Below are 109,437 nucleotides of genomic sequence, written 5' to 3'. Positions count from 1 at the left end.
GATCTCACCCTCACGCTGGCCGCATTGCAGCAGCAGCTCTCGCAGCAGCACGCTCTGCAGCAGCAGCGTAATGCGTTGTGGGCCCGGTGGCAGGCGGCGCAGCAACAGCAGCGTGCGCACCAGCACTGGCAGCGGTTCTGGCTGCAGTTGCCCGTGCTGATGCCGGATACGCTGTGGCTCAGCCGCCTGGAGCGGCGTCAGGGGCAACTACTGCTGGAAGGTGTCGCGCAGAGCGTCGCGGCGGTCAGTGATTTTCGCCAGCAGCTGCGCCGGCAGCCGCTGTTTGCCGCGGTAAGACAGGGCAGAGTGCAGCGTCAGGCTAACGGCGATTATCGCTTCACGCTCAGCGCCCGCCTGCAGGAGGTCACAGATGAGTGACGCCTTACAACGCTGGCTGGCGCTGCCGCCGTGGTGGCGTATCAGCACCCTGGCAGGCATCGCCATGCTGATTCTGCTGCTGGCATGGTGGGGGCTGTTACGGCCTCAGCAGCAGGTGCGACAAACTCAGCAACGCCTGCTGACAGAGAAACGGCAGCAACAGCACTCATACCAGAAGCAGCTTGCTTCACGGCCATCAATAGCCACTCTCCGGGCGGAGATTGACCGGCTGGAGCAGTCTGCCCTCCCTGCGCGCGCCCGCCAGTCCCTTGAACAACTGGTGGCGGCCCGCGGCCATCTGCTGGAAAGCTGGCAGCCTGACAGTCAGCCGCCGCAGCTGGCCCTGCAGCTGAGCTGGCCGGAATTTGTTCCGCTGTTTGCGGCGCTGGCTGAGACGGCACTGCCCGTGCCGCAGCGCTTTCAGCTGGAGAGCCGGGCCGGGCGGCTGAGTGCGCAGTTATGGCTGGAGGCAGACGATGCATCGTAGCGTGCTGCTGTTATTGCTGTGGAGCGGATGGGTTGCCGGACGCGATCCTTTCCAGCCGCTGGCGGCCAGCCGGTGCCAGGCCGCCGCCGCGCCGCAGGGCTGGCATCTGCAGGGGATTGCTGGCCGGCCGGCACAGTTTGTCGCGTGGCTGATTTCGCCGCAGGGGCAAAGCCATCGTCTGCGTGCGCAAACGGCCTTCCCGGAAGCCCCCTGGCAGGTGGCAGAGTTAACCGCACGCACGCTCAGACTGACCGCCGCGCACAGCTGTCCACCTCAGCACATCACATGGTCAATAAAAGGAGGTCACAATGAAAAGGATGGCACTGATGTTGTGTCTGGGGCTGAGCTCGCCGCTGCACGCTGATGACGATCGCTTCAGCCTGGTGTTTGACGATGCGCCGGTCGGGCGTATTTTGCAGGCGGTGGCTGATTACCGGCAGACCAATCTGCTTATCGCGCCCGGTGTGGAAGGGCGGTTATCGCTGCGGCTGGAGAATGTTGACGCCGATCGCGCGCTGACGCTGGTTGCCAGACTGGCAAAACTCAGCATTGTGCAGGAAGAGGGCGTACTGCTGGTCTACCCGGAGAGCTGGCAGCAAAAGCAGATCCAGCAGGCTGAAGCGGAGCGCGAAGCAAAGCAGCAGCAAACGCCGCTTGTGCAGCAAACCGTCACGCTGCACTACGCCAGCGCCAGCGACGTCTATCGCAGCCTGCAGGCCGAGCGCACGCTGATGACGCCGCGCGGCAGCGTAACGGTGGACAGCCGCACCAACGGTCTGCTGCTGCGCGACACGCAGGACGCGCTGCGCGATACCGGACGCTGGCTGCGTGCGCTTGATGTGCCGCTGGAGCAGGTTGAGCTGGCTGCGCACATCGTGACCATCAATGAAGAGCATCTGCGGGAGCTGGGTGTCAGCTGGGGCACGACCCCAGCTGACGCCGTCACCGACGCGCTGCGCAATCCGCAGCTGGCTATTCCGCTGGCCGTCAGCAACCCGGCATTTCGCGCCGGGGTGACGCTGGGGCAGATCAGCGGAGAGCTGCTGAACCTTGAACTCAGTGCGCTGGAGCAGGAGAACCAGATTGAGATCATCGCCAGCCCGCGTCTGTTCACCTCTCATCAGCAGACCGCCACGATCAAGCAGGGCACGGAAATACCCTATGAAGTGAAATCCGGCACCAGCGGTGCCACCGCCATTGAGTTCAAAGAAGCCGTGCTGGCTATGGAAGTCACGCCGGTGGTGCTGGGGAACGGGCGCATTCAGCTGCGCATGCGGCTCAGTCAGAACACGCCGGGACGCAGTGTCGCCATGGGTGAAAGCCAGGTGCTGAGTATTGATAAGCAGGAAATGGAAACCCAGGTCACCCTGCGCGACGGGGAAACGCTGGCGCTGGGCGGTATCTTTCAGCAGCAGCGCACCCGCGGCGAAAAGCGCGTGCCGTGGCTGGGCGAGGTGCCGCTGCTGGGCAATCTGTTCCGGCAGCAGACCGATGAACACAAAAAGCGGGAGCTGGTGATCTTCATCACGCCGCGACTGGTCAGGGAAGCAGCGCTTACGGACGGATAAAGCGGAAAATGCGCTCTGTGATGCCAACTGCGTTGACGCAGGGCAGGAATTAGCATACAAGGTTTAGCGATTTTAAAACGGTGTAACGGAACGCGGCAGGATAACCTTCCGGTGGGCGTCAGTGACAAGCGATACTGGCGTCATGAAGAAAAATGCCGACATCCCACACGTCACAGGCAGGCAGCCACAGCGTCAATATCTTCTCTTCTTTCAGTAAGTGATTGAGAGGAAAGCGTGCAGTCAGCACGCCTGTCGCGCGCAGGATGACGACAGATAAGGAAGAGCGTTACCGTCTCGCGAACCACAGACCGGTCCTGTATGAAGGTCGCCGGGGGCAATTTATTCGGTTGCCAAACGGCCATGAGTGTTGAGATAATTTTCCGTCTGACTCTTGCTAATGCTCATGAGGTCTCAGTTCCTGTCCCGCCAGCAACGTGCTGAACGCGGGGTATCATCAACGAATTCTTAGTAATACCGACAAAATGGCAGAGAAACGCAATATCTTTCTGGTTGGGCCGATGGGTGCCGGCAAAAGCACTATTGGTCGTCAGTTAGCTCAGCAACTCAATATGGAATTTTTCGATTCCGATCAGGAAATTGAGCGACGTACCGGAGCGGATGTAGGCTGGGTATTTGATGTGGAAGGCGAAGCTGGCTTCCGCGATCGCGAAGAGAAGATCATTAACGAGCTGACCGAAAAGCAGGGCATCGTGCTGGCGACCGGTGGCGGCTCCGTCAAATCCCGTGAAACCCGCAATCGTCTCTCCGCCCGCGGCGTGGTTGTTTATCTGGAAACCACCATCGAAAAGCAGCTGGCCCGCACGCAACGCGACAAAAAGCGTCCGCTGCTGCAGGTTGATGAACCGCCGCGCGAAGTGCTGGAAGCGCTGGCAGGTGAACGTAATCCGCTGTACGAAGAGATCGCTGACGTCACCATTCGCACTGACGATCAAAGTGCAAAAGTTGTCGCCAATCAGATCATCAACATGCTGGAAAAAAATTAATCCGGCGCCCTGACGGCTCAGCAATAGGTATCGGTCATCATGGAGAAGATCACTGTCTCACTGGGGGATCGCAGTTACCCCATCACCATCGCTGCCGGACTGTTTAACGATCCGGCTTCTTTTTGGCCGCTGAAAGCAGGCGACAATGCCATGCTGGTGACGAACCAGACGCTGGCAACGCTCTATCTGGATAAACTGGCAACGTTACTCAGCGATGCCGGGGTGAAGGTGGATCAGGTGATCCTGCCGGACGGTGAGCAGTACAAAACCCTGGCGGTGATGGACGAGGTCTTTACCGCCTTGCTGCAGAAGCCGCATGGTCGGGATACCACGCTGATTGCCCTCGGCGGTGGCGTGATTGGTGATTTGACCGGTTTTGCCGCAGCCAGCTATCAGCGCGGCGTGCGCTTTATTCAGGTGCCGACCACCTTGCTGTCTCAGGTTGACTCCTCCGTGGGCGGGAAAACCGCCGTAAACCATCCGCTGGGCAAAAACATGATCGGCGCTTTCTACCAGCCGGCTTCGGTGGTAGTGGATACCGATTGCCTGCGCACCCTGCCGGCGCGCGAGCTGGCATCAGGGCTGGCGGAAGTGATCAAATACGGCATTATCCTCGACGGTGAATTCTTCCGCTGGCTGGAGCAGAATCTTGATGCTCTGCTGGCGCTGGACGAAAAAGCGATGGCGTACTGTATTCGCCGCTGCTGCGAACTCAAAGCCGACGTGGTGGCAGCCGATGAACGTGAGACAGGCCTGCGTGCGCTGCTGAACCTGGGCCATACATTCGGGCATGCCATTGAAGCGCACATGGGCTACGGCAACTGGTTGCACGGCGAAGCGGTGGCGGCCGGTATGGTGATGGCTGCGCGTACCGCTGAACGGCTTGGCCAGTTCAGCGCGGCAGAGACAGATCGCATTATTGCACTGCTGTTGCGCGCCGGATTACCGGTGCATGGCCCGGCGAGCATGACTGCGGAAGCGTATTTGCCGCACATGATGCGTGACAAAAAAGTGCTGGCAGGTGAGCTGCGTCTGGTGTTGCCGCTTGCGATAGGTCGCGCTGAAGTGCGTGGCGGTGTGGCACATGATATGGTGCTGGCAGCAATTACTGATTGCCAGAAACCCTGATGATTTGTAGTAAGCAGTGATGCGGCGCGTGGGAAGCGTGCCGTTTTACGGAGGAGGCTAAATGGATGAGTTCAAACCGGAAGACGAGTTAAAACCTGACGCCAGTGACCGCCGTCCAACGCGGCCTCGCAAATCGTCTTCTGCGCCCAAAGCAAAAGTACCGGTTTCCCGTCAGCGTATGATGATGGGTGTCGGTATTCTGGTGCTGCTGGTGGTCGTGCTGGGCATTGGTTCCGCGCTGAACGGCCCGGATGAGAAGGCACCTGCCAGCAAGACGGCCACAAACGCTGCCGGCACCGGCGCTGCTGCGCCCTCAGCTGGCGGCGAAAAGAATATTGATCTCTCCGGCTCTACCTCCATGAGCGGCCAGCAGAATGCGCAGCCTTCCACGGAAGGGAGTGCGCCACAGAATCCGGCAGGCACCTCTGCGCCAGCCGGCAGCGATTCTCAGCCGATTTCCATGCCGTCAGTCTCTTCAACACCGACTCAGGCTGCACCGACAGACACGCCTGCCGGCCAGCAGCGCGTGACCCTGCCGGGTGATTTGAACAGCGCGCTGAGTAACCAGCAAGGCTCAGTTGATGCAGCCGCGCAGGGCGCTCAGGGCAACAGCTCGCTGCCTACCGCACCCGCCACGGTCAGCGGCGGCGGTAGCAAGGCCATCACGCCGCCGGCTATGCGCTCTGACGCCGCGCCGCGCACCAGCAGTAACAGCGCGCCGCGTACCAGCAGCACCCATAAAGCGCCAGCGGTAACCCGAGCCGCGCCGGTCAAAGAAAACAAAACGCACACCACCGCTGCGCACAACGCGCCAGCCAGCCAGAGCAGTTCAGCCGGCGCCAGCCGTTCGCTGCCATCCGGCGGTAACTACACGCTGCAGCTGAGCGGTGCGTCGAAAGCAGAGAGCCTGAACGCCTGGGCGAAGAAACAGAACCTGAGCAACTACCACGTGTATAAAACCACGCGTAACGGCCAGCCGTGGTATGTATTGGTCAGCGGGGCATACGCAACGCCGGCCGATGCGAAACGGGCCGTGTCTGCGCTGCCGGCGGAAGTCCGCGCGGCAAATCCGTGGGTTAAGCCGCTCAGTCAGGTGAAGAAAGAAAGTCAGTAAGTGATGTGGGGCCGCGCACTGGCGGCCCCGATTAGAGCGCAGATCTGCTGTCGGTTTCACCACAGCCATTAATTAAGATGTAATAACCACGACAGCATGAAAAAAAATCGCGCTTTCCTGAAATGGGCCGGAGGGAAATACCCGCTGCTTGACGATATCCGTCGTCATCTGCCGCAAGGCGATTGTTTAATCGAGCCTTTTGTCGGCGCCGGTTCCGTATTCCTCAACACCGATTATGACCGCTATCACCTGGCGGATATCAACGGTGATCTGATCAATCTCTATAACATTGTTAAAACGCGCACCGCGGCCTTTATTGAGGATGCGCGCCTGCTGTTTACGGCGGCGGGCAACAGTGCCGAAACCTATTACGCCCAGCGACTGGCGTTTAACGCCAGCCGCGACCCTTATCAGCGCGCGGTGTTGTTCCTCTATCTGAACCGTCACGGGTATAACGGCCTGTGTCGCTATAATCTGCGTGGCGAATTCAACGTGCCGTTTGGCCGTTACCGCAAACCGTATTTCCCGGAAGCGGAGCTGTTATGGTTCGCGGAACGCGCGCAAAAAGCGACCTTTGTCTGCGAATCGTACGATGTTACTCTGAACAACGCGTCTGCCGGCTCAGTGGTCTATTGCGATCCGCCGTACGCGCCGCTGTCGGCGACGGCCAACTTTACCGCTTACCACACCAACAGCTTCAGTCTGCGTGAACAGCAGCATCTGGCCGAACTGGCCAGCCGGCTGGCGCAGGAGAGCCGGATTCCGGTACTGATTTCCAATCACGATACCCTGCTGACGCGCGAGTGGTATCAAAACGCGGATTTACATGTAGTCAAAGCCCGGCGTTCCATCAGCCGAAGCATAAGTGGTCGCACTCAGGTGGACGAACTGCTGGCGCTTTTCCGCTAGTTTGTTTCGTCCGCGACCAACGCACCACGCCAGACCGGACCCGGCCTGGCGCCTAAAATTGGGAGAATCGGATGAAACAATTTTTACTGGCCCCTTCAATCCTTGCCGCTGACTTTGCCCGTCTGGGTGAAGACACTGCCAAAGCGCTGGCAGCCGGGGGTGACGTGGTTCATTTCGACGTGATGGATAACCACTATGTTCCCAATCTGACCATGGGGCCGATGGTGCTGAAAGCGCTGCGCGATTACGGCATCACCGCACCTATCGATGTGCACCTGATGGTTAAGCCGGTGGATGCGTTGATCCCCGCCTTTGCCAAAGCCGGCGCCAGCTACATTACCTTCCACCCGGAAGCCAGCGAGCATGTGGATCGCACCCTGCAGCTGATCAAAGAGCATGGCTGTAAAGCAGGCCTGGTGTTTAATCCGGCCACGCCGCTCAGCTACCTTGACTACGTTATGGATAAGCTCGACATCATTCTGCTGATGTCGGTTAACCCGGGCTTTGGCGGTCAGTCGTTTATTCCCGGCACGCTCGACAAACTGCGCGAAGCGCGCCGCCTGATCGATCAGAGCGGCTACGACATCCGTCTGGAAGTAGACGGCGGCGTGAAGATTGACAACATCGGTCAGATCGCGGCGGCAGGCGCAGATATGTTCGTTGCCGGCTCGGCCATTTTTGGTCATCCGGATTACAAAAAAGTCATTGATGATATGCGCAACGAACTGGAGAAAGTGAATGGCTCATTTCACTGATATCCGCGCGCTGGCGTTTGACCTGGACGGCACGCTGGTGCACAGCGCCCCGGGGCTGGCGCAGGCGATCGACCTGGCGCTGGGCGACCTGCATCTGCCGCCGCCCGGCATTGAGCGGGCTTCCACCTGGATTGGCAACGGCGCAGACGTCATGATGACCCGCGCACTCAGCTGGGCGCTGGGACGCGAACCGCATGCCGAAGAGCAGCGCGACGCGCGCGCACTGTTCGATAAACACTATGCCGCAACGGTCGAAGCCGGCAGTACGCTGTTTCCGCAGGTAAAAGAGACGCTGGCCGCGTTGCGGGCGCAAGGTCTGCCGCTGGCAATTGTCACTAATAAGCCGACGCCATTTGTCGCCCCGCTGCTGCAGTCGCTTGGCATTGCCGATGATTTTTCACTGATTATCGGCGGTGATGATGTGGTGGTAAAAAAGCCGCATCCGGCCGCCATTTTCCTTGTGCTGGGGCACTTCGGCGTGTTACCAGGACAATTGCTGTTTGTGGGCGATTCACGCAATGATATTCTCGCCGCCCAGGCCGCAGGCGTCCCGAATGTGGGCATGACGTTCGGCTATAACTACGGTGAGCCGATTGCCACCAGCCAACCCGATTTAACTCTCGATACTTTTAGCGAACTTTTGCCCGCTCTCGGGCTGTGATTATCAGGATATAACATGAGCAAACCCATCGTTTTCAGCGGCGCCCAGCCTTCCGGTGAACTGACCATTGGCAACTATATGGGTGCGCTGCGTCAGTGGGTGCAGATGCAGGATGATTTTCACTGCATTTACTGCATCGTCGATCTGCACGCCATTACCGTCCGTCAGGACCCGGCCGCGCTGCGCAAAGCCACGCTTGATACGCTGGCACTCTATCTTGCCTGTGGTATCGATCCGGAAAAAAGCACCATCTTCGTACAGTCGCACGTGCCGGAACACGCGCAGCTGAGCTGGGTGCTGAACTGCTACGCCTACTTTGGTGAGCTGAGCCGCATGACCCAGTTCAAGGACAAATCAGCCCGCTACGAAGAGAACATCAACGCCGGTCTGTTTGATTATCCGGTGCTGATGGCGGCGGATATTCTGCTGTACCAGACCAATCAGGTGCCGGTGGGTGAAGATCAGAAACAGCACCTTGAGCTGAGCCGCGATATTGCGGCGCGTTTTAATGCGCTGTACGGCGATGTGTTTAAAATTCCTGAGCCGTTTATTCCCAAATCAGGTGCGCGCGTGATGTCGCTGCTGGAGCCGACGAAAAAGATGTCGAAGTCGGATGACAACCGTAACAACGTTATCGGCCTGCTGGAAGACACCAAAGCGGTGGTGAAGAAGATCAAACGCGCGGTCACGGATTCCGAGGAGCCGCCGGTTGTACGCTATGACGTGAAAGAAAAAGCAGGTGTCTCTAACCTGCTGGATATCCTCTCGGGCGTGACCGGTAAAAGTATTCCGGCGCTGGAGCAGGAATTCGAAGGCAAAATGTATGGTCATCTGAAAGGTGCAGTGGCGGATGCCGTTTCCGGTATGCTCGGCGAGCTGCAGGAGCGTTATCACCGCTTCCGCAACGACGAAGCCTTCCTGAATCAGGTCATGCGTGATGGCGCAGCCAAAGCGCGCGCGCATGCGCAGGAAACGCTGAAAAAGGTCTACGACGCCATCGGCTTCGTTGCCCAGCCATAATCCGCTGCGGTCCCGGCTGCCGGGACCGCACTTTCTCTGCCGCAGGCGTGATTCGCCTTCAGCGCGCCTTACTTCACCCGGCGCAAGGCCAGCTCCGCGCCATCCCAGAACAGCCGGGCATTACCGTCTGCCAGCACGCTCAGCACCGCACCGGGTGCCGGTCCCCATGCCCGATCGCCACAGCGTACGTTGAAGCCATAGCGAAAGGTGAAATCCCGATCCTGTGCGTCGCCGCTGGCGGCGCTGAGACGCGGCTTGCCGCGGCAGTTGTCCACTGCGGGATTGATGCTGCGCTCGGCGGTGCCGCGCGTCCAGCTTATGCTGTCCGGCCTGAAGGCAACGCGTGCGCCCATAAACTGCGGATCATTTTTGATATAGATCTGGCCATCCTCTTTCTTTGGCGTAACCGCCACCACCTGCCATTCACCCATGACCGCGGACCAGGTTACCGGCGCGGCATGCACCGCCGCGCTCAGCGGCAGCAGCAGGGCGCTCAGCAGAGACACAATACGCATAATCACTCCTTGTTTTTTCATTGCTGGCGTCAGTCTGGCGGCAAAGCGCAGCGCTGTACAGCCGATGTGTGCAAACCTGCGCTGCGGGTAGCCTGGTGCACCGCGTCACAATGCCGGCGTATCGCAGGCAGCGCAGCCAGAGAGTCACTATAAGCGGCAGGATCGCGGATAACTATAATCGCAGCGGGATAGCGTGCAGGAGAGGGCGGAGCGGCACGGTTATCAGGCTATAAGTGGCAGGGCATCATCGTGAGGTGAACAGCCGGAGTGTGCATCAGGGACAGCAGCGCAGCATCCTGCGCCGCTGTCAGTGCGGGTCCGGTCACGGCGAAGGCGCGACCGGCATGAGCCGTCAGTGGGTGATGTGACCGTGCTGGCGATGTTTAGTCACAAAGCCCAGCAGCACACACATCACAAACACCACGGCATACAGCCCGTTTGCGGTAGAGAGCGCAGCATGGGCGCCGCCTTTTGCCACAATCGGCCCGGTCACCACGAAGGTCAGCATGGTGCCGACAGTGCCGCAGGTCAGAATAAAGTTAACCAGTTTTGGCGAAGAGACTTTCGTCTGCAGCGAGCCCAGCGTGATGATGGTGGTGTAGATCGCACTGGAGAAGAAGCCCAGCGCCATAATAATCCAGTGCAGCATGCCGGCTTCCGTGGTGGTGACAAACCAGTACATCAGGCCGGTGGCCAGCAGTGCCAGCACCATCAGAATGCGCTGCAGATCGAAGAAGCGCAGCAGGAAGCTGAACGCCCACATGCCCACCATATAAGCGGTCCAGAAGTTACCGACCAGCTGACCGGCTGCCGCAATGTCCATGCCCATAGATTTGGTTGCGTATTCCGGCACCCAGGAGATAAAGCCCAGCTGACCCAGGATGTAGCACAGGGCGGCAATCGACAGGAACAGCACGCCAACGCCCCATTTTTCTTTCTCGCCACCCTGTACGGCGGCTTCACTTTTCAGCTGCGGGAAATCTACCATCAGCGTCAGCACAAAAATCGCCAGATAAATCACGCCAATGCAGGCATAAACCCAGTACCACGGCAGCGCGCGCGCCAGCAGAACACCGGCGATGATGGGGAAAATGGTTCCCGCCATGCTGAAGAACGAATCGGTAAACAGCAGACGTGAACCGCGCTGGCGACCATCATACAGGTGCGTAATCAGGAAGGTCCCGATCGACATCGTGATACCGCTGACCACGCCCAGCACGAACATGCACAGCGAGAACACGCTGAGGTTATGGCTGGTCATCAGACCGGCCACCGCGAGGATCATCAGAATAAAACCGAAGATCAGCTGACGTTTCAGCGGCACAATCACCATCAGCCAGGCGTTCAGAAACACGGCAACCAGAATACCGGCATTAAGGAAGGTGAAGGTGTTACTCATTTCAGAAACGGGCAGCTGGAAGTATTGAGCGATGTTGTCCAGCACCATACCGGTCACGATTACCAGTGCGCCAGTGAGCGCATAGGAGAAAAAGCTGATCCAGGTAAGGCCAATGCGATTACGGTTTGTCATGTTCAGAGCCTGTGGTACGCCGGGATGGCAAAAGTGTCATGAATTGTAAATGGAACTGTGATCGTAATAAATAAGCACTGAAACAAGCGAGAAATATTTCATTAATAGTGTGATTTTCATCACGCAAATGATTGCGTTGCGAAAAAGTGTGACCATCGTAACCTCAGCGTAAATATAGGTAAAACGCTGGCTCTTGTATTACATGCTCTTTACAATCGATCGGGTTTTTGAGCTAGCTCTCCAAGGTAAGGAATCTTTCATGCTTAAACGTACTTTGACAGCGGCCGTCGCCCTGTTAGCGCTCTCTTCTGTATCTGCTTCTGCTCTGGCAGCCAAAGGGGATACTCATGTGCTGCTCACCACCTCTGCGGGTAATATTGAACTCGAACTGGATAATCAGAAAGCCCCGGTTTCCGTGAAAAACTTTGTTGATTACGTCAACAATGGCTTTTACAACAACACCATTTTTCACCGCGTTATTCCAGGCTTCATGATTCAGGGCGGCGGCTTCACCGCCGATATGCAGCAGAAACAGACCAACGCGCCGATTAAAAACGAAGCGGATAATGGCCTGCGCAACCTGCGCGGCACCATTTCCATGGCGCGTACGGCTGAGAAAGACAGTGCCACCAGCCAGTTCTTCCTGAACGTGGCGGATAACGCCTTCCTTGACCACGGCCAGCGTGACTTCGGCTATGCGGTGTTTGGCAAAGTGGTGAAAGGTATGGACGTGGTCGACAAGATCGCCCAGGTACCGACGAAAGATGTCGGCCCGTATCAGAACGTGCCCTCTAAACCGGTGGTGATCACCGCTGCCAAAGTCCTGCCTTAATGGCTGCGCGCGCCGGATCCCACCGGTGCGCCTGGCTGCGCTCCGGCAAAGCTGCCATTTGCTCTTATACTTAGGGCAATTCCCGTTTGCCGGAGGCGCTATGACCAGCCAACTCACTGAAAAACAGAAAGCCACACTGTGGCAGCAGCGCCGCGCTGCCAGCTATCAGGCCAGCTGCAGGCTGGCCGGTTTTACCGTTAATGAAGCCGTCATCACTGCGGAACAGGCGGAAGAGCGCCTTGCTTCGCTGAGGAGGCAATATGGCGGATAACAGCCTGGCGGTGCGCGATCCCTATCTGTGGCACAACGATGATGTGCTGAAAAACCGGCTGGAAATCCACGATGCTGCGCAATTGCGTAAAGCGGAGCTGGCATTCAGCGCGGCGCGTCTGGCGACGCTGGAGCTCGGTTCGGGCGCGATTGGCCTGCCGCGCCTGTGTCACATTCACCGCACCCTGTTTCAGGATGTCTACAGCTGGGCAGGAGAGCTGCGCACCATTGATATCTGGCGCGACGACACGCCCTATTGCCACTGCGAATACATTGAGAAAGAGGGCAACGCGCTGATGAGTGCGCTGGAAGAGGAGCAGGGCCTGGCCAATCTGCCGCCGGAGACATTTGTCGCGCGGCTGGCGCACTACTACTGCGAAATTGACGTGCTGCATCCGTTCCGTACCGGCAACGGCCGCGCGCAGCGTATCTTCTTCGAACAGCTGGCGCTGCATGCCGGTTACCTGCTGGACTGGGACGCGGCCGATCGCGAAAACTGGCAGGCGGCGCTGGTCAGCGGCGTCGCGGGCGATCTGGCCCCTCTGACCGCGCAGTTTGCGAAAGTGGTGAGCCCGGCGCGGTAAAATGCGTAGAATAGCGGCGGTTTTACTGGCCTGAGGGCATTATGCTGCTGCTAATCGACAACTATGACTCCTTCACCTGGAATCTTTACCAGTATTTCTGTGAACTGGGCGCGGACGTGCGCGTGGTGCGCAATGATGCCATCACGCTGGAAGAAATGGCGGCACTGCCGCTCAGCCATCTGGTGATTTCACCGGGGCCGTGCACGCCGGATCAATCCGGCATTTCGCTGGCGGCTATCCGCCACTTTGCCGGCCGCCTGCCGGTACTGGGCGTCTGCCTCGGGCATCAGGCGATTGCTCAGGCCTTTGGTGCGCAGGTGATCCGCGCACGTCAGGTAATGCACGGCAAGACTTCGGTCATTCAGCACAATAATCAGGGCGTCTTCCGCCAGTTAACCAATCCGCTTACCGTCACGCGTTACCATTCGCTGATTGTGGCACGCGATACGCTGCCCGCTGAATTTGAGATCACCGCCTGGAGCCTGCGTGACGGCGAGCCGGATGAGATCATGGGCTTTCGCCACCGCACGCTGGCGCTGGAAGGGGTGCAGTTCCACCCGGAAAGTATCCTCAGTGAACAGGGGCATCAGCTGCTGGCCAATTTCCTCAATACGTAACTTCCGTTTGCCATTGCGTGATTTATTATGCATATTTCGTGATTATAATTTCACGTCAGTTCGATAATTAACCTGATGAGGTCAGCAATGGCAGCGGAAAAACCAGCGGTAACCCGGGAAACCTTCGATAAGGTCATTTTGCCTGTTTATGCACCTGCGCAGTTTGTGCCGGTGAAAGGCAAAGGCAGCCGCGTATGGGATCAGCAGGGCAAAGAGTACATCGACTTTTCCGGCGGTATCGCTGTGACTGCCCTGGGACACTGTCATCCGGCGCTGGTGGAGACGCTGCACCGGCAGGGGGAAACGCTGTGGCACACCAGCAACGTGTTCACCAACGAACCGGCGCTGCGTCTGGCAGGCAAGCTGATTGCGGCCACTTTTGCTGAACGGGTGTTTTTTGCCAATTCCGGTGCGGAAGCCAACGAAGCCGCGTTTAAGCTGGCGCGCTATTACGCCTGCAAAAAACACAGCCCGTTTAAAACCAAAATTATCGCTTTCCACAACGGCTTCCACGGCCGCACGCTGTTTACCGTGTCTGTCGGCGGCCAGCCGAAGTACTCCGATGGCTTTGGCCCGAAGCCGGCCGACATTGTGCATGTGCCTTTTAACGATCTGGACGCGGTCAAAGCGGTGATGGATGACCACACCTGCGCCATCGTCGTGGAACCCATTCAGGGAGAAGGCGGGGTGATGCCCGCCACGCCGGAATTTATGCAGGGGCTGCGTGCGCTGTGCGACCAGCACAATGCGCTGCTGGTGCTGGATGAAGTGCAAAGTGGTATGGGGCGCAGCGGTAAGCTGTTTGCTTATGAACACTATGCGATTCAGCCGGATATCATTACCACGGCCAAAGCACTCGGCGGCGGCTTCCCGGTCAGCGCGATGCTGACTACCGACGCCATTGCCGCCGTGATGGCGCCAGGCGTACACGGCACTACCTACGGCGGTAATCCGCTGGCCTGCGCCGTCGCCGAAACCGCACTGGATATCATTAACACGCCGGAGGTACTGAATGGCGTGGAGACGCGTCGGCAGCAGTTCGTGACGGCGCTGCAGGCAATAGACGCCGATTACGATATCTTCAGTGAGATCCGGGGCAAAGGGTTGCTGATCGGTGCTGTGCTGAAACCGCAGCATGCCAGCAAAGCGCGCGATATTCTGAACGCCGCTGCGGCTGCAGGCGTCATGGTGCTGACGGCCGGTACCGATGTTATCCGCTTTGCGCCTTCGCTGGTAATTGAACCCACCGATATTGCAGAGGGAATGGCGCGGTTTGCCCGCGCCATTCAGCAGGTGCTGGCCGCCTGATTAGCCTTTCGGGCGTATCGCACTCAGCCAGCGACCGTGATGCGGGCGCTGGCTCCACGCCAGAGACGAGATAGTATGCATCACGCTCAGGTGCTGCAGAATCCGCTTCACATGCTGTTCAACAATCGTCACCGGCCCGTCACTCAGGCTATCCGGTGCTTCCAGAATATTGGTGTCACTGCCCGGGCCGTCATAGGAAAGCCGCTGCTGACAGCGCTGCAGCGCGATCTCACAGGATTGCAGATAGCGCTCCGCCAGCGTCGGGGTCAGCATGGTATGCTCGCGCGCCAGAATCGTCATCGCATTGATGTGCTCAACAATGAACTGGCTGTGGGTCACCCACAGCCGCATATCTTTCAGATACTGCGCGTTAAAACCGGGTTCGCTGGAGGCCTGATTCAGGGAGTTGAACAGTGCGTTATGCGCTTGATTGACCTTGACCCGCTGTTCCGCCAGCTTTTGCGGTGACTGCTCCGGGCCCAGTAGCAGGCGCAGTGCCTCCTGAAAAGCCTCAAGCGCATCATGCGCGTTGCGGCGCAGCAGGCCGCTCTGCCACTGCGGCCACAGCCAGATCATTCCCGCAAAGGCAATCAGGCAGCCCATCAGCGTATCCATCATGCGCGGCAGCAGAAACTGCGCGCCGTTCAGCGACAGCAGCTGCAGCGAATACACCGCCGTGACGGTAAAGCCAATCATGGACCAGCCATAATATTTGCGCGTCACCAGATAGCTGATAAGCGTAATCACCAGCATAAACAGCAGGGCGATCGATTCCGGCACCGCCAGCCGCAGCGAGGCCGCGGCAATCAGCAGCCCGGCAAAGGTGCCCAGCGCACGGTGCTGAATACGCACCCGCGTGGCGCTGTAGCCATTCTGGCTGACGAACAGGATGGTCATCAGAATCCAGTAGGGTTTGGGAATGTTGAAGAACAGCGCCAGCGCGCTGCCAAACATCAGCATGACGGCAAAGCGCGCCGCCGTGCGCAGCGCTGAAGATTTCAGCGACAGATAGCTGCGCAGCGCCGGCAGCAGCGGCAGACGGCGCTGCCGGTCGGCCATCAGATCGCGGGTGTAGAGCGGCTTCTGCGTACGCAGCACGCGCGCGATGCGGCTGAAGTGATACAGGCAGAAATGTCCCACCGGGTTATCCGGATGCTGACGCGCAATCTTTTCCAGTGCGCTGAGCGGCTTCTCCATCTCAAAACGGCCGGTTAACTGATGGTAAAGGATGGCGTCGGCCAGCACGCGCAGGCGCGCCGAGATGATGCGGGCGTTCCAGCGAATCACCGCTTCAGCGTGGCTTTGCTCCACCAGTTTTTGCACCTCTTCCGGCTGGTGCAGGCTGACTGAAATGTGCTCCTGCAAATCCAGCGCCACCTGAAACGCACGCGTCAGGCGCTTATGGCTGTTATCGCGACTGGCTGACAGCATGTGCATCTGCTGATAACAGGTGGTGATGAGATCGACCGCTTTCTGCTGGCGCGCCAGCAGCGGCGGCAGCGCTTTTTCCGGATCGGTCAGCTGGGTCAGCAGCGTATATTTGGCATCGCAGTAATCCGCCAGTTCGTGATACAGCAGGCTGAGGGTTTCACGCATCGGCTGCTCTTTCCACAGCCAGAACCAGAACCAGTTAAACAGCCCGTACCACAGCGTGCCGCCAATGTAGAGCAGCGGTGGAACCCAAATCGGCATGCGGCCAATGAGGCTGAGCGTAAAGATGGCGGCAATCAGCGTGCCGGGAAGCAGACGGCCATGCAGCGGGCTGATTTCGCCGGTTACGCCAACCAGCAGCGGCAGCACCAGCAGGATCAGCGGCAGCGGCACGTTAAGCCCGGTAAGATACTGAATCAGAAAGCTGCCGGTAGCGAACAGCGCACCGCCGACAATCAGGCGCTTAAAGAAGCGCTTATGCGGGGTATCCAGCCCGGCGATGTTGCAGCAGGCCGGCACCAGAGAGAACAACAGCCCTTTTTGCAGGTCACCCGCCAGCCAGCCGAGCGCCACGGGCAGACACAGCACCAGCGTTTGCCGCAGCGCGTAGTTGACCTCAGGATGATAGATGATTCGACGCCACATCAGCTCATCGTAAATAAAAACGGCGCAATGTTGCCATTACGCCGTGGGTGAGAAGAAATCAGCGGGTGCCGTAGACGACGATAGTTTTACCGTGTGCGGAGATCAGGTTTTGATCTTCCAGCATTTTCAGGATACGGCCCACGGTTTCGCGTGAGCAGCCCACGATCTGACCAATTTCCTGACGGGTGATTTTAATTTGCATACCGTCCGGGTGGGTCATGGCATCGGGCTGTTTTGCCAGGTTGAGCAGCGTTTGCGCGATACGACCGGTGACGTCCAGGAAGGCAAGGTTGCCTACTTTTTCGGAAGTCACCTGCAGGCGACGCGCCATCTGCGCCGACAGGCGCATTAAAATATCCGGGTTTACCTGAATCAGCTGACGGAATTTTTTGTAGGAAATTTCAGCCACTTCGCAGGCAGTCTTCGCACGTACCCAGGCACTGCGCTCCTGGCCTTCTTCAAACAGGCCGAGCTCGCCGATGAAATCTCCCTGGTTGAGGTAGGAGAGAATCATCTCTTTGCCTTCTTCATCTTTAATCAGTACCGCGACGGAACCTTTCACGATGTAGTACAGCGTTTCCGCTTTCTCACCCTGATGGATGAGGGTGCTTTTGGATGGATATTTGTGAATATGGCAATGGGACAGGAACCATTCGAGTGTAGGGTCTGTTTGCGGTTTGCCGAGAACCATTCGCTATTATCCTCTGTTGTAATCGTGCCCAAAACACAGGGGGCAGTTTTCCCTGTCAGGCGGTGAAATCGTCAAGCGTTTCCCGTAAGGGAAAATTATTCGGGGTGGATTCGTAAGCGATGCTTTTGATTCGTCCCGCCTTCGTCTGTAATGACGAAAATATTTTCAGCTCTGTTTGTAGCACAGCTTTTGCAGGCTGTCTTGTGTTGTCTCGCTTCAGCGGCAGGGGCAGGCGTCCGGATTGCTGTTTGCCAGGTGAAAGCGTACTCTGGCGGCAAAACCGCCGCTTCAGGAGACAAAGATATGCAGGCACGAGTGAAATGGGTTGAGGGGTTAACCTTTCTCGGAGAATCCTCATCCGGACATCAGGTATTAATGGACGGGAATTCCGGCGACAAAGCACCCAGCCCGATGGAGATGGTGCTGATGGCCGCCGGCGGCTGCAGCGCGATTGACGTGGTGTCAATCCTGCAGAAAGGGCGTAACGACGTGGCGGACTGCGAGGTGAAACTCACCTCGGAACGGCGCGAAGAAGCGCCACGCATTTTTACACACATTAACCTGCATTTTATCGTCAGCGGTCATGCGCTGAGCGATAAGGCAGTGGCACGCGCAGTGGATCTCTCGGCTGAGAAGTACTGCTCGGTGGCGATCATGCTGGGTAAAGGCGTGGAAATCACCCACAGTTATGAAGTGAAGGCGTTGTAAGCCAGCGGCCGCGGTGCGATGCCCGACGCGCAATACGTCACCCTGCGTCAGGCATCGCCACCCCGGCGGTCATTCAATGCGTTTACCCTCAATCAGCCGCTGCACCAGCGGCGTCATGATCAGTTCCATCGCCAGCCCCATCTTGCCGCCCGGTACCACCAGCGTATTCATATGGGAAATGAACGATCCCTGAATCATCGCCAGCAGATAAGGAAAGGCAATGCCTTCCAGCCCGCGAAAATGGATCACCACAAAGCTCTCATCCAGCGAGGGGATCTCGCGCGCGGCAAACGGATTGGAGGTATCCACGGTGGGCACGCGCTGGAAGTTAAGGTGGGTGCGCGAGAACTGCGGCGTGATGTAGTTGATGTAATCCTCCATGGATCGCACCACCGAATCCATGACCGCTTCGCGTGAATGGCCACGTTCACTGGTATCGCGCACCAGCTTCTGAATCCACTCAAGGTTAACGATGGGTACTACGCCGACCAGCAGATCGACATGCTCGGCGACGTTATTCTGCTGCGTGACGACGCCGCCGTGCAGCCCTTCATAAAACAGCACGTCGGTGTTTTCCGGCAGCGGCTGCCACGGCGTGAAGGTGCCCGGCACCTGATTCCACGGCACCGCCTCGTCATAGGTATGCAGATACTTGCGCGACTGACCGTGACCGTTCTGACCGTAGTCCCGGAAGGTCTGCTCCAGCAGCGCAAAGTCATTGGCCTCCGGGCCGAAGTAGCTGATATGACGCCCGAGATCGCGCGCTTTGCGGATCGCCATATCCATTTCCGGACGGGTATAGCGATGGAAGCTGTCACCTTCGACTTCGGCGGCGTGCAGATCCAGCTGCTGGAAAATCTTACGGAAGGCGAGGCTGGTGGTGGTGGTACCGGCTCCGCTGGAACCGGTGACGGCAATGATTGGATGCCTGGCTGACATAACAGTGCTCCCTGTGAAGTCCGGCGATGAGCATTGTTACCACGAATTCCCGCGCGGCGCATCAGCCGCGAAATTCGCGCCGCGGCATAATATTGACCGACTCATGCAGTTCCGACCACACCAGCACCACCTCGCCCTGTTCCAGCTGCCGGCGCACATCAGCCACTTTTTGCGCCAGGCTGCGCTCCTGTTCGCCGTAATCGGTGCCTTCACGCAGCACAAAACTTTCAATCAGGTTTTCCAGCGTTGTCGCTTCAAGTTCCTGCCAGGGAATAATCACAATCACACATCCAGATAGGTTGAGAGCCAGTCCGGCACGCGCTGCTCCAGCCACATCTGCGGTCTGTGCAGGCTGCCACCCACAAAGCCGACGTGTCCACCCTGCTGCGTCAGCTGATAGTCAATTGTGGCAGATAACTGCTGCGGCTGCGGAATAACCGCTTCCGTCATAAAGGGATCGTCTTTGGCATGAATGATCAGCAGCGGCTTGCGTACGCCGGTCAGCAGCGGCAGGGCGCTGGCGCGCTGATAGTAGTCGCGTGCATCAATAAAGCCGTGAGCGCGGGCGGTGATCGCGTCATCAAATTCGCGCAGACGGCGGAAAGCGCGCAGCTGGATAAGATCAACCGGCAGCGTACCCGGCCAGGCGCGCAGTTTGCGCGTGGCATTCTTTTTCAGCTGGGTCAGCAGGTAGTGCTGATAAAAGCGCGAAAAGCCGACATCCAGCTTTTCACTGCAGGGTTCCAGCGCCAGCGGGGCTGAGATGGCCACAGCGGCATCCAGCGGTGCGCTGCTGCCCTGCAGGCCAAGCAGGCAGGCCAGCATGTTGCCGCCCAGCGAGACGCCCACGGCCGCGGTGGGCACCGTGCCCCATTCGCGCTGCAGCCAGTGCAGAAAATAGGTGGCGTCTTCGGTTTCACCGGAATGATAGATGCGCTGCAGGCGGTTAGGTTCGCCGCTGCAGCCGCGGAAATGCATCACCACCGCCAGCCAGCCGCGCGCCTGACACGCCTGCATCAGGCCATGCGCATACGGGCTGCGGAAACTGCCTTCCAGCCCGTGAAACATCACCATGCGCGGTTTATGGCGCGCCTGTGCCGGGTCTTCGCTCCACGCCAGATCGACAAAGTCGCCGTCCGGCAGGTCCAGGCGCTGCCAGTGCGGGCGCAGGGTTATGCGCCGGCGCAGAATACGCGGCAGCAGGGTTTGCAGATGCGCATTGCTGAAGCCGCGCAGCGGGGTAAAGCGCTCGCCGTTCGGGCGATCAAAATAGCTTGGGATAGTGCTTGTCTGATGCATAACTCGCTGATAGCTTCGATGGGTTGTTCGCTTTTCTGGGTGAGGAGCACCCGAATATACATGGAACTGAGTCTTTTTCTCTCAATGCTGGGCTTTCTCTGGGTCGCTGCCATTACGCCGGGGCCCAATAATATGTTACTTACCGCCTCGGGTGCTAATTTTGGCTTCGTGCGCACCCTTCCGCTGCTTATAGGTATCATGATTGGCATGCAGGTGATGTTGCTGATGGTGGCGTTTGGCATTGGCGGCCTGATTCTGCTGTACCCCTCACTGCATCTGGTACTGAAAATTGCCGGCAGCATTTATCTGCTGTGGCTGGCGTGGAAAATCGCCACCGCGAAGTATGAGCCGCTGGAAACGGAAGATCGCAGCGTGAAGCAGATGCCGTTCTGGCAGGGCGGGCTGCTGCAGCTGATCAACCCGAAAGCGTGGCTGATGGCGCTGGGCGCCGTTGCCAGCTTCAGCCTCGCCGGGGACGCTTATCTCCATTCGGTGCTGGCGATCAGCACCGGCATGGCGCTGGTGAATCTGCTGTCTGGCGTTATCTGGATGGGGTTTGGTTCGCTGATTGGCCGCCTGCTGCGCAGCCCGCGCGCATGGAAAATCTTTAACCTGGCGATGGGTGCGCTGACAGCGGCCTGCGTCCTGCTGATCTGGCGCTGAGTCAGCTGGACGCGCGCTCCACGCGCTTCCACGGCAGCACCTCGTGCACGATGGGCGCGTGCGGCTGCCGGATACGGTTCAGCAGCAGCTGGACGCTGCGCGCGCCCAGCTGATTCATCGGCTGTTCAATCGTCGTCAGCGGCGGGTTAAGGCTGCTGGTAAAATTGATGCCGTCAAAGCCCACCACGGCCAGATCCTCCGGCACGCGCAGGCCCGCTTCCAGTGCCGCATGCACCACGCCGACCGCCAGCACATCCGACACCGCAAACACCGCATCCGGGCGATCCGGGCCCGTCAGCAATTCGCGCAGCGCCGCGCTGCCCGCTTCGCAGGTGATATTGCCGGCATAGGCCACGCGGCTCCAGTGCAGGTCAAGCTGCTCCAGAGCATCACGGTAACCGCCTTCGCGCTGATGAGAGTAGAGATAGCGCATATCGCAGTTAACCAGCGCAATGCGGCGGCGGCCTTTGTCCGCCAGAAAGCGCACGGTTTCAAACGCGGCTTCCCGGTTATTGATGCTGACGCTGGAGGCCGGAATTGCCGGATCGTATTCGGCGCACTGCACCCACGGTGATTCGCCAATCAACCCCTGCAGCTCCTGCAAGCAATCGGCAGCATCCATGGTGATGACGCCATCCGCCACTTTTCCCGTCAGCAAGGCAATATAAGCCGCCTCACGCCGCAGCTGTGAGCGGGTGTTGCATAACAGGATGTGATAACCCTGCGCTTCGGCCTCTGCCTCAATGCCTTCAACCACACGCGAACAGAAGGGATTGGTGATATCTGAAATCAACACCAGCAGCATATTGCTTTGAGAAGTCCGCAGCTGACGCGCCAGCAGATTTGGCTGGTATTCGCATACATTAATCGCCGCCAGCACGCGGGTGCGGGTCTCAGGACGCACGCCGGGATGCTGATTCAAAACCCGTGAAACCGTCGCTTTCGACACGCCCGCAAGGCGTGCGACTTTCTCAATGGACATGGATGCCAGAACCGTAGATGGAAGATAGGAAATCAGGAGAAGATCAATAGCACAGACTGCATGTGAGCGCCTGACATATTTCATTGCTGATGCGTTCTTTGCATTTGCCTTTTTCGCATAGCCTTCTCTGATGTTGATCTAAGAACCGATTTTCATGAGGGATAATTTTTAATTCCTTTATGAAAAGGTTGCCGCTGGTAACACTGCCCTCACGACATAACACGGGGGGGCAGGATGATGGCAATTAAAAAAACGATAATCGCAGCGGCGCTGGCGCTGCTGGCTTTTCAGGCAGAAGCGGTAAAGGTAACGGTGGCGTATCAGACGTCAGCGGAACCCGCCAAGGTCGCGCAGGCCGATAATACCTTTGCCCGCGACAGCGGCGCGACCGTGGACTGGCGCAAATTCGACAGCGGTGCCAGCGTGCTGCGCGCACTGGCATCCGGTGACGTGCAGATCGGCAATATCGGTTCCAGCCCGCTGGCGGTCGCCGCCACGCAGCAGCTGCCGATTGAGGCTTTTCTGTTGGCTTCGCAGCTGGGTAACTCTGAGGCGCTGGTGGTGAAAAAGGGCATCAGCGATCCGCAGCAGCTGATCGGCAAACGTATTGCCGTTCCCTTTATCTCTACCACGCACTACAGCCTGCTGGCCGCGCTGAAACACTGGGGCATTAAGCCTTCACAGGTGCAGCTGGTCAATCTTCAGCCGCCGGCGATCATCGCCGCGTGGCAGCGGGGCGATATTGATGGTGCCTATGTCTGGGCGCCGGCCGTCAATGAGCTGGAAAAAACCGGGCATGTGCTGACCGATTCCTCTCAGGTTGGCGCGTGGGGTTCTCCGACGCTGGATGTCTGGGTTGTGCGCAAAGATTTTGCGCAGCAGCATCCGGAAGTGGTGACCGCCTTCGCCCGCAGCGCCATTGATGCGCAGCAGGCCTATCTGGCTAACCCGGAAAAGTGGCTGCAGCAGCCGGATAACCTGAGCAAACTTGCCCGTCTGAGTGGCGTGCCGGCAGGGAACGTACCGGGCCTGGTAAAAGGCAACACCTACCTGACCGCGCAGCAGCAGACAGAACAGCTCAGCCAGCCAGTGAATAAAGCCATCGTCGATACTGCGCGTTTTCTGAAAGAGCAGGGCCGGGTGCCGGAAGCCGCCAGTGACTACAGCAGCTTTGTGACCACCCGCTTTGTCGCGCCGCTGGCGCACTAACGGAGGTTCTATGCTCAGCATGACCCATCTCAATGCGCACTATGGTGGACAACCGGCGCTGCAGGATATCAGCCTGCAGCTGGGCCCGCGGGAGTTACTGGTGGTGCTGGGCCCTTCCGGCTGCGGCAAAACCACGCTGCTTAACCTGATCGCCGGCTTTCTGCCGCTGACCTCCGGCTCCCTGACGCTGAACGGCAAGGCGATCAGCGGACCCGGCGCTGAGCGTGGCGTGGTGTTTCAGCATGAAGGGCTGCTGCCGTGGCGCAATGTGATCGATAACGTGGCGTTTGGCCTGCAACTGGCGGGCATGGCCAAAAAAGAGCGGCACGCCATCGCCCGGCGGCTGATCCGTCGCGTGGGGCTGGAAGGGGCTGAAACGCGGTTTATCTGGCAGCTATCGGGTGGGCAGCGGCAGCGTGTTGGTATTGCCCGCGCGCTGGCCACTGATCCGCAGCTGTTGCTGCTGGATGAGCCGTTTGGCGCGCTGGATGCCTTTACCCGTGAACAGATGCAAACCCTGCTGCTGACGCTGTGGCGCGATACCGGCAAGCAGATCGTCCTGATTACCCATGACATTGAAGAAGCGGTCTTTCTTGCCAGTGAGCTGGTTCTGCTGTCGCCCGGTCCCGGCCGGATTGTTGAGCGCCTGACGCTCGATTTTGGTCAGCGCTTTGCTGCCGGTGAGCCGTGCCGCCAGATCAAATCGGATCCGGCGTTTATTGAACGGCGCGAATATGTGCTGAACCAGGTGTTTGCCCGGCGGGAGGCGTTTGTATGAGTAGCGTACTGGATGAGAAGCGCAGCGTGCCACGCACGCGTTCGCTGCGCTGGCCGCTGTCACGCCCGCTGTCGCTGAGCCTGCTGAGCGTCGCGGTGCTGCTGCTGGTGTGGTGGGGCGTGACCGCGCAGGGGCTGATTGCACCGCTGTTTTTACCGCCGCCGCAGCAGGTGTTGCGTAAGTTGCTGGAGATTGCCGGTCCGCAGGGGTTTATGGATGCCACCTTATGGCAGCACCTGTCGGCCAGCCTGACGCGCATGCTGATCGCGCTGTTTTTTGCTGCGCTGACCGGCATTCCGGTGGGCATCGCCATGGGCCTCAGCCCGGCGATCCGCGGCCTGCTCGACCCGCTGATTGAACTGTATCGTCCGGTGCCACCGCTGGCCTATTTGCCGCTGATGGTGATCTGGTTCGGTATCGGTGAAACCTCGAAGATTCTGCTGATCTATCTGGCAATTTTTGCGCCGGTCACGCTTTCGACGCTGGCAGGCGTGAAACAGGCGCGCCAGGTGCGTATGCGTGCGGCGCAGGCGCTGGGCGCCTCCCGCACACAATTGCTGCGCTTTGTGATTCTGCCGGGCGCTCTGCCGGAAATTCTTACCGGATTACGTATTGGCCTGGGCGTGGGCTGGTCCACGCTGGTGGCCGCAGAACTGATTGCCGCCACGCGCGGGCTGGGCTTTATGGTGCAGTCGGCGGGCGAGTTTCTGGCAACCGACGTGGTACTGGCGGGAATCGCCGTCATCGCACTGATTGCATTGAGTTTAGAACTGGGCCTGCGCGCGTTACAGCGCCGCCTGACGCCGTGGAATGGAGAACAGTCATGAACGAACGCCTTACTTTTACCGCACTGGGCCCGAATATCGGGGCAGAGGTCAGCGCTGTCGATCTCAGCCGTCCGCTGAGCGATACGCAGTTTGAGCAGCTTTATCACGGTCTGCTGCGCCACCAGGTGCTGTTTTTACGCAATCAGGTGATTACGCCGGCACAGCAGCGTGCGCTGGCCGTGCGCTTCGGCGATCTGCACATTCATCCGGTGTATCCGCATGCGGAGGGCGTGGAAGAGATTATTGTGCTGGATACCCATCAGGATAATCCGCCGGATAACGATAACTGGCATACCGATGTCACCTTTATTCAGACGCCGCCGGCGATCGCCATTCTGGCGTCTAAGCTGCTGCCGGAGAGCGGCGGCGATACGCTGTGGACCAGCGGTATTGCGGCGTACGAGGCGCTGTCTGCGCCCATGAAACAGCTGCTGAGCGGACTGCAGGCGGAGCATGACTTTACGAAATCATTCCAGGAGTACAAATACCGCAAGACGGAAGAGGAGCATCAGCGCTGGCGGCAGGCGGTAGCCAAACATCCGCCGGTGCAGCATCCGGTGATTCGTACCCACCCGGTAAGCGGACGCAAAGCACTGTTTGTGAATGAAGGCTTTACCACGCGCCTGCTGGGTGTGAGTGAGAAGGAGAGCGAGGCGCTGCTCGGGTTCCTGTTTGCCCATGCGACAAAACCGGAGTTTCAGGTGCGCTGGCGCTGGCAGCCGGACGATATTGCTATCTGGGATAATCGCGTGACGCAGCATTATGCCAATGCCGATTACTATCCGGCGCGCCGCGTGATGCACCGCGCCACCGTGCTTGGGGATGTGCCGGCTTAAAGCTGCCCGCTGCGCGGGCAGCGACATTTGCTGCTCCGCGCAGGGCGTCTCTTTTCCGGCGCCGCGCCTTGCCGCGTGGCGGGATCAGCCAGCCAGCATCTGCTCCAGCTGCTCCTGTGCCTCCAGCCACGCCATTTCAGCGTCTTCCAGCGCAGATTTGCTCTCCGCCTGGCGCTGCAGCGCGACGGTTAAATCGGCTTTACGGCTCTGCTCGTAAATGGCGCTGTCTGCCAGCTGCGCTTCGGCTTCGCTGAGCTGGTTTTGCCACTTCGCCATCTCTTTTTCCAGCTTCTCAATCGCCTTACGCAGCGGCTGCGTCTGGGCGCGCAGTTCAGCATCGCGGCGTTTCTGATCTTTACGTGACTGCGCACTGTTGAGGTTATCCTGCTTCGGCGCCGCGTCCTGTTGTGTCTCCTGCTTTTGCTGGTCGCTCAGCCACTGCTGATAATCGTCAAGATCGCCATCAAACACTTCGACTTTGCGATCGTGGACCAGGTAGAGATCGTCGGTGGTGGAGCGCAGCAGATGACGATCGTGCGAGACCACCACCAGCGCCCCTTCGAAGTCAATCAGCGCTTCGGTCAGCGCCTGGCGCATATCAAGGTCAAGGTGGTTGGTGGGTTCGTCAAGCAGCAGCAGGTTAGGACGCTGCCAGACAATCAGCGCCAGCACCAGGCGCGCTTTTTCGCCGCCGGAGAAGCGTCCGGTAACGTCGCTGACTTTATCGCCCTGGAAACCAAAGCCGCCCAGATAATCGCGCAGCTGCTGCTCCAGCGTCTTCGGGGCAAGGCGCGCCAGATGCTGAAGAGGCGACTCATCGGCGCGCAGGTACTCCAGCTGATGCTGCGCGAAGTAACCGAGCCTGATGCCTTTCGCCAGCCCGACTTTGCCGTCCAGCGGGTCGATTTCACCTGCCAGCAGCTTAATCAGCGTCGATTTACCGGCGCCGTTGCGGCCCAGCAAACCAATACGCGAGCCCGGCACCAGATTGAGTTTGATGGCATCAAGAATCACGCGATCGCCATAACCGGCGGTGACCTTTTCCATTTTCAGCAGCGGATTCGGCAGATTCTCCGGTGCGCGGAAGCTGAAACTAAAGGGATTATCGACGTGCGCGGGCGCAATCAGCTCCATGCGCTCCAGCATTTTGATACGGCTTTGTGCCTGTTTCGCTTTGGTCGCCTGCGCGCGGAAGCGGTCGATATATTTCTGCAGGTGGGCAACTTTTTCCTGCTGGCTCTGATAGAGCGCCTGCTGCTGTGCCAGCCTGGCGACGCGCTGACGTTCAAACGAGCTGTAGTTGCCGGTGTATTCAAACAGGGTTTGCTGTTCGATGTGGATGATCTTGTCCACCACCGGATCGAGGAAGTCGCGGTCGTGAGAGATCAGAATCAGCGTCCCGGTGTAGCTTTTCAGCCAGCGCTCCAGCCAGATCACCGCATCGAGATCCAGGTGGTTGGTGGGTTCGTCAAGCAGCAGTAAATCGGAACGGCATACCAGCGCCTGCGCCAGGTTAAGGCGCATACGCCAGCCGCCGGAGAAATCGCTTACCGGCTGCATTAACTGTTCCTGACTAAAGCCCAATCCGTGCAGCAGGCTGGCGGCGCGGGCGTGTATGCTCCATGCCTGAATAGCGTCCAGCCGGCCGTGCAGCAACGCGATGGCATTGCCGTCGTCACGCGCATTGGCTGCGGCTAATTCGGATTCGAGCTGACGATATTCGCGATCGCCGTCGATAACATATTCCAGCGCGGCTTTACTCAGCGCCGGGGTTTCCTGGTTCACCCAGGCCAGCGCCCAGTTGCCGGGAAAGGTGACGCTGCCCGCGTCGCTGCCGATTTCACCTTTCAGGAGCGACAGCAGGGTGGATTTACCGCAGCCATTTTTCCCCACCAGGCCAACTTTTTGCCCGGGGTTGATGGTCGCCGTTGCGTTATCCAGCAGCACGTTGGTGCCGCGGCGGATTTGTAATGCGGAAAAGACAATCATAAGCGCCGTATCGTCAGAATATGTTAATTTATCGGCAACATAATTCGATAATGTTTGTTGCGTTGAGCATGGTAGCGGAATTCCGCTGCGGTGACGACGCTTTGGAGGGGAACGATGTCGCAGCCGCCTAAAATATTGCTGCTTTACGCCCATCCGGAATCACAGGATTCGATTGCCAATCGGGTTTTGCTGCAGCCGGCTATGGAACTGGACCACGTCACGGTGCACGATTTATACGCCCACTATCCGGATTTCTTTATTGATATTCATTACGAGCAGCAGCTGCTGCGCGATCATGACATCGTGGTTTTTCAGCACCCGCTTTACACCTACAGCTGTCCGGCTCTGCTGAAAGAGTGGCTGGACCGCGTGCTGTCGCGCGGCTTCGCCAGCGGGCAGGATGGCAATGCGCTGGAAGGCAAATACTGGCGCAGTGTGGTGACCACCGGCGAGCCGGAAACCGCCTACCACCATAATGGACTCAACCGCTATCCGATGAGCGACATCATGCGGCCGTTCGAGCTGACGGCGCAGATGTGCCGCATGCACTGGATGACGCCGATGGTGATTTACTGGGCGCGGCGTCAGACGCCGGACGTGATGCGTCACTACGCGCACGCTTATGCAGACTGGCTGACCTCGCCGCTGCCAAATGGAGGGCTGTGATGCAAGGCGAAACGTTACTTACCGCCGGGGTTATTTACCTGGTCGCGGCGGTGCTGGTGGTGCCGATTGCGGCGCGGCTGGGCATCGGTGCGGTACTGGGATATCTGCTGGCGGGCATTGCTATCGGCCCGTGGGGGCTGGGTTTTATCAGCGACGTTGAAGAGATCCTGCACTTCTCCGAACTGGGCGTCGTGTTCCTGATGTTTATCATCGGGCTTGAGCTGAACCCGGCCAAGCTGTGGGCGCTGCGGCGCTCGATTTTTGGCGTGGGCGCCGCGCAGGTGCTGGTTTCCGCGGCCATCCTTGGCGTGCTGCTGTGGCTGACGGCGTTCAGCTGGCAGGCGGCGGTGATTGGCGGTATCGGTCTGGCGATGTCATCTACCGCCATGGCGCTGCAGCTGATGCGCGACAAAGGTATGAACCGCAGTGAATCAGGGCAGCTGGGCTTCTCGGTATTACTGTTTCAGGATCTGGCGGTGATCCCGGCGCTGGCGCTGGTGCCACTGCTGGCCGGGAACGACAGCGGGCACGTCGACTGGCTCAAAGTGGGGATGAAGGTGCTGGCTTTCGCCGGCATGCTGATTGGCGGCCGTTATCTGCTGCGCCCGATTTTCCGCTATATCGCTGCCTCTGGCGTGCGCGAAGTGTTTACTGCTGCCTCGCTGCTGCTGGTGTTAGGGTCGGCGCTGTTCATGGACGCACTGGGGCTATCGATGGCGCTCGGCACCTTTATCGCCGGTATCCTGCTGGCGGAGAGTGAGTACCGGCACGAGCTCGAGGTGGCAATTGACCCGTTTAAAGGGCTGCTGCTTGGACTGTTCTTTATCTCTGTTGGCATGGCGCTTAACCTTGGCGTGCTGTACACGCACATCGGTGCCATCCTGCTGGGTGTGGTGATTCTGGTGGCGGTGAAAACGCTGGTGCTCTATGTGCTGTCGCGGATTTACGGCTTGCGCAGTTCGGAGCGGCTGCAGTTTGCCGGCGTGCTAAGCCAGGGCGGTGAGTTTGCTTTCGTACTGTTTTCTGCGGCTTCATCGGCAAAGCTGTTCAGCGGCGATCAGCTGCCGCTGCTGCTGGTGACGGTAACCCTCTCCATGATGACAACGCCGCTGCTGATGCAGGGCGTGGATAAAATTCTGGCGCGTCGCTTCAACGATAAAGAAGACGATGGCGAAAAGCCGTTTGTCGAGGACGATCAGCCACAGGTGATCGTGGTGGGCTTCGGGCGTTTTGGCCAGGTGGTGGGCCGTTTGCTGATGGCCAATAACAAGCGCATTACGGTGCTGGAACGGGATATCTCCGCCGTCAGCCTGATGCGTAAGTATGGCTATAAGGTTTACTATGGCGATGCCACCGAGCTGGAACTGCTGCGTGCGGCCGGCGCAGAGAATGCACAATCGATCGTCATCACCTGTAACGATCCGGAAGATTCGATGACGATTGTGCACCTGTGCCAGCAGCACTTTCCGCGGCTGGAGATTCTGGCCCGTGCGCGCGGCCGCGTGGAAGCCCATGAGCTGCTGCAGGCAGGGGTGACGCTGTTCTCGCGCGAAACCTTCTCCAGTGCGCTGGAGCTGGGTCGTAAGGCCCTGATTTCGCTGGGTATGCATCCCCATCAGGCGCAGCGTGCGCAGCAGCATTTCCGCCGTCTGGATATGCGCATGCTGCGTGAGCTGGTGCCAAGCCACGATGACAGTGTGCAGGTTTCCCGCGTGCGTGAGGCGCGGCGCGAACTGGAAGATATCTTCCAGCGTGAGATGCAGCATGAAAAACGGCAGATCGACGGCTGGGACGACGAGTAGAACTACACTTAACGTATCCGTTTATAACTGCGGGCAGGAAAGAGAATGCGTAAACGTTTTATTGCCGGTGCGACATGTCCGCACTGTCAGGAAAAAGACACGCTGGCGATGTGGCGTGAAAACAATGTGGATGTGGTGGAGTGCGTAAAGTGCGGCCACCAGATGCGCGAAGCCGATAAGCAGGCGCGCGATCAGGTTCGCAGCAACGAGCAAGTGATCGGCATTTTTCATCCTGAGTAGCGCGATCGCGCAGCTTTTTTTAAGCTTAGACTTACAGCGGTATTGAATTCCGCTACAATCGGCGCCATTAACGCTGAGCAGTATGCAGCAACCTCTTTGTTCGCATCCTCAGCCCTGAACCTTTCTGGTTGGTTATTGCACGCGAAAATAGACCAATGAGACGGGATTGTTAGTTCTCAACGGTTAGGAGATATCATGAAAGTAGCAAAAGACCTGGTGGTGAGCCTGGCGTATCAGGTTCGTACCGAAGACGGTGTATTGGTTGACGAGTCACCGGTGAGTGCGCCGTTGGACTATCTGCACGGTCATGGTTCCCTGATTTCTGGTCTGGAAAAAGCGCTGGAAAATCACGCTGTCGGCGATAAATTCGATGTGCATATCCCGGCTAACGACGCGTACGGTCAGTATGATGACAACCTCGTGCAGCGCGTGCCAAAAGACGTGTTCATGGGTGTGGACGAGCTGCAGGTGGGTATGCGTTTCCTGGCGGAAACCGATCAGGGCCCGGTACCGGTTGAAATCACCGAAGTGGAAGATGAGCACGTTGTGGTCGACGGCAACCATATGCTGGCCGGTCAGAACCTGAACTTCAACGTTGAAGTTGTCGCGATCCGCGCGGCGACGGAAGAAGAGATTGCGCACGGCCACGTACATGGCGCTGACGGTCATCATCATGAGCATGACCACGATCATGACCATGGTCACGATCACGGCCAGGGCGGCTGCGGCAGCCACGGCGGCTGCGGTTGCAACCACTAAGTTCGCGCGTTACAGAGGCCACCCGCACGGTGGCCTTTTCTTTTACCGCACGTCAGTAATGCGGCGGCGGCGTCTCTTCGGACGGTGACGCTACCATCGGCGGGGCGGCGGCCTTGACCTTATCCACCAGCAAACGGACATGCTCGCGCAGTTTGCTCATTTCGAGCTCGTGCTGCACCACCGTCTGATTGAGCTGTTCAATGGTGTCTTCCTGAAACGCCAGACGACTTTCCAGCGCCTCCAGACGTTGTTCCCACTCTGACTGCTGCATCGGCATTCCTCCTCTTAACGGCTCTGCACAATTTGCGATACCGGCAATTCTACGGCCTTTGCTTCGGAATCACCTTATATTTTGCCCTGCAAAGACGCGCTGCATTGAATTCCCGTGCGGCGGCTATATCTCTGGTGAAACTTCCTGAAGCAAAAAAGGTCGGAGGTTGACCGGGTAATTACATTGTGGGAGTGTTCGCCACTGCCACGTAAAGTTATAGTGTGGGCCACGGTCCGCAATGATTCCCGAGGTATTCACGCTTCGGTTTTGGAGAAAGGATGAAATCACTGTTTAAAGTCACATTGTTAGCTACCACCATGGCCGTCGCGCTGAATGCTCCGCTGGCAATGGCAGCCGACACCTCTGCGGCACCTGCCGATGCGGCTCAGGCTGCGCCACAGGCACCTAAAAATGCTGCCTTCAAAAACGAAGATCAGCAATCTGCTTACGCGCTGGGTGCGTCACTGGGTCGCTACATGGACAACTCGCTGAAAGAGCAGGAGAAGCTGGGTATCAAGCTGGATAAAGACCAGCTGATTGCCGGCGTTCAGGACGCGTTCGGCGGCAAGAGCAAGCTCTCCGATCAGGAGATCGAGCAAACCCTGCAGGCCTTTGAAGGCCGCGTGAAAGGCGCAGCGCAGGAGAAGATGGAAAAAGACGCGAAAGAGAACGCGGATAAAGGCACCGCTTACGCTGACAAATTCGCCAAAGAGAAAGGCGTGAAGAAAACCGAATCCGGTCTGCTGTATCAGGTAGAGAAAGAAGGAACCGGTGATGCGCCGAAAGACAGCGATACCGTTGTGGTGAACTACAAAGGTACGCTGATCGACGGCACTGAATTCGACAACTCCTACACGCGCGGCGAGCCGCTGTCATTCCGTCTGGATGGGGTTATCCCGGGCTGGACTGAAGGCCTGAAGCACGTGAAGAAAGGCGGCAAGATCAAGCTGGTGATCCCACCGAATCTGGCATACGGCAAAAACGGCGTTCCGGGCATCCCAGCTAACTCGACGCTGGTGTTTGATGTTGAGCTGCTGGATATCAAACCCGCACCGAAGGCCGATGAAAAAGCCCAGGCACCGGCGGCTGCGGATAAAAAAGCGCAGTAATTTCGTCTGTGCTGACATCGCCGCCTGCGGGCGGCGATGTTGTTTTCAGCGCCTGCGCGGTACGCTGAATTATTCCGGCAGCCTCGGTAAAGCTCTGGCTAAACCTCCCGACATTTGCCAGACTAGCGCCTGAATAATTATCACAAGATGAGTCTGCCCCAACGCTGTCGAGACAGGCTCCAGCCATGCAGGGTAATGCCTTCGATGTCTAATCCATTCAATCCCGGTGAACTGACTGACTTCGATTTACTGGAGCAACGTCCGTTCGAGCAAGCCGACTACGATATTCTGAAATCCTACGAAGCGGTGGTCGATGGCCTGGCGATGCTGATTGGCTCGCACTGTGAAATCGTGCTGCATTCGCTGGAAGACCTGAAATGTTCAGCGGTGCGCATCGCTAACGGCGAACATACCGGCCGCAAAGTCGGCTCGCCGATTACCGATCTCGCGCTGCGCATGCTGCATGATATGCACGGTGCCGAAAGCAACGTTTCGCGGGCCTACTTTACCCGGGCCAAAAGCGGCGTATTAATGAAATCGGTCACGATTGCTATTCGCAACCGTCAGCAGCGCGTGATTGGCCTGCTGTGCATCAACATGAATCTGGATGTGCCGTTCTCCCAGATTATGTCGACCTTTATGCCGCCTGAAACGCAGCAGGTGGATTCCAACGTCAACTTTGCCAGCTCGGTGGAAGATCTGGTGACGCAGACGCTGGAATTTACCATTGAAGAGGTGAGCGCCGATCGCAACGTTTCGAACAATGCCAAAAACCGCCAGATTGTGCTCAATCTGTATGAGAAGGGCATCTTCGATATTAAAGACGCCATCAATCAGGTGGCTGACCGGCTGAATATTTCCAAGCACACGGTGTATCTGTATATCCGCCAGTTCAAAAACGGCGATTTTCAGGGGCAGGAACGCTGATGCGCTACACCCTGCTGGTCACCGGACCGGCTTACGGTACGCAGCATGCCAGCAGCGCGCTGCTGTTTGCCCGCGCGTTACTGGCGGCCGGACATCAGCTGGATAGCGTCTTCTTTTATCGCGAGGGCGTGCTTAACGCCAATCAGCTCAGTGCGCCCGCCAGTGATGAAGTGGACATGGTGCGCGCGTGGCAGCAGCTGCATGAAGCGCAGGGCGTGGCGCTGAATATCTGTGTTGCGGCCGCGCTGCGCCGTGGCGTGACGGATGCGCAGGAGGCGGCGCGTCTGCATCTGCCCGCCAGTAACCTGCAGCCAGGATTTACCCTTAGCGGTCTGGGGGCGCTGGCAGAAGCGGCGCTCAGCTGCGATCGATTGGTGCAATTTTGATGAATCGGGTCGCGTTTTTATTTACCGGTGCGCCGCACGGCAGCAGCGCAGGCAGGGAAGGGCTGGATGCCGTTCTGGCCACGGGCGCGCTGAGCGAAGACATCGGGCTGTTTTTTATTGGCGATGGCGTACTGCAGCTGCAGACCGGTCAGCAGCCGGAAACGATTCTGGCGCGCAACTATGTCGCCACCTTTGGCGTGCTGGCGTTATATGACATCGACCAGTGTTTTATCTGCAAAGAGTCGCTGCTGGCGCGTGGGCAGAGTCTGACGGCACCGCGCGTGCTGAAGGCGGAGGTGCTGGACGCCGCGCTGCTGCGTCAGACGCTGGCGGGCTATCATCGTATTATTCGTTTCTGAGAACTGACCATGCTCTACACGCTGCTGCAATCGCCCTGGCAATGCGATCTTGATAGCCTGCTGCTGCTGCTGCAGGAAGGCGACGATCTTCTGTTACTGCAGGATGGTGTGACGGCCGCACTGAGCGGCAGCCCGATGCTGCAAAAGCTGGCTGCATCGCCCGCCACGCTTTGGGTGCTGGAAGAGGACGTTGCCGCGCGCGGCCTGACTGCGCAAATTTCGACCAATATTGCCCGCCTGGACTATACTGGATTCGTTGCGCTGACGACGAAGCATCCACAACAAGTGGCCTGGTGAAGGGTAAAACCTGGTTATTTCTTGACACCCTTTTGGCACAGCCCTAAAATTCTGCCTCCTCGTAGTAATACGAGGCGATTTATTACGTGTTTACGAAGCAAAAGCTAAATCCAGGAGCTATTTAATGGCAACAGTTAACCAGCTGGTTCGCAAACCACGCGTTCGTCAGGTTGCTAAAAGCAACGTGCCGGCGCTGGAAGCTTGCCCGCAAAAACGTGGTGTTTGTACTCGTGTTTACACCACTACCCCGAAAAAACCAAACTCCGCACTGCGTAAAGTCTGCCGTGTGCGTTTGACCAACGGTTATGAAGTGACCTCCTACATTGGTGGTGAAGGCCATAACCTGCAGGAGCACTCCGTGATCCTGATCCGTGGCGGTCGTGTTAAAGACCTGCCAGGTGTGCGTTACCACACCGTTCGTGGCGCGCTGGACTGCTCAGGTGTTAAAGACCGTAAGCAGGCTCGCTCCAAGTACGGCGTGAAGAAGCCAAAGGCTTAATGGTTCTCCGTTAAGTAAGGCCAAACGTTTTAACTTAAATGTCAAACTAAACTCGTAGAGTTTTGGACAATCCTGAATTAACAACGGAGTATTTCCATGCCACGTCGTCGCGTCATTGGTCAGCGTAAAATTCTGCCGGATCCTAAGTTCGGATCAGAGCTGCTGGCTAAATTTGTAAATATCCTGATGGTAGATGGTAAAAAATCTACTGCTGAATCAATCGTTTATACCGCTCTTGAGACCCTGGCTCAGCGTTCTGGTAAAAACGAGCTGGAAGCTTTTGAAGTAGCCCTCGAAAACGTGCGTCCGACTGTCGAAGTTAAGTCACGTCGCGTTGGTGGTTCTACCTATCAGGTTCCAGTAGAAGTCCGTCCGGTTCGTCGTAATGCTCTGGCAATGCGTTGGATCGTAGAAGCTGCTCGTAAACGCGGTGATAAATCTATGGCTCTCCGCCTGGCGAACGAACTTTCTGATGCTGCAGAAAACAAAGGTACTGCAGTTAAGAAACGTGAAGACGTTCACCGCATGGCTGAAGCCAACAAGGCGTTCGCACACTACCGCTGGTAATCGCCACGTAGTTGTTGTTAAACCAGCGGGCGCTCATTTAGCCAACCCGCTGGGGTCGACTTACTTTGAACGTCCGAGAATCAGAGGAATCAAATGGCTCGTACAACACCCATTGCGCGCTACCGTAACATCGGTATCAGCGCACACATTGACGCCGGTAAAACCACTACCACCGAGCGTATCCTGTTCTACACCGGTGTTAACCACAAAATCGGTGAAGTACACGATGGCGCTGCAACCATGGACTGGATGGCTCAGGAGCAGGAGCGTGGTATCACCATCACTTCTGCAGCGACCACTGCGTTCTGGTCAGGTATGGCGAAGCAGTTTGAGCCGCACCGTATCAACATCATCGACACCCCGGGACACGTTGACTTCACCATCGAAGTAGAACGTTCCATGCGTGTGCTCGACGGCGCAGTAATGGTTTACTGTGCAGTAGGTGGCGTGCAGCCGCAGTCTGAAACCGTATGGCGTCAGGCAAACAAATATAAAGTTCCACGCATCGCGTTCGTTAACAAAATGGACCGTATGGGTGCTAACTTCCTGAAAGTTGTTGGCCAGATCGAATCGCGTCTGGGCGCAACCCCGGTTCCACTGCAGCTGGCTATCGGCGCAGAAGAGAACTTCACCGGTGTTGTTGACCTGATCAAGATGAAAGCCATCAACTGGAACGATCAGGACGCAGGCGTGACCTTCGTTTACGAAGAGATCCCGGCTGAGATGCAGGCGCTGGCTGAAGAGTGGCGCGGCAAGCTGATCGAAGCAGCAGCTGAAGCTTCTGAAGAGCTGATGGAGAAATTCTTTAGCGGTGAAGAACTGTCTGAAGAAGAGATCAAAGCTGCTCTGCGTAAGCGTGTACTGAACAACGAGATCATCCTCGTGACCTGTGGTTCTGCATTTAAGAACAAAGGTGTTCAGGCGATGCTGGATGCGGTTATTGAATACCTGCCAGCACCAACCGACGTAACTGCGATCAACGGTATCCTGGACGACGGTAAAGATACGCCGGCTGTTCGCCATTCAAGCGATGACGAACCGTTTGCTGCTCTGGCGTTCAAAATCGCCAACGACCCATTCGTGGGTAACCTGACCTTCTTCCGTGTTTACTCGGGCGTGGTTAAATCCGGTGACACCGTACTGAACTCTGTGAAATCTGCACGTGAGCGTTTAGGCCGTATCGTACAGATGCACGCCAACAAACGTGAAGAGATCAGCGAAGTTCGCGCAGGTGACATCGCAGCAGCAATCGGTCTGAAAGACGTGATCACCGGTGATACCCTGTGTGATCCGGCTAACCCGATCATCCTGGAGCGTATGGAATTCCCTGAGCCGGTAATTTCTATCGCCGTTGAGCCAAAAACCAAAGCTGACCAGGAAAAAATGGGTCTGGCTCTGGGCCGTCTGGCGAAAGAAGACCCGTCATTCCGCGTATGGACTGACGAAGAGTCTAACCAGACCATCATCGCAGGTATGGGTGAGCTGCACCTCGACATCATCGTTGACCGTATGAAGCGTGAGTTCAACGTTGAAGCGAACGTCGGTAAGCCACAGGTTGCGTATCGTGAAGCGATCCGCTCTAAAGTTACCGATATCGAAGGTAAGCACGCCAAGCAGTCTGGTGGTCGTGGTCAGTATGGTCATGTTGTTATCGACATGTACCCGCTGGAGCCGGGTTCCAACCCGAAAGGCTACGAATTTATCAACGACATCAAAGGTGGTGTGATTCCTGGTGAATACATCCCTGCGGTTGATAAAGGTATCCAGGAGCAGCTGAAGTCTGGTCCACTGGCCGGTTATCCGGTGGTTGATCTGGGCGTGCGTCTGCACTTCGGTTCTTACCATGACGTTGACTCCTCTGAGCTGGCGTTTAAACTGGCCGCTTCTATTGCCTTTAAAGATGGCTTTAAGAAAGCACAACCAGTTCTGCTTGAGCCAATCATGAAGGTTGAAGTAGAGACGCCAGAAGAGAACACCGGTGACGTCATCGGTGACCTGAGCCGTCGTCGTGGTATGCTTAAAGGTCAGGAATCTAACGCTACCGGCGTTCAGATTCACGCTGAAGTTCCGCTGTCTGAAATGTTCGGATACGCGACGCAGTTGCGTTCTCTGACCAAAGGCCGTGCTTCTTACTCCATGGAGTTCCTGAAGTACGATGATGCGCCGAACAACGTCGCTCAGGCCGTTATTGAAGCTCGTGGCAAATAAGGCTACGGTTTAAAAATTGTGAACTGATGCCTTCATCACTGATGAAGGCATAACGTAAGGATTATCGCCATGGCGAAAGAGCAATTTCAACGTAACAAACTGCACGTAAACGTGGGCACCATCGGTCACGTTGACCACGGTAAAACCACCCTGACTGCTGCAATCACCACCGTTCTGGCTAAAACCTACGGCGGCCAGGCGCGTGCTTTCGATCAGATCGATAACGCGCCGGAAGAGAAGGCTCGTGGTATCACCATCAACACCTCTCACGTTGAATACGAAACCCCAAGCCGTCACTACGCACACGTTGACTGCCCGGGCCACGCCGACTACGTGAAAAACATGATCACCGGTGCTGCGCAGATGGACGGCGCGATCCTGGTTGTTGCTGCGACTGATGGCCCGATGCCTCAGACCCGTGAGCACATCCTGCTGGGTCGTCAGGTTGGCGTTCCTTACATCATCGTGTTCCTGAACAAGTGCGACATGGTTGATGACGAAGAGCTGCTGGAACTGGTTGAGATGGAAGTGCGTGACCTGCTGTCTCAGTATGACTTCCCGGGCGACGACACCCCAATCGTTCGCGGTTCAGCGCTGAAAGCACTGGAAGGCGACGCTGAGTGGGAAGCGAAGATCGTTGAGCTGGCTGGCCACCTGGATACCTACATCCCGGATCCGGTTCGTGCAATCGACCTGCCGTTCCTGCTGCCAATCGAAGACGTATTCTCCATCTCCGGCCGTGGTACCGTTGTGACCGGTCGTGTTGAGCGCGGCATCGTGAAAGTGGGCGACGAAGTTGAAATCGTCGGCATCAAAGACACCGCCAAGTCTACCTGTACTGGTGTTGAGATGTTCCGTAAGCTGCTGGACCAGGGTCAGGCAGGCGAGAACTGCGGCGTTCTGCTGCGTGGTATCAAGCGTGAAGAGATCCAGCGTGGCCAGGTTCTGGCTAAGCCGGGCACCATCAAGCCACATACCAAGTTCGTATCAGAAGTGTACGTTCTGTCTAAAGACGAAGGCGGCCGTCATACTCCGTTCTTCAAAGGCTACCGTCCACAGTTCTACTTCCGTACCACTGACGTGACCGGCAACATCGAACTGCCAGAAGGCGTTGAGATGGTTATGCCAGGCGACAACGTGAAAATGACCGTTACGCTGATCCACCCAATCGCGATGGACCAGGGTCTGCGTTTCGCAATCCGTGAAGGCGGTCGTACCGTTGGCGCGGGCGTTGTAGCTGAAGTTATCGCTTAAGTGCGTGACAACAGGTGACTGCGTAAGTGGTCACCTCAGCATGAAAAAGAGCACTTCGGTGCTCTTTTTTTATGCCTGCATAATAATCCCACACAAAAGCTACGTTGTAATAAAAACTATTCTCATTTACACTTTGATCAGTTTTTGTACCGGAGCCTGCAGTGAATGTACGTTTGTCTGTGTAATGCCGTAAGCGATAAAACCCTGCGTGAAGTGGTGCGCCGTTATCAGCCTAAATCTATTCAGCACCTGCGCCAGCTGGTGCCGGTCGGGAAACAGTGCGGCAAATGCATTCGGGCTGCGCGGGAGATCATGGATGAAGAGATGCAAAACGTGCCGCTGTACAAAGAGATAGCCTGAACCACCCGGAGTGGGGGAGTACCCACAAAAACAGTCGTGCTTTTTTGACTTCTTTTTATCCGCATCTACGCTCTAGTAAACTGGCAGCGGAGGAAGCGAAATGAAGGGCGACGTCAAAGTCATAAATTACCTCAATAAATTGCTGGGAAATGAACTGGTAGCGATTAACCAGTATTTTCTGCATGCGCGCATGTTTAAAAACTGGGGCCTGATGCGCCTCAACGATGTCGAATACCACGAATCCATCGATGAAATGAAGCATGCGGATAAGTACATTGAGCGCATCCTGTTTCTGGAAGGCATTCCCAATCTGCAGGATCTGGGCCGGCTGCGCATCGGCGAAGATGTGCCGGAGATGCTGCAGTCCGACCTGACACTGGAGCTGGAAGGGGCAAAAGATTTACGTGAGGCGATCGCCTGGGCCGATAAGGTTCATGACTACGTCAGCCGCGATATGATGATTGAAATCCTCGCGGAAGAGGAGCATCACATCGACTGGCTGGAGACCGAACTCGATTTGATTCAGAAAATTGGTTTGCAGAATTACCTGCAGGCGCAACTTAAAGATGAGGGCAGCGACTAGCGTCTGCCATCCGGAATACAGCCCCGGCCCGCCGCGCAGAACAGCGCGCTGCGGGCTTTTTTATGTGCTGCCGTACCTTTTTCGGTTAAAAACGCAGCACGGGTTGCTTCCTGAACAGATTTCCGTATAATGCGCGGGCCTGCCGATATTGGTGTGGCGCGATTCGAGCAGAATCGCAGGCGATAGCGGTAACTGTATCGCCTGACAATACTCCCGATTGGGGAGTTATATGCTGAACGATTACACTCCCCCATCAATCGTAATGGGTGTGGGTAGTAATTTTTTTCGTTTATAAAATGTTTGGAGCCTTGGTCTCATGTCGAACCAAAGAATCCGTATCCGTCTTAAAGCGTTTGATCATCGCCTGATCGATCAATCAACCGCGGAAATCGTCGAGACTGCCAAGCGCACTGGTGCGCAGGTCCGTGGTCCGATCCCGCTGCCGACTCGCAAAGAGCGCTTCACTGTTCTGATCTCTCCGCACGTTAACAAAGATGCGCGTGATCAGTACGAAATCCGCACTCACAAGCGTCTGGTAGACATCGTTGAGCCAACTGAAAAAACCGTTGATGCTCTGATGCGTCTGGATCTGGCTGCCGGTGTAGACGTGCAGATCAGCCTGGGTTAATCAGGTCATCGAGCGATTGAGAGGTTGATACAATGATTGGTTTAGTCGGTAAAAAAGTGGGCATGACTCGCATCTTCACTGAAGAAGGCGTTTCAATCCCAGTAACCGTAATCGAAGTTGAAGCAAACCGCGTTACCCAGGTCAAAGGTCTGGAAAACGATGGTTACCAGGCGATCCAGGTTACCACCGGTGCTAAAAAAGCAAACCGTGTTGGCAAGCCGGAAGCAGGTCATTTTGCTAAAGCTGGCGTTGAAGCTGGCCGTGGTCTGTGGGAATTCCGCACCGAAGGTGAAGAATACTCTGTTGGCCAGAGCATCAGTGTTGAAATTTTCGCTGACGTTAAAAAAGTAGACGTTACCGGTACCTCTAAAGGTAAAGGTTTCGCAGGTACCGTTAAGCGCTGGAACTTCCGTACCCAGGACGCTACTCACGGTAACTCCTTGTCTCACCGCGTTCCGGGTTCTATCGGTCAGAACCAGACTCCGGGCAAAGTGTTCAAAGGCAAGAAAATGGCTGGTCAGCTGGGTAATGAGCGCGTAACCGTTCAGAGCCTGGAAGTAGTACGTGTTGACGCTGAGCGCAACCTGCTGCTGGTCAAAGGTGCTGTCCCGGGTGCGACCGGCAGCGACCTGATTGTTAAACCAGCTGTGAAGGCGTAAGGGGATAGCAATGGAATTAGTACTGAAAGACGCGCAGAGCGCGCTGACTGTTTCCGAAACTACCTTCGGTCGTGATTTCAACGAAGCGCTGGTTCACCAGGTTGTTGTTGCTTACGCTGCAGGTGCTCGTCAGGGTACTCGCGCGCAGAAAACTCGTGCCGAAATTACTGGTTCAGGCAAAAAGCCATGGCGCCAGAAAGGTACCGGCCGTGCGCGTTCAGGTTCTATCAAGAGCCCGATCTGGCGTTCAGGTGGCGTGACCTTCGCTGCAAAGCCACAGGACCACAGTCAAAAAGTTAACAAAAAGATGTACCGCGGCGCGCTGAAAAGCATTCTGTCCGAGCTGGTACGTCAGGACCGTCTGATCGTTGTCGAGTCGTTCTCTGTAGAAGCGCCTAAAACTAAGCTGCTGGTACAGAAACTGAAAGACATGGCGCTGGAAGACGTGCTGATCATCACCGGTGAACTGGATGAAAATCTGTTCCTGGCTGCGCGTAACCTGTACAAGGTTGACGTGCGTGATGCAGCGGGTATCGACCCAGTTAGCCTGATCGCCTTCGACAAAGTCGTTATGACTGCTGAAGCAGTTAAGCAAGTTGAGGAGATGCTGGCATGATCCGTGAAGAACGTCTGCTGAAAGTACTGCGCGCGCCGCACGTATCTGAAAAAGCATCAACCGCGATGGAAAAAACAAACACCATCGTTCTCAAAGTTGCAAAAGACGCGACCAAAGCAGAGATCGTTGCTGCTGTTGAGAAGCTGTTCGAAGTAGAAGTTAAAGACGTAAACACCCTGGTTGTTAAGGGCAAAGTTAAGCGTCACGGACAGCGTATCGGTCGTCGTAGCGACTGGAAAAAAGCTTACGTCACCCTGAAAGAAGGCCAGAACCTGGACTTCGTCGGCGGCGCTGAGTAAGTCGGAGGAGAAAGACAATGGCAGTTGTTAAATGTAAACCGACATCTCCGGGTCGTCGCCACGTAGTTAAAGTGGTGAACCCTGAGCTGCACAAAGGCAAGCCTTTTGCCGCGCTGGTTGAAAAAAACAGCAAATCCGGTGGTCGTAACAACAATGGTCGTATCACTACCCGTCATATCGGTGGTGGTCACAAGCAGGCTTACCGTATTGTTGACTTCAAACGCAACAAAGATGGTATCCCGGCAGTTGTTGAGCGTCTTGAGTACGATCCGAACCGTTCTGCGAACATCGCACTGGTTCTGTACAAAGATGGCGAGCGCCGTTACATCCTGGCCCCTAAAGGCCTGAAAGCTGGCGACCAGATTCAGTCTGGCGTTGATGCTGCGATCAAAGCAGGCAACACCCTGCCGATGCGTAACATCCCAGTTGGTTCTACCGTGCACAACGTAGAAATGAAACCAGGCAAAGGCGGTCAGATTGCCCGTTCTGCTGGTGCTTACGTGCAGATCGTTGCGCGTGAAGGTTCTTACGTGACCCTGCGTCTGCGTTCAGGCGAAATGCGTAAAGTCGAAGCTGACTGCCGCGCAACCCTGGGCGAAGTCGGTAACGCTGAGCACATGCTGCGCGTTCTGGGTAAAGCCGGTGCAACCCGTTGGCGTGGTGTTCGTCCTACCGTTCGCGGTACTGCGATGAACCCAGTCGATCACCCGCACGGTGGTGGTGAAGGTCGTAACTTTGGTAAGCACCCGGTCACTCCGTGGGGCGTTCAGACCAAAGGTAAGAAGACCCGTAGCAACAAGCGTACTGATAAATTTATCGTACGTCGCCGTAGCAAATAATTTTAGAGGATAAGCCATGCCACGTTCTCTCAAGAAAGGTCCTTTTATTGACCTGCACTTGCTGAAGAAGGTAGAGAAAGCGGTGGAAAGCGGTGACAAGAAGCCCCTGCGCACTTGGTCCCGTCGTTCAACGATCTTCCCTAACATGATCGGTTTGACCATCGCTGTCCATAATGGTCGTCAGCACGTTCCTGTCTTTGTTTCCGACGAAATGGTCGGCCACAAGCTGGGTGAATTTGCACCGACACGTACTTATCGCGGCCATGCTGCAGATAAGAAAGCCAAGAAGAAATAAGTAGGAGGAAGAGATGGAAACTATTGCTCAACATCGCCATGCTCGTTCTTCTGCTCAGAAGGTTCGCCTTGTTGCTGACCTGATTCGCGGTAAGAAAGTGTCGCAGGCTCTGGATATTCTGACTTACACCAACAAGAAAGCGGCTGTACTGGTTAAGAAAGTCCTGGAATCTGCCATTGCTAACGCCGAACACAACGATGGCGCTGATATCGACGATCTGAAAGTTGCGAAAATTTTCGTAGACGAAGGCCCAAGCATGAAGCGCATTATGCCGCGTGCGAAAGGTCGTGCAGATCGCATCCTGAAGCGCACCAGCCACATTACTGTGGTTGTGTCCGATCGCTGAGACTCTGGAGACTAGCAATGGGTCAGAAAGTACATCCTAATGGTATTCGCCTGGGTATTGTAAAACCATGGAACTCTACCTGGTTTGCGAACACCAAAGAATTCGCTGACAACCTGGACAGCGACTTTAAAGTACGTCAGTTCCTGAACAAAGAACTGGCAAAAGCGTCTGTATCTCGCATCGTTATCGAGCGTCCTGCGAAGAGCATCCGTGTGACTATTCACACTGCTCGCCCGGGCATCGTTATCGGTAAGAAAGGTGAAGACGTAGAAAAACTGCGCACGGTCGTCGCGAACATCGCTGGCGTGCCTGCACAGATCAATATCGCCGAAGTCCGTAAACCGGAACTGGACGCAAAACTGGTTGCTGACAGCATCACTTCTCAGCTGGAGCGTCGTGTGATGTTCCGTCGTGCGATGAAGCGTGCTGTACAGAACGCAATGCGTCTGGGCGCTAAAGGTATCAAAGTTGAAGTTAGCGGCCGTCTGGGCGGTGCTGAGATCGCACGTACCGAATGGTACCGTGAAGGTCGCGTACCACTGCACACGCTGCGTGCTGACATTGACTACAACACCTCTGAAGCGCACACCACTTATGGTGTAATCGGCGTTAAGGTATGGATCTTCAAAGGTGAGATCCTGGGTGGTATGGCTGCTGTTGAACAACCGGAACCGGCTGCTCAACCTAAAAAGCAGCAGCGTAAAGGCCGTAAGTAAGGAGAGTCGCTGATGTTACAACCAAAGCGTACAAAATTCCGTAAAGTGCACAAAGGCCGTAACCGCGGTCTGGCGCAGGGTACGGATGTTAGCTTCGGTACTTTCGGTCTGAAAGCTGTTGGCCGTGGTCGTCTGACTGCTCGTCAGATCGAAGCAGCACGTCGTGCTATGACCCGTGCAGTTAAGCGTCAAGGTAAGATTTGGATCCGTGTATTCCCGGACAAACCAATCACCGAGAAGCCGCTGGAAGTGCGTATGGGTAAAGGTAAGGGTAACGTGGAGTATTGGGTTGCCCTGATCCAGCCAGGTAAAGTCCTGTATGAAATGGACGGCGTACCGGAAGAGCTGGCCCGTGAAGCATTCAAGCTGGCAGCAGCAAAACTGCCTATCAAAACCACCTTTGTAACTAAGACGGTGATGTAATGAAAGCAACTGAGCTGCGTGAAAAAAGCGTTGAAGAGCTGAACACTGAGCTGCTTAACCTCCTGCGCGAGCAGTTTAACCTGCGCATGCAGGCAGCATCCGGCCAGCTGCAGCAGACCCATCTGCTGAAGCAAGTTCGCCGTGATGTTGCACGCGTTAAGACTTTACTGACTGAGAAGGCGGCGTAATGACCGATAAAATCCGTACTCTGCAGGGTCGTGTTGTTAGTGACAAAATGCAGAAATCTGCTGTTGTTGCTATCGAGCGTTTCGTGAAGCACCCGATCTACGGTAAATTCATTAAGCGTACGACTAAGCTGCACATCCATGACGAGAACAACGAATGCGGTATTGGTGACGTGGTAGAAATCCGCGAAACCCGTCCGCTGTCCAAGACTAAGTCCTGGACGCTGGTTCGCGTTGTAGAGAAAGCGATTCTGTAATAGAATCCGCTCCTCTAAAAAATAAAATGAACGGCTCCTGTGAGCCGTTCATTTTTTCTACCCATCTGCGAGAACCGGTGTTATAATGCCGCGCCCTCAAATATGGGGCTTTTTAACGACCTGAGGTTTGGGTCCCGAAGTAGTAGTTGACATTAGCGGAGCACTAAAATGATCCAAGAACAGACTATGCTGAACGTCGCCGACAACTCCGGTGCACGTCGCGTAATGTGTATCAAGGTTCTGGGTGGCTCGCACCGTCGCTACGCAGGCGTCGGCGATATCATCAAAGTGACCATCAAGGAAGCAATTCCGCGTGGCAAGGTGAAAAAAGGTGATGTCCTGAAAGCGGTAGTGGTGCGCACCAGGAAGGGTGTTCGTCGCCCGGACGGTTCTGTCATTCGCTTCGATGGTAATGCATGCGTTATTCTGAACAATAACAGCGAGCAGCCAATCGGAACGCGTATTTTTGGGCCGGTAACTCGTGAACTTCGTACTGAAAAGTTCATGAAAATTATCTCTCTGGCACCAGAAGTACTCTAAGGAGCGAACAATGGCAGCGAAAATCCGTCGTAATGACGAAGTTATCGTGCTTACCGGCAAAGACAAAGGTAAACGCGGTAAAGTAAAGAATGTCCTGACTTCTGGTAAGGTCATCGTTGAAGGTATCAACCTGGTTAAGAAACACCAGAAGCCGGTTCCGGCTCTGAACCAGCCAGGCGGCATCGTTGAAAAAGAAGCTGCAATTCAGGTTTCTAACGTTGCAATCTTCAATGCGGCAACCGGCAAGGCTGACCGTGTAGGCTTTAGATTCGAAGACGGCAAAAAAGTCCGTTTCTTCAAGTCTAACAGCGAAACTATCAAGTAATTTGGAGTAGTACGATGGCGAAACTGCATGATTACTACAAAGACGAAGTAGTCCAGAAACTCATGACAGAGTTTGGCTACAATTCTGTCATGCAAGTCCCTCGGGTCGAGAAGATCACCCTGAACATGGGTGTTGGTGAAGCGATCGCTGACAAGAAACTGCTGGATAACGCAGCAGCTGACCTGGCAGCAATCTCCGGTCAAAAACCGCTGATCACCAAAGCACGCAAATCAGTTGCAGGCTTCAAAATCCGTCAGGGCTATCCGATCGGCTGTAAAGTAACTCTGCGTGGCGAGCGCATGTGGGAGTTCTTTGAGCGTCTGATCACTATTGCTGTACCGCGTATCCGTGACTTCCGTGGTCTGTCCGCGAAGTCTTTCGACGGTCGTGGTAACTACAGCATGGGCGTTCGTGAGCAGATCATCTTCCCAGAAATCGACTATGACAAAGTCGATCGCGTTCGTGGTTTGGATATTACCATTACCACTACTGCGAAATCTGATGATGAAGGCCGTGCTCTGCTGGCTGCCTTTGACTTCCCGTTCCGCAAGTAAGGTAGGGTTACTTAATGGCTAAGCAATCTATGAAAGCACGCGAAGTTAAGCGTGTGAAATTAGCAGACAAGTTCTTCGCAAAACGCGCTGAACTGAAAGCGATCATTTCTGATGTGAACGCATCCGACGAAGACCGTTGGAACGCCGTTCTCAAGCTGCAGAGTCTGCCGCGTGATTCCAGCCCTTCACGTCAGCGTAACCGCTGCCGTCAGACAGGTCGTCCGCACGGTTTCCTGCGGAAGTTTGGGTTGAGCCGTATCAAGGTCCGTGAAGCCGCAATGCGCGGTGAAATCCCGGGTCTGAAAAAGGCTAGCTGGTAATTGTCACCATTTGAATCACGGGAGTAACACAGATGAGCATGCAAGATCCGATCGCGGATATGCTGACCCGTATCCGTAACGGTCAGGCCGCGAACAAAGTTGCGGTCTCTATGCCTTCCTCCAAGCTGAAAGTGGCAATTGCCAACGTGCTGAAGGAAGAAGGCTACATTGAAGATTTTAAAATCGAAGGCGACATCAAGCAGGAACTGGAACTGACTCTTAAGTACTTCCAGGGTAAAGCTGTGGTGGAAAGCATTCAGCGTGTTAGCCGTCCAGGTCTGCGCATCTATAAGAAAAAAGATGAGCTGCCAAAAGTTATGGCCGGTCTGGGCATCGCTGTAATTTCTACCTCTAAAGGTGTCATGACTGATCGTGCAGCGCGCCAGGCTGGTCTTGGTGGCGAAATTATCTGCTACGTAGCGTAATCGGAGGATAAAATGTCTCGTGTTGCAAAAGCACCTGTCGTTGTTCCTGCCGGCGTAGAGGTAAAACTCAACGGTCAGGAAATTTCGATCAAAGGCAAAAACGGCGAGCTGACTCGTACTATCAACAGTGCTGTAGAAGTTAAGCATGCAGACAACACCCTGACTTTCGCGCCACGTGAAGGTTATGCGGATGGTTGGGCACAGGCAGGTACTGCTCGTGCGCTGCTGAACGGCATGGTTATCGGTGTTACCGAAGGCTTCACCAAGAAGCTGCAACTGGTTGGTGTTGGTTATCGTGCAGCTGTTAAAGGCAACTCTGTGAGTCTGGCCCTGGGCTTCTCTCACCCTGTTGACCATGCACTGCCGGCCGGCATCACTGCTGAATGCCCAACTCAGACTGAGATCGTGCTGAAAGGCGCTGATAAGCAGCTGATTGGTCAGGTTGCAGCTGATCTGCGCGCCTACCGTCGTCCTGAGCCTTACAAAGGCAAGGGTGTTCGTTACGCCGACGAAGTCGTGCGTACCAAAGAGGCTAAGAAGAAGTAAGGTAACACTATGGATAAGAAATCTGCTCGTATCCGTCGTGCGACCCGTGCACGTCGCAAGCTCAAAGAGCTGGGTGCTACTCGCCTGGTGGTACATCGTACCCCGCGTCACATTTACGCACAGGTAATCGCCCCGAACGGTTCCGAAGTTCTGGTTGCTGCTTCTACTGTAGAAAAAGCTATCGCTGAACAACTGAAGTATACCGGCAACAAAGACGCCGCTGCAGCTGTAGGTAAAGCTCTGGCAGAGCGCGCTATCGAAAAAGGCATCAAAGATGTTTCTTTCGACCGTTCCGGTTTCCAATATCATGGTCGCGTCCAGGCACTTGCAGATGCTGCTCGTGAAGCTGGCCTTCAGTTCTAAGGTAGAGGTCTAAGATGGCACACATCGAGAAACAAGCTGGCGAACTGCAGGAAAAACTGATCGCGGTAAACCGTGTTTCTAAAACTGTGAAAGGTGGTCGTATTTTCTCCTTCACCGCACTGACTGTAGTGGGTGATGGTAACGGTCGCGTTGGTTTTGGTTACGGTAAAGCGCGTGAAGTTCCAGCAGCGATCCAGAAAGCGATGGAAAAAGCCCGTCGCAATATGATTAATGTCGCGCTGACTCACGGCACCCTGCAGCACCCGGTTAAAGGTGCGCACACGGGTTCTCGTGTGTTCATGCAGCCGGCTTCTGAAGGTACCGGTATCATCGCCGGTGGTGCAATGCGCGCCGTCCTGGAAGTCGCTGGAGTTCATAACGTTCTGGCTAAAGCCTATGGTTCCACTAACCCGATCAACGTGGTTCGTGCAACTATCGACGGCCTGGGCAATATGAAGTCTCCGGAAATGGTCGCTGCCAAGCGTGGTAAATCCGTTGAAGAAATTCTGGGGTAATCACGATGGCTAAGACTATTAAAATTACACAAACCCGTAGCTCAATCGGCCGCCTGCCTAAGCACAAAGCCACTCTGGTTGGCCTGGGTCTGCGTCGTATTGGTCACACCGTTGAGCGTGAAGACACGCCAGCTGTACGCGGTATGATCAACGCGATTTCCTACATGCTGAAAGTGGAGGAGTAAGAGATGCGTTTAAACACTCTGTCTCCGGCCGAAGGGTCTAAACACGCTTCTAAGCGTCTGGGTCGTGGTATCGGTTCTGGCCTCGGCAAAACCGGCGGTCGTGGTCACAAAGGTCAGAAGTCTCGTTCTGGCGGTGGCGTACGTCGCGGTTTCGAGGGTGGTCAGATGCCTCTGTACCGTCGTCTGCCGAAATTCGGCTTCACCTCACGCAAATCATTCGTGACTGCAGAAGTGCGTCTGTCTGATCTGGCGAAAGTGGAAGGCGGTATTGTCGACCTGAACACACTGAAAGCAGCAAACATCATCGGTGTTCAGATTGAATTCGCGAAAGTGATTCTGTCTGGTGAAGTTTCTGCACCGGTAACGATTCGTGGTCTGCGTGTGACGAAAGGCGCGCGTGCTGCAATCGAAGCTGCTGGCGGTAAAATCGAGGAATAAGTAGCAGATGGCAAAGCAACCGGGATTAGATTTTCAAAGTGCCAAAGGTGGCTTTGGTGAACTGAAGCGCAGACTGTTGTTTGTAATCGGTGCACTGATTGTCTTCCGTATTGGCTCTTTTATTCCAATCCCCGGTATTGATGCCACTGTACTTGCCAAACTGCTTGAGCAACAGCGTGGCACCATCATTGAAATGTTCAACATGTTCTCTGGTGGTGCTCTCAGTCGTGCCTCAATCTTCGCGCTGGGTATTATGCCGTATATTTCGGCCTCTATTATTATCCAGCTGCTGACCGTGGTTCATCCCGCGTTAGCTGAGATCAAGAAAGAGGGTGAAGCTGGTCGTCGTAAGATCAGCCAGTACACCCGCTACGGCACACTGGTTCTGGCTGTATTTCAGTCGATCGGTATCGCTACCGGTCTGCCGAATATGCCGGGAATGCAGGGCCTGGTGTTAAATCCGGGCTTTGCTTTCTACTTTACCGCTGTTGTAAGTCTGGTTACCGGGACAATGTTCCTGATGTGGCTGGGCGAACAGATTACTGAACGGGGTATCGGCAACGGTATCTCGATCATTATCTTCGCAGGTATTGTTGCGGGTCTTCCGCCGGCCATTGGCCATACCATCGAGCAAGCGCGGCAAGGCGACCTGCACTTCCTTCTGTTGCTGTTGGTTGCAGTTCTTGTATTTGCAGTGACGTTCTTTGTTATTTTCGTCGAGCGTGGCCAGCGTCGTATCGTGGTCAACTACGCAAAACGTCAGCAGGGCCGTCGTGTATATGCTGCACAGAGCACACATTTACCGTTGAAAGTGAACATGGCGGGCGTAATCCCGGCAATCTTTGCTTCCAGCATTATTCTGTTCCCGGCAACGATAGCATCCTGGTTCGGGAGCGGTAGTGGTTGGAACTGGCTGACAACAATTTCGCTGTATTTGCAGCCAGGACAGCCGCTTTATGTGCTACTCTATGCGACTGCAATCATCTTCTTCTGTTTCTTCTATACGGCGTTGGTTTTCAACCCGCGTGAAACAGCAGATAACCTGAAGAAGTCTGGTGCATTCGTACCGGGAATTCGTCCGGGAGAGCAAACGGCGAAGTACATCGATAAAGTAATGACACGTCTGACCTTAATCGGCGCACTGTATATTACTTTTATCTGCCTGATCCCGGAGTTCATGCGTGATGCCATGAAGGTTCCCTTCTACTTTGGCGGCACCTCGCTGCTGATCGTAGTGGTCGTCATCATGGACTTTATGGCTCAAGTGCAAACTCTGATGATGTCCAGTCAGTACGAGTCTGCATTGAAGAAAGCTAACCTGAAAGGCTATGGCCGTTAATTCAGTAGCTTGAGAAGTTACGGAGAGTAAAAATGAAAGTTCGTGCTTCCGTCAAGAAATTATGTCGTAACTGCAAAATCATTCGTCGCGACGGTGTCGTACGTGTGATCTGCAGCGCCGAGCCTAAGCATAAACAGCGCCAGGGCTGATTAAGTCACATATTTTTCTTGCAAAGTCGGGTTGAGCTGGCTAGATTAGCCAGCCAATCTTTTGTATGTCGATGCGTTTCCATTTGAGTATCCTGAAAACGGGCTTTTCAGCATGGTTCGCATTTATTTAATTATAGGAGTGCATAGTGGCCCGTATAGCAGGCATTAACATTCCTGATCATAAACATACCGTTATCGCATTAACTTCGATCTTCGGTATCGGCAAAACCCGTTCTAAAGCCATCTGCGCTGAAACGGGCATCGCTGAAAATGTTAAGATCAGTGAGCTGTCTGAAGAACAAATTGATCAGCTGCGTGATGCAGTTGGTAAATTCGTTGTTGAAGGTGATCTGCGCCGTGAAATCACCCTGAGCATCAAGCGTCTGATGGACCTTGGTTGCTACCGTGGTTTACGCCATCGTCGTGGTCTGCCGGTTCGCGGTCAGCGTACTAAGACCAACGCACGTACCCGTAAGGGTCCGCGTAAACCGATCAAGAAATAATCGGGGTGAGTAAATAATGGCAAAGGCACCAGTTCGTGCACGTAAGCGTGTAAGAAAACAAGTCTCAGATGGCGTGGCTCATGTCCATGCGTCTTTTAACAACACCATCGTTACTATTACTGATCGTCAGGGTAACGCACTGGGTTGGGCAACCGCCGGTGGTTCCGGTTTCCGCGGTTCACGTAAATCTACTCCGTTTGCTGCTCAGGTCGCTGCAGAGCGCTGTGCAGAAGCCGTGAAAGATTACGGTATTAAGAACCTGGAAGTTATGGTTAAGGGTCCGGGTCCGGGTCGCGAATCTACGATTCGTGCTCTGAACGCCGCTGGTTTCCGCATCACGAATATTACTGATGTGACTCCGATCCCTCACAACGGTTGTCGTCCGCCGAAAAAACGTCGCGTTTAACGCCCCGTTTTTTAGGTTAGTTGGAGAAAGAAAATGGCAAGATATTTGGGTCCTAAGCTCAAGCTGAGCCGTCGTGAGGGCACTGACTTATTCCTTAAGTCTGGCGTTCGCGCGATTGATTCCAAGTGCAAAATTGAACAAGCCCCTGGTCAGCATGGTGCGCGTAAACCGCGTCTGTCTGATTACGGCGGCCAGTTACGTGAAAAGCAAAAAGTCCGTCGTATCTACGGCGTGCTGGAGCGTCAGTTCCGTAACTACTATAAAGAAGCAGCGCGTCTGAAAGGCAACACCGGTGAAAACCTGTTAGCTCTGCTGGAAGGTCGTCTGGACAACGTAGTTTACCGTATGGGCTTTGGTGCCACGCGTGCAGAAGCACGTCAGCTGGTTAGCCACAAATCCATCCTGGTGAACGGCCGCGTTGTTAACATCGCTTCTTATCAGGTATCTCCGAATGATGTCGTAAGCATCCGTGAGAAAGCCAAAAAGCAATCTCGCGTGAAGGCCGCTCTGGAGCTGGCTGAGCAGCGTGAAAAGCCAACCTGGCTGGAAGTTGATGCGACTAAGATGGAAGGTGTGTTCAAGCGTATTCCTGAGCGTACCGATCTGTCTGCGGACATTAACGAACACCTGATCGTCGAGCTTTACTCTAAGTAAAGCTTAGTACCAAAGAGAGGACACAATGCAGGGTTCTGTGACAGAGTTTCTAAAACCGCGCCTGGTAGATATCGAGCAAGTGAGTTCGACGCACGCCAAGGTGACCCTTGAACCATTAGAGCGTGGCTTTGGCCATACTCTTGGTAACGCACTGCGCCGTATTCTGCTTTCTTCCATGCCGGGTTGCGCGGTGACCGAGGTTGAGATTGATGGCGTGCTGCACGAGTACTCCACCAAAGAGGGCGTACAGGAAGATATCCTGGAAATCCTGCTCAATCTGAAAGGGCTGGCGGTAAGAGTTCAGGGTAAAGATGAAGTTATCCTCACTCTGAATAAATCTGGCATTGGCCCTGTGACTGCAGCCGACATTACCCATGACGGTGATGTCGAAATCGTCAAGCCGCAGCATGTGATCTGCCATCTGACCGATGAAAACGCTGCTATCAGCATGCGTATCAAAGTTCAGCGTGGTCGTGGTTATGTGCCGGCTTCTGCCCGAATTCATTCGGAAGAAGATGAGCGCCCAATCGGCCGTCTGTTGGTTGACGCTTGCTACAGCCCTGTAGACCGTATCGCCTACAATGTTGAAGCAGCGCGTGTAGAACAGCGCACCGACCTGGACAAGCTGGTCATCGAAATGGAAACCAACGGCACAATCGATCCTGAAGAGGCGATTCGTCGTGCGGCAACCATCCTGGCAGAACAACTGGAAGCTTTCGTTGATTTACGTGATGTACGTCAGCCGGAAGTTAAAGAAGAGAAACCAGAATTCGATCCGATCCTGCTGCGCCCTGTTGACGATCTGGAATTGACTGTCCGCTCTGCTAACTGCCTTAAGGCAGAAGCTATCCACTACATCGGTGATCTGGTACAGCGTACCGAGGTTGAGCTGCTTAAAACGCCTAACCTGGGTAAAAAATCTCTTACCGAGATTAAAGACGTGCTCGCATCACGTGGTCTGTCTCTGGGCATGCGCCTGGAAAACTGGCCACCGGCTAGCATTGCTGATGAATAACCCGATCACAGGTTAAGGTTTCACTGAGAAGGATAAGGTCATGCGCCATCGTAAGAGTGGTCGTCAACTGAACCGTAACAGCAGCCATCGTCAGGCTATGTTCCGCAACATGGCTGGTTCTCTGGTTCGTCATGAGATCATTAAGACGACTCTGCCGAAAGCCAAAGAGCTGCGTCGCGTAGTTGAGCCGCTGATTACTCTTGCCAAGACCGACAGCGTAGCTAATCGTCGTCTGGCATTCGCCCGTACTCGTGATAACGAGATCGTGGCAAAACTGTTTAACGAGCTGGGCCCGCGTTTCGCGAGCCGTGCCGGTGGTTACACTCGTATTCTGAAGTGTGGCTTCCGTGCTGGTGACAACGCTCCGATGGCATACATCGAGCTGGTTGATCGTCCAGAAGCTCAAGCAGAAGCTGCTGCAGAGTAATTTGCAGTATCGTAAAAAACCCGCTTCGGCGGGTTTTTTATTGCCTGCTGTTTTTCCCATCCCTTTCTGTTGCGCTATGCTGATGGCTGTCTGACGTTAAGGAGGCTGCTATGTGGTTAATTGATCAGCTCGCTGAACAACATATCCGTGACGCGCTGGAAAAAGGTGAGCTGAGTAATCTGCCCGGTGAAGGCGCACCCCTGCAGCTGGATGATGACAGCGCTGTACCCGCTGAGCTGCGAACCGGTTATCGCTTACTGAAAAATGCCGGCTTTCTTCCACCGGAACTGGCCATGCGGCGCGAAGCACTGGAACTAAACGATCTTCTGCATGAACTCGACCCCGCCGACAGGCAAACGCGCGAGGTGGCGAAGCGACTGTCCCTGCTGGAGATAAAATTACGCCAGGCCGGCATGAGTACAGATTTTTTGCACAGTGAATACCGCAACAGCATTACTCAGCGCCTGCAGCAGGAGGAATAGCATGTATCGTATTGGCCAGCTGGCAAAACTGGCGGATGTGACACCCGATACCATCCGCTTTTACGAAAAACAGCAGATGATGGATCATGAAGTGCGCACACAGGGCGGTTTTCGCCTCTACAGCGACAACGATCTGCAGCGGCTGCGCTTTATTCGTTATGGCCGACAGCTGGGTTTCAGCCTGGAATCGATCCGCGATTTGCTGTCGATCCGCATCGATCCGGAACACCATACCTGTCAGGAATCCAAAGCGATCGTGGCAAAGCGGCTGGATGAAGTGACTGGCATGATTGCAGAGTTACAAACCATCCAGCGCTCGCTGCAGCGTTTAGCAGAAACCTGCTGCGGCGATCGGCACAGTTCAGCCTGCTGCTCCATTCTGGAGGCACTGGAAACCGGGTCAGATCCGCAGACTGAAATTTGCTGCCGCAGGGATTGAAAAATTGCCTGTCAGGTATAAAGTTACCTTTCCGCAATCAGGAGGAATGAAATGAGTCACTATCAGCACCGTAAAGGCAAGATCAATGATAATGCGCTGGAAGCACTGCTACATGATCCGCTTTATCGTCAGCGCATCGAGCAGAACCAAAAAGGTAAAGGCAGTTACCGGCGTAAAGAGAAACACATCAGTAAGGCCGAAAGCCGGGAGGCCAGTGGTAAGCAAGCGTGTTTACCACTGGCCTTCTGCTTCAGCGACAAAAAAGCCGCCTGATTCAGGCGGCTTTTTCGCATCACACTTTGCTATTTTGCTGTTTCAGCAGATCGCGGATCTCAGTCAGCAGCACTTCTTCGTTAGACGGTTTTGGTGCCGGCTTTTCAACTTCTTTTTTCTTATACAGTTTATTCATCAGCTTGATCGCGATGAAAATAGCGAATGCGACGATAACGAAATCGAAAATGGACTGAATAAAGGTTCCGTATTCCATAACGACCGCAGGCACATCACCTTGTGCGGGTTTCAGCACCCATTTGAACTGTTTGAAATCCACACCACCAATCAGTAAACCCAGCGGCGGCATAATGATGTTGGCAACTAATGAGGAAACGATTTTACCGAATGCAGCACCGATGATCACACCGACAGCCAGATCCACCACGTTTCCGCGCATCGCAAAATCACGAAACTCTTTGAAAAAACTCATTGTTATCTCCTTGCCTTGGCCAATGGCTAAAGTCTAACAAACCTTTGTGTAATTGCCATTATTACAACGGATTAAACGCAGCGATAACGGCCGCTCTTCTCTGACGATTATAAAAAGAACGGGCTCGGCTGGAACAATCGCTCCACATCCGGCACGAATTTCTTGTCCGTCAGGAACATGATGACGTGATCGCCTTGCTCGATGCGCACGTTATCATTGGCGATGATCACTTCGTCCCCGCGCACCACCGCACCGATAATCGTGCCTGGCGGCAGCTTGATGTCTTCAATCAGGCGGCCTACAACGCGCGACGTCGTTTCATCCCCGTGTGCAATGGCTTCAATGGCTTCCGCGATGCCGCGACGCAGTGACGAAACGCCCACAATATCTGCTTTGCGCACATGGCCAAGCAAGGCAGAGATGGTCGCCTGCTGCGGTGAAATCGCGATATCGATCACGCTGCCCTGGACCAGGTCTACATAAGCACGGCGCTGGATCAGCACCATGACCTTTTTCGCCCCCATTTTCTTGGCCAGCATGGCAGACATAATGTTGGCTTCATCGTCGTTAGTGACGGCGATGAACAGATCTACCTGTTCTACGTGTTCTTCAGCCAGAAGCTCCTGGTCAGAGGCATCGCCATAAAACACAATGGTGTCCTGCAGATGCTCAGCCAGTTCCGCCGCGCGCTGCTGATTACGTTCAATCAGTTTCACGCTGTACTGTTTTTCCAGTCGCTGAGCGAGTCCAAAGCCAATATTGCCGCCGCCTACCAGCATGATGCGTTTGTAGGGTTTCTCCAGCCGCTGCATTTCACTCATTACTGCCCGGATATGCTGGCTTGCCGCAATGAAAAACACTTCGTCGCCGGCTTCGACAATGGTCGATCCCTGTGGTCGGATAGGGCGATCCTGGCGAAAGATCGCCGCCACGCGCGTATCAATATGCGGCATGTGCTCGCGCAGAATTGACAGGGGATTCCCGACCAGCGGCCCGCCATAATAGGCCTTTACCACGGCAAGACTGACTTTGCCTTCGGCAAAGTTCACCACCTGCAGGGCACCCGGATACTGAATCAGCCGGTAAATGTTATCGATAACCAGCTGTTCCGGCGATATCAGGTGGTCAATCGGCACGGCTTCCGGCACAAACAGTTTGTCCGCATCGCGCAGATAATCGGCGGCACGAATACGTGCGATGCGGTTTGGGGTATTAAACAGCGAGTAAGCAATCTGACAGGCGATCATGTTGGTCTCGTCAGAACTGGTTACCGCAACCAGCATATCGGCGTCTTCCGCACCGGCCTCACGCAGTACGCGCGGATGGGAACCGTGTCCCTGCACCACGCGCAGATCGAATTTATCCTGCAGCACGCGTAAACGTGAGGGATCGCTGTCAACCACGGTGATGTCGTTGTTTTCACCCACCAGGTTTTCTGCCAGCGTGCCGCCGACCTGGCCTGCGCCGAGAATAATAATTTTCATCGTCAGAGTGCCTGTATCTGTATGCGCTGAACTATTTTTTTGTCAGCTTAGCGTAGAAGAACCCGTCGCCGCCATCGGGGGTCGGGAAAACCTGCCAGCCATCTGGCTGGCCCTGCGGCAGGGTTACCGCCACAGCATCATCATGCGCGGCAAGAAAAGCGCTAATCTGGTGCTGGTTTTCCTGCGGCAGAACAGAGCAGGTTGCATACAGCAGGGTGCCGCCAGATTTCAGGCGCGGCCAGATAGCGTCCAGAATCTCTTTCTGCAACGCCGCCAGTTCAGCGATATCGCGATCGCGGCGCAGCCATTTGATATCGGGATGACGGCGAATGACGCCGGTAGCGGAGCAGGGCGCATCTAACAGGATGCGATCGAACTGCCTGTCATCACACCATGCCGCTGGCGTGCGGCCGTCGCCCTGACGAACGTCGGCCTGCATACCCAGGCGCTGCAGATTCTCCCGGACGCGGTGCAGACGTTGTTCATCAATATCAACCGCCATCACCTTTGCCTGCGGAGCAATTTCAAGGATATGCGTGGTTTTTCCACCTGGTGCGGCGCAAAGGTCGAGAATAGTTTCATCGTCCTGCGGTTCCAGCAGCAGGGCGCAGCGCTGGGCAGAGAGGTCCTGTACCGTGACCCAGCCCTGCTCAAAGCCCGGCAGCTGAGTCACCGGTGCCGGTGACTCAAGACGCAGCGCATCCGGCGCGTCAGCCGTAAAGGCAGTTTTTTCCTGCTCCGCCAGCTGCGCCAGCCAGGCATCGCGTGACTGATGCTGACGATTAACGCGTAGCCACATCGGTGGACGCTGGTTATTGGCTTCCACAATCTGCTGCCACTGCTCCGGCCAGGCGGTTTGTAAACGCCTGAGCAGCCAGCCGGGGTGCCAGTAACGCTGCGGTCCCTGATCCACGTCTGCCAGCAGCGTGTCCCGCTGGCGCTGGAACTGGCGCAGGACGCCATTCAGCAACCCTTTCAGATTGCCGCGCTTCAGCACCTCGGCCCCTGCCACGGTTTCCGCCAGCGCCGCGTGCGCTGGCACGCGGGTATAAAGCAGCTGGTAGAGACCTACCATGATCAGATAGTGCAGCACGCGCTGTTTACCGGTTAACGGGCGCTCCATCAGTTTGCCGATCAGCGCTTCCAGCTGTGGCAGCGTGCGCATCACACCAAAACAGAGCTCCTGCAGCAGCGCGCCATCTTTATCAGCCAGCGTTTTCTGGGCGGCTGGCAGGATAGCGCTCAGCGATTCACCTTTATCGACCACGCGCTCAATCAGTTGCGCGGCAAGGCTGCGCAGGTTGGTTGTTTTTTTCATATTCATTCATCAAACAAAAGCCCGGTATAAACCGGGCTGGAGGAATCAGGGCAGAACGGTTCCGGGCGTGAACCACTCACGACGTGAATTGAGCAGATCCTGCGCGGACATGGCTTTTTTACCGGCCGGCTGCAGTGACAGCAGGTTCAGCACGCCATCCGCAGTGGCAACCTGAATGCCGGATTTGTCTGCGTGCACAATTTCGCCAGGCTGCCTGTCCTGATGAGGCAGGACGCTGGCCTGCCACACTTTCACCGGTTGTTCATCAATCGTGAAATAACTGACGGGCCACGGATTAAAGGCGCGGATGCAGCGCTCAAGCTGCGCTGCCGGAAGCGACCAGTTAAGACGCGCTTCCTCTTTGCTGAGTTTTTCTGCATAGGAGACCTGCGCTTCGTCCTGCACTTCCGGGCGGGCCGTGCCATTGGCCAGCGCCGTTAGCGTCTGCAGCATGCCCTGTGGGCCAAGCTGCGCCAGCTTGTCATACAGCGAGGCGCTGGTGTCGTTGGCCAGGATTGGACAGGAGAGCTTGCACAGCATGTCGCCGGTGTCCAGGCCCGCATCCATTTGCATGATGGTGACACCGGTTTCACTGTCGCCCGCCCAGAGCGAACGCTGAATCGGGGCGGCACCGCGCCAGCGCGGCAGCAGCGAGCCGTGCACATTGATACAGCCGAGGCGCGGCATATCCAGCACGGCCTGCGGCAAAATCAGGCCATAGGCGACCACGACCATCACATCTGCCTGAAGGTCGGCAACCAGCTGCTGATTTTCGGCAGGTTTAAGGGACGCTGGCTGAAACACCGGCACATTGTGCGCCTCAGCCAGCACTTTAACCGGGCTGGGCGTCAGTTTGTTGCCGCGTCCGGCCGGGCGGTCGGGCTGGGTAAAGACGCCAGTAACCTGATGTTCAGACGCAAGCAGCGCGTCAAGATGACGCGCTGCAAAATCGGGTGTCCCGGCAAAGATAATTTTCAATGGAGCAGACACAGTTCAGCCTTCTGTTAACACTCAGGATGCGCGCGCATTCTGGCGAGCCAGTTTTTCCAGTTTCTGTTTAATACGCTGACGTTTCAGCGGTGACAGATAATCGATGAACAGCTTGCCATCAAGGTGGTCAATTTCGTGCTGAATACAGATAGCCAGCAGGCCGTCAGTTTCCAGTTCAAAAGGCTTGCCGTCACGATCCAGCGCCCGCACTTTTACCCGCTCGGCGCGTGGCACGAAGGCACGCTGCTCAGGGATTGACAGACAGCCTTCTTCAATACCGGTTTCGCCGCTCTTTTCCAGCAACTCCGGGTTAATCAAAACCAGGCGCTCGTCGCGGTTTTCAGAGACATCAATCACAATGATGCGCTGATGAATATCAACCTGCGTCGCCGCCAGGCCAATACCTTCTTCGGCGTACATGGTTTCAAACATGTCGTCGACGATGCGCTGAACATCGGTATTCACCGCTGCAACCGGTGCAGCAATTTTGCGAAGGCGATCGTCAGGGAAATGTAATACCTGCAAAACTGACATAAATATCCAGATCTGTATGCGTTAAAGAAAAGTTTACTGCCTCATATTGTAGACTTTTTGGGGCCTGATTGACAGCATTGCACCGCATCGGAGACGGCTGGCAGGGAGCGCGCTATGGAAAGGATCGAAGGGTTACTCAGGCTGGCAAATGTGCATGGACTATGCGGCCAACGTGCGCAACGTTTTGCGCGGGCATTACAGTGCGCCGATGAGGTGGATGATGACTGGCTGCAGCAGCACGGGCTGGATGCCACACAGCGGCAACAGTTTTTCGCGCCCGGTTCGCGTCAGCTGGAGAGGGTGCAGCAGTGGCTGCTTACGAATCACCATCATCTGATTGCCTGCTGTGATGAAAGCTACCCGCAATCGCTGACCGAAATCAGCCGCTATCCGGCGGTGCTTTATGTCGCAGGCGATCTGCGCTCACTGATGACACCGCAGCTGGCGGTAGTAGGCAGCCGCCACTGTTCCCCCTATGGCCGGCAGTGGGGCAGCTGGTTTACTCAGCAGCTTTCCCTTAGTGGCTTAACCATAACCAGCGGTCTGGCGCGCGGCATTGATGGCATCGCACACCGCGCAGCGCTGGATGCACAGGGCACAACGGTGGCCGTCCTCGGCAGCGGGCTGAAGCATATCTATCCGAAAAATCATCAGGCACTGGCGAACAGCATTATCGATAGCGGCGGCGCACTGATCTCTGAACAACCCCTTGAGGCCCCACCGCTTGCCGTTAATTTCCCGCGGCGTAATCGCATCATTAGCGGTCTCAGCCTGGGTGTGCTGGTGGTGGAGGCTTCGCTGAAAAGCGGCTCATTGGTCACCGCGCGTTATGCCCTGGAGCAGAATCGTAACGTCTATGCGCTGCCTGGCGCACTGGGCAACCCGGGGAGTGAAGGCACGCACTGGCTGATACAACAGGGTGCCCTGCTGGTGTCGCATCCCGGCGCGATTCTGGAAGATTTGCACTCTACGCTGCAGTGGCTGCCGGTTAGCAGTTCGGAAACAATATATTCACAACACAGTGACGATGTTCCATTGCCATTTGCAGGCGTGTTGGCTAACGTAGGTGATGAGGTTACACCTGTTGACGTCGTCGCTGAACGTGCCGGCCAACCTGTGCCAGTTATCGCAGCGCAATTGCTGGAGCTGGAGTTAGCAGGATGGATCGCAGCTGTACCCGGCGGCTATGTCCGATTGAGGAGGGCATGCCATGTTCGACGTACTTATGTACTTGTTTGAGACTTATATCCACAACGAAGCGGAAATGCGCGTTGACCAGGATAAATTGACCGATGATTTAACCGATGCCGGTTTTCATCGCGAAGATATCTACAATGCGTTGAATTGGCTTGAACGATTAGCGGACTATCAGGATGGGCTGGTTGCGCCAGTACTGCTGGCTAACGATCCGCTCTCAATGCGAATCTACACGGAAGAGGAAAGCCAGCGTCTGGATGCCGAATGCCGCGGTTTCGTTCTGTTTCTGGAGCAGATCCAGGTGCTGAATATGGAAACGCGCGAAATGGTCATCGAGCGGGTCATGGCCCTTGATACCCTGGAATTCGATCTGGAAGATCTCAAATGGGTGGTGCTGATGGTGTTGTTTAACATTCCCGGATGTGAAAATGCCTATCAGCAAATGGAAGAACTGTTATTCGACGTCAATGAAGGTATGCTGCATTAATTTGCGATTAATGCATTGGGTTCTATGAGTAAACCAGCACTTTTCACCGTGCGTAAACACGATCCCTGCCCCGCTTGCGGGGCAGAACTGGTCATACGCAGCGGAAAACATGGCCCTTTCCTGGGGTGTGTGAATTACCCCACCTGTGACTATATCCGGCCGCTAAAAGCGCAGGGCGACGGGCACGTTGTTAAAGTGCTGGAAGGCCACGCCTGCCCACAGTGCGGTGCAGATAAAGTCTTGCGCCAGGGGCGGTTTGGTATGTTCGTAGGCTGCAGCCACTATCCGGACTGCGACTATACCGAAACCATCGATAAGCCAGACGAAACGGCCATTGCTTGCCCGCAGTGCGCCAGCGGTAAACTGGTGCAACGTCGTTCGCGCTATGGCAAAACCTTTCACGCGTGCGATCGCTATCCTGAATGTCAGTTTGCCGTCAATGCCACGCCTGTTGAAGGCGTCTGTCCCCATTGCCAGTTTCCATTACTGATTGAAAAGAAAACAGCCCAGGGCATGAAGCGCTTCTGCGCCAGCAAACGCTGCGGCAAAGCCGTTGCCCGCAATGAAGAGTCATCATGAAACAAAGTATGCATTCACCAGGAAGCCTCGACTTCTGCATCGATCAACTTCACCAGCAGCAGGTGATTGCCTATCCCACCGAAGCGGTATTCGGACTGGGATGTGATCCGGATAGTGAAAGCGCCGTCATGGCGTTGCTGGCTCTGAAACAGCGTCCGGTTGAAAAGGGGCTGATTTTGATTGCTGCCGATTACACGCAGTTACTGCCTTATATTGCCGATCACGCACTGTCCGCAGAGCAACGGGAGCGCATGTTTGCCAGCTGGCCCGGTCCGGTCACTTATGTGGTGCCGGCGTTACCGCAGACGCCGCGCTGGCTGACAGGGCGGTTTGATTCGCTGGCGGTGCGCGTCAGCGATCATCCGGATGTTCAGGCGCTGTGCCGTGGCTTCGGCAAACCGCTGGTTTCAACCAGCGCTAATCTCTCTGGCGAGCCGCCGTGCCGCACTGCTGCTGAGGTAGCGCTGCAGTTTGGCCCGCAATTTCCGGTCTTGCAGGCGGAAACAGGCGGACGACGTAATCCCTCTGAAATACGTGACGCGATTAGCGGTGAACTCATTCGTCAGGGTTAATTGATGGAACAATATGCAGTTTTTGGCAACCCCATTGCCCACAGTAAATCGCCTCTGATTCATGCCATGTTTGCCCGGCAAACCGGTATTGAGCATACCTATGGGCGCGTCTGTGCGCCCCTTGACGCTTTTCCCCGCGCCATAACCGACTTCTTTGCTGCCGGCGGAAAAGGCTGCAACGTAACATTACCGTTTAAGCAGCAGGCCTGGGAGCTTGCGGATACGCTGAGTGAACGTGCTGCGTTATCCGGAGCCGTTAATACCCTGAAGAAAAACGCCGACGGCACAGTGTTTGGTGATAACACCGATGGCATTGGCCTGTTGAGCGATCTGCAGCGTTTGCAGATGATCCATCCTGGCAATCGTATCCTGCTGGTGGGTGCCGGCGGTGCCGCACGCGGTGTCATCCTGCCCCTGCTTTCATTGAATTGCTCGCTGGTGGTGGTCAACCGCACGGTTGAGCGTGCACAGCAGCTGGCCGAGGTTTTTCAGCATTGCGGCGAGATACAAGCGCTGACGTTTTCTCAGCTGGCGGGACAAACTTTTGATTTGGTTATCAATGCGACGTCCAGCGGCGTAGAAGGCAAAGTGCCGCTCTTACCCGATTCGCTGATAAGCGGAGAAGTGTGCTGCTACGATATGTTTTATCAGCAGGGACTGACGCCGTTTCTGCAGTGGTGTCAGCAGCACGGTGCGCTACAACTGGCCGACGGAACGGGAATGCTGGTGGGGCAGGCGGCTCACGCATTTCAGTTATGGCATAACGTGATGCCTGACATCACGCCGGTGATTGCCCATCTGCAGCAGGCCATGCAGTCATGAATCAGGCTATTCAGTTTCCCGATTGCGAAAGCTGGGATGCGGCTCAGCAGGCGGTCATCTTTCCGGTGCTGGTGAATGGCATGGGACTGACCTGTGCCATTACTCTGGAAAGGCTGCGTTCACGCTACGGTGCGGGAGAAGCGATGGCGCTGTTTACAGCCCATCGCTGGGATCTGGAAGACGAAGCAGAACAGCTGATCCGTGAAGAAGAGGTCAGCGATCAGGGTTGGGTATGGTTATCCTGACGCAGATACTCATCTTTCCAGCCAACGTAATTGCCGGCTGAATAGAGCAGGCCGGCAATCTCAGCCTCGCTGAGCGGTCGCACCTGCTTTACCGGGCTGCCTAAATAGAGAAAGCCGCTCTCCAGACGTTTTCCGGGTGGCACCAGACTACCGGCACCAATCATCACATCATCTTCGATGATCGCGCCATCCAGTACGATCGATCCCATCCCCACCAGTACACGATTGCCAATATGGCAGCCGTGCAGCATCGCTTTATGTCCGACCGTGACGTCCTCGCCGATAATCAGCGGATGCCCTTCCGGGTTGCTGGCCGATTTATGTGTAACGTGTAATACGCTGCCGTCCTGAATATTACTTCTTTTACCGATAACGACCTGGTTTACATCACCGCGAATCGCCACCAGTGGCCAGATGCTGACGTCATCAGCAAGTAGCACATTCCCGACGACCACGCTGCTGTCATCTACCATAACGCGATCGCCTGTGCGGGGATAATGCTGCTTATAAGGTCGTAAAGCGACAGACATGATCCTTCTCCTTCTGTGTATGTATGGCCAGCGTGCGGCGAATTTTGCTGATAAACAAGATGATTATTGAGCGGATCGCTCGCGATCGCAGCGAAAAGAGTGAAAACTCGCCACTCAGTAAAAAAGATCGAAAAAAGGGGTTGTGCAAAAAATCCGGATCCCTATAATGCGCCACCACTGAGACGGCAAAGCGGCAACGCAGGCGGCTCAGCAGGGCGTGAAGCGATTCACCCCGCCGGAGAAAAACCTCTGAAAAAGAGGTTGACTCTGAAGGAGGAAAGCGTAATATACGCCACCTCGCGACAGCAGGCAGTACGCCGCGTCGCACCGCTCTTTAACAATTTATCAGACAATCTGTGTGGGCACTCACGGGATTGATATCACAAGCCTCCGGGCTTGAAAAAATATCAAGACTCTGCTGAGTGAACACGTAATTCATTACGAAGTTTAATTCACAGAGCATCGCTGCACTCGTTGCAGCAAATCAAACTTTAAATTGAAGAGTTTGATCATGGCTCAGATTGAACGCTGGCGGCAGGCCTAACACATGCAAGTCGGACGGTAGCACAGAGGAGCTTGCTCTTCGGGTGACGAGTGGCGGACGGGTGAGTAATGTCTGGGAAACTGCCCGATGGAGGGGGATAACTACTGGAAACGGTAGCTAATACCGCATAACGTCGCAAGACCAAAGTGGGGGACCTTCGGGCCTCACACCATCGGATGTGCCCAGATGGGATTAGCTAGTAGGTGGGGTAACGGCTCACCTAGGCGACGATCCCTAGCTGGTCTGAGAGGATGACCAGCCACACTGGAACTGAGACACGGTCCAGACTCCTACGGGAGGCAGCAGTGGGGAATATTGCACAATGGGCGCAAGCCTGATGCAGCCATGCCGCGTGTATGAAGAAGGCCTTCGGGTTGTAAAGTACTTTCAGCGGGGAGGAAGGCGGTAAGGTTAATAACCTTGCCGATTGACGTTACCCGCAGAAGAAGCACCGGCTAACTCCGTGCCAGCAGCCGCGGTAATACGGAGGGTGCAAGCGTTAATCGGAATTACTGGGCGTAAAGCGCACGCAGGCGGTCTGTTAAGTCAGATGTGAAATCCCCGGGCTTAACCTGGGAACTGCATTTGAAACTGGCAGGCTTGAGTCTCGTAGAGGGGGGTAGAATTCCAGGTGTAGCGGTGAAATGCGTAGAGATCTGGAGGAATACCGGTGGCGAAGGCGGCCCCCTGGACGAAGACTGACGCTCAGGTGCGAAAGCGTGGGGAGCAAACAGGATTAGATACCCTGGTAGTCCACGCCGTAAACGATGTCGACTTGGAGGTTGTGCCCTTGAGGCGTGGCTTCCGGAGCTAACGCGTTAAGTCGACCGCCTGGGGAGTACGGCCGCAAGGTTAAAACTCAAATGAATTGACGGGGGCCCGCACAAGCGGTGGAGCATGTGGTTTAATTCGATGCAACGCGAAGAACCTTACCTGGCCTTGACATCCAGAGAACTTAGCAGAGATGCTTTGGTGCCTTCGGGAACTCTGAGACAGGTGCTGCATGGCTGTCGTCAGCTCGTGTTGTGAAATGTTGGGTTAAGTCCCGCAACGAGCGCAACCCTTATCCTTTGTTGCCAGCGGCTCGGCCGGGAACTCAAAGGAGACTGCCGGTGATAAACCGGAGGAAGGTGGGGATGACGTCAAGTCATCATGGCCCTTACGGCCAGGGCTACACACGTGCTACAATGGCGCATACAAAGAGAAGCGACCTCGCGAGAGCAAGCGGACCTCATAAAGTGCGTCGTAGTCCGGATTGGAGTCTGCAACTCGACTCCATGAAGTCGGAATCGCTAGTAATCGTAGATCAGAATGCTACGGTGAATACGTTCCCGGGCCTTGTACACACCGCCCGTCACACCATGGGAGTGGGTTGCAAAAGAAGTAGGTAGCTTAACCTTCGGGAGGGCGCTTACCACTTTGTGATTCATGACTGGGGTGAAGTCGTAACAAGGTAACCGTAGGGGAACCTGCGGTTGGATCACCTCCTTACCTGAAGATACCTTCCCGCGCAGTGCTCACACAGATTGTCTGATAGAAAAGTAACGAGCAAAGCGTCTTACGAATGAGACTTCAGTGTCCCCTTCGTCTAGAGGCCTAGGACACCGCCCTTTCACGGCGGTAACAGGGGTTCGAATCCCCTAGGGGACGCCATTTGCTGGTAATGAGTGAAAGACGTTGCCTTTAATACTTCAGAGTGTGCTGCATAAGCATACTGCGAAGTATTTGCTCTTTAACAATCCGGAACAAGCTGAAAATTTGAAACGAACGCGCCGCGTATTTCCCCGTAACAGGAAATAAGTGCGGAGCGTCCGGGTCCGAGATTTTCGCGATTCACATGCGCAAAACGCCTGTGGGTTGTGAGGTTAAGCGACCAAGCGTACACGGTGGATGCCCTGGCAGTCAGAGGCGATGAAGGACGTGCTAATCTGCGAAAAGCGACGGTAAGGTGATATGAACCGCTACAGCCGTCGATGTCCGAATGGGGAAACCCAATGCATTTATGCATTATCGTTAACTGAATACATAGGTTAACGAGGCGAACCGGGGGAACTGAAACATCTAAGTACCCCGAGGAAAAGAAATCAACCGAGATTCCCCCAGTAGCGGCGAGCGAACGGGGAGGAGCCCAGAGCCTGAATCAGCTTGTGCGTCAGTGGAAGCGTCTGGAAAGGCGCGCGATACCGGGTGACAGCCCCGTACACGAAGACGCACAGGCTGTGAGCTCGATGAGTAGGGCGGGACACGTGGTATCCTGTCTGAATATGGGGGGACCATCCTCCAAGGCTAAATACTCCTGACTGACCGATAGTGAACCAGTACCGTGAGGGAAAGGCGAAAAGAACCCCGGCGAGGGGAGTGAAACAGAACCTGAAACCGTGTACGTACAAGCAGTGGGAGCCTCTTTATGGGGTGACTGCGTACCTTTTGTATAATGGGTCAGCGACTTATATTCTGTAGCAAGGTTAACCGCATAGGGGAGCCGAAGGGAAACCGAGTCTTAACCGGGCGCTAAGTTGCAGGGTATAGACCCGAAACCCGGTGATCTAGCCATGGGCAGGTTGAAGGTTGGGTAACACTAACTGGAGGACCGAACCGACTAATGTTGAAAAATTAGCGGATGACCTGTGGCTGGGGGTGAAAGGCCAATCAAACCGGGAGATAGCTGGTTCTCCCCGAAAGCTATTTAGGTAGCGCCTCGTGAACTCATCTCCGGGGGTAGAGCACTGTTTCGGCTAGGGGGCCATCCCGGCTTACCAACCCGATGCAAACTGCGAATACCGGAGAATGTTATCACGGGAGACACACGGCGGGTGCTAACGTCCGTCGTGAAGAGGGAAACAACCCAGACCGCCAGCTAAGGTCCCAAAGTCATGGTTAAGTGGGAAACGATGTGGGAAGGCACAGACAGCCAGGATGTTGGCTTAGAAGCAGCCATCATTTAAAGAAAGCGTAATAGCTCACTGGTCGAGTCGGCCTGCGCGGAAGATGTAACGGGGCTAAACCATGCACCGAAGCTGCGGCAGCGACGCGAATGCGTTGTTGGGTAGGGGAGCGTTCTGTAAGCCGCAGAAGGTGGCCTGTGAGGGCTGCTGGAGGTATCAGAAGTGCGAATGCTGACATAAGTAACGATAAAGCGGGTGAAAAGCCCGCTCGCCGGAAGACCAAGGGTTCCTGTCCAACGTTAATCGGGGCAGGGTGAGTCGACCCCTAAGGCGAGGCCGAAAGGCGTAGTCGATGGGAAACAGGTTAATATTCCTGTACTTGGTGTTACTGCGAAGGGGGGACGGAGAAGGCTAGGTTATCCGGGCGACGGTTGTCCCGGTTTAAGCGTGCAGGTGTGAAGACCAGGCAAATCCGGTCTTCTTTAACACTGAGGCGTGACGACGAGGCTCTACGGAGCTGAAGTAACTGATGCCCTGCTTCCAGGAAAAGCCTCTAAGCTCCAGGTAACACGAAATCGTACCCCAAACCGACACAGGTGGTCAGGTAGAGAATACCAAGGCGCTTGAGAGAACTCGGGTGAAGGAACTAGGCAAAATGGTGCCGTAACTTCGGGAGAAGGCACGCTGGCGCGTAGGTGAGGGGACTTGCTCCCGGAGCCGAGGCCAGTCGAAGATACCAGCTGGCTGCAACTGTTTATTAAAAACACAGCACTGTGCAAACACGAAAGTGGACGTATACGGTGTGACGCCTGCCCGGTGCCGGAAGGTTAATTGATGGGGTTATCCGTAAGGAGAAGCTCTTGATCGAAGCCCCGGTAAACGGCGGCCGTAACTATAACGGTCCTAAGGTAGCGAAATTCCTTGTCGGGTAAGTTCCGACCTGCACGAATGGCGTAATGATGGCCAGGCTGTCTCCACCCGAGACTCAGTGAAATTGAAATCGCTGTGAAGATGCAGTGTACCCGCGGCAAGACGGAAAGACCCCGTGAACCTTTACTATAGCTTGACACTGAACATTGAGCCTTGATGTGTAGGATAGGTGGGAGGCTTTGAAGCGCGGACGCCAGTCCGCGTGGAGCCATCCTTGAAATACCACCCTTTAATGTTTGATGTTCTAACGTAGGCCCGTTATCCGGGCTGCGGACAGTGTCTGGTGGGTAGTTTGACTGGGGCGGTCTCCTCCCAAAGCGTAACGGAGGAGCACGAAGGTTGGCTAATCCTGGTCGGACATCAGGAGGTTAGTGCAATGGCATAAGCCAGCTTGACTGCGAGAGTGACGGCTCGAGCAGGTGCGAAAGCAGGTCATAGTGATCCGGTGGTTCTGAATGGAAGGGCCATCGCTCAACGGATAAAAGGTACTCCGGGGATAACAGGCTGATACCGCCCAAGAGTTCATATCGACGGCGGTGTTTGGCACCTCGATGTCGGCTCATCACATCCTGGGGCTGAAGTAGGTCCCAAGGGTACGGCTGTTCGCCGTTTAAAGTGGTACGCGAGCTGGGTTTAGAACGTCGTGAGACAGTTCGGTCCCTATCTGCCGTGGGCGCTGGAGAATTGAGGGGGGTTGCTCCTAGTACGAGAGGACCGGAGTGAACGCACCGCTGGTGTTCGGGTTGTCATGCCAATGGCACTGCCCGGTAGCTAAGTGCGGAAGAGATAAGTGCTGAAAGCATCTAAGCACGAAACTTGCCCCGAGATGAGTTCTCCCTGACCCCTCGAGGGTCCTGAAGGGACGTTGAAGACGACGACGTTGATAGGCCGGATGTGTAAGCGCAGCGATGCGTTGAGCTTACCGGTACTAATGACCCGTGAGGCTTAACCTTACAACGCCAGAGGCGTTTTGCGGTACCCGGAAAAATTTTCAGCCTTGTTCACGGACTGGTCTGCGCGGCTTCGGCGGCGCGGACGAAACAGAATCTGCCTGGCGGCACTAGCGCGGTGGTCCCACCTGACCCCATGCCGAACTCAGAAGTGAAACGCCGTAGCGCCGATGGTAGTGTGGGGTCTCCCCATGCGAGAGTAGGGAACTGCCAGGCATCTATTTAAGTGTGCTGATATGGCTCAGTTGGTAGAGCGCACCCTTGGTAAGGGTGAGGTCCCCAGTTCGACTCTGGGTATCAGCACCAGTTACAGGCACGAGTTCGGTTTAAAAAGAATTTGCCTGGCGGCACTAGCGCGGTGGTCCCACCTGACCCCATGCCGAACTCAGAAGTGAAACGCCGTAGCGCCGATGGTAGTGTGGGGTCTCCCCATGCGAGAGTAGGGAACTGCCAGGCATCAAACACGAAAGCCCTGAACATGCGTTCAGGGCTTTTTTGTTTTCTCTTTTTGTCATGCTCTCAGCCTCTTCCGATTAAAAACGCTGACCGCCAGCCAGAAGTTAGTCTTGCCGGAACCGCAAATCAGCGTATCACTTGCAACAGCAGAGCGCGTAAACATTCAGAGCGCGAATTAACGAAGCACGCCTTTACTGGCGTCATTTCAGCAAGCTCTCCACGACCCCTCAGGCGAAAAACGCTGGCCGGCAGCCAGAGGTTGGTATTGCCGGACCCGCAACTCAGCGAATCACCTGCAACAGCAAGGCACGTATACGTTCAGAGCCCGGGTTAGCGAATCACGCCTGCACTGGCGCCATTTCACAGGCTCTCCGCGACCCCTCAGGCAAAAAACCTCTGGTCCATAAGCCAGAGGTTAGTCTTGCCGGACCCGCAACTCAGCGAATCACCTGCAACAGCAAGGCACGTATACGCTCAGATCGCGGGTTAACGAAACACACCTGCAGTGGCGCCATTTCAGCAGGCTCTCCGCGACCCATCAGGTAAAAAAAACCTCTGGCCGGCAGCCAGAGGTTAGTAGGGTAAGCCTGCGGATCAGTGAATGACCTGCGACAGAAAAGCGCGAGTGCGTTCAGAGCGCGGGTTAGCGAAGAACTCCTGCGGGGGCGCCATTTCAACAATCTCTCCGCGATCCATAAAGATCACCCGGTCTGCCACCGTCCGGGCAAAGCCCATTTCGTGCGTCACGCACAGCATCGTCATGCCATCTTCTGCCAGACCAATCATGGTATCGAGCACCTCTTTTACCATTTCCGGATCCAGTGCCGAAGTCGGCTCGTCGAACAGCATAATTTTTGGCTTCATGCACAGCGATCGGGCAATGGCCACGCGTTGCTGCTGCCCGCCTGAAAGCTGGCCGGGAAACTTATGCGCATGCTCAGCAATGCGCACACGCTGCAGATAGTGCATTGCCAGGTCTTCAGCCTCTTTCTTCGGCATTTTACGCACCCACACCGGTGCCAGCGTGCAGTTCTGCAGCACGGTCAGGTGAGGGAATAAGTTGAAGTGCTGAAACACCATCCCGACTTCGGTTCGCACGCGTTCAATATTCCGTACATCGTCATTCAGGTGGATGCCATCTACTACAATACGTCCCTGCTGATGCGCTTCCAGATGGTTGATGCAGCGGATGGTCGTGGATTTGCCGGAGCCGGAAGGGCCGCACAGCACAATGCGCTCACGTGGTTTTACCTGCAGGTTGATGTCTTTCAGGACATGAAATTGCCCGTACCACTTATTCACGTTTTCCAGCGTAATCATCATCGCGTTAGCGGCATTTGTCATAGTTTGTGTCATGTAAAACCTCAGTGCGATTTACGCCCGGTGTGAAAGCGCTTCTCCAGATACTGGCTATAGCGCGACATGCTAAAACAGAAAATCCAGTAGACCAGTGCGGCAAAGACATAGCCCTCTGTCGACATTCCCAGCCAGGTGGGATCGACAGTGGCCTGCTGCACGCTACTGAACAGATCAAACAGGCCGATGATGATCACCAGGCTGGTATCTTTGAACAGCGCAATTATGGTATTCACCAGGCCCGGAATAGTGAGCTTGAGCGCCTGCGGTAAAATCACCAGCGCCTGCGTTTTCCAGTAGCCCAGCGCCAGCGATTCCGCGGCTTCGTACTGGCCTTTTGGCAGCGCCTGCAATCCGCCGCGCACAACTTCCGCCACATACGCCGACTGGAACAAGATGACGCCAACCAGCGCGCGTACCAGTTTATCGATAGTGGTGCCTTCCGCCATAAACAGCGGCAGCATGACTGAAGACATAAACAGCACGGTGATCAGCGGGACGCCACGCCAGAACTCAATAAAGATCACCGACAGCGTGCGCACCACGGGCATTTTTGAGCGCCGGCCCAGCGCCAGCAGGATCCCCAAAGGCAGCGCGCCGGCGATGCCGACAGAGGCAATGATCAGCGTCAGCGTCAGGCCGCCCCACTGGCGGGTCTCCACGCGCTCAAGGCCAAAATAGCCGCCGTACATCAGCAGCCACACCGTGAGCGGATAGATCACCGCCCAGCAGGCGATATAACGACCGCGGCGCGGCAGCGTTCTGATAAACATCGGCACGATCGACAGCAGACCTATCACCAGCGCCAGATTAATGCGCCAGCGCAGCTCATGCGGATAGAGCCCATACATAAACTGGCCAAAGCGGGCATGGATAAACACCCAGCAGGCACCTTCTTTGGTGCAGTCGGCACGGGTTTCGCCCAGCCAGTTGGCCTGGAAAATCAGCCAGTTGAGCGCAGGCGGAATCACGCTCCAGATAATCCACAGGCTAAGCAGCGTCAACAGGGTATTCAGCCAGCTGGAGAAGAGATTTTTACGCGCCCAGAGCCACGCTTTACTGAGCGGATTATTCGCCACCGGCGGTGTTTCGTGTGTGGTAACAGACATAGTAATCCCGTTCTCTTAACGCTCAACCAGCGCAATTTTGCGGTTATAGAGGTTCATCAGCAGTGAAATAATCAGGCTGATAATCAGATAAACCGCCATGGTGATTGCGATAGTTTCGATCGCCTGACCGGTCTGATTCAGTACCGTACCGGCAAACAGCGACACCATGTCCGGATAGCCAATGGCAGCCGCCAGCGAGGAGTTCTTGACGATGTTCAGGTACTGGCTGGTCAGCGGCGGGATAATCACCCGCATTGCCTGCGGGATAATGACCTGGCGCAGCGTCACCGGATTAGGCAGGCCCAGCGAACGTGCCGCTTCACTCTGGCCCTGCGGAACCGACTGGATACCGGCGCGAATCACTTCCGCGATGAAAGAGGAGGTATAGATCGACAGCGCCAGCGTCAGCGCTGCCAGCTCCGGGATCATGGCGAAGCCGCCGCGGAAGTTAAACCCGCGCAGTTCCGGCACATCCCAGTGCGTGGCTGCACCAAACAGGGTATGTGCGATCAGCGGCAACAGCACAAGCAGGGCCGCGGCTGCCGGCCAGGTACGGCGCAGCTGGCCGGTCCTGAGCTGGTGTTTGCGGTTGAAGCGAAACAGCGCCAGGCTGGCGAGCGCTGCCAGCGCCAGCGCAATCACGAACGGCCAGGTGCCGGGCGCATACTCTGGCCACGGAATATAGAGTCCGCGATTGCTGACAAAGGCCAGATCGAAAGCGTTCAGCGCCTGGCGCGGGCCGGGCAGGTTACGCAGTACGGCAAAGTACCAGAAGAAGATTTGCAGCAGCGGCGGAATATTGCGGAAGGTCTCGATATAAATGGTTGATAGCTTACGCAGCAGCCAGTTATCGGAGAGACGGGCCAGACCAATGGCAAACCCCAGTATCGACGCGAAAACAATACAGAGCGCAGAAACCAGCAGCGTGTTGGTCAGTCCCACCAGAAACACACGGGCGTAAGTATCACCCTCGGTGTAGGCGATCAGATGCTGGACGATGCCGAATCCGGCACTGCGCTCCAGAAATCCAAAGCCGGAAGTAATGCCGCGATTGGCCAGATTGATAACGGTATTGTGGATCAGGTATCCCACAACCGCGACCACGGCCACAATCGCGATAATCTGGTAAAGCCAGGCGCGAACCGTAGGATTACCGAACGAAAAATCCCTTTTTACGGTTGGGCGTTGCGACATGTTGAAACCTCAGTGAAGAAGACGCATGGGTGCCGCAGAATGCGGCACCCAACTGGCGGGAGAGTCTTAACGAACCGGTGGCGCGTACTGAATACCGCCCTGATTCCAGAGCGCATTCTGACCGCGTGCAATTTTCAGCGCGCTGTCTTTGCCGACGTTACGATCAAACACTTCCTGATAGTTACCGACCTGTTTGATGATGTTGTACGCCCACTTGTTATCCAGCTTGAGGTCTTTACCGAAATCGCCTTCTGCGCCCAGCAGGTGTGCCATATCCGGGGTGGTCGGTTTGGCGGACATCTCATCCACGTTCTTCGAGTTGATGCCCATCTCTTCGGCGTTCAGCATGGCATACAGTGACCATTTTACGATGGTGAACCAGTCATCATCACCGCGACGAACCACCGGGCCCAGCGGTTCTTTAGAGATCACTTCCGGCAGCACGATAAAGTCATCCGGTTTGCCCAGCTTGATGCGCAGCGCATACAGCTGTGACTGGTCAGAGGAAAGGGTGTCGCAGCGGCCGCTGTCCAGCGCCTTCGCGGATTCATCAGAACGATCAAAGGTCACCGGGGTGTACTGCATATTGTTGGCTTTAAAGTAGTCAGCAACGTTCAGCTCGGTGTCGGTACCCGCCTGGATACATACCGTTGCCCCATCCAGCTCTTTGGCACTTTTCAGACCGGCTTTTTTATGCGTCAGGAAGCCGATGCCGTCATAGTAGTTTACGCCGGCAAACAGGAAGCCCATTCCGCCATCACGGGAGGAGGTCCAGGTGGTATTACGTGACAGGATGTCTACCTCGCCCGATTGCAGGGCGGTGAAACGCTCTTTGGCTGTCAGCGGGGTATATTTTACTTTGCTGGCATCGCCAAACACGGCGGCGGCGGTCGCACGGCAGACGTCGACGTCAATACCGGTGAATTTGCCGCTGGCGTCCGCGTAAGAAAACCCTGGTAAGCCATCGCTGATACCGCACTGCACAAACCCTTTCTTTTTAATCGCATCCAGCGTAGTGCCGGCATGCGCCTGTTGGGAGATAGCGAACAGCGAGGCTGCAGCGACCAGAGTAGAGAGCATCATCTTTTTCATAAAGCATCCTGTGTGGCGGTATCGTGTGTTGTTATGTTTGCGTGCACTTTATTGTGCGCTTATTTCTTTCTTTGGCGGTCAGCCACCCACGAGTTTGCAAAGCTGATGCCAGGTTTGCAGACGCATGAATTAACTGGAAAGATCGGTTAATGAACTGAAGCACTCGGAAAGTTCTGACTACTATCGCGCACCAAAAGGCGGCATGGCGAGTCGCCGCGATCACAAATAGTGCAAAAAGTTTCACTCTGTGGAAGCAGTGTGAGCTATCGCTCATCAGAAAATGTATTAGAAGGATGCGTTACGGCTGAACCGGTTCAGGCTCACACCAAAAGCGGAATCAGGGGGCAGCAGGCCGGATAAAGCAGGGAAAGCGGAGCGGCAACAGGGAGAAAGAAACCGGGTTGAAATCACGCGGGCGATTGCAACGATCGTTACCATTTTACGCACAACTGTTTCATGTGCAGCGATTGCCAGAAGCAGAAACAAAAACGCCAGCCCAAAGGCTGGCGTTATCACAGCAGTGAACAATCAGTTCATGCCGTATTTTTTCAGTTTCTTACGCAGCGTACCGCGGTTGATGCCCATCATCAGGGCTGCACGGGTCTGGTTGCCACGGGTGTACTGCATCACCATGTCCAACAGAGGCTGCTCGACTTCAGCCAGTACCAGCTCATACAGGTCACTCACATCCTGACCATTCAGTTGAGCAAAATAGTTCTTCAGTGCCTGTTTAACCGAATCACGCAGAGGCTTTTGCGTCACCTGATCCTGTGAGTTAACGGTAGAAACGGTCAGTACGTCAGAATTTACGCGTTGTTCGAACATAGTTCTTTCAGCTCTTTATTTCGTTTACGCAAGATTTTCGAAGTATGCCTCCAACGCCTCCAGCTGTTCGCTGGCATCCTCAATGGCGTTGAATGTGCGCCGAAACTGGTCGTCAGGGGCACTTTCCTGCAAATACCAGGAAACGTGTTTTCGGGCAATACGGTATCCCTTGCGCTGACCGTAAAAGTCGTGCAGCTCCCGTATATGTCCAATCAGCATTTGCTTCACTTCAGCCAGCGGCTTCGGTGCCAGCAGCTCCCCTGTGTCCAGATAATGCTGGATTTCCCGGAAGATCCACGGTCTTCCCTGAGCAGCGCGACCAACCATCAGAGCATCGGCTCCGGTGTAGTCGAGCACCGCTCTGGCTTTATGCGGGTCAGTAATGTCGCCATTCGCGATAATCGGAATGGAAACGCTCTGCTTAACTGTCCGAATGCTGTCGTATTCTGCATGCCCTTCAAATAAACAGGCGCGCGTGCGACCATGAATCGTCAGGGCCTGAATACCACAGCGTTCAGCCAATTGGGCAATCTCTACACAATTACGATTTTCTTTGTCCCAGCCGGTGCGAATCTTCAGCGTAACCGGTACATCCACTGCGTTGACCACCGCACGGAGGATTGACTCCACCAGGAGCGGGTGCTGCAGCAGTGCTGAGCCAGCCATCTTCCGATTCACTTTTTTGGCAGGGCAGCCCATGTTGATATCAATAACCTGCGCACCTGACGCGACGTTAATGCGCGCGGCAGCAGCCATTTCATCAGGATCGCAACCGGCAATCTGCACGGCGCGGATACCAGGCTCGTCACTATGCACCATACGCAAACGCGATTTGTCACTGGCCCAGACTTCCGGGTTCGATGACAGCATCTCGGAGACAGTCATGCCGGCGCCGTTCTCATAACACAGGGTGCGAAATGGCTTATCAGTAACTCCGGCCATAGGCGCAGCAATGAGTCGATTACGTAGCTGGTGGTGTCCAATGCGCATGAAAAAGAAGTGACCCTAACTGTTCGCAAGGCGGCGTATATTACGCATTTTTTCACGAAGATGAAAGGCCAAACTTTGAACAATTCACCGTTAACCAACAGGGAAAACAGCCCTGTGAACCGGTCAGCAGCGTTTATGCTTTAAAATTCAAGATATTATAAAAATACGCTGAAATTGTGAGCAAACGTTTTTCGTAAAATATGCGCAAAATCACAAAATAAAAAGCGCCAGTTCGGCGGATTAGCCAGAGATATGGCGGCAAACTGATTGAATTATGCACAAAATAGTCATGCACGGTGCGTATCTTTCACGGGTGTTCGCCGTGGTTCTACGGAGAAGAAGCGGACAGCGTCTGCCCGCTTCCTCTTCACGTCAGCCAGGCTTAGCGGCGCACGCCGGTAATACGGCACCACTCTTCTTTTTCCGCAACCGGGTCCAGCGCAAAGCGATCCGCATAGGCTTCGCAGACGCCTTCTGCCTGGCTGGCCAGCACGCCGGATAACCCGAGGTGCCCGCCCGCTTTGGGTAACACGCTGATTAACGGCGCCAGCTCGCGCAGCGGGCCGGCAAGAATATTGGCCACGACGACGTCCGCCTGCAGGTTTTCCGGCTGCTCATGGGGCAGGTACAGCGATAAGCGCTCCGAGACGCCGTTGCGTTCGGCATTATCGCGGCTGGCCTGAATCGCCTGCGGATCGATATCAATGCCGATGGCCTGCGCGGCTCCCAGCTTCAGCGCCGCGATTGCCAGAATGCCGGAACCACAGCCAAAGTCGATCACCGTTTTGCCCTGCAGATCGAGGCCGTCCAGCCAGCTCAGACACAGGGACGTGGTCGGGTGGGTCCCGGTGCCGAAGGCGAGCCCCGGATCGAGCATGACGTTCACCGCCTGCGGATCCGGCACCTCGCGCCAGCTCGGGCAGATCCACAGACGTTCCCCGAAGCGCATCGGATGAAAATTATCCATCCACTCCCGCTCCCAGTCTTTGTCTTCGATCTGCTCGATCTTATGCCGGAACGCCGATCCCAGCAGAGGATGCTGGCTGAGCGCCGCCACGACCTCCTGCATGTCCGTTTCGGCGTCAAACAGGCCGATGACATCGGTATCGCCCCACAGGCGGGTTTCACCCGGCAGCGGTTCGTAAACCGGATTATCGTGCGTATCCTGAAAAGTGACAGAGACGGCACCGGCATCCATCAGCGCATCGCTGAGGCTTTCGGCATGCTCGCCGCTGCTGTTAATTTTGATTTGAATCCATGGCATAGCGTTTCTCTTTATTCCAGTGCAGCATCGCGCGTCTCAGGCGAGCTGCCAAACAGATTGCCCACCAGAAAGGCCAGCAGGCTTAAGGTCAAAGACGGAACAATAGGGTGAAAACCCCACAGTTCGATTTTCAGGCTGGCAAGCAGCGTATAACACCCGGCGCCAGCCAGCATGCCGCTGATTGCACCGGTCGCATTGGCGCGTGACCAGTACAATCCCAGCACCAGCGGCCAGAGGAACACCGCTTCCAGCCCACCAAAGGCGAGCAGATTCAGCCAGATGATCATATCCGGCGGATTCCACGCCGCCAGCAGCAGCAGCAGGCCGAGCACCAGCGTGATCGTACCGGAGAGCAGGCGCAGGCGCGCTTCATTCTCGCTGTGCTGCGGGGCGATACGCAGATAGAGATCCTTGATCAGCGTAGCGGACGATTGCAGCAGCTGTGCATTGATCGTGGACATGATCGCCGCCATCGGTGCCGCCAGGAAAATACCCGCCGCCATCGGAGGCAGCACAGTGATCATCAGGGTAGGAATGACGCGATCCGGCACGGTGAGATCCGGAATGATCGCCCGGCCCAGCGCACCCGCCAGATGCATGCCCAGCATCAGCACCACCACGACGATCGTGCCCAGAATAATGCCGCGGTGCAGCGCCTTGCTGTCTTTATACGAGATGCAGCGCACCGCCGTATGGGGCAGGCCAATCACGCCAAAACACACCAGTACCGCAAAGGAGCTAAGGAAGGTCGGCGTTATGACATTGCCCACCCCTGCTGGCGAGACCAGCTGCGGGTCAATGGTGCGCAGCCGGGTCACCGCGGTTTCCAGACCGCCCGCCTGATGAATCACCGCAGACAGCAGCAGGAAAGTACCAATCAGCATGACCAGTCCCTGCATGGCGTCGTTCAGCACGCTGGCGCGGAAGCCACCGAAGGCGGTATAGAGCGCAATGGTACCGCCAAAAATCAGCAGGCCGGTGTCGTAAGGGATGCCGGCAGCGGTTTCCAGCAGGCGGGCACCGCCAATGAACTGCACCGTCATGGCACCGATAAAAGCCACCAGCAGGACAATGCTGGCCAGCCAGATCAGCAGCGGACTGCGATAGCGGCCATACAGCATATCGTTGAGCGTCACGGCATCGTAGCGCCGCGCCAGGATAGCAAATTTTTTGCCCAGCACACCCAGCGACAGCCACACCGCGGGAACCTGAATCATCGCCAGCAGCACCCAGCCAAGGCCGTACTTGTAGGCCGCTCCCGGTCCGCCAATGAACGAGCTGGCGCTGATATAGGTGGTGGTAATCGTCATGGCCAGCACGAAGCCGCCCATCGAGCGGCTGCCCAGAAAATACTCGGTCAGGAAGTTGCCCTGACGCTGTTTGCGCATGGCAAACACGGAAAGCCCGGCGATCAGCACCAGGTAGCCCAGCAGGGGCAGGATGATTTCAGTTTCCATTGCGATCCTCCAGCGACATATCGCGGAAAATAACGCGTACCATCAGCCAGCACAGGCCGGTGAACAGCAGGGGAGCAAACACGCAGGAGAGCTCAAACCAGCGCGGCAAACCGGTGATACCGCTTTGCGTGCCGCCAAGCCAGGCGGCAAGCCCCCAGACGGCCAGGTACGCCAGCGTCAGGTATAACGACCAGCGCGCTTCTTTATTGGCCTGTAAAAAACGCCCATCCATTATGTAACCTCAGCGGCGACAAAAATGAAAAAGGCCGGTTTAACCGGCCTCTGCTTAGCTCTGCGCTGCGCTTACTTCTCGTGCAGGCCGAGTTTTTTCTCCAGATAGTGGATGTTGGTGCCACCCTGCTGGAAGTGCTCGTCGTTCATGATCTTCATCTGCAGCTCGACGTTAGTCTTGATGCCGTCGATGATCAGTTCCGCCAGTGCGTTCTTCATGCGTGCTATCGCCACATCACGGTTTTCACCGTAGGTGATCAGCTTGCCGATCATGGAGTCGTAGTAAGGCGGTACGCTGTAGCCGGCATAGATGTGTGATTCCCAGCGCACGCCAAAACCGCCTGGCGCGTGGAAGCGGGTAATCTTGCCCGGGCTTGGCAGGAAGGTGTTCGGATCTTCGGCGTTAATACGGCACTCTACCGCATGACCGCGTACAATCACGTCATCCTGCTTGATCGACAGCGGCTGACCCGCAGCAATGCGCAGCTGCTCTTTGATCAGATCAACGCCGGTGATCATCTCGGTAACCGGATGCTCTACCTGAATACGGGTGTTCATCTCAATAAAGTAGAACTCGCCGTTTTCGTACAGGAACTCAAAGGTACCCGCACCGCGATAGCCAATCTCTACGCAGGCATTAGAGCAGCGCTCGCCGATGTAGCGACGCAGTTCCGGCGTGATGCCCGGTGCTGGCGCTTCTTCGACCACTTTCTGGTGACGACGCTGCATAGAGCAGTCGCGCTCAGCCAGGTAGATGGCGTTGCCCTGGCCGTCAGCCAGTACCTGAATTTCGATGTGGCGTGGGTTCTCGAGGAATTTCTCCATGTACACCATGTCGTTGTTGAAAGCCGCTTTGGCTTCCGCTTTCGTCATGTTGATGGACTGCTCAAGATCCTTATCGCTGCGCACAACGCGCATACCGCGACCGCCGCCGCCGCCGGAGGCTTTGATGATCACCGGATAGCCGATGCGCTTGGCAATGGCACGGTTTTTATCCATGTCGTCGGTCAGCGAACCGTCAGAACCCGGCACGGTAGGTACGCCGGCTTTTTTCATCGCGTTAATTGCTGACACTTTGTCGCCCATCAGGCGAATGGTGTCGGCTTTCGGACCGATGAAGATAAAGCCGGAGCGCTCAACCTGCTCGGCGAAATCGGCGTTCTCAGACAGGAAGCCGTAGCCCGGGTGAATCGCCACTGCGCCGGTAATTTCGGCAGCAGAGATGAGGGCCGGGATATTCAGATAACTTTTAACCGACTGCGCCGGGCCGATGCAGACAGTTTCGTCTGCCAGCAGCACGTGCTTCAGGTCGCGGTCTGCCGTGGAGTGCACCGCCACAGTCTTGATGCCCAGTTCTTTACAGGCACGCAGAATGCGCAGCGCGATCTCACCACGGTTAGCAATGACAATTTTATCCAGCATGCTTCGCCTCGTTATTCGATGACGACCAGCGGCTCGTCAAATTCAACCGGCTGGCCGCTTTCTACCAGGATCGCCTTCACGACACCGGATTTATCGGCTTCGATCTGGTTCATCATTTTCATCGCTTCAACGATGCACAGGGTATCGCCTGCGTTGACCTTCTGGCCAACTTCCACAAAGGCTTTCGCATCCGGGCTTGGCGTGCGGTAGAAGGTACCCACCATCGGTGAACGGACAATGTGGCCGCTCATTTCTGGTTTAGCGGCTTCTGCGGCCGGGGCTGCCGGTGCGGCAGGCGCAACGGCAGAAGCCAGAGCAGGCTGTGGCATAGCTGGCGCAGCATAAGCCTGCTGCATAACAGGGTAACCGACATTGGCAGGTGAACGGCTGATGCGAACGGACTCTTCGCCTTCAGAGATTTCCAGCTCAGCGATGCCGGACTCTTCAACCAGTTCGATCAGTTTTTTAATTTTACGAATATCCATGAGTGTGGTTCCGTACTCTGTTTAATTGGAATGTGACAGGCGTTTTACTGCCGTTTGTAAAGCCCACGAGTATCCATCCGCGCCCAGTCCACAGATGACGCCGGCGGATACATCGGAAAGATAGGAGTGATGTCGGAACGGTTCGCGTGCATGCACATTTGAGAGATGCACCTCAATAAAAGGAATGCTTACCGCCAACAGGGCATCACGCAGTGCAACGCTGGTGTGCGTGAACGCAGCCGGATTGATGATGATGTAATCCACATCGCCACGGGCTTCGTGAATGCGATCAATCAACCGGAACTCCGCGTTCGATTGCAGATGGCTTAATTTCACATGATGCTGAGCGGCCTGCTGCGTCAGATCGTCAACAATCTGCGTCAGGGTGGTGTGGCCATACTTCTCCGGCTCGCGCGTACCCAGCAGGTTCAGGTTGGGTCCGTTCAACAGCAGTATGTGAAATTTGTGCGCCATCTTGCGGCTATCTCCTGCAATCAGTGAGGCATCGCGTAAAATACCGCGACATCCTTCATTTGTCACTCATCAGAGTGAAAAAGAAGGCTTCGCTTGCAATGAAGCCGGGCATTATATCCGTTTCGAGGCAATTCGCAGCAAAATACTGGTCTTATCTGCGAAGTTGATCGGCGGTGGCCCGAAGGCCACACGTTTTAACAGAAATCGCAGCAGGAACACAACCGTGCGGCGATTAACGGGAGAAGAGTTTACGCAACTTATTGTAACGCCACCCTAACAGCAGCAGCGCCAGCAGCGCATAGATCCACGGCTGCGGTGAGAACACTTTGACTGACCAGAGATAGTGCACCGGGGCCAGAATAGCGACCAGATAAATCGCGTTATGCAGCGTTTGCCAGCGGCGGCCCAGCCTGCGCTGCGCCCGCTGAAATGACGTAACAGCAAGCGCGAAGAGGATCACCCAGCACAGCATGCCCAGCAACAGATAAGGCCGGGAAACGATCTCGCTGCCCAGCAGGCGCAGGTGGTCATAACCCAGCTCCAGCAGGTAATAGCTGGTGAGGTGCAGGCTGGCCCACACGAAGCACCATACGCCCAGTAGCCGGCGGGTGCGAATCAGCAGCGGTTGCTTCAGGTAGCGGGTCAGCGGGCTGACCAGCAGCGTCGCCAGCAGCAGCTTAAGCGCCATCCTGCCGGTAAAATGCTGGATATCTTTCGCCGGATCGGCGCTCAGCCAGCCCTGCGTTGCCGCCATAAACAGATAAACCAGCGGCAGAAAGGCGGCCAGATGCAGCGCGACTTTTAGCAACGTAATGTGGCGTAATGTCAGGCGCACTCAGTAGTTCTCCCGTAAATCCAGGCCGCGATACAGCGAAGCCACCTCTTTCGCGTAGCCGTTAAACAGCAGGGTGGGCTGACGTTCAACGTTAAGGATGCCGCCTGCGCCGATAACGCGTTCCGTCGCCTGCGACCAGCGCGGATGGTTTACATGCGGATTAACGTTGGCATAGAAGCCGTACTCATCAGCAGCGATCTGGTTCCAGGTCGTCGGCGGACGATCGTGCGTCAGGGTGATTTTGACAATCGATTTGATGCCCTTAAAACCGTATTTCCATGGCACCGTCAGGCGGACAGGCGCACCGTTCTGCGGCGGCAGGGCTTTACCGTAAACGCCGGTGCTGAGCAGCGTCAGCGGGTGCATGGCCTCGTCCAGTCGCAGCCCTTCCACATAAGGATAATTCAGCCCGCCGCCGATGAAGCGATCCTTCTGCCCCGGCATCTGCTCTGGCGCATAGAGCGTCTGAAAGGCCACATAGCGGGCGTTACTGGTGGGCTCAACCAGCTTCAGCAGTTTGTTCAGTTCAAAACCGACCCACGGAATCACCATCGACCAGGCTTCCACGCAGCGCATGCGGTAAATGCGCTGTTCCATCGCAAACCGTTTGAAGATGTCATCCATGTCCAGCGTCATCGGCTTCGCCACCTCGCCTTCGATGCGCAGCTGCCACGGATCGGTCTTCAGCGTACCGGCGTTCGCCGCCGGGTCTGCTTTATCCAGGCCGAACTCATAGAAGTTGTTATAGCCGGTTACCTTGTCAAAAGGCGTTAACGGCAGATCGGCCTGATAGGCGGCCGGTTTGGTAAATTGTAAATCGCGGCCTGCCGGTGCCGGCGGACGATCGTTTCCTTTGAACCAGCTCAGTACGTCGGCGCGCGCGCCACCCGGCAAACCGGCCGCCGCTGCTCCCAGTCCCAGCGCTTTCAGAACCTGACGGCGACGCAGATTAAAGACGCTTTCCGGCGTAACATCGGCTTCGGTAAGTGAATGCTTAAATGGCATGGTGTTCTCCGGCGAATGAGTTAACTGCAGACAGCATGAGTAAACGACACCAGGCGCGCGACTTTTCACAGCAAAATATGAAATTTCCTGGCTGGGGTGCTCTGTTGAGAATAGGACGAAAAAGCCGAAGAGAAAGTCAGGGTGGCAAACTTTAACGGTATACTCGCGCGCCGCCGATTTTACAGGCGTCATGGCGCTGATTCGGACGGTTATTTGTGATATTTTGCTCAGGTTTGCACCAGTCATACCGGCGCGGACGGCGAACACTCGTTCATAAACCGCAGTGATACAGGCACAGGGATGCGATTAACAACTCAGTTTTCTGCGTTTATTACATTATTAAGCTTACTGGCAATGTTACTGATGCTGGTGGGCTGCGCTTTTAGTTTTATCTGGCTGTCGCAGCAGCGGGTAGAAAACCGGGTGAACACACTGGCCACTGAGGTCGACAGCGCCCTTGCCACGCAATCTCCGCAGGAGCTGTCACGCTGGCTGACGCGCCTGATGCCGGTGATCAACGCCGAGCAGATTGAACTGCGTAACGGTGACAAAACCGTTTTTCAGCTGTCACGCCATGAAAACCCCATGCTGGAAGATGAACCCAACCGGTTCATTCAGTTCGATTTACCGCTGGCGCATTCGCCCGATCTGCAGCTGCGGGTTGTGGTGCTGGATCCGGCAAAAACCTGGTTTCGCTCTTTCACCGGGGCGTACACCTTGATTGTGCTGCTCACGGTGGTGGCAATCATGTCATCGCTGCTGCTGATGACGCACCGCTGGCTGAACCGGCGCTGGCAGAATATGGAGCGGCTGGAGGCGCGGGCACAGCGTATTCTGGCGGGTGACCGCACACCGCGCAGCGACAACCATGCCGAGTGGCCGCCGAAAGCCAGCCGCGCCATGGACGCGCTGCTCAATGATCTGCAGGAAGCCGGAGAGCAGCGGCTGCGCATTGACACCCTGATCCGCACCTTCGCGGCACAGGATTCCCGCACCGGCCTCAACAACCGTCTTTTCTTTGATAATCAGCTGGCCACGCTGCTGGAAGAGCAGGAAGACGTGGGCACGCATGGCGTCGTGATGATGGTACGCCTGCCCGACCTTGAAACGCTGCACGAAACCCTTGGCCCCACGCTGGTGGAAGAGTATCTGTTCGATTTGATCAACATGCTGTCGACCTTTGTGCTGCGCTATCCCGGCGCGCTGCTGGCGCGCTACTTCCGCAGCGATTTTGCCGTACTGCTGCCGCACCGCACGCTAAAGGAAGCCAACAGCATTGCGGACCAGCTGGTCAACGCAGTGGATTCGCTGCCGCCGATGCGCATGATTGACCGCGACGATCTGATTCACATCGGCATCAGCGCCTGGCGCAGCGGGCAAAGCGTGTCTCAGGTCATGGAAAACGTCGAACTGGCGACGCGTCGCGCGGCGCTGCAGGGCGGTAATAACTGGTCAGTCGGAGAGGGCAACACGCTGGATATGGGGCGCGGCAGCGTGCGCTGGCGTACGCTGCTGGAAAATACCCTGAACCGCGGCGGCCCGCGCCTCTATCAGAAACCGGCGGTACTGATGGATGGCAAAGTGCATCATCGTGAGTTGCTGGCGCGTATTTTTGACGGCGATAAAGAGGTGGTGGCCGGCGAATTTATGCCGCTGGTACTGCAACTGGGCCTGGCTGACAGCTGGGATCGCCAGCTGGTGATGCGCATTGCCGCGCTGTCTGAGGTGTGGCCGGACGAAACGCTGGCGCTGCCGGTTAATATCGATTCCCTGCTGCAGCGGCCGTTCCAGCGCTGGCTGCAGAAACTGCTGCTGCAGTGCCATAAGAGCCAGAGAAAACGCTTTTTATTTGAACTTGCAGAGGCAGATGTGTGTCAACACCTCAACCGGCTGGTTCCGGTCTTTCGCATGCTGACGGCCTTTGGCTGCCGTATTGCGGTAGATCAGGCCGGATTAACGGTGGTCAGCAGCGCCTATATCAGGCAGTTTCCGATTGAGGTGATCAAGCTTGATCCGGGCCTGGTGCGCAATATCGATCGTCGCACCGAAAATCAGCTGTTTGTACAGAGTCTGCTGGAAGTGTGTAAGTCGGCGCGTACTCAGGTGTTTGCCGCCGGGGTGCGTACCCGTGCGGAGTGGCAGACGCTGGCCGGGCTGGGCGTGGCAGGCGGACAGGGCGACTTCTTTGCGCCGTCGCTGCCGGTAAACAGTAATGTGAAAAAACATTCACAACGCTACCGGATTTAACGCTTCAGCAGCGAGACCGCCGTCAGGCGACTGTTTTTCACTGTCAGGGCGGGTGCAGCAGGCGCGTCCTGCGGCCGGAAATGTTAGATTTTATGTCGAAATGCCCCGGCGATTGCCGGGTGAATTTGCGTTTAACATGGCCTGTTAGCGCCCGTTAAGGGCGATGCGTGCGGGTAGTGCCGTTCGCAAAAATTATTCAGCATATTTTTTCACCGAAGCGGAACGTTTTTGCGCCTTGTAGCGGCTTCGCGTGGTTGGTAAAGTAGGCGGATTTTATTTTCCGCCCCCAGCTTGCAGGATTATCCCTTAGTATGTTTAAAAAATTTCGTGGCATGTTTTCCAATGACTTGTCCATTGACCTGGGTACCGCGAATACCCTGATTTACGTAAAAGGACAAGGCATCGTGCTGAACGAGCCTTCCGTGGTTGCCATCCGCCAGGATCGTGCCGGCTCACCCAAGAGCGTAGCGGCGGTTGGCCATGATGCAAAGCAGATGCTTGGCCGTACGCCGGGTAATATTGCGGCTATCCGTCCGATGAAAGATGGCGTTATCGCCGACTTCTTCGTCACTGAAAAGATGCTGCAGCACTTCATCAAGCAGGTGCACAGCAACAGCTTTATGCGTCCCAGCCCGCGCGTGCTGGTGTGCGTGCCAGTCGGTGCCACTCAGGTTGAGCGTCGTGCCATTCGTGAATCGGCTCAGGGGGCAGGTGCCCGTGAAGTGTTCCTGATTGAAGAGCCAATGGCCGCGGCAATCGGTGCCGGCCTGCCGGTGTCGGAAGCGACCGGTTCCATGGTGGTGGATATCGGTGGTGGTACGACCGAAGTGGCCGTGATCTCCCTGAATGGCGTGGTCTACTCTTCTTCTGTACGCATCGGTGGCGATCGCTTCGACGAAGCTATCATTAACTACGTGCGTCGTAATTACGGTTCCCTGATTGGTGAAGCCACGGCAGAACGTATCAAACATGAGATCGGTTCTGCTTATCCGGGCGATGAAGTGCGTGAAATCGAAGTCCGCGGCCGTAACCTGGCAGAGGGCGTTCCGCGTGGCTTTACGCTGAACTCTAACGAAATTCTGGAAGCGCTGCAGGAACCACTGACCGGTATCGTCAGCGCCGTGATGGTTGCCCTGGAGCAGTGCCCGCCAGAGCTGGCTTCGGACATCTCCGAGCGCGGCATGGTGCTGACCGGCGGTGGTGCGCTGCTGCGTAATCTTGATCGTCTGCTGATGGAAGAGACCGGCATTCCGGTGGTCGTGGCAGAAGATCCGCTGACCTGCGTAGCGCGCGGTGGCGGTAAAGCGTTGGAAATGATCGACATGCATGGCGGCGATTTGTTCAGCGAGGAGTAATTCCTCACCGGCTGCGACCGTGGTCACAATGCGCAGGGAATCGCGCTTTAGGCGACGCTGCGCACGACGGCGAACAGCGTCCAGCCCTGGAAGCGTTAGTCACGGGACTAGCGCTTCTTCCCTGATGTCGAGGAACACGCAGAATTTATGAAGCCGATTTTTAGCAGGGGGCCTTCCCTGCAGTTGCGCCTCTTTCTGGCAGTCATCGTGGCGATTGCGATTATCATCGCCGACAGCCGCGTGAGCACGTTCTCCCAGATCCGCAACTACCTGGACACGTCGGTAAGTCCATTTTACTTTCTGGCTAACGGGCCACGACAGCTTCTTGACGGCGTCTCTGAAACGCTGGCGTCACGCCAGCAGCTGGAGCTGGAAAATAAAGCGCTGCGCCGTGAGCTCTTCCTGAAAAACAGTGACCTGCTGATGCTGGGGCAATACAAGCAGGAAAACGCGCGTCTGCGCGAGCTGCTGGGCTCGCCGCTGCGTCAGGATGAGCACAAGATGGTGACGCAGGTGATCTCCACCGGCACCGATCCGTACACCGATCAGGTGGTGATCGATAAAGGCAGCGTGAACGGCGTTTACGAAGGCCAGCCGGTGATTAGCGATAAAGGCGTGGTCGGTCAGGTGGTGGCCGTCGGTCAGGTCACCAGTCGCGTGCTGCTGATCTGCGATGCATCGCATGCTCTGCCGATTCAGGTGCTGCGTAACGACATTCGCGTGATTGCCGCCGGTAACGGCTGCAGCGAGGATCTGCAACTGGAGCACCTGCCGGGCAACACCGATATTCGCGTCGGGGATGTGCTGGTCACTTCCGGTCTCGGCGGACGCTTCCCGGAAGGCTATCCGGTGGGCGTGGTCTCGTCAGTGAAAGTGGATACTCAGCGGGCTTACACCGTGATTCAGGCGCGTCCGACTGCCGGACTGCAGCGCCTGCGCTATCTGCTGCTGCTGTGGGGCGCGGATAAAAACGGTGATATGCCGATGGCACCGGATGAAGTACACCGCGTGGCAAACGAGCGGCTGATGCAGATGATGCCTCAGGTGCTGCCGCCAGCCGGCGAGATGGGGCCACCGGCACCGGCTTCGACACAGCAGAGCCCGCAGATGGGGCCGCCGGCGTCCTCCGCCAGTGGCCGTTCGCCGGGAAGTAACCCGGCGAGTACCCGCGGAGGCCAGCCTTGAGTCGCTATCGCAGCCAGGGGCGTTGGGTTATCTGGCTGTCCTTCCTGATTGCGCTTATCCTGCAAATCATGCCCTGGCCGGAACAGATCTACATGTTCCGGCCATCGTGGCTTCTGCTGATCCTGATCTACTGGGTGCTGGCGCTGCCGCATCGCGTCAACGTCGGCACTGGCTTTGTGCTCGGTGCACTGATGGATCTGATCGCCGGTTCCACGCTGGGCGTCCGCGCGCTGGCGTTCAGCATCATTGCCTATCTGGTGGCCTTTAAATTTCAGCTATTCCGCAATCTGGCGTTGTGGCAGCAGGCATTAATGGTTATGGTGCTGTCGCTGGCAGTGGATGTGATTGTTTTCTGGGCTGAATTCCTGGTAATCGACATCTCCTTCCGCCCGGAAATCTTCTGGAGTAGCGTGGTCGACGGCATTCTGTGGCCCTGGCTATTCTTATTAATGAGAAAGATTCGTCGTCAGTTTGCCGTTCAGTAAGGAAGACAATGATTACCCTGTACCTCGCTTCGGGCTCACCGCGGCGGCGTGAGCTGTTAACGCAGCTTGGCCTGCGTTTTGAGCGCCTGATCACCGACGTAGAAGAGCAGCGCCAGCCAGATGAAGCGGCGGAGGCTTACGTGCGCCGGCTGGCGCGCGACAAAGCGCGCGCGGGCGCAGCGATAGCGCCACAGGATCTGCCGGTGCTGGGTGCCGATACCATTGTGGTGCTGAATGGCGAGGTACTGGAAAAGCCGCGCGATGCTGAGCACGCGGCCTGCATGCTGCGCAAGCTCTCCGGTCACACCCATCAGGTGATGACCGCCGTGGCGCTGGCCGATGCGCAGAGCGAGCTGGATTGCCTTGTCACCACTGATGTGACCTTCCGCAACATCCGGGATGAGGAAATTGCGCACTATATCGCCAGTGGCGAGCCGATGGATAAAGCCGGCGCGTACGGAATACAGGGCCTTGGCGGCAATTTTGTCCGCAGGATCAATGGAAGTTATCACGCCGTAGTGGGACTGCCGCTGGTGGAAACCAGCGAACTGCTGAGTCATTTTCAGTCGCTGCGTGCGTTAAGGGGACAAGATGACGGCTGAACTGCTGGTAAACGTGACACCTTCGGAAACCCGTGTTGCCTATATTGATGGCGGCATCCTGCAGGAAATCCACATCGAGCGCGAGGCGCGACGCGGCATTGTGGGCAACATTTATAAAGGCCGCGTCAGCCGGGTATTGCCGGGTATGCAGGCGGCGTTTGTCGATATCGGCCTGGAAAAAGCGGCGTTTCTGCACGCGTCTGACATCATGCCGCACACCGAATGCGTGGCGGGTGACGAAAAGAAAAACTTCATTGTACGCGACATCGCCGAGCTGGTACGCCAGGGGCAGGATCTGATGGTGCAGGTGGTAAAAGACCCGCTGGGTACCAAAGGGGCGCGTCTCACCACCGATATCACCCTGCCGTCGCGTTACCTGGTATTTATGCCGGGCGCTTCGCACGTCGGGGTGTCGCAGCGGATAGAGAGCGAAGCCGAGCGCGAGCGACTGAAAGCGGTGGTGGCCGCCTACTGTGACGATCTGGGCGGCTTTATCATCCGCACCGCAGCGGAAGGCATTGGTGAAGAGGAGCTGGCGCAGGATGCTGCGTTCCTCAAGCGCCTGTGGACCAAAGTCAGCGAGCGTAAAAAGCGCAACCAGACGCGCTGCCTGCTGTATGGCGAGCTGGCGCTGGCGCAGCGCATACTGCGTGATTTTGCCGGTGCGGCGCTGGATCGTATCCGGGTCGATTCCCGCCTGACCTGCGATCTGCTGATGGAGTTTACCCGCGAGTACATCCCGGAGATGGCCAGCAAGCTGGAGTTGTACAGCGGCAAGCAGCCTATCTTTGATCTGTTCGACGTCGAGAATGAAATCCAGCGCTCGCTGGAGCGCAAGGTCGAGCTGAAATCCGGCGGCTACCTGATTATCGATCAGACCGAAGCCATGACCACGGTGGATATCAACACCGGCGCTTTTGTCGGTCACCGTAATCTGGATGAAACCATTTTCAATACCAATATTGAAGCCACCCAGGCCATCGCGCGTCAGCTGCGGCTGCGTAATCTGGGCGGGATCATCATCATCGATTTTATCGACATGAGTAATGACGATCACCGCCGTCGCGTGCTGCATTCGCTGGAGAGCGCCCTGAGCAAAGATCGGGTAAAAACCGGCATCAACGGTTTCTCCGCGCTGGGCCTGGTAGAGATGACGCGCAAGCGCACGCGAGAGAGCATTGAACACGTGCTGTGTGCCGACTGCCCGGTCTGCAAGGGACGCGGCACGCTGAAAACCGTCGAAACGGTCTGCTATGAAATCATGCGGGAGATAGTGCGCGTGCATCACGCCTACGATTCTGACCGCTTCCTGGTGTATGTTTCTCCGGCGGTCGGCGAAGCGCTGAAAAGCGAAGAGTCGCATGCGCTGGCCGAAGTGGAAATTTTTGTCGGCAAACAGGTCAAAGTGCAGGTTGAACCGCTCTACACTCAGGAGCAGTTTGACGTCGTCATGATGTAAATCATGCGGCTCAACGCCGTAACCCAACGGACAGCAAGGAGAGGTGTGTGAGGCGGTTGCCGGGGATTTTATTACTGCTGCTCGCCGCAATCATTGTCATTGTGGCGCTGCTGGTCAGCGGGCTGCGCCTCGTGATGCCGCATCTCAACAGCTATCGCAGTGAGATCCTGCAGACCATTTCCCGCGCAGGCGGCGTGCCGGTGGATGCCGGTGAACTGCAGGGAAAATGGGAAAACTTTGGCCCCACCTTGCAGGTGCGCGATCTCCACATCAGCCTGCAGGATGAGGGTGACCTGCGCATCGGTCGCGTTACCCTCGCGCTGAATGTCTGGCAGTCGCTGCTGCACTGGCGCTGGCAATTCCGCGATCTCATCTTCTGGCAGCTGCGGCTGGAAACGAACCGGCCGCTGCTCACCAGCGATGAGCAGAAAAACAGCTTTAAACCGGCGCAGATCAACGATCTGTTCCTGCGTCAGTTTGACCACTTCGATTTGCGTGACAGCAGTCTTCGCTTTCTTACGCCGTCCGGCCAGCATGCCGAACTGGCTATCCCGCGCCTCACCTGGCTGAATGAAAAAAATCGTCACCGCGCCGAAGGGGAAGTCAGCCTGTCGAGCTTTACCGGGCAGCACGGCGTGGTGCAGGTGCGGCTTGATCTTAACGACAGCAACGGCCTGCTGAACGATGGCCGTATCTGGATGCAGGCAGATGACGTAGATGTGCGACCGTGGATCGGCCGCTGGCTGCGCGACAACACCAGCCTGGAGAGTGCCCGTTTCAGTCTGGCGGCCTGGGTCAATCTGCGCGATGGCGACGTGTATGCCGGCGATTTGCTGCTGCGCAAAGGCGGCGCGCGCTGGCGCGGCGAGCAGGGGACTCATCAGCTGCAGGTCGATGGCCTGACGGCCCACGTTGCCCGCTTCCGCAATGGCTGGAGCCTGGCGGTGCCGCAAACCCGCATCAGCTCAGACGGCGTCGCGTGGGATGCCGGGCATTTTTCGCTGCTGTGGAAACCGGAAGATAAACAGATGGCGGGCGTTGACAGCGAGGCGGAGATTCGCGTGCGCGCAACCCGGCTTGATCTGCAGCGGCTCGCTCCGCTGGTGCCGCTGTTTAATCCGCTCTCACCGACATTACTGGACACCTGGCAGGCGCTGCAGCCGCACGGGTATATTGACGCGCTGGCGCTGGATATTCCGCTGGATCAGCCAGCGCAGACGCGCCTGCAGGCGCGGTGGCACAATCTGGCGTGGCAGCACTGGAAGCTGCTGCCGGGTATCAGCAACCTGAGCGGCAGCGCAAGCGGCAGTGCCAGCAATGGCCTGTTGCAGGTGGCAATGGGCCAGGCCGAGGTGCCGTATGGTGATATGTTCCAGGCACCGCTGCAAATCCAGCGGCTTACCGGTAACCTGAACTGGCAGCAGAACGATCAGGGTCTGACGCTGGATGGGCATCAGCTGGATGTGCAGGCTCGCTCCCTGTGGGCTCGCGGCGATTTCCGCTATCAGCAAAACCGGGGGAAAGCCCCGCGGCTGGATATTCTGGCCGGCATTCGCGTGACGGATGCGGGCGATGCGTGGCGCTACTTCCCGACGCCGCTGATGGGCCACAATCTGACGCGTTATCTGAGCGAGTCAATTCAGGGCGGGCAGGTGGATAACGCCACGCTGCTGTTCGCCGGCGATCCGCGCCTGTTCCCGTTTAAGCATCACGACGGCCTGTTCGAAGTCAGCGTGCCGCTGCGTAACGGCACCTTCCGCTTCCAGCCTGGCTGGCCGGCGCTGCAAAACCTGGATATCGATCTCGATTTTGTGAACGACGGCCTGTGGATGAAAGCCGACCAGGCACGGCTGGGCAACGTGGAGGCGCGCAACGTCAGCGCGGTGATCCCGGACTATCTGAAAGAGAAGCTGCTGATTGACGCCGATTTGCGTGGTGAAGGGCAGGACATCGCCGCCTATTTCGCGCAGACGCCGCTGAAGCCGACGCTGGGCGCAGCGCTGCAGCAGTTGCAGATTGGCGGCAACGTGCGCGGCACGCTTGGTCTGGAAATTCCGCTGGACGGTGAACAGGTGCACGCCAGCGGCAATGTGCTGCTGGACCATAACACATTGCATATCAAGCCGCTGAACACCACGCTCAGCGATCTGACCGGGCGCTTCCGTTATAACAACGGCAATCTGGAGAGTGAAGAGCTGCAGGCCAGCTGGTTCGGTCAGCCCACCGGCATCCGCTTTACCACCCAGGAAAATCCGGACGATTTCGGCATTAACGTTAACCTGCTGGGCGACTGGCAGCTGGCCAGGCTCAGCGTACTGCCGGAAGCGCTGAGCCGCCGGCTGGGCGGCAGTGTGCCGTGGCAGGGCGATGTGGCTGTTACGCTGCCGCATAAAGGCGGGGCACGCTACAAGGTCGATCTGCAGGGTGAGGGAAAATCAGTAAGCAGTCACTTACCTTCTCCGCTTGATAAAGCGGCGGGGGAGCCGATGCCGCTTAGCCTGCATGCCAGTGGCGATCTCAGCGGATTCGACCTGAGCGGAAGCGTTCACGCGCGGCATCGCTTTAACAGCCGCTGGAAACTGGAGCCGCAGCTGCACGTAGAGCGCGGTATCTGGCTGAACGACGCGGGCAGCACGCCGCCGCTGCCGGAAACCCGCGGCATGGTGCTGAATCTGCCACCGCTGGATGGTGAAGCCTGGCTCGGACTGCTGGCCGGTGCTGGCAACCCGGCTGGCGTAACGGGAGAAACCGCACCCGGCGGGGCGCTGTTGCCGGGCGATGTTATTCTGCGTACCCCGGCGCTGACGCTGGGCGGCCAGCAGTGGCATGACCTGACGGCCACCCTTACGCAGGGCGCGGCGGGCAGTGCGCAGGTTCAGCTGGAGAGCCGTGAACTGCGCGGCAGCCTGAAAACCGCCCGGCACGCGCCGTGGCAAATCGACCTCGGTTATCTCTATTACAATCCGGAATGGGCGGAGAAAAGCAGTGCGGGCGGCGCCTCGCCGTTCAGCGGCGACAGCGGCATAGATTTCAGCCAGTGGCCGGCGCTGCAGATTCGCTGCGCGGAATGCTGGCTGCGCGGACAGAAATTCGGGCGCATGCAGGCCAGCCTGCAACCGCACGGCGATACGTTAGCACTTACTAACGGCAGCATTAATACCGGCAGCTCCACGCTGAAGGTCAGCGGCGAATGGGTGAATAAGCCCGGCGATCCGCGTACCTCGCTGAAAGGCAGCCTGAGCGGCACCAACATTAACGATGCCACCAACTGGTTCGGCATGAATACGCCGCTGCGCGATGCGCCGTTCAAAGTGGATTACGATCTGCACTGGCGCGCCGCGCCGTGGCAGCCTTCGGAAGCCACGCTAAGCGGGACGCTGAAAACCCATTTTGGCAAAGGTCAGATTGCCGATGTGAATACCGGCCGTGCCGGGCAGCTTCTGCGGCTGGTCAGCTTTGATGCCCTGCTGCGCAAGCTGCGTTTCGATTTCAGCGATACCTTCAGCGAAGGCTTTTATTTCGATTCGATTAACGGCACCGCCTGGATTGAAAATGGCGTGATGCGCACCGATAACCTGCTGGTAGACGGCCTTGAGGCTGATATCGCCATGCAGGGCAAAATCGACCTGGTGAAACGTCAGATTGATATGGAAGCCGTGGTGGCACCGGAGATTTCCGCCTCTGTTGGCGTGGCGACGGCCTTTGTGATTAACCCGGTGGTGGGCGCGGCGGTATTTGCCGCCAGTAAAGTGCTGGGGCCGCTGTGGAATAAGATTTCGCTGCTGCGTTACCACATCAGCGGACCGCTGGATAAGCCGGAAATCAATGAAGTGCTGCGCAAACCGCGCGATGCTGACAAGAAGTGAATTTGACGCCGCCGGGGAATTGCCGCAGGCTATGACTATCCGAGCACATAATGAGTGAGAAACGATGACTCTGAATCTGGTAAGTGAGCAGTTACTAGCTGCGAACAGCATTAATCAGCAGGACCTTTTTTCCCTGTTAGGGCAGCTTTCAGAACGTCGTCTGGATTATGCCGATCTCTACTTCCAGTCCAGCTTCCATGAATCCTGGGTGCTGGAAGATAAAATCATTAAAGATGGCTCTTATCATATCGATCAGGGCGTTGGCGTGCGTGCGATAAGCGGTGAAAAAACCGGTTTCGCCTACGCCGATCAGATCACCCTGAATGCCCTGCGTCAGTCTTCGGAAGCGGCGCGCAGTATTGTGCGTGAGCAGGGTAACGGCACCGCGCACACGCTTTCAGCGGTAATGAACCGCGCACTCTACGCGCCGGTGAATCCGCTGGATAGCCTGTCGCGTGAAGACAAAATCGCGCTGTTACATCGGGTGGATCAGGTGGCGCGTGCCGCTGACCCGCGCGTGCAGGAGGTCAACGCCAGCCTCAGCGGCGTTTATGAGCAGGTGCTGGTCGCCGCCACCGACGGTACGCTGGCCGCGGATATCCGTCCGCTGGTGCGCCTCTCCATCAGCGTGCAGGTCGAGGATCAGGGCAAGCGCGAACGCGGCGCCAGTGGCGGCGGCGCACGTACCGGTTATGAATTTTTCCTTGCCGATGAAAGCGGCGAAGTGCGTGCGGATGCCTGGGCGCGGGAAGCCGTGCGTCTGGCACTGGTTAACCTGTCGGCGGTCGCGGCACCAGCCGGTACCCTGCCGGTGGTGCTGGGCGCAGGCTGGCCTGGCGTACTGCTGCATGAAGCGGTCGGTCACGGACTGGAAGGCGATTTCAACCGCCGCGAAACCTCGGTGTTCAGCGGCAAAATGGGCCAGCTGGTGGCATCAGAGCTGTGCACCGTGGTCGATGACGGCACCATCGAAGGGCTGCGCGGTTCGCTGGCGGTGGATGACGAAGGGGTGCCAGGACAGTACAACGTGCTGATTGAGAACGGCATTCTGAAAGGCTACATGCAGGATAAGCTTAACGCGCGGCTGATGGGCGTGCCGCCTACCGGTAACGGCCGGCGTGAATCCTATGCGCATCTGCCGATGCCGCGCATGACCAACACCTATATGCTGGCCGGTCAATCGACGCCGCAAGAGATCATTGAGAGCGTGGAATATGGCCTGTATGCGCCTAACTTTGGCGGCGGTCAGGTGGACATCACTTCCGGCAAGTTTGTGTTCTCCACCTCCGAAGCTTATCTGATCGAGAACGGCAAAGTGACCAGACCGGTGAAAGGCGCCACGCTGATCGGTTCCGGTATTGAAGCCATGCAGCAGATTTCGATGGTTGGTAACGACCTGGCGCTGGATAAAGGCGTGGGCGTGTGCGGTAAAGAAGGGCAGAGCGTGCCGGTCGGCGTGGGGCAGCCTACGCTGAAACTGGACAAAATTACCGTGGGCGGCACGGCTTAACCGGCTGTGATGCGCTAAGCGATCAAGGCTGCCTGCGGGCGGCCTTTTTTATGTGCGACCGCCCGCCGCCGTGAGGACCGTGCCGTCCCGGCGTCCTAACCCTTGCGGTGCTGTTGATACTGCTGCGCCACCTGGCGGAAATAGTCGGTCAGATAATCAATGCACACCTGTACTTTAAGCGGCAGCTTATCTTTCTCGGTATACACTGCATACACCGGGCGGGGTTCGGAGTGATACTGCGGAAACAGGATATCAATCTCACCGGCGGTAATCTCATCAATCACCCACATCAGCGGGACATAGGCGATGCCGCACCCGGCTTTCAGCCAGCGGATCAGCGTCTGTGAATCATTCGTGACAAAGCGGCCCTGCGGCGTCAGGCGCGTCACCAGCCCTTCCGGCGCCACCAGCTCAAAGGTGTTATCCGGGCGCACGCTGTACTCCAGCCAGGAGAAGTTATCGATTTCGCCTGGCTTGACGGGCGTGCCGTGCTGCGCCAGATAACTTTTCGCGGCGCACACCACCATCGGCATCGCCCCCAGCCGCCGTGAGAACAGACTGGAGTCCTGCAGCTCTCCGACGCGAATCACCACATCCAGCCCGTTGGCGATCAAATCCGGCGCCGGAATGCCGGTCATCAGGTTCACACTCAGGCCCGGATACTCCCGCAGCATCTCGCTGGTCATGGCAGAAAGCACATTCTGCGCCATGGTGGTGGAACAGCCGATGCGTAAAATGCCCACCGGCGTGTTGTTAAAGGCATACAGCTGCTCATGCACCTGGCTGGCCTCGGCCAGCATGCGGCGACAGCCCTGATAATAGATTTTGCCGGCTTCTGTCAGCCCCAGGCTGCGCGTGCTGCGATTCAGCAGCTTGACCTGCAGCTCATCTTCCAGTCTGGCGACAATCTGACTGACCGACGAGACGCTGAGTTGCAGCTGGCGCGCCGCCGCCGTAAATGAACCCAATTCAACCACTTTGGCGAAAATGGACATGCCTTTCAGTCGTTCCATTGTTTACTCTGACTAAAAAGTGATTTAGCTCACAATATGTAGAAAACGTATAGTCAAGCGCGTTACTATACGCGCGCTGGGTCTGTTCACCGCACCTTCACACGGCCGTGTTTACCTGATGATACGCTATGATTAGCTCAACGCGGCCTGAATGTTGCCATCAGTCTCTCTGTTATCCCCTGATCATTACCTCTCATACCAGCCGGTATGCGAGCGGGTATCGGTGCAATCCGGCAAGGTCGAACTAAGGATCAGAAATGAGTGTGCTTCCGGTATTTGTCGTATTCGGGCTGTCTTTTCCGCCCATCTTCATTGAATTACTGGTTTCGCTGGCGCTGTTCTGGCTGGTGAAACGCGTGCTGACCCCCAGCGGCATTTACGATCTGGTGTGGCATCCGGCACTGTTTAACACGGCGCTGTATTGCTGTGTGTTTTACCTTGTAACCCGTTTATTCGTCTGAGGTTTTTAAGTGAAAGCGCTAATAAGAAAAATCGCGCGTTACGCGATTACGCTCCTGCTGGTTATCATCGCCGTGGTGATCATCTTCCGCGCCTGGGTGTTCTACACCGAATCGCCGTGGACGCGTGACGCCCGATTTTCCGCTGACGTGGTGGCGATTTCGCCTGACGTCACCGGACTGATTACGGCCGTACCGGTGCACGACAACCAACTGGTGAAAAAAGGCGACACGCTGTTTGTAGTCGACCGTCCGCGCTACCAGAAAGCGCTGGATGAAGCACAGGCGGATGTCGAGTATTACCAGGCGCTGGTCAGCGAAAAACGCCGCGAAGCGGCGCGCCGCAACCAGCTGGGTACCAGTGCGATGTCGCGTGAAGCGATTGAGCAATCCAACAGCGACCTGCAGACCAGTGAGCATCAGCTGGCGAAAGCCGTGGCCACGCGTGACCTGGCGATAATCGATCTTGATCGTACCACCATCAAAGCGCCGTCTGACGGCTGGGTCACTAACCTGAACGTCTATGAAGGGGAGTTCATCACCCGCGGTTCCGTCGCCGTGGCGCTGGTACAGCAGCGTTCTTACTACGTGCTGGCTTATATGGAAGAGACCAAACTCAGCGGCGTGCGGCCGGGCTTCCGGGCGGAAATCACGCCGCTGGGCAGTAATGTTGTGCTGCGCGGCACCGTGGACAGCGTGGCGGCCGGTGTAACCAACAGCAGCAGCAGCGTCGACAGCAAAGGCATGGCAACCGTTGATTCCAATCTGGAGTGGGTGCGCCTGGCGCAGCGCGTGCCGGTGCGTATCCGGCTTGATCAGCAGCCCGGCAACCGCTTCCCGGCCGGGACCACCGCCACGGTGGTGATCACCGGTGAGCAGGATCGCCAGACCAAAGTGTCGCCGCTGGCGCAGTTCTTTAACCGCCTGCGCGAGTTTGGTTAAGCGAGGCCGGCATGATTGAGTTTTTGCGTTTCCCGGTCAAGCTGACCTTTGCGCTGGTCGCTGCGCTGATGATTGGCTTTCACTTCAATCTGGAAACGCCGCGCTGGGCGGTGATGACGGCGGGTATCGTAGCCGGCGGCACCGCTTTTGCCGCCGGGGGCGATCCCTATTCCGGGGCGCTGCGCTACCGCGGGGTGCTGCGCATCATCGGAACCTTTATTGGCTGTATCGCCGCGCTGACCATTATGATTGCCACGGTGCGGGCGCCGGTGGTCATGCTGCTGCTGTGCTGCCTGTGGGCCGGGCTGTGCGTCTGGCTCTCTTCGCTGATCAAAGTGGAAAACTCCTATGCGCTGGGTCTGGCCGGGTATACCGCGCTGATTATCGTGGTAACCGCCGACGCCAGCGGTGGCTTAACCCTCGCGCCGCAGTTCGCCGTTGAGCGCTGCAGTGAAATTGTCCTCGGCATCCTGTGCGCCATTCTGGCCGATATGCTGTTCTCACCGCGTTCAATTAAGAAAGTGATCGATGCCGAAATTGATGCGCTGCTGGTGGCGCACTACAGGCTGCTGCAGCTGTGCGTGGCACATGAAGATAAAGAGGAAGTGGATAAAGCCTGGAGCGCCCTGGTGCGCCGCACCACGGCCCTGAACGGCATGCGCAGCCAGCTGATGATGGAGTCGTCGCGCTGGCAGAACACCAGCCGTCGCCTGCAGATGCTCAACACCCTTTCCCTGACGCTGATTACGCAGGCCGCAGAAACGTTTCTGATCCAGAACTCCCGTCCGGATTACATTCCGCCGCAATACCGTCTGCTGCTGGAAAAAGAGGTCAGCAACGTCAGTGATGTGCATAAGCGGATGAAGGTGATGCGCCGCGTCATGGGCGTCAGCAGCAAAACCGCGCCGGAGACCATCGTCAGCTGGGTCGGGGCGGCAACGGAATACCTGCTGCTGATCAAGGGTGTAAAAAGCAACAGCCGCATTACCACGCTGGAAGAGAGCATCCTGCAGCGTGAAGTGATTATTCAGGCGCGTTCGGCGGAAACCCATCATGCGATGATCAACGGCGTGCGTACCTTTGTCGCTACCGCGCTGGGTTCCCTGTTCTGGCTGTATACCGGCTGGACATCCGGCAGCGGCTGCATGGTGATGCTGGCGGTGATTACCGCACTGGCCATGCGCATGCCGAACCCGCTGATGATGGCGAAAGACTTCTTTTATGGCATGGCGGTCGCGGTGCCGCTGGGTTTACTGTATTTCGCTTACATTTTGCCGGCAACGCAGCAAAGCGCGCTGCTGCTGTGCATCGCGATTGGCGTGCTGGGCTTTGTCGGGGGGATTTTCGTGCAGCGGCGGCAGATTGGCACCCTGGGGGCGCTGATCGGCACCATTAACGTGCTGGTGCTGGATAACCCGATGAAGTTTCAGCTTAACGTGTTTCTGGATAACGCGCTTGGCCAGTGGATCGGCAGCTTTGTCGCAATGATGGTGATTCTGCTGATTCGCGATAAATCCAAAGCGCGTACCGGACGCAAGCTGCTGAACCGCTTTATGTATGCCGCCGTGGCAGCCCTGACCACCAATCAGGCGCGACGCCGTGAAAACCATCTGCCGGCGCTGTACCAGCAGCTGTTTTTACTGCTGAATCTGTTCCCGGGGGATATCGATAAATACCGCATCGCGCTGACGTTGATCATTGGTCACCAGCGGCTGCGTCACGCAGAAGTGCCGGTGAATGCGGATTTATCCGCCTGGCACCGCAAGCTGCGTTACACCGCTGACCAGGTGATTTCGGCCAGCAGCGATGACAAACGCCGGCAGTATTTTGAGCAGCTGCTGCAGGAGCTGACGGTTTATCAGGACAAACTGCAGCAGTATGCGGCACCCGCCAGCGTCACCGAACCGGTCAGACGGCTGGCACTGATGCTGGACAAATATCAGAACACCCTCATCCAAATCTGAAACTGGCCGCTGCGCCCTGCAGCGGCCGGTTTGCTGCCGCGCCGGCAACCATTGCGTCAACTTTGCCATCTATACTTTCCTGACAGGATGTTTACCGACAGGAGAAGAATGATGTCCACCTCTCTGCAACACCACGAACTGTTCAAAACCGGTTATTTCGCAGACGGCCAGTGGCACCAGACCAGCGAAACCTTTGACGTCACCAATCCCGCCACCGGTGAAGTGCTGGCGCAGGTCGCTAAAGCGGGCCAGCGTGAAACAGAGCAGGCTATCAATGCGGCGCAGCGCGCGTTTCCGGCCTGGCGTGACAAAACGGCGAAACAGCGTTCGGAAATACTGCAGCGCTGGTATCAGCTGATCATTGAGCACAAAAGCTGGCTGGGCCAGCTGATGACCGCGGAGCAGGGCAAGCCACTGAAAGAAGCGGAAGGTGAAGTGGAATACGCCGCCAGCTTTATTCAGTGGTTTGCCGAGCAGGCGAAGCGCGCAAACGGCGAAATCATCCCGCCGGCAAAACCGGGCTCGCGCATTCTGGCAACCCGTGAACCGGTCGGCGTGGTGGCAGCGATTACGCCGTGGAATTTCCCGATGGCGATGCTGACGCGCAAGCTCGGGCCGGCGCTGGCCGCTGGCTGTACCGGCATTATTAAACCCGCCAACAACACCCCGCTAAGTGCCTTTGCACTGGTGGCGCTGGCACAAAAAGCCGGCGTGCCGGAGGGAGTGCTGAATGCTGTCGCCGGCGATACGCACGCTATCAGCGATGCGATTATGGCGTCACACGCCGTGCGTAAGATTTCCTTTACCGGCTCAACGGCGGTGGGCAAAACGCTGATGCGCAACGCAGCGGAGACGATGAAAAAGGTGTCAATGGAGCTGGGCGGCAATGCACCTTACATCGTGTTCGACGATGCCGATATCGAGGCGGCGGTGCAGGGCGCGGTCGCCAACAAATTCCGCAATGCCGGGCAGGTGTGCGTCAGCGTAAACCGTTTCTATGTGCACAATGCTATCTATGACCGCTTTGTGGATCAGCTGGCCGACGCGGTCAGCAAGCTCAAAGTGGGTAACGGCATGGAAGAGGGCGTGATCGTCGGGCCGCTGATTGACGCGCAGGCGCTGAAAAAGGTGGAGGAGCACGTGCAGGACGCAGTAAGCAAAGGGGGGCGGATTGTCACCGGCGGCGAGCGTCACGCGCTGGGCGGAAATTTCTGGCAGCCAACGGTGATTGCCGATGCCCATGAAGGCATGAAGCTGGCGCAGGAAGAGACCTTTGGCCCGGTGGCGGCCTGTTTCCGTTTTGACGAGGAAGCGGATGCGATTGCGCGTGCCAATAACACCGAATATGGCCTGGCGGCCTATTTTTATACGCAGAATCTGCAGCGTGTGTTCCGCGTTTCTGCCGCGCTGGAAGCCGGGATGATCGGCATTAACGAATGTGCGGTTTCCACAGAGCTGGCCCCGTTTGGCGGCATAAAAGCGTCCGGTCTGGGACGCGAAGGGTCGGTGCTTGGCCTGGAAGAGTATCTGGAAGTCAAAGCGCTGCATCTCGGCGGGCTGGCATAGAAAAAAGGGGCGTCACCATGAGAACCGAGCGTTTTGACTTTGATGAGATTGTCGATCAGGCCCATTTTTACCGGCAGTTCAGTGAGCGCTTTGCCCTGACTGATCATGTCATTCACGATCTGGACGATTTGTGGGATGTCATGACGGGCGAGCAGTTGCCGCTGCCGCTGGAAATTGAGTTCGTTAATCTGGGGAAAGGGCAGAAACGCCGTTATGGTGCGCTGATCCTGCTGTTTGATGAGGCAGAAGAGGAGCTGGAGGGCCAGCTCCGCTTTAATGTTCAGTAAGCACAGCCAAAAAGGGCCCCGTCAGACGGGGCCAAAGGGTTCGTCAGAATTGACGAGGAATTACTTATACAGCTCTGCCGTAATGTGGTAGCTGTCACCGGTACGTGCTTCCACAACTTTGTAAGCACTGGCACCCTGCTCATCCGCTTTCTGCGACAGCTGGGCGCGGTAATCCATAGGCGAACCGCCGGTTCCGCTTACGGTGATGGTCTGGCCGGTAGGCTGCAGATTCTGCGCGGTATCTTCTGTTACCAGCTGGGCCGCCGAAGCGCCGAAAGCAAACAGAGAAAGCAGGCTGGCAGTAGCGATGGTTGTTTTGATGTTCATTTGTCGTCTCCTCATTAGAATCAACAACCTGCGGCACAAATATCAGGGTAAGCGGGTCGTCGATCTTTGCCCGGCGACTGCATTAACGCCGGTCAGATAGGTGAAAATTATTTGTACAGTTCAGCCGTCACGTGGAAGGTGTTGTCCTGATTGTTTTCAATGATGCGGTAGTGGCTCGCGCCCTGCGCATCCGCTTTCTGTGACAGCACCTGACGAATATTGGTCTGGTCACCGTCCACGCCGCTCACGCTAATGGTCTGGTTCAGTGGCTGCAGATTTTGCGCCTGGGTATTGGTCACCAGGGTCGCCGCGCTGGCACCAAAGGACAGAACGGACGCCAGGCTCAGTACAGCAATCGTTAATTTGGTTTTCATGATTCACTCTCCTGAAATAGGGTGGGCAACCTGAGAGGCAAACGCCTCTCAAACGGGTCGCCGTTCACACTGCATCTTACGGACTGGCTTATTTATACAGCTCAGCGGTTGCGTGGTAGCTATTGTCGTTATACGCCTCGATCACGCGGTACGCTTTAGCGCCTTGCTGTTCCGCTTTTGCGTTCAGCTGCTGGTGGATTTCCATCGGTGAACCCCCGATGCCGCTGACGCTGATGGTGCCCGCTGGCTGCAGATTAGCTGCCTGTTCGGCATTAATAGATTCTGCTGCAAAAGCACCAAATGACAGGGCAGATAGAACACTCAGGGTGGCGATAGTAGTTTTTACGTTCATGATATTTTTCCTCGTCTTCTGTTTTTCTCTTTTTGATTGTTGTGATTTGCATCACGAAAAGAAGTATAGATCTAATCACTCATGAAATTAATATCCCGCTAATAATGTTTCGTTGTAATTCTTTATCCTTATGGCACTTTTTTAGAACGCAAAGTTATTAAAACCGCCTGGAGAGTAAGCAATGCGTGGATTTTTTATGCAAAAACAATGATCTGCGTCAAATTATCTTTTCGTGCGAAATGGCGTGGTTGATCAGACTGGTTGATTTGCCAGAGCCAGATAAAAGCACTGATCGTTAAATGTAAAGCAGGGTAAAATAGCGCAGAAGGTTAAGCAGGAGAAAAGGTCGTACCAATATCTGCAGATGCTGAGCACCGCAGGCTATAAGCGTTATGCCTGGATAAACAGCGGGTTAAGCGGTACCGGGAGGGAGTGAGGAGGTGACCGGCAGCCTGAGCGCCGATCACTGAAGGGAATTACAGCTCTTGCTCGAACAGCATCAGCACAGCGTCATACAGCTGCTTTACGCTGAACGCACGGGCTGGTGTGATGAAAATAGTGTCGTCACCGGCAATCGTGCCCAGAATCCCTTCCGCTTTGCCCAGCGAATCCAGCAGGCGGGCAATCAGCTGGGCTGCACCAGGACTGGTGTGGATCACCACCAGCGCGTCGTTGTAATCGATATCCAGCACCAGGTTTTTCAGCGGGCTGGTGGTGGTCGGTACGCCAAGTTCGGCGGGCAGGCAGTACACCATTTCCATTTTGGCGTTGCGCGTCCGCACGGCACCAAACTTGGTCAGCATCCGGGACACCTTGGATTGATTGATGTTCTCGAAGCCGTCTTCCTGCAGCGCCTGTACGATTTCGCCCTGGGAGCTGAATTTTTCTTCTTTCAATAAAGCCTTAAAAGCCTTAATCAGGTCGTCTTGTTTTGATGGGTTTCGCATAAGCTACCAATAAAAGAGGGATGCAGCGGGCAACAGGCCAGCGGCAGATAAATTATTATGCATTTAGATGAATTTTTATGCAATAAGCAGGGTGCGTAAGTCACCGCTTTGTACTGCGGGGGCGGGCATCATAACAGAGTTTTACCCTGCACCAAAATCGCGCGCTGGCGCGCAAAGCGAAGGTTGCAAAGTTGTTATATTATTGAAGTGGTAACAACAAGATCGATGATCATTGCCGTCCATAGTCTTCTGGCTGCGATTGTATCATTCAGGCGACTTCTGAAGTGGAGATGTCTCGGGAGCCGATTGCGGCGTCATGTTATTGCGCGACAGGTGTGTCGCTCTCGCCTGAGAAGTTGATTAAACTCGTAACCTGATGGATTTTCGGCATATCTCTGCCCCACCTTAATAAGGAGTTCAGGATGAAAGTTGCCGTACTTGGTGCCGCTGGCGGTATTGGCCAGGCACTCGCTCTGCTGCTAAAGACGCAGTTACCTGCAGGTTCCGCCCTCTCACTTTACGATATCGCGCCAGTGACGCCCGGCGTGGCGGTTGACCTCAGCCATATCCCGACCGACGTCAAGGTAGAGGGTTTCAGCGGCGAAGACGCGACCCCGGCGCTGCACGGCGCAGACATTGTGCTGATTTCAGCCGGCGTGGCGCGTAAACCCGGCATGGACCGCGCGGACCTGTTTAACGTTAATGCGGGTATCGTTCGTAACCTGATTGAGCAGGTGGCCGCCACAGCGCCAAAAGCGCTGATTGGCGTCATCACGAACCCGGTGAACACCACGGTGGCGATCGCTGCAGAAGTGCTGAAAAAAGCCGGCGTGTACGATAAGAACCGCCTGTTTGGCGTTTCGACGCTGGACGTCATTCGCGCCAATACCTTTGTGGCCGCGCTGAAGGGCAAACAGCCTGATGCCATCGAAGTTCCGGTGGTGGGCGGCCATTCCGGCGTAACCATTCTGCCGCTGCTGTCGCAGGTGAAAGGCATCACCTTCAGCGAACAGGAAGTCGCGGACCTGACCAAACGCATTCAGAATGCCGGCACGGAAGTGGTGGAAGCCAAAGCCGGTGGCGGATCGGCGACGCTGTCGATGGGCCAGGCGGCGGCGCGATTCGGCCTGTCGCTGGTGCGGGCGCTGCAGGGTGAAGCCAACGTGGTGGAGTGTGCGTATGTGGAAGGCGATGGCGAGTATGCGCGCTTTTTCTCTCAGCCGCTGCTGCTGGGTAAAAACGGCATTGCCGAACGCCGTCCGCTTGGGCCGCTAAGCCCCTTTGAACAGCAGGCGCTGGATGGCATGCTGGAAACGCTGAAGAAAGATATCCGCCAGGGCGAAGAGTTTGTGAAATAACGCCCTGCATCAAAAACAGCAACGCCCGGTCTGACCGGGCGTTTTTTATTTACAGTCCGCCAGATTTAAACGTCTGGCTGGCGGGCGATCCATTGCTGGCCGGCGTTTTGCGTCCCAGCGTCTCCATCCGCACCTGGAAGGGCGGGAACGGCATCTCAATGCCGTGCTCGGCAAAGCCGCGCAGAATCAGCTGATGCAGCTCATGACGCAGCGGCATCCGGTGCCCCATCTCTGCGGCATGCACGCGCAGCTCAAACAGCTGAATGCCCTGCTGCAGATCCACCAGAAACACATCCGGAGCCGGCATATCCAGCACATAGGTACAGCGCTCCGCCGCCTGCCGCAGGATCGTGGTCACTTCGTCGCTGTTGACGCGCGCCGGGGCGGGGATGGTCAGCACCACGCGGGTCACGGAATCCGACAGCGACCAGTTCACAAACTGCTCGGTAATAAACGCTTTGTTCGGCACGATAATCTCTTTGCGATCCCAGTCGGTGATGGTGGTCGCACGCGTGTTGATGCGCGTAATGCTGCCGGTGAGATCGCGAATGGTCACGGTGTCGCCGATACGGATCGGCTTCTCAAACAGAATGATCAGGCCGGAGATGAAGTTGGCAAAAATTTCCTGCATCCCGAATCCCAGCCCCAGGCCTAACGCCGCCACCAGCCACTGCAGCTTCGACCACTCCACGCCGATGATGGAGAACCCAATCAGCCCGCCCACCAGCATCAGCGCATATTTGGTCAGCGTGGTAATGGCGTAACCGGTGCCAGGCGACAGACTGAGATGCTGCAGCAGCGCCAGCTCCAGTACCGCAGGCATGTTACGCACCAGCTGCGTGGTGATGATAAACACCAGAATGGCGATCAGCACGGCGCCCAGCGTAATCGGCTGCACACTTTCCACGCCCTGCACCGTGGTGCTGGCATCCCAGAGCGGAATGTTATCAAGGAAGCTAAAGGCAGAATGAATTTCTGACCACAGCACAATCACCGACACCAGCGCAATCAGCGTCAGAATGGAGCGCACCAGCCGCAGCGACTGCGCGCTGATGGCATCCAGATCGATCACCGGCTCGTCAATCTCCACCGTCTCGCCGCTGGCGCTGGACTGCTGCTCTTTTTCTTCTTCGCTGCGGGCGCGGTTGGCCAGCATATCGGCGCGCCGCTGGCGCGCGCGGTCAAAGGCAATACGGCGGCGCTGGATCAGCATCCAGCGGCGAATAATATGGTAAATCACCAGCAGGAAGAACCAGATGCCCACGGAGGTTTCCAGCCTGGCCAGCAGCGCCTGGGCTGTCGCCAGATAGCCGATGCAGGAGGCCAGCGCCGCCACCAGCGGGATAGCAATCATCAGGTTCCACAGAATGCGGTTAACGAAGTTATCGCCGTTGCCCTCTTTATCAAGGTAGAGCGGAATACCGGCGCGTTTCAGGCTGACGGTGACAATGCTTAATGCGCCGCAAATCAGGATAAAGCACAGGCGGCCGAGCGTGGCAGAGAAGGGCGGATCGTCAAGGTTGGCAAAGGCGATCAGCAGCATAATCAGCGGCACAATCAGGCCGACCGTCAGCGAGTAGTAACGCATGGCGCGCGCCACGCGCGTCTGTGGCCAGCGGAAATGCACCACAAACAGCCCGTCCTGGCGGGCAAAGGCGGCACTGATCATAAAGGCCCAGAGCAGCGGCAGCGTGGCGGTAATGCCATCACCAATCGCGACCGCAAACGGGTAGGGCCAGGCGTGCTGCAGACCAAAACCGAGCGCGGCCCACAACACCGGCAGCGGGACCGCCACCAGAATAGACCAGAACACCGTGCGCAGGGTCAGGCTGAAACGGTCCTGCGTCACTTTCCCGACACGGCTGGCGGCACGTGCCATAAAGGCATTGTAGTGACGACGCGAACTGATGCTGAAGCCCACCAGCAGTATGGCTGCGATGACCGGCAGCAGCGTCTCTTTATTGGTAAACATCATCGCCAGCGCTTTACCCATCTGGCCCAGCGTATCCAGCGACAACAGGCGCGACAGATCGCTGGCGACCTCAAGCGGATACTTATAGCTAATCGGGCTGACGTCAGCGGTCCAGAACAGGTAGCGGTGGGTGGCTTCTTTCACTTCCACCAGCGCATCCTGCAGCTGCGTGTTAGAGACTTTCAGCTTGGTGATTTCCAGGATCAGCGTATCGCAGCCGGAAATCAGCGAGTTCAGCAGCTCGCGCTGGGTTCTCAGCTGCGCTTCCAGAATCCGCGTCTGTTCACTGGTATAAGGTGTGCCGTCCGGTTGTTTTTCATGACGCAGCGTTTGCTGGCGCTCCAGCAGGCTCTCATAATGCAGGCGCTGAACGCGCAGCTGCCCCATTTCACTGTCGATCTGCTGTGATTTCGGCATCTCCGGCAGACGGGCCACCTGCGCCCGCAGCGCTTCGCCCAGCAGATTGGAGACCCCCAGCCACTGTGACTGTTCGCGCAGCGTGCTCAGCGCCTGGCGCACCTGCAGCGTCTGATTGGTAGCCAGCCGCTGCTGTGATGCCACCAGGTCCATGCGCTGCGCCTGCTGATTAAGATCGGCAGAAAGTTCGCGGTTAACGCGGAACTGATCGCTGATAGAAGCGGGCAGATCGCCGCTGTTTTCCGCCAGCTGTTCGGTGCGCTCCAGCGCCAGTTCAGCTTCGCGCTGGCGCTGATTATTCAGCTGGTTGCGCAGCGCCTGCAGATAGTTATCCAGCTGCGTCACTTTGCGCTGATGGACATCGGCGCGCATACGCGCCAGCTCCTGGCGATTATTGGCGGAGAGCTGCGCCAGTTCCAGTTCATCAACCCGCGCTTTACTGGCGGCGCTTTCCGCCTGACGCGCGTAAATCTGTGACTGAACCAGCGGTGTGGCGGCGGCCGACGCCCCCTGCGCCCGGCGGTCGCTCTCGGCCATGGCGCGACGCGCCTCGGTCAGCTGTTGTGGCAGCTGTGACAGCGAATCACTGATTTCACGCGCGCGATCCTGTTCCTGCTGGGCCTGCCGCCCCTCCTCCAGCAGCTGACTGCTGACCTGGACGATCTCCTGATCCAGCTCGGCGTTGCTCATGCTGCTGCGCACCGGCTTGCTGGTCTCGGTCAGCGTGGCGATCTGCTGGCGCAGCTCGCGCGCCAGACGCGGAAAATCGTCAATCACCTGCTGATATTGCTTTGCGCGCTCCAGCGATTCATCACGTTCAGCAAGGAAGTTAATGGCGGCTTCCAGCGCCTGAACCTGTTCGTTCTGGGTCGGGCTATTTTTAGCGGATTTGGCCTCGTCGAGTTCCTGTTTCAACTGGCTGGCTGGCGGAAC

At 56.4% G+C, this 109,437-nt stretch carries 124 protein-coding genes, 2 tRNA genes and 4 rRNA genes (2 of these 130 cut by a window edge); 94 read left to right on the top strand and 36 right to left on the bottom strand.

The annotated features are described in order from the left end of the window. The 11 genes from D8B20_RS16020 to trpS all read left to right on the top strand — a co-directional run. Positions 1 to 378 carry the 3' portion of a PilN domain-containing protein gene (locus D8B20_RS16020; protein WP_145889821.1) on the top strand. It extends 165 nt beyond the left edge of the window, so only the last 378 of its 543 coding nucleotides appear in the window; its start codon lies beyond the left edge, outside the window; its stop codon occupies positions 376 to 378. Continuing rightward, positions 371 to 865 carry a HofO family protein gene (locus tag D8B20_RS16015; RefSeq protein WP_145889819.1) on the top strand — a complete coding sequence of 165 codons (495 nt, stop codon included), beginning with the start codon at positions 371 to 373 and terminating at the stop codon, positions 863 to 865. Before D8B20_RS16020 ends, D8B20_RS16015 begins: the two co-directional genes overlap by 8 nt. Further along, on the top strand, positions 855 to 1,229 hold the full coding sequence (locus tag D8B20_RS16010; RefSeq protein ID WP_145889817.1) for a HofP DNA utilization family protein: 375 nt from the start codon (positions 855 to 857) through the stop codon (positions 1,227 to 1,229). The genes D8B20_RS16015 and D8B20_RS16010 overlap by 11 nt, the downstream gene beginning before the upstream one ends. After that, positions 1,174 to 2,433, top strand: a complete 1,260-nt coding sequence (gene hofQ / locus D8B20_RS16005; protein ID WP_145889815.1) for a DNA uptake porin HofQ — start codon at positions 1,174 to 1,176, stop codon at positions 2,431 to 2,433. Before D8B20_RS16010 ends, hofQ begins: the two co-directional genes overlap by 56 nt. Before the next feature lie 482 nt (positions 2,434 to 2,915). Then, a complete protein-coding gene (gene aroK, locus D8B20_RS16000; protein WP_010617392.1) occupies positions 2,916 to 3,437 on the top strand; it encodes a shikimate kinase AroK in 522 nt (173 codons plus the stop codon). Between the two features lie 39 nt (positions 3,438 to 3,476). Further along, complete coding sequence (gene aroB / locus D8B20_RS15995; RefSeq protein ID WP_145889813.1) at positions 3,477 to 4,565, top strand: 3-dehydroquinate synthase; 1,089 nt, start codon at positions 3,477 to 3,479, stop codon at positions 4,563 to 4,565. 61 nt (positions 4,566 to 4,626) lie between these two features. Next, entirely contained in the window at positions 4,627 to 5,679 is a 1,053-nt protein-coding gene (locus tag D8B20_RS15990; protein WP_145889811.1) for an SPOR domain-containing protein, read from the top strand. A gap of 96 nt (positions 5,680 to 5,775) precedes the next feature. Continuing rightward, positions 5,776 to 6,588: an adenine-specific DNA-methyltransferase gene (dam, locus tag D8B20_RS15985; protein WP_145889809.1), complete on the top strand. Its 813-nt coding sequence runs from the start codon at positions 5,776 to 5,778 to the stop codon at positions 6,586 to 6,588. Between the two features lie 71 nt (positions 6,589 to 6,659). Then, complete coding sequence (gene rpe / locus D8B20_RS15980; protein WP_145889807.1) at positions 6,660 to 7,343, top strand: ribulose-phosphate 3-epimerase; 684 nt, start codon at positions 6,660 to 6,662, stop codon at positions 7,341 to 7,343. Continuing rightward, positions 7,327 to 8,004 (top strand): phosphoglycolate phosphatase, encoded by a 678-nt coding sequence (locus tag D8B20_RS15975; protein WP_145889805.1) that lies wholly within the window; start codon positions 7,327 to 7,329, stop codon positions 8,002 to 8,004. Before rpe ends, D8B20_RS15975 begins: the two co-directional genes overlap by 17 nt. A 15-nt stretch (positions 8,005 to 8,019) precedes the next feature. After that, positions 8,020 to 9,024, top strand: coding sequence for a tryptophan--tRNA ligase (gene trpS / locus D8B20_RS15970; RefSeq protein WP_145889803.1), 1,005 nt, complete (start codon positions 8,020 to 8,022; stop codon positions 9,022 to 9,024). A gap of 68 nt (positions 9,025 to 9,092) precedes the next feature. Here trpS and D8B20_RS15965 read toward each other — a convergent pair whose 3' ends face one another. Next, a complete protein-coding gene (locus D8B20_RS15965) occupies positions 9,093 to 9,539 on the bottom strand; it encodes a hypothetical protein (protein WP_145889801.1) in 447 nt (148 codons plus the stop codon). A 352-nt stretch (positions 9,540 to 9,891) separates the two neighbouring features. Further along, complete coding sequence (gene tsgA / locus D8B20_RS15960; protein ID WP_145889799.1) at positions 9,892 to 11,070, bottom strand: MFS transporter TsgA; 1,179 nt, start codon at positions 11,068 to 11,070, stop codon at positions 9,892 to 9,894. A 259-nt stretch (positions 11,071 to 11,329) separates the two neighbouring features. On the opposite strand from tsgA, the gene ppiA reads away from it, so the two are divergent. The 5 genes from ppiA to argD all read left to right on the top strand — a co-directional run bounded on the left by ppiA (position 11,330) and on the right by argD (position 14,681). Next, complete coding sequence (gene ppiA, locus D8B20_RS15955; protein ID WP_145889797.1) at positions 11,330 to 11,902, top strand: peptidylprolyl isomerase A; 573 nt, start codon at positions 11,330 to 11,332, stop codon at positions 11,900 to 11,902. 100 nt (positions 11,903 to 12,002) lie between these two features. Further along, positions 12,003 to 12,173 carry a YhfG family protein gene (locus tag D8B20_RS15950; RefSeq protein WP_145889795.1) on the top strand — a complete coding sequence of 57 codons (171 nt, stop codon included), beginning with the start codon at positions 12,003 to 12,005 and terminating at the stop codon, positions 12,171 to 12,173. After that, positions 12,163 to 12,756 carry a putative adenosine monophosphate-protein transferase Fic gene (locus D8B20_RS15945; protein WP_145889793.1) on the top strand — a complete coding sequence of 198 codons (594 nt, stop codon included), beginning with the start codon at positions 12,163 to 12,165 and terminating at the stop codon, positions 12,754 to 12,756. Before D8B20_RS15950 ends, D8B20_RS15945 begins: the two co-directional genes overlap by 11 nt. A 41-nt stretch (positions 12,757 to 12,797) precedes the next feature. Continuing rightward, the gene (locus tag D8B20_RS15940; protein WP_145889790.1) at positions 12,798 to 13,373 is read left to right on the top strand and encodes an aminodeoxychorismate synthase component II; all 576 of its coding nucleotides are present in this window, start codon (positions 12,798 to 12,800) and stop codon (positions 13,371 to 13,373) included. 87 nt (positions 13,374 to 13,460) lie between these two features. After that, positions 13,461 to 14,681 carry a bifunctional acetylornithine/succinyldiaminopimelate transaminase gene (gene argD / locus D8B20_RS15935; RefSeq protein ID WP_145889788.1) on the top strand — a complete coding sequence of 407 codons (1,221 nt, stop codon included), beginning with the start codon at positions 13,461 to 13,463 and terminating at the stop codon, positions 14,679 to 14,681. Here argD and D8B20_RS15930 read toward each other — a convergent pair whose 3' ends face one another. Further along, entirely contained in the window at positions 14,682 to 16,757 is a 2,076-nt protein-coding gene (locus D8B20_RS15930) for a YccS/YhfK family putative transporter (protein WP_145889786.1), read from the bottom strand. 58 nt (positions 16,758 to 16,815) lie between these two features. Beyond that, the gene (gene crp, locus D8B20_RS15925; RefSeq protein WP_000242755.1) at positions 16,816 to 17,448 is read right to left on the bottom strand and encodes a cAMP-activated global transcriptional regulator CRP; all 633 of its coding nucleotides are present in this window, start codon (positions 17,446 to 17,448) and stop codon (positions 16,816 to 16,818) included. A gap of 303 nt (positions 17,449 to 17,751) precedes the next feature. Here crp and D8B20_RS15920 point away from each other — a divergent pair, with 303 nt between their 5' ends. After that, the gene (locus D8B20_RS15920; RefSeq protein ID WP_145889784.1) at positions 17,752 to 18,156 is read left to right on the top strand and encodes an OsmC family protein; all 405 of its coding nucleotides are present in this window, start codon (positions 17,752 to 17,754) and stop codon (positions 18,154 to 18,156) included. 69 nt (positions 18,157 to 18,225) lie between these two features. On the opposite strand, the gene D8B20_RS15915 is transcribed toward D8B20_RS15920, so the two are convergent. The 3 genes from D8B20_RS15915 to D8B20_RS15905 form a co-directional block, all read right to left on the bottom strand. Beyond that, on the bottom strand, positions 18,226 to 19,095 hold the full coding sequence (locus D8B20_RS15915; protein WP_145889782.1) for a phosphoribulokinase: 870 nt from the start codon (positions 19,093 to 19,095) through the stop codon (positions 18,226 to 18,228). 61 nt (positions 19,096 to 19,156) lie between these two features. After that, complete coding sequence (locus D8B20_RS15910) at positions 19,157 to 19,375, bottom strand: YheU family protein (protein WP_145889780.1); 219 nt, start codon at positions 19,373 to 19,375, stop codon at positions 19,157 to 19,159. 2 nt (positions 19,376 to 19,377) lie between these two features. Beyond that, a complete protein-coding gene (locus D8B20_RS15905; RefSeq protein WP_145889778.1) occupies positions 19,378 to 20,394 on the bottom strand; it encodes a hydrolase in 1,017 nt (338 codons plus the stop codon). Between the two features lie 60 nt (positions 20,395 to 20,454). On the opposite strand from D8B20_RS15905, the gene D8B20_RS15900 reads away from it, so the two are divergent. Beyond that, entirely contained in the window at positions 20,455 to 21,057 is a 603-nt protein-coding gene (locus D8B20_RS15900) for a LysE family translocator (RefSeq protein WP_145889776.1), read from the top strand. 1 nt (position 21,058) lies between these two features. On the opposite strand, the gene D8B20_RS15895 is transcribed toward D8B20_RS15900, so the two are convergent. After that, positions 21,059 to 22,039: a LacI family DNA-binding transcriptional regulator gene (locus D8B20_RS15895; RefSeq protein ID WP_145889774.1), complete on the bottom strand. Its 981-nt coding sequence runs from the start codon at positions 22,037 to 22,039 to the stop codon at positions 21,059 to 21,061. 234 nt (positions 22,040 to 22,273) lie between these two features. Here D8B20_RS15895 and tauA point away from each other — a divergent pair, with 234 nt between their 5' ends. The 4 genes from tauA to tauD are packed head-to-tail and all read left to right on the top strand — an operon-like array spanning position 22,274 to position 25,689. Then, positions 22,274 to 23,248 (top strand): taurine ABC transporter substrate-binding protein, encoded by a 975-nt coding sequence (gene tauA, locus D8B20_RS15890; RefSeq protein WP_145889772.1) that lies wholly within the window; start codon positions 22,274 to 22,276, stop codon positions 23,246 to 23,248. A 10-nt stretch (positions 23,249 to 23,258) separates the two neighbouring features. Beyond that, complete coding sequence (gene tauB / locus D8B20_RS15885; RefSeq protein WP_145889770.1) at positions 23,259 to 24,026, top strand: taurine ABC transporter ATP-binding subunit; 768 nt, start codon at positions 23,259 to 23,261, stop codon at positions 24,024 to 24,026. Further along, positions 24,023 to 24,853, top strand: a complete 831-nt coding sequence (gene tauC / locus D8B20_RS15880) for a taurine ABC transporter permease TauC (RefSeq protein ID WP_145889768.1) — start codon at positions 24,023 to 24,025, stop codon at positions 24,851 to 24,853. The genes tauB and tauC overlap by 4 nt, the downstream gene beginning before the upstream one ends. Continuing rightward, complete coding sequence (gene tauD, locus D8B20_RS15875) at positions 24,850 to 25,689, top strand: taurine dioxygenase (protein WP_145889766.1); 840 nt, start codon at positions 24,850 to 24,852, stop codon at positions 25,687 to 25,689. The genes tauC and tauD overlap by 4 nt, the downstream gene beginning before the upstream one ends. Before the next feature lie 84 nt (positions 25,690 to 25,773). Here the strand turns inward: tauD and D8B20_RS15870 are convergent, their stop codons facing one another. After that, entirely contained in the window at positions 25,774 to 27,678 is a 1,905-nt protein-coding gene (locus D8B20_RS15870) for an ABC transporter ATP-binding protein (protein ID WP_145889764.1), read from the bottom strand. 114 nt (positions 27,679 to 27,792) lie between these two features. Between D8B20_RS15870 and kefG the strand changes: the two genes are divergently transcribed. The 4 genes from kefG to slyD all read left to right on the top strand — a co-directional run bounded on the left by kefG (position 27,793) and on the right by slyD (position 31,145). Further along, positions 27,793 to 28,344, top strand: a complete 552-nt coding sequence (gene kefG / locus D8B20_RS15865) for a glutathione-regulated potassium-efflux system ancillary protein KefG (RefSeq protein ID WP_145889762.1) — start codon at positions 27,793 to 27,795, stop codon at positions 28,342 to 28,344. After that, a complete protein-coding gene (kefB, locus tag D8B20_RS15860; RefSeq protein ID WP_145889760.1) occupies positions 28,344 to 30,146 on the top strand; it encodes a glutathione-regulated potassium-efflux system protein KefB in 1,803 nt (600 codons plus the stop codon). The genes kefG and kefB overlap by 1 nt, the downstream gene beginning before the upstream one ends. Positions 30,147 to 30,191: 45 nt before the next feature. Continuing rightward, on the top strand, positions 30,192 to 30,386 hold the full coding sequence (locus tag D8B20_RS15855) for a YheV family putative zinc ribbon protein (RefSeq protein ID WP_003852926.1): 195 nt from the start codon (positions 30,192 to 30,194) through the stop codon (positions 30,384 to 30,386). A 195-nt stretch (positions 30,387 to 30,581) separates the two neighbouring features. Further along, on the top strand, positions 30,582 to 31,145 hold the full coding sequence (gene slyD, locus D8B20_RS15850) for a peptidylprolyl isomerase (protein WP_145889758.1): 564 nt from the start codon (positions 30,582 to 30,584) through the stop codon (positions 31,143 to 31,145). Between the two features lie 52 nt (positions 31,146 to 31,197). Here slyD and D8B20_RS15845 read toward each other — a convergent pair whose 3' ends face one another. Further along, on the bottom strand, positions 31,198 to 31,416 hold the full coding sequence (locus tag D8B20_RS15845) for a protein SlyX (protein WP_145889756.1): 219 nt from the start codon (positions 31,414 to 31,416) through the stop codon (positions 31,198 to 31,200). Between the two features lie 278 nt (positions 31,417 to 31,694). Between D8B20_RS15845 and fkpA the strand changes: the two genes are divergently transcribed. The 42 genes from fkpA to D8B20_RS15635 all read left to right on the top strand — a co-directional run bounded on the left by fkpA (position 31,695) and on the right by D8B20_RS15635 (position 55,126). After that, entirely contained in the window at positions 31,695 to 32,525 is an 831-nt protein-coding gene (gene fkpA / locus D8B20_RS15840; protein WP_145889754.1) for an FKBP-type peptidyl-prolyl cis-trans isomerase, read from the top strand. Positions 32,526 to 32,729: 204 nt separating this feature from the next. After that, positions 32,730 to 33,452 (top strand): helix-turn-helix transcriptional regulator, encoded by a 723-nt coding sequence (locus D8B20_RS15835; protein WP_145889752.1) that lies wholly within the window; start codon positions 32,730 to 32,732, stop codon positions 33,450 to 33,452. Continuing rightward, positions 33,452 to 33,838: a sulfurtransferase complex subunit TusD gene (gene tusD / locus D8B20_RS15830; protein ID WP_145889750.1), complete on the top strand. Its 387-nt coding sequence runs from the start codon at positions 33,452 to 33,454 to the stop codon at positions 33,836 to 33,838. The genes D8B20_RS15835 and tusD overlap by 1 nt, the downstream gene beginning before the upstream one ends. Beyond that, positions 33,838 to 34,197 carry a sulfurtransferase complex subunit TusC gene (gene tusC / locus D8B20_RS15825; protein ID WP_145889748.1) on the top strand — a complete coding sequence of 120 codons (360 nt, stop codon included), beginning with the start codon at positions 33,838 to 33,840 and terminating at the stop codon, positions 34,195 to 34,197. The genes tusD and tusC overlap by 1 nt, the downstream gene beginning before the upstream one ends. Positions 34,198 to 34,206: 9 nt before the next feature. Next, a complete protein-coding gene (gene tusB, locus D8B20_RS15820) occupies positions 34,207 to 34,494 on the top strand; it encodes a sulfurtransferase complex subunit TusB (RefSeq protein WP_145889746.1) in 288 nt (95 codons plus the stop codon). A gap of 124 nt (positions 34,495 to 34,618) precedes the next feature. Then, on the top strand, positions 34,619 to 34,993 hold the full coding sequence (gene rpsL / locus D8B20_RS15815) for a 30S ribosomal protein S12 (RefSeq protein WP_145889744.1): 375 nt from the start codon (positions 34,619 to 34,621) through the stop codon (positions 34,991 to 34,993). Positions 34,994 to 35,089: 96 nt separating this feature from the next. Continuing rightward, complete coding sequence (gene rpsG, locus D8B20_RS15810) at positions 35,090 to 35,560, top strand: 30S ribosomal protein S7 (RefSeq protein ID WP_013510774.1); 471 nt, start codon at positions 35,090 to 35,092, stop codon at positions 35,558 to 35,560. A gap of 93 nt (positions 35,561 to 35,653) precedes the next feature. Continuing rightward, entirely contained in the window at positions 35,654 to 37,768 is a 2,115-nt protein-coding gene (gene fusA, locus D8B20_RS15805) for an elongation factor G (protein ID WP_145889742.1), read from the top strand. A gap of 69 nt (positions 37,769 to 37,837) precedes the next feature. Beyond that, positions 37,838 to 39,022, top strand: coding sequence for an elongation factor Tu (gene tuf, locus D8B20_RS15800; RefSeq protein ID WP_145886281.1), 1,185 nt, complete (start codon positions 37,838 to 37,840; stop codon positions 39,020 to 39,022). Positions 39,023 to 39,187: 165 nt separating this feature from the next. After that, the gene (gene bfd, locus D8B20_RS15795; RefSeq protein ID WP_145889740.1) at positions 39,188 to 39,382 is read left to right on the top strand and encodes a bacterioferritin-associated ferredoxin; all 195 of its coding nucleotides are present in this window, start codon (positions 39,188 to 39,190) and stop codon (positions 39,380 to 39,382) included. Between the two features lie 100 nt (positions 39,383 to 39,482). Then, positions 39,483 to 39,965 carry a bacterioferritin gene (gene bfr, locus D8B20_RS15790; protein WP_145889738.1) on the top strand — a complete coding sequence of 161 codons (483 nt, stop codon included), beginning with the start codon at positions 39,483 to 39,485 and terminating at the stop codon, positions 39,963 to 39,965. Positions 39,966 to 40,281: 316 nt separating this feature from the next. Then, on the top strand, positions 40,282 to 40,593 hold the full coding sequence (gene rpsJ / locus D8B20_RS15785) for a 30S ribosomal protein S10 (RefSeq protein ID WP_006120582.1): 312 nt from the start codon (positions 40,282 to 40,284) through the stop codon (positions 40,591 to 40,593). Between the two features lie 32 nt (positions 40,594 to 40,625). Beyond that, the gene (gene rplC / locus D8B20_RS15780; RefSeq protein ID WP_021508214.1) at positions 40,626 to 41,252 is read left to right on the top strand and encodes a 50S ribosomal protein L3; all 627 of its coding nucleotides are present in this window, start codon (positions 40,626 to 40,628) and stop codon (positions 41,250 to 41,252) included. Between the two features lie 10 nt (positions 41,253 to 41,262). Then, complete coding sequence (rplD, locus tag D8B20_RS15775; protein ID WP_145889735.1) at positions 41,263 to 41,868, top strand: 50S ribosomal protein L4; 606 nt, start codon at positions 41,263 to 41,265, stop codon at positions 41,866 to 41,868. After that, positions 41,865 to 42,167, top strand: coding sequence for a 50S ribosomal protein L23 (gene rplW, locus D8B20_RS15770; RefSeq protein ID WP_010618574.1), 303 nt, complete (start codon positions 41,865 to 41,867; stop codon positions 42,165 to 42,167). Before rplD ends, rplW begins: the two co-directional genes overlap by 4 nt. A 17-nt stretch (positions 42,168 to 42,184) precedes the next feature. Beyond that, on the top strand, positions 42,185 to 43,006 hold the full coding sequence (rplB, locus tag D8B20_RS15765; protein ID WP_010618573.1) for a 50S ribosomal protein L2: 822 nt from the start codon (positions 42,185 to 42,187) through the stop codon (positions 43,004 to 43,006). A 16-nt stretch (positions 43,007 to 43,022) separates the two neighbouring features. Then, the gene (gene rpsS / locus D8B20_RS15760; protein ID WP_001138115.1) at positions 43,023 to 43,301 is read left to right on the top strand and encodes a 30S ribosomal protein S19; all 279 of its coding nucleotides are present in this window, start codon (positions 43,023 to 43,025) and stop codon (positions 43,299 to 43,301) included. A 13-nt stretch (positions 43,302 to 43,314) separates the two neighbouring features. After that, positions 43,315 to 43,647, top strand: coding sequence for a 50S ribosomal protein L22 (gene rplV, locus D8B20_RS15755; protein ID WP_007891659.1), 333 nt, complete (start codon positions 43,315 to 43,317; stop codon positions 43,645 to 43,647). A gap of 17 nt (positions 43,648 to 43,664) precedes the next feature. Next, entirely contained in the window at positions 43,665 to 44,363 is a 699-nt protein-coding gene (gene rpsC, locus D8B20_RS15750; RefSeq protein ID WP_021508216.1) for a 30S ribosomal protein S3, read from the top strand. A gap of 12 nt (positions 44,364 to 44,375) precedes the next feature. After that, positions 44,376 to 44,786 (top strand): 50S ribosomal protein L16, encoded by a 411-nt coding sequence (rplP, locus tag D8B20_RS15745; RefSeq protein WP_002438716.1) that lies wholly within the window; start codon positions 44,376 to 44,378, stop codon positions 44,784 to 44,786. Next, positions 44,786 to 44,974 (top strand): 50S ribosomal protein L29, encoded by a 189-nt coding sequence (rpmC, locus tag D8B20_RS15740; protein WP_021508217.1) that lies wholly within the window; start codon positions 44,786 to 44,788, stop codon positions 44,972 to 44,974. The genes rplP and rpmC overlap by 1 nt, the downstream gene beginning before the upstream one ends. Continuing rightward, positions 44,974 to 45,228 carry a 30S ribosomal protein S17 gene (rpsQ, locus tag D8B20_RS15735; RefSeq protein WP_010618568.1) on the top strand — a complete coding sequence of 85 codons (255 nt, stop codon included), beginning with the start codon at positions 44,974 to 44,976 and terminating at the stop codon, positions 45,226 to 45,228. Before rpmC ends, rpsQ begins: the two co-directional genes overlap by 1 nt. A gap of 168 nt (positions 45,229 to 45,396) precedes the next feature. Then, positions 45,397 to 45,768, top strand: a complete 372-nt coding sequence (rplN, locus tag D8B20_RS15730) for a 50S ribosomal protein L14 (protein ID WP_006120590.1) — start codon at positions 45,397 to 45,399, stop codon at positions 45,766 to 45,768. Positions 45,769 to 45,778: 10 nt separating this feature from the next. Beyond that, positions 45,779 to 46,093 (top strand): 50S ribosomal protein L24, encoded by a 315-nt coding sequence (gene rplX / locus D8B20_RS15725; protein WP_021508218.1) that lies wholly within the window; start codon positions 45,779 to 45,781, stop codon positions 46,091 to 46,093. A 14-nt stretch (positions 46,094 to 46,107) separates the two neighbouring features. After that, on the top strand, positions 46,108 to 46,647 hold the full coding sequence (gene rplE / locus D8B20_RS15720; protein WP_013510763.1) for a 50S ribosomal protein L5: 540 nt from the start codon (positions 46,108 to 46,110) through the stop codon (positions 46,645 to 46,647). A 14-nt stretch (positions 46,648 to 46,661) separates the two neighbouring features. Continuing rightward, positions 46,662 to 46,967, top strand: a complete 306-nt coding sequence (gene rpsN, locus D8B20_RS15715) for a 30S ribosomal protein S14 (RefSeq protein ID WP_010618564.1) — start codon at positions 46,662 to 46,664, stop codon at positions 46,965 to 46,967. Between the two features lie 32 nt (positions 46,968 to 46,999). Beyond that, entirely contained in the window at positions 47,000 to 47,392 is a 393-nt protein-coding gene (gene rpsH, locus D8B20_RS15710; RefSeq protein WP_128602636.1) for a 30S ribosomal protein S8, read from the top strand. 12 nt (positions 47,393 to 47,404) lie between these two features. After that, a complete protein-coding gene (gene rplF, locus D8B20_RS15705; RefSeq protein ID WP_145889733.1) occupies positions 47,405 to 47,938 on the top strand; it encodes a 50S ribosomal protein L6 in 534 nt (177 codons plus the stop codon). A gap of 9 nt (positions 47,939 to 47,947) precedes the next feature. After that, a complete protein-coding gene (gene rplR, locus D8B20_RS15700; RefSeq protein ID WP_013510760.1) occupies positions 47,948 to 48,301 on the top strand; it encodes a 50S ribosomal protein L18 in 354 nt (117 codons plus the stop codon). Between the two features lie 14 nt (positions 48,302 to 48,315). Next, a complete protein-coding gene (rpsE, locus tag D8B20_RS15695) occupies positions 48,316 to 48,816 on the top strand; it encodes a 30S ribosomal protein S5 (RefSeq protein WP_013510759.1) in 501 nt (166 codons plus the stop codon). Positions 48,817 to 48,821: 5 nt separating this feature from the next. Further along, complete coding sequence (rpmD, locus tag D8B20_RS15690) at positions 48,822 to 49,001, top strand: 50S ribosomal protein L30 (RefSeq protein ID WP_013510758.1); 180 nt, start codon at positions 48,822 to 48,824, stop codon at positions 48,999 to 49,001. A 3-nt stretch (positions 49,002 to 49,004) separates the two neighbouring features. Beyond that, on the top strand, positions 49,005 to 49,439 hold the full coding sequence (rplO, locus tag D8B20_RS15685) for a 50S ribosomal protein L15 (protein WP_021508221.1): 435 nt from the start codon (positions 49,005 to 49,007) through the stop codon (positions 49,437 to 49,439). Between the two features lie 7 nt (positions 49,440 to 49,446). Then, a complete protein-coding gene (gene secY / locus D8B20_RS15680) occupies positions 49,447 to 50,778 on the top strand; it encodes a preprotein translocase subunit SecY (protein WP_145889731.1) in 1,332 nt (443 codons plus the stop codon). A gap of 32 nt (positions 50,779 to 50,810) precedes the next feature. Beyond that, positions 50,811 to 50,927: a 50S ribosomal protein L36 gene (rpmJ, locus tag D8B20_RS15675; RefSeq protein ID WP_004160566.1), complete on the top strand. Its 117-nt coding sequence runs from the start codon at positions 50,811 to 50,813 to the stop codon at positions 50,925 to 50,927. A gap of 146 nt (positions 50,928 to 51,073) precedes the next feature. Further along, positions 51,074 to 51,430: a 30S ribosomal protein S13 gene (rpsM, locus tag D8B20_RS15670; RefSeq protein WP_145889729.1), complete on the top strand. Its 357-nt coding sequence runs from the start codon at positions 51,074 to 51,076 to the stop codon at positions 51,428 to 51,430. Between the two features lie 16 nt (positions 51,431 to 51,446). Beyond that, on the top strand, positions 51,447 to 51,836 hold the full coding sequence (gene rpsK / locus D8B20_RS15665; RefSeq protein WP_004160563.1) for a 30S ribosomal protein S11: 390 nt from the start codon (positions 51,447 to 51,449) through the stop codon (positions 51,834 to 51,836). A 33-nt stretch (positions 51,837 to 51,869) separates the two neighbouring features. Next, positions 51,870 to 52,490, top strand: coding sequence for a 30S ribosomal protein S4 (gene rpsD, locus D8B20_RS15660; RefSeq protein ID WP_013510754.1), 621 nt, complete (start codon positions 51,870 to 51,872; stop codon positions 52,488 to 52,490). A 25-nt stretch (positions 52,491 to 52,515) separates the two neighbouring features. Beyond that, positions 52,516 to 53,505 carry a DNA-directed RNA polymerase subunit alpha gene (locus D8B20_RS15655; RefSeq protein ID WP_003850179.1) on the top strand — a complete coding sequence of 330 codons (990 nt, stop codon included), beginning with the start codon at positions 52,516 to 52,518 and terminating at the stop codon, positions 53,503 to 53,505. Positions 53,506 to 53,545: 40 nt separating this feature from the next. Beyond that, positions 53,546 to 53,932 (top strand): 50S ribosomal protein L17, encoded by a 387-nt coding sequence (gene rplQ / locus D8B20_RS15650; RefSeq protein WP_003850180.1) that lies wholly within the window; start codon positions 53,546 to 53,548, stop codon positions 53,930 to 53,932. A 110-nt stretch (positions 53,933 to 54,042) separates the two neighbouring features. Further along, positions 54,043 to 54,414, top strand: a complete 372-nt coding sequence (locus D8B20_RS15645) for a DnaJ family domain-containing protein (RefSeq protein WP_145889727.1) — start codon at positions 54,043 to 54,045, stop codon at positions 54,412 to 54,414. A gap of 1 nt (position 54,415) precedes the next feature. Then, on the top strand, positions 54,416 to 54,853 hold the full coding sequence (gene zntR / locus D8B20_RS15640; RefSeq protein ID WP_145889726.1) for a Zn(2+)-responsive transcriptional regulator: 438 nt from the start codon (positions 54,416 to 54,418) through the stop codon (positions 54,851 to 54,853). A gap of 51 nt (positions 54,854 to 54,904) precedes the next feature. Beyond that, entirely contained in the window at positions 54,905 to 55,126 is a 222-nt protein-coding gene (locus tag D8B20_RS15635; RefSeq protein WP_145889724.1) for an alternative ribosome-rescue factor A, read from the top strand. Positions 55,127 to 55,145: 19 nt separating this feature from the next. On the opposite strand, the gene mscL is transcribed toward D8B20_RS15635, so the two are convergent. The 5 genes from mscL to def form a co-directional block, all read right to left on the bottom strand. After that, positions 55,146 to 55,556 (bottom strand): large-conductance mechanosensitive channel protein MscL, encoded by a 411-nt coding sequence (gene mscL, locus D8B20_RS15630; RefSeq protein ID WP_145889722.1) that lies wholly within the window; start codon positions 55,554 to 55,556, stop codon positions 55,146 to 55,148. A gap of 107 nt (positions 55,557 to 55,663) precedes the next feature. After that, complete coding sequence (trkA, locus tag D8B20_RS15625) at positions 55,664 to 57,040, bottom strand: Trk system potassium transporter TrkA (protein WP_145889720.1); 1,377 nt, start codon at positions 57,038 to 57,040, stop codon at positions 55,664 to 55,666. A gap of 31 nt (positions 57,041 to 57,071) precedes the next feature. Beyond that, entirely contained in the window at positions 57,072 to 58,358 is a 1,287-nt protein-coding gene (gene rsmB, locus D8B20_RS15620; protein WP_145889718.1) for a 16S rRNA (cytosine(967)-C(5))-methyltransferase RsmB, read from the bottom strand. Positions 58,359 to 58,403: 45 nt separating this feature from the next. Beyond that, positions 58,404 to 59,348 (bottom strand): methionyl-tRNA formyltransferase, encoded by a 945-nt coding sequence (fmt, locus tag D8B20_RS15615; protein WP_145889716.1) that lies wholly within the window; start codon positions 59,346 to 59,348, stop codon positions 58,404 to 58,406. Between the two features lie 21 nt (positions 59,349 to 59,369). Then, positions 59,370 to 59,882, bottom strand: coding sequence for a peptide deformylase (gene def, locus D8B20_RS15610; protein ID WP_145889714.1), 513 nt, complete (start codon positions 59,880 to 59,882; stop codon positions 59,370 to 59,372). Positions 59,883 to 59,996: 114 nt separating this feature from the next. Between def and dprA the strand changes: the two genes are divergently transcribed. From dprA to D8B20_RS15580, 6 genes are read left to right on the top strand one after another with little or no spacing between them, the layout of a single operon-like run. Next, on the top strand, positions 59,997 to 61,121 hold the full coding sequence (gene dprA, locus D8B20_RS15605) for a DNA-protecting protein DprA (RefSeq protein WP_145889712.1): 1,125 nt from the start codon (positions 59,997 to 59,999) through the stop codon (positions 61,119 to 61,121). Beyond that, entirely contained in the window at positions 61,093 to 61,566 is a 474-nt protein-coding gene (gene smg, locus D8B20_RS15600; RefSeq protein WP_145889710.1) for a DUF494 family protein Smg, read from the top strand. The genes dprA and smg overlap by 29 nt, the downstream gene beginning before the upstream one ends. A gap of 24 nt (positions 61,567 to 61,590) precedes the next feature. Further along, positions 61,591 to 62,145: a DNA topoisomerase family protein gene (locus D8B20_RS15595; RefSeq protein ID WP_145889707.1), complete on the top strand. Its 555-nt coding sequence runs from the start codon at positions 61,591 to 61,593 to the stop codon at positions 62,143 to 62,145. Then, positions 62,142 to 62,717 carry an L-threonylcarbamoyladenylate synthase type 1 TsaC gene (tsaC, locus tag D8B20_RS15590; RefSeq protein WP_145889705.1) on the top strand — a complete coding sequence of 192 codons (576 nt, stop codon included), beginning with the start codon at positions 62,142 to 62,144 and terminating at the stop codon, positions 62,715 to 62,717. The genes D8B20_RS15595 and tsaC overlap by 4 nt, the downstream gene beginning before the upstream one ends. 3 nt (positions 62,718 to 62,720) lie before the next feature. Then, positions 62,721 to 63,539, top strand: a complete 819-nt coding sequence (gene aroE, locus D8B20_RS15585; protein ID WP_145889703.1) for a shikimate dehydrogenase — start codon at positions 62,721 to 62,723, stop codon at positions 63,537 to 63,539. Beyond that, positions 63,536 to 63,784: a DUF1488 family protein gene (locus D8B20_RS15580; RefSeq protein WP_145889701.1), complete on the top strand. Its 249-nt coding sequence runs from the start codon at positions 63,536 to 63,538 to the stop codon at positions 63,782 to 63,784. Before aroE ends, D8B20_RS15580 begins: the two co-directional genes overlap by 4 nt. On the opposite strand, the gene D8B20_RS15575 is transcribed toward D8B20_RS15580, so the two are convergent. Beyond that, entirely contained in the window at positions 63,760 to 64,314 is a 555-nt protein-coding gene (locus D8B20_RS15575) for a gamma carbonic anhydrase family protein (RefSeq protein ID WP_145889700.1), read from the bottom strand. The two genes, D8B20_RS15580 and D8B20_RS15575, sit on opposite strands and share 25 nt — an antisense overlap. Positions 64,315 to 64,807: 493 nt before the next feature. On the opposite strand from D8B20_RS15575, the gene D8B20_RS15570 reads away from it, so the two are divergent. The 6 genes from D8B20_RS15570 to rrf (D8B20_RS15545) all read left to right on the top strand — a co-directional run bounded on the left by D8B20_RS15570 (position 64,808) and on the right by rrf (D8B20_RS15545) (position 70,079). Further along, positions 64,808 to 66,349, top strand: a 16S ribosomal RNA gene (locus D8B20_RS15570). An 86-nt stretch (positions 66,350 to 66,435) separates the two neighbouring features. Then, a tRNA-Glu gene (locus tag D8B20_RS15565) sits at positions 66,436 to 66,511 on the top strand. A 210-nt stretch (positions 66,512 to 66,721) separates the two neighbouring features. After that, positions 66,722 to 69,626 (top strand): 23S ribosomal RNA (locus D8B20_RS15560). A 97-nt stretch (positions 69,627 to 69,723) separates the two neighbouring features. Further along, positions 69,724 to 69,839, top strand: a 5S ribosomal RNA gene (gene rrf, locus D8B20_RS15555). A 14-nt stretch (positions 69,840 to 69,853) separates the two neighbouring features. After that, positions 69,854 to 69,929, top strand: a tRNA-Thr gene (locus tag D8B20_RS15550). Positions 69,930 to 69,963: 34 nt separating this feature from the next. Then, positions 69,964 to 70,079, top strand: a 5S ribosomal RNA gene (rrf, locus tag D8B20_RS15545). Together the 16S, 23S and 5S rRNA genes with 2 tRNA genes alongside form the textbook arrangement of a ribosomal RNA operon. A 594-nt stretch (positions 70,080 to 70,673) precedes the next feature. Here the strand turns inward: rrf (D8B20_RS15545) and D8B20_RS15540 are convergent. The 14 genes from D8B20_RS15540 to msrP form a co-directional block, all read right to left on the bottom strand. Continuing rightward, positions 70,674 to 71,435 (bottom strand): amino acid ABC transporter ATP-binding protein, encoded by a 762-nt coding sequence (locus tag D8B20_RS15540; RefSeq protein ID WP_145889698.1) that lies wholly within the window; start codon positions 71,433 to 71,435, stop codon positions 70,674 to 70,676. An 8-nt stretch (positions 71,436 to 71,443) separates the two neighbouring features. Then, positions 71,444 to 72,544, bottom strand: a complete 1,101-nt coding sequence (locus D8B20_RS15535) for an amino acid ABC transporter permease (RefSeq protein WP_145889696.1) — start codon at positions 72,542 to 72,544, stop codon at positions 71,444 to 71,446. A 15-nt stretch (positions 72,545 to 72,559) separates the two neighbouring features. Then, positions 72,560 to 73,738: an amino acid ABC transporter permease gene (locus tag D8B20_RS15530; RefSeq protein WP_145889695.1), complete on the bottom strand. Its 1,179-nt coding sequence runs from the start codon at positions 73,736 to 73,738 to the stop codon at positions 72,560 to 72,562. A 66-nt stretch (positions 73,739 to 73,804) separates the two neighbouring features. Next, the gene (locus D8B20_RS15525) at positions 73,805 to 74,830 is read right to left on the bottom strand and encodes an amino acid ABC transporter substrate-binding protein (RefSeq protein WP_145889694.1); all 1,026 of its coding nucleotides are present in this window, start codon (positions 74,828 to 74,830) and stop codon (positions 73,805 to 73,807) included. Between the two features lie 528 nt (positions 74,831 to 75,358). Then, complete coding sequence (gene fis / locus D8B20_RS15520) at positions 75,359 to 75,655, bottom strand: DNA-binding transcriptional regulator Fis (RefSeq protein ID WP_003855228.1); 297 nt, start codon at positions 75,653 to 75,655, stop codon at positions 75,359 to 75,361. A 24-nt stretch (positions 75,656 to 75,679) separates the two neighbouring features. Next, on the bottom strand, positions 75,680 to 76,645 hold the full coding sequence (gene dusB, locus D8B20_RS15515; protein WP_145889693.1) for a tRNA dihydrouridine synthase DusB: 966 nt from the start codon (positions 76,643 to 76,645) through the stop codon (positions 75,680 to 75,682). A 382-nt stretch (positions 76,646 to 77,027) separates the two neighbouring features. Continuing rightward, positions 77,028 to 77,909: a 50S ribosomal protein L11 methyltransferase gene (gene prmA / locus D8B20_RS15510; protein WP_145889692.1), complete on the bottom strand. Its 882-nt coding sequence runs from the start codon at positions 77,907 to 77,909 to the stop codon at positions 77,028 to 77,030. Between the two features lie 11 nt (positions 77,910 to 77,920). After that, positions 77,921 to 79,366 carry a sodium/pantothenate symporter gene (gene panF / locus D8B20_RS15505; protein ID WP_145889691.1) on the bottom strand — a complete coding sequence of 482 codons (1,446 nt, stop codon included), beginning with the start codon at positions 79,364 to 79,366 and terminating at the stop codon, positions 77,921 to 77,923. Then, on the bottom strand, positions 79,356 to 79,598 hold the full coding sequence (locus D8B20_RS15500; RefSeq protein WP_145889690.1) for a YhdT family protein: 243 nt from the start codon (positions 79,596 to 79,598) through the stop codon (positions 79,356 to 79,358). The genes panF and D8B20_RS15500 overlap by 11 nt, the downstream gene beginning before the upstream one ends. Positions 79,599 to 79,669: 71 nt before the next feature. Next, a complete protein-coding gene (gene accC, locus D8B20_RS15495) occupies positions 79,670 to 81,019 on the bottom strand; it encodes an acetyl-CoA carboxylase biotin carboxylase subunit (RefSeq protein ID WP_145889689.1) in 1,350 nt (449 codons plus the stop codon). A gap of 11 nt (positions 81,020 to 81,030) precedes the next feature. Beyond that, positions 81,031 to 81,504: an acetyl-CoA carboxylase biotin carboxyl carrier protein gene (gene accB, locus D8B20_RS15490; RefSeq protein WP_145889688.1), complete on the bottom strand. Its 474-nt coding sequence runs from the start codon at positions 81,502 to 81,504 to the stop codon at positions 81,031 to 81,033. A 21-nt stretch (positions 81,505 to 81,525) separates the two neighbouring features. After that, a complete protein-coding gene (aroQ, locus tag D8B20_RS15485; RefSeq protein WP_145889687.1) occupies positions 81,526 to 81,978 on the bottom strand; it encodes a type II 3-dehydroquinate dehydratase in 453 nt (150 codons plus the stop codon). A gap of 232 nt (positions 81,979 to 82,210) precedes the next feature. Beyond that, complete coding sequence (gene msrQ, locus D8B20_RS15480; protein WP_145889686.1) at positions 82,211 to 82,813, bottom strand: protein-methionine-sulfoxide reductase heme-binding subunit MsrQ; 603 nt, start codon at positions 82,811 to 82,813, stop codon at positions 82,211 to 82,213. Further along, a complete protein-coding gene (gene msrP / locus D8B20_RS15475; protein WP_145889685.1) occupies positions 82,814 to 83,818 on the bottom strand; it encodes a protein-methionine-sulfoxide reductase catalytic subunit MsrP in 1,005 nt (334 codons plus the stop codon). 300 nt (positions 83,819 to 84,118) lie between these two features. On the opposite strand from msrP, the gene csrD reads away from it, so the two are divergent. The 8 genes from csrD to tldD all read left to right on the top strand — a co-directional run bounded on the left by csrD (position 84,119) and on the right by tldD (position 96,527). After that, the gene (gene csrD / locus D8B20_RS15470; protein ID WP_145889684.1) at positions 84,119 to 86,065 is read left to right on the top strand and encodes an RNase E specificity factor CsrD; all 1,947 of its coding nucleotides are present in this window, start codon (positions 84,119 to 84,121) and stop codon (positions 86,063 to 86,065) included. Positions 86,066 to 86,376: 311 nt separating this feature from the next. Continuing rightward, complete coding sequence (gene mreB / locus D8B20_RS15465) at positions 86,377 to 87,420, top strand: rod shape-determining protein MreB (RefSeq protein ID WP_003855260.1); 1,044 nt, start codon at positions 86,377 to 86,379, stop codon at positions 87,418 to 87,420. 147 nt (positions 87,421 to 87,567) lie between these two features. Further along, positions 87,568 to 88,605 carry a rod shape-determining protein MreC gene (gene mreC, locus D8B20_RS15460; protein WP_145889683.1) on the top strand — a complete coding sequence of 346 codons (1,038 nt, stop codon included), beginning with the start codon at positions 87,568 to 87,570 and terminating at the stop codon, positions 88,603 to 88,605. Continuing rightward, a complete protein-coding gene (mreD, locus tag D8B20_RS15455) occupies positions 88,602 to 89,090 on the top strand; it encodes a rod shape-determining protein MreD (protein WP_145889682.1) in 489 nt (162 codons plus the stop codon). The genes mreC and mreD overlap by 4 nt, the downstream gene beginning before the upstream one ends. 8 nt (positions 89,091 to 89,098) lie before the next feature. Continuing rightward, a complete protein-coding gene (locus D8B20_RS15450) occupies positions 89,099 to 89,692 on the top strand; it encodes a Maf family protein (RefSeq protein WP_145889681.1) in 594 nt (197 codons plus the stop codon). Further along, positions 89,682 to 91,151, top strand: a complete 1,470-nt coding sequence (gene rng, locus D8B20_RS15445) for a ribonuclease G (RefSeq protein ID WP_145889680.1) — start codon at positions 89,682 to 89,684, stop codon at positions 91,149 to 91,151. Before D8B20_RS15450 ends, rng begins: the two co-directional genes overlap by 11 nt. 47 nt (positions 91,152 to 91,198) lie before the next feature. Further along, the gene (yhdP, locus tag D8B20_RS15440; protein ID WP_145889679.1) at positions 91,199 to 95,017 is read left to right on the top strand and encodes an AsmA2 domain-containing protein YhdP; all 3,819 of its coding nucleotides are present in this window, start codon (positions 91,199 to 91,201) and stop codon (positions 95,015 to 95,017) included. Between the two features lie 64 nt (positions 95,018 to 95,081). After that, positions 95,082 to 96,527 (top strand): metalloprotease TldD, encoded by a 1,446-nt coding sequence (gene tldD / locus D8B20_RS15435; protein WP_145889678.1) that lies wholly within the window; start codon positions 95,082 to 95,084, stop codon positions 96,525 to 96,527. A 95-nt stretch (positions 96,528 to 96,622) separates the two neighbouring features. Here the strand turns inward: tldD and aaeR are convergent, their stop codons facing one another. Beyond that, a complete protein-coding gene (gene aaeR, locus D8B20_RS15430) occupies positions 96,623 to 97,540 on the bottom strand; it encodes an HTH-type transcriptional activator AaeR (protein WP_145889677.1) in 918 nt (305 codons plus the stop codon). A gap of 257 nt (positions 97,541 to 97,797) precedes the next feature. Between aaeR and aaeX the strand changes: the two genes are divergently transcribed. The 5 genes from aaeX (at position 97,798) to D8B20_RS15405 (ending at position 102,757) form a co-directional block, all read left to right on the top strand. Beyond that, positions 97,798 to 98,001 carry a p-hydroxybenzoic acid efflux pump operon protein AaeX gene (gene aaeX / locus D8B20_RS15425; RefSeq protein ID WP_145889676.1) on the top strand — a complete coding sequence of 68 codons (204 nt, stop codon included), beginning with the start codon at positions 97,798 to 97,800 and terminating at the stop codon, positions 97,999 to 98,001. Positions 98,002 to 98,010: 9 nt separating this feature from the next. Beyond that, the gene (gene aaeA, locus D8B20_RS15420) at positions 98,011 to 98,940 is read left to right on the top strand and encodes a p-hydroxybenzoic acid efflux pump subunit AaeA (RefSeq protein WP_145889675.1); all 930 of its coding nucleotides are present in this window, start codon (positions 98,011 to 98,013) and stop codon (positions 98,938 to 98,940) included. An 11-nt stretch (positions 98,941 to 98,951) separates the two neighbouring features. Then, positions 98,952 to 100,904 (top strand): p-hydroxybenzoic acid efflux pump subunit AaeB, encoded by a 1,953-nt coding sequence (gene aaeB, locus D8B20_RS15415; RefSeq protein ID WP_145889674.1) that lies wholly within the window; start codon positions 98,952 to 98,954, stop codon positions 100,902 to 100,904. Between the two features lie 111 nt (positions 100,905 to 101,015). Next, positions 101,016 to 102,470 (top strand): NAD-dependent succinate-semialdehyde dehydrogenase, encoded by a 1,455-nt coding sequence (locus D8B20_RS15410; protein ID WP_145890626.1) that lies wholly within the window; start codon positions 101,016 to 101,018, stop codon positions 102,468 to 102,470. A gap of 17 nt (positions 102,471 to 102,487) precedes the next feature. Next, complete coding sequence (locus D8B20_RS15405; RefSeq protein ID WP_145889673.1) at positions 102,488 to 102,757, top strand: barstar family protein; 270 nt, start codon at positions 102,488 to 102,490, stop codon at positions 102,755 to 102,757. 60 nt (positions 102,758 to 102,817) lie between these two features. Here D8B20_RS15405 and yhcN (D8B20_RS15400) read toward each other — a convergent pair whose 3' ends face one another. The 4 genes from yhcN (D8B20_RS15400) to argR all read right to left on the bottom strand — a co-directional run bounded on the left by yhcN (D8B20_RS15400) (position 102,818) and on the right by argR (position 104,757). Beyond that, entirely contained in the window at positions 102,818 to 103,084 is a 267-nt protein-coding gene (gene yhcN / locus D8B20_RS15400; protein ID WP_145889672.1) for a peroxide/acid stress response protein YhcN, read from the bottom strand. 107 nt (positions 103,085 to 103,191) lie between these two features. Beyond that, positions 103,192 to 103,458 carry a YdgH/BhsA/McbA-like domain containing protein gene (locus tag D8B20_RS15395; protein ID WP_145889671.1) on the bottom strand — a complete coding sequence of 89 codons (267 nt, stop codon included), beginning with the start codon at positions 103,456 to 103,458 and terminating at the stop codon, positions 103,192 to 103,194. 88 nt (positions 103,459 to 103,546) lie between these two features. Then, positions 103,547 to 103,810 carry a peroxide/acid stress response protein YhcN gene (yhcN, locus tag D8B20_RS15390; RefSeq protein ID WP_145889670.1) on the bottom strand — a complete coding sequence of 88 codons (264 nt, stop codon included), beginning with the start codon at positions 103,808 to 103,810 and terminating at the stop codon, positions 103,547 to 103,549. Positions 103,811 to 104,286: 476 nt separating this feature from the next. Further along, complete coding sequence (gene argR, locus D8B20_RS15385) at positions 104,287 to 104,757, bottom strand: transcriptional regulator ArgR (protein WP_145889669.1); 471 nt, start codon at positions 104,755 to 104,757, stop codon at positions 104,287 to 104,289. Positions 104,758 to 105,179: 422 nt separating this feature from the next. Here argR and mdh point away from each other — a divergent pair, with 422 nt between their 5' ends. Then, a complete protein-coding gene (gene mdh / locus D8B20_RS15380; RefSeq protein WP_145889668.1) occupies positions 105,180 to 106,115 on the top strand; it encodes a malate dehydrogenase in 936 nt (311 codons plus the stop codon). A gap of 49 nt (positions 106,116 to 106,164) precedes the next feature. On the opposite strand, the gene mscM is transcribed toward mdh, so the two are convergent. Then, positions 106,165 to 109,437, bottom strand: partial view of a miniconductance mechanosensitive channel MscM gene (gene mscM, locus D8B20_RS15375; RefSeq protein WP_145889667.1) — the 3' portion only. Its footprint extends 63 nt past the window's final position; only the last 3,273 of its 3,336 coding nucleotides appear in the window; the start codon falls outside the window, past its right edge — the gene reads right to left on this strand; the stop codon is at positions 106,165 to 106,167.

Source organism: Candidatus Pantoea soli, from assembly GCF_007833795.1.
Classification (GTDB): domain Bacteria; phylum Pseudomonadota; class Gammaproteobacteria; order Enterobacterales; family Enterobacteriaceae; genus Pantoea; species Pantoea soli.
The sequence above is the reverse complement of the archived record's forward strand: the minus strand, read 5'-3'. Positions and strand labels throughout refer to the sequence as shown.

Excerpts from the sequence above, each read along its gene's own strand:
- D8B20_RS16015 (WP_145889819.1), top strand. The coding sequence starts at position 371 with ATGAGTGACGCCTTACAACGCTGGCTGGCGCTGCCGCCGTGGTGGCGT.
- D8B20_RS16010 (WP_145889817.1), top strand. The coding sequence starts at position 855 with ATGCATCGTAGCGTGCTGCTGTTATTGCTGTGGAGCGGATGGGTTGCC.
- hofQ (WP_145889815.1), top strand. The coding sequence starts at position 1,174 with ATGAAAAGGATGGCACTGATGTTGTGTCTGGGGCTGAGCTCGCCGCTG.
- aroK (WP_010617392.1), top strand. The coding sequence starts at position 2,916 with ATGGCAGAGAAACGCAATATCTTTCTGGTTGGGCCGATGGGTGCCGGC.
- aroB (WP_145889813.1), top strand. The coding sequence starts at position 3,477 with ATGGAGAAGATCACTGTCTCACTGGGGGATCGCAGTTACCCCATCACC.
- D8B20_RS15990 (WP_145889811.1), top strand. The coding sequence starts at position 4,627 with ATGGATGAGTTCAAACCGGAAGACGAGTTAAAACCTGACGCCAGTGAC.
- dam (WP_145889809.1), top strand. The coding sequence starts at position 5,776 with ATGAAAAAAAATCGCGCTTTCCTGAAATGGGCCGGAGGGAAATACCCG.
- rpe (WP_145889807.1), top strand. The coding sequence starts at position 6,660 with ATGAAACAATTTTTACTGGCCCCTTCAATCCTTGCCGCTGACTTTGCC.
- D8B20_RS15975 (WP_145889805.1), top strand. The coding sequence starts at position 7,327 with ATGGCTCATTTCACTGATATCCGCGCGCTGGCGTTTGACCTGGACGGC.
- trpS (WP_145889803.1), top strand. The coding sequence starts at position 8,020 with ATGAGCAAACCCATCGTTTTCAGCGGCGCCCAGCCTTCCGGTGAACTG.
- D8B20_RS15965 (WP_145889801.1), bottom strand. The coding sequence starts at position 9,539 with ATGCGTATTGTGTCTCTGCTGAGCGCCCTGCTGCTGCCGCTGAGCGCG.
- tsgA (WP_145889799.1), bottom strand. The coding sequence starts at position 11,070 with ATGACAAACCGTAATCGCATTGGCCTTACCTGGATCAGCTTTTTCTCC.
- ppiA (WP_145889797.1), top strand. The coding sequence starts at position 11,330 with ATGCTTAAACGTACTTTGACAGCGGCCGTCGCCCTGTTAGCGCTCTCT.
- D8B20_RS15950 (WP_145889795.1), top strand. The coding sequence starts at position 12,003 with ATGACCAGCCAACTCACTGAAAAACAGAAAGCCACACTGTGGCAGCAG.
- D8B20_RS15945 (WP_145889793.1), top strand. The coding sequence starts at position 12,163 with ATGGCGGATAACAGCCTGGCGGTGCGCGATCCCTATCTGTGGCACAAC.
- D8B20_RS15940 (WP_145889790.1), top strand. The coding sequence starts at position 12,798 with ATGCTGCTGCTAATCGACAACTATGACTCCTTCACCTGGAATCTTTAC.
- argD (WP_145889788.1), top strand. The coding sequence starts at position 13,461 with ATGGCAGCGGAAAAACCAGCGGTAACCCGGGAAACCTTCGATAAGGTC.
- D8B20_RS15930 (WP_145889786.1), bottom strand. The coding sequence starts at position 16,757 with ATGTGGCGTCGAATCATCTATCATCCTGAGGTCAACTACGCGCTGCGG.
- crp (WP_000242755.1), bottom strand. The coding sequence starts at position 17,448 with ATGGTTCTCGGCAAACCGCAAACAGACCCTACACTCGAATGGTTCCTG.
- D8B20_RS15920 (WP_145889784.1), top strand. The coding sequence starts at position 17,752 with ATGCAGGCACGAGTGAAATGGGTTGAGGGGTTAACCTTTCTCGGAGAA.
- D8B20_RS15915 (WP_145889782.1), bottom strand. The coding sequence starts at position 19,095 with ATGTCAGCCAGGCATCCAATCATTGCCGTCACCGGTTCCAGCGGAGCC.
- D8B20_RS15905 (WP_145889778.1), bottom strand. The coding sequence starts at position 20,394 with ATGCATCAGACAAGCACTATCCCAAGCTATTTTGATCGCCCGAACGGC.
- D8B20_RS15900 (WP_145889776.1), top strand. The coding sequence starts at position 20,455 with ATGGAACTGAGTCTTTTTCTCTCAATGCTGGGCTTTCTCTGGGTCGCT.
- D8B20_RS15895 (WP_145889774.1), bottom strand. The coding sequence starts at position 22,039 with ATGTCCATTGAGAAAGTCGCACGCCTTGCGGGCGTGTCGAAAGCGACG.
- tauA (WP_145889772.1), top strand. The coding sequence starts at position 22,274 with ATGATGGCAATTAAAAAAACGATAATCGCAGCGGCGCTGGCGCTGCTG.
- tauB (WP_145889770.1), top strand. The coding sequence starts at position 23,259 with ATGCTCAGCATGACCCATCTCAATGCGCACTATGGTGGACAACCGGCG.
- tauC (WP_145889768.1), top strand. The coding sequence starts at position 24,023 with ATGAGTAGCGTACTGGATGAGAAGCGCAGCGTGCCACGCACGCGTTCG.
- tauD (WP_145889766.1), top strand. The coding sequence starts at position 24,850 with ATGAACGAACGCCTTACTTTTACCGCACTGGGCCCGAATATCGGGGCA.
- D8B20_RS15870 (WP_145889764.1), bottom strand. The coding sequence starts at position 27,678 with ATGATTGTCTTTTCCGCATTACAAATCCGCCGCGGCACCAACGTGCTG.
- kefG (WP_145889762.1), top strand. The coding sequence starts at position 27,793 with ATGTCGCAGCCGCCTAAAATATTGCTGCTTTACGCCCATCCGGAATCA.
- kefB (WP_145889760.1), top strand. The coding sequence starts at position 28,344 with ATGCAAGGCGAAACGTTACTTACCGCCGGGGTTATTTACCTGGTCGCG.
- D8B20_RS15855 (WP_003852926.1), top strand. The coding sequence starts at position 30,192 with ATGCGTAAACGTTTTATTGCCGGTGCGACATGTCCGCACTGTCAGGAA.
- slyD (WP_145889758.1), top strand. The coding sequence starts at position 30,582 with ATGAAAGTAGCAAAAGACCTGGTGGTGAGCCTGGCGTATCAGGTTCGT.
- D8B20_RS15845 (WP_145889756.1), bottom strand. The coding sequence starts at position 31,416 with ATGCAGCAGTCAGAGTGGGAACAACGTCTGGAGGCGCTGGAAAGTCGT.
- fkpA (WP_145889754.1), top strand. The coding sequence starts at position 31,695 with ATGAAATCACTGTTTAAAGTCACATTGTTAGCTACCACCATGGCCGTC.
- D8B20_RS15835 (WP_145889752.1), top strand. The coding sequence starts at position 32,730 with ATGTCTAATCCATTCAATCCCGGTGAACTGACTGACTTCGATTTACTG.
- tusD (WP_145889750.1), top strand. The coding sequence starts at position 33,452 with ATGCGCTACACCCTGCTGGTCACCGGACCGGCTTACGGTACGCAGCAT.
- tusC (WP_145889748.1), top strand. The coding sequence starts at position 33,838 with ATGAATCGGGTCGCGTTTTTATTTACCGGTGCGCCGCACGGCAGCAGC.
- tusB (WP_145889746.1), top strand. The coding sequence starts at position 34,207 with ATGCTCTACACGCTGCTGCAATCGCCCTGGCAATGCGATCTTGATAGC.
- rpsL (WP_145889744.1), top strand. The coding sequence starts at position 34,619 with ATGGCAACAGTTAACCAGCTGGTTCGCAAACCACGCGTTCGTCAGGTT.
- rpsG (WP_013510774.1), top strand. The coding sequence starts at position 35,090 with ATGCCACGTCGTCGCGTCATTGGTCAGCGTAAAATTCTGCCGGATCCT.
- fusA (WP_145889742.1), top strand. The coding sequence starts at position 35,654 with ATGGCTCGTACAACACCCATTGCGCGCTACCGTAACATCGGTATCAGC.
- tuf (WP_145886281.1), top strand. The coding sequence starts at position 37,838 with ATGGCGAAAGAGCAATTTCAACGTAACAAACTGCACGTAAACGTGGGC.
- bfd (WP_145889740.1), top strand. The coding sequence starts at position 39,188 with ATGTACGTTTGTCTGTGTAATGCCGTAAGCGATAAAACCCTGCGTGAA.
- bfr (WP_145889738.1), top strand. The coding sequence starts at position 39,483 with ATGAAGGGCGACGTCAAAGTCATAAATTACCTCAATAAATTGCTGGGA.
- rpsJ (WP_006120582.1), top strand. The coding sequence starts at position 40,282 with ATGTCGAACCAAAGAATCCGTATCCGTCTTAAAGCGTTTGATCATCGC.
- rplC (WP_021508214.1), top strand. The coding sequence starts at position 40,626 with ATGATTGGTTTAGTCGGTAAAAAAGTGGGCATGACTCGCATCTTCACT.
- rplD (WP_145889735.1), top strand. The coding sequence starts at position 41,263 with ATGGAATTAGTACTGAAAGACGCGCAGAGCGCGCTGACTGTTTCCGAA.
- rplW (WP_010618574.1), top strand. The coding sequence starts at position 41,865 with ATGATCCGTGAAGAACGTCTGCTGAAAGTACTGCGCGCGCCGCACGTA.
- rplB (WP_010618573.1), top strand. The coding sequence starts at position 42,185 with ATGGCAGTTGTTAAATGTAAACCGACATCTCCGGGTCGTCGCCACGTA.
- rpsS (WP_001138115.1), top strand. The coding sequence starts at position 43,023 with ATGCCACGTTCTCTCAAGAAAGGTCCTTTTATTGACCTGCACTTGCTG.
- rplV (WP_007891659.1), top strand. The coding sequence starts at position 43,315 with ATGGAAACTATTGCTCAACATCGCCATGCTCGTTCTTCTGCTCAGAAG.
- rpsC (WP_021508216.1), top strand. The coding sequence starts at position 43,665 with ATGGGTCAGAAAGTACATCCTAATGGTATTCGCCTGGGTATTGTAAAA.
- rplP (WP_002438716.1), top strand. The coding sequence starts at position 44,376 with ATGTTACAACCAAAGCGTACAAAATTCCGTAAAGTGCACAAAGGCCGT.
- rpmC (WP_021508217.1), top strand. The coding sequence starts at position 44,786 with ATGAAAGCAACTGAGCTGCGTGAAAAAAGCGTTGAAGAGCTGAACACT.
- rpsQ (WP_010618568.1), top strand. The coding sequence starts at position 44,974 with ATGACCGATAAAATCCGTACTCTGCAGGGTCGTGTTGTTAGTGACAAA.
- rplN (WP_006120590.1), top strand. The coding sequence starts at position 45,397 with ATGATCCAAGAACAGACTATGCTGAACGTCGCCGACAACTCCGGTGCA.
- rplX (WP_021508218.1), top strand. The coding sequence starts at position 45,779 with ATGGCAGCGAAAATCCGTCGTAATGACGAAGTTATCGTGCTTACCGGC.
- rplE (WP_013510763.1), top strand. The coding sequence starts at position 46,108 with ATGGCGAAACTGCATGATTACTACAAAGACGAAGTAGTCCAGAAACTC.
- rpsN (WP_010618564.1), top strand. The coding sequence starts at position 46,662 with ATGGCTAAGCAATCTATGAAAGCACGCGAAGTTAAGCGTGTGAAATTA.
- rpsH (WP_128602636.1), top strand. The coding sequence starts at position 47,000 with ATGAGCATGCAAGATCCGATCGCGGATATGCTGACCCGTATCCGTAAC.
- rplF (WP_145889733.1), top strand. The coding sequence starts at position 47,405 with ATGTCTCGTGTTGCAAAAGCACCTGTCGTTGTTCCTGCCGGCGTAGAG.
- rplR (WP_013510760.1), top strand. The coding sequence starts at position 47,948 with ATGGATAAGAAATCTGCTCGTATCCGTCGTGCGACCCGTGCACGTCGC.
- rpsE (WP_013510759.1), top strand. The coding sequence starts at position 48,316 with ATGGCACACATCGAGAAACAAGCTGGCGAACTGCAGGAAAAACTGATC.
- rpmD (WP_013510758.1), top strand. The coding sequence starts at position 48,822 with ATGGCTAAGACTATTAAAATTACACAAACCCGTAGCTCAATCGGCCGC.
- rplO (WP_021508221.1), top strand. The coding sequence starts at position 49,005 with ATGCGTTTAAACACTCTGTCTCCGGCCGAAGGGTCTAAACACGCTTCT.
- secY (WP_145889731.1), top strand. The coding sequence starts at position 49,447 with ATGGCAAAGCAACCGGGATTAGATTTTCAAAGTGCCAAAGGTGGCTTT.
- rpmJ (WP_004160566.1), top strand. The coding sequence starts at position 50,811 with ATGAAAGTTCGTGCTTCCGTCAAGAAATTATGTCGTAACTGCAAAATC.
- rpsK (WP_004160563.1), top strand. The coding sequence starts at position 51,447 with ATGGCAAAGGCACCAGTTCGTGCACGTAAGCGTGTAAGAAAACAAGTC.
- rpsD (WP_013510754.1), top strand. The coding sequence starts at position 51,870 with ATGGCAAGATATTTGGGTCCTAAGCTCAAGCTGAGCCGTCGTGAGGGC.
- D8B20_RS15655 (WP_003850179.1), top strand. The coding sequence starts at position 52,516 with ATGCAGGGTTCTGTGACAGAGTTTCTAAAACCGCGCCTGGTAGATATC.
- rplQ (WP_003850180.1), top strand. The coding sequence starts at position 53,546 with ATGCGCCATCGTAAGAGTGGTCGTCAACTGAACCGTAACAGCAGCCAT.
- D8B20_RS15645 (WP_145889727.1), top strand. The coding sequence starts at position 54,043 with ATGTGGTTAATTGATCAGCTCGCTGAACAACATATCCGTGACGCGCTG.
- zntR (WP_145889726.1), top strand. The coding sequence starts at position 54,416 with ATGTATCGTATTGGCCAGCTGGCAAAACTGGCGGATGTGACACCCGAT.
- D8B20_RS15635 (WP_145889724.1), top strand. The coding sequence starts at position 54,905 with ATGAGTCACTATCAGCACCGTAAAGGCAAGATCAATGATAATGCGCTG.
- mscL (WP_145889722.1), bottom strand. The coding sequence starts at position 55,556 with ATGAGTTTTTTCAAAGAGTTTCGTGATTTTGCGATGCGCGGAAACGTG.
- trkA (WP_145889720.1), bottom strand. The coding sequence starts at position 57,040 with ATGAAAATTATTATTCTCGGCGCAGGCCAGGTCGGCGGCACGCTGGCA.
- rsmB (WP_145889718.1), bottom strand. The coding sequence starts at position 58,358 with ATGAAAAAAACAACCAACCTGCGCAGCCTTGCCGCGCAACTGATTGAG.
- def (WP_145889714.1), bottom strand. The coding sequence starts at position 59,882 with ATGTCAGTTTTGCAGGTATTACATTTCCCTGACGATCGCCTTCGCAAA.
- dprA (WP_145889712.1), top strand. The coding sequence starts at position 59,997 with ATGGAAAGGATCGAAGGGTTACTCAGGCTGGCAAATGTGCATGGACTA.
- smg (WP_145889710.1), top strand. The coding sequence starts at position 61,093 with ATGTTCGACGTACTTATGTACTTGTTTGAGACTTATATCCACAACGAA.
- D8B20_RS15595 (WP_145889707.1), top strand. The coding sequence starts at position 61,591 with ATGAGTAAACCAGCACTTTTCACCGTGCGTAAACACGATCCCTGCCCC.
- tsaC (WP_145889705.1), top strand. The coding sequence starts at position 62,142 with ATGAAACAAAGTATGCATTCACCAGGAAGCCTCGACTTCTGCATCGAT.
- aroE (WP_145889703.1), top strand. The coding sequence starts at position 62,721 with ATGGAACAATATGCAGTTTTTGGCAACCCCATTGCCCACAGTAAATCG.
- D8B20_RS15580 (WP_145889701.1), top strand. The coding sequence starts at position 63,536 with ATGAATCAGGCTATTCAGTTTCCCGATTGCGAAAGCTGGGATGCGGCT.
- D8B20_RS15575 (WP_145889700.1), bottom strand. The coding sequence starts at position 64,314 with ATGTCTGTCGCTTTACGACCTTATAAGCAGCATTATCCCCGCACAGGC.
- D8B20_RS15540 (WP_145889698.1), bottom strand. The coding sequence starts at position 71,435 with ATGACACAAACTATGACAAATGCCGCTAACGCGATGATGATTACGCTG.
- D8B20_RS15535 (WP_145889696.1), bottom strand. The coding sequence starts at position 72,544 with ATGTCTGTTACCACACACGAAACACCGCCGGTGGCGAATAATCCGCTC.
- D8B20_RS15530 (WP_145889695.1), bottom strand. The coding sequence starts at position 73,738 with ATGTCGCAACGCCCAACCGTAAAAAGGGATTTTTCGTTCGGTAATCCT.
- D8B20_RS15525 (WP_145889694.1), bottom strand. The coding sequence starts at position 74,830 with ATGAAAAAGATGATGCTCTCTACTCTGGTCGCTGCAGCCTCGCTGTTC.
- fis (WP_003855228.1), bottom strand. The coding sequence starts at position 75,655 with ATGTTCGAACAACGCGTAAATTCTGACGTACTGACCGTTTCTACCGTT.
- dusB (WP_145889693.1), bottom strand. The coding sequence starts at position 76,645 with ATGCGCATTGGACACCACCAGCTACGTAATCGACTCATTGCTGCGCCT.
- prmA (WP_145889692.1), bottom strand. The coding sequence starts at position 77,909 with ATGCCATGGATTCAAATCAAAATTAACAGCAGCGGCGAGCATGCCGAA.
- panF (WP_145889691.1), bottom strand. The coding sequence starts at position 79,366 with ATGGAAACTGAAATCATCCTGCCCCTGCTGGGCTACCTGGTGCTGATC.
- D8B20_RS15500 (WP_145889690.1), bottom strand. The coding sequence starts at position 79,598 with ATGGATGGGCGTTTTTTACAGGCCAATAAAGAAGCGCGCTGGTCGTTA.
- accC (WP_145889689.1), bottom strand. The coding sequence starts at position 81,019 with ATGCTGGATAAAATTGTCATTGCTAACCGTGGTGAGATCGCGCTGCGC.
- accB (WP_145889688.1), bottom strand. The coding sequence starts at position 81,504 with ATGGATATTCGTAAAATTAAAAAACTGATCGAACTGGTTGAAGAGTCC.
- aroQ (WP_145889687.1), bottom strand. The coding sequence starts at position 81,978 with ATGGCGCACAAATTTCACATACTGCTGTTGAACGGACCCAACCTGAAC.
- msrP (WP_145889685.1), bottom strand. The coding sequence starts at position 83,818 with ATGCCATTTAAGCATTCACTTACCGAAGCCGATGTTACGCCGGAAAGC.
- csrD (WP_145889684.1), top strand. The coding sequence starts at position 84,119 with ATGCGATTAACAACTCAGTTTTCTGCGTTTATTACATTATTAAGCTTA.
- mreB (WP_003855260.1), top strand. The coding sequence starts at position 86,377 with ATGTTTAAAAAATTTCGTGGCATGTTTTCCAATGACTTGTCCATTGAC.
- mreC (WP_145889683.1), top strand. The coding sequence starts at position 87,568 with ATGAAGCCGATTTTTAGCAGGGGGCCTTCCCTGCAGTTGCGCCTCTTT.
- D8B20_RS15450 (WP_145889681.1), top strand. The coding sequence starts at position 89,099 with ATGATTACCCTGTACCTCGCTTCGGGCTCACCGCGGCGGCGTGAGCTG.
- rng (WP_145889680.1), top strand. The coding sequence starts at position 89,682 with ATGACGGCTGAACTGCTGGTAAACGTGACACCTTCGGAAACCCGTGTT.
- tldD (WP_145889678.1), top strand. The coding sequence starts at position 95,082 with ATGACTCTGAATCTGGTAAGTGAGCAGTTACTAGCTGCGAACAGCATT.
- aaeR (WP_145889677.1), bottom strand. The coding sequence starts at position 97,540 with ATGGAACGACTGAAAGGCATGTCCATTTTCGCCAAAGTGGTTGAATTG.
- aaeX (WP_145889676.1), top strand. The coding sequence starts at position 97,798 with ATGAGTGTGCTTCCGGTATTTGTCGTATTCGGGCTGTCTTTTCCGCCC.
- aaeB (WP_145889674.1), top strand. The coding sequence starts at position 98,952 with ATGATTGAGTTTTTGCGTTTCCCGGTCAAGCTGACCTTTGCGCTGGTC.
- D8B20_RS15410 (WP_145890626.1), top strand. The coding sequence starts at position 101,016 with ATGTCCACCTCTCTGCAACACCACGAACTGTTCAAAACCGGTTATTTC.
- D8B20_RS15405 (WP_145889673.1), top strand. The coding sequence starts at position 102,488 with ATGAGAACCGAGCGTTTTGACTTTGATGAGATTGTCGATCAGGCCCAT.
- yhcN (WP_145889672.1), bottom strand. The coding sequence starts at position 103,084 with ATGAACATCAAAACAACCATCGCTACTGCCAGCCTGCTTTCTCTGTTT.
- D8B20_RS15395 (WP_145889671.1), bottom strand. The coding sequence starts at position 103,458 with ATGAAAACCAAATTAACGATTGCTGTACTGAGCCTGGCGTCCGTTCTG.
- yhcN (WP_145889670.1), bottom strand. The coding sequence starts at position 103,810 with ATGAACGTAAAAACTACTATCGCCACCCTGAGTGTTCTATCTGCCCTG.
- argR (WP_145889669.1), bottom strand. The coding sequence starts at position 104,757 with ATGCGAAACCCATCAAAACAAGACGACCTGATTAAGGCTTTTAAGGCT.
- mdh (WP_145889668.1), top strand. The coding sequence starts at position 105,180 with ATGAAAGTTGCCGTACTTGGTGCCGCTGGCGGTATTGGCCAGGCACTC.